Annotated in this window: 102 protein-coding genes and 1 pseudogene; 51 read left to right on the forward strand and 52 right to left on the reverse strand. The window is 74.8% G+C overall.

Annotation, left to right across the window (positions count from 1 at the left end; all coding sequences use genetic code 11):
* The first annotated feature begins 274 nt into the window (after positions 1-274).
* Together AB0D45_RS12315 and AB0D45_RS12320 are read left to right on the forward strand one after the other, a co-directional pair.
* Positions 275-991, forward strand: a complete 717-nt coding sequence (locus AB0D45_RS12315) for a DUF4232 domain-containing protein (protein ID WP_362457619.1) — start codon at positions 275-277, stop codon at positions 989-991.
* 98 nt (positions 992-1,089) lie between these two features.
* On the forward strand, positions 1,090-2,049 hold the full coding sequence (locus AB0D45_RS12320; protein WP_362457622.1) for an SMP-30/gluconolactonase/LRE family protein: 960 nt from the start codon (positions 1,090-1,092) through the stop codon (positions 2,047-2,049).
* A 63-nt stretch (positions 2,050-2,112) separates the two neighbouring features.
* On the opposite strand, the gene AB0D45_RS12325 is transcribed toward AB0D45_RS12320, so the two are convergent.
* Together AB0D45_RS12325 and AB0D45_RS12330 are read right to left on the reverse strand one after the other, a co-directional pair.
* On the reverse strand, positions 2,113-3,387 hold the full coding sequence (locus tag AB0D45_RS12325) for a DUF1266 domain-containing protein (RefSeq protein WP_361609947.1): 1,275 nt from the start codon (positions 3,385-3,387) through the stop codon (positions 2,113-2,115).
* Positions 3,388-3,441: 54 nt separating this feature from the next.
* Positions 3,442-4,863 (reverse strand): amidase, encoded by a 1,422-nt coding sequence (locus tag AB0D45_RS12330; RefSeq protein ID WP_362457625.1) that lies wholly within the window; start codon positions 4,861-4,863, stop codon positions 3,442-3,444.
* A 138-nt stretch (positions 4,864-5,001) separates the two neighbouring features.
* On the opposite strand from AB0D45_RS12330, the gene AB0D45_RS12335 reads away from it, so the two are divergent.
* The 3 genes from AB0D45_RS12335 (at position 5,002) to AB0D45_RS12345 (ending at position 7,132) form a co-directional block, all read left to right on the forward strand.
* Complete coding sequence (locus AB0D45_RS12335; RefSeq protein WP_362457628.1) at positions 5,002-5,616, forward strand: TetR/AcrR family transcriptional regulator; 615 nt, start codon at positions 5,002-5,004, stop codon at positions 5,614-5,616.
* Between the two features lie 115 nt (positions 5,617-5,731).
* Positions 5,732-6,499 (forward strand): maleylpyruvate isomerase family mycothiol-dependent enzyme, encoded by a 768-nt coding sequence (locus AB0D45_RS12340; RefSeq protein WP_362457630.1) that lies wholly within the window; start codon positions 5,732-5,734, stop codon positions 6,497-6,499.
* A gap of 108 nt (positions 6,500-6,607) precedes the next feature.
* Positions 6,608-7,132, forward strand: coding sequence for a DUF5133 domain-containing protein (locus AB0D45_RS12345; RefSeq protein ID WP_362457633.1), 525 nt, complete (start codon positions 6,608-6,610; stop codon positions 7,130-7,132).
* A 19-nt stretch (positions 7,133-7,151) separates the two neighbouring features.
* Here AB0D45_RS12345 and AB0D45_RS12350 read toward each other — a convergent pair whose 3' ends face one another.
* Positions 7,152-8,360 carry a cytochrome P450 gene (locus AB0D45_RS12350; RefSeq protein ID WP_361609942.1) on the reverse strand — a complete coding sequence of 403 codons (1,209 nt, stop codon included), beginning with the start codon at positions 8,358-8,360 and terminating at the stop codon, positions 7,152-7,154.
* A gap of 175 nt (positions 8,361-8,535) precedes the next feature.
* On the opposite strand from AB0D45_RS12350, the gene AB0D45_RS12355 reads away from it, so the two are divergent.
* Positions 8,536-8,691, forward strand: a complete 156-nt coding sequence (locus tag AB0D45_RS12355; protein WP_361609941.1) for a DUF6131 family protein — start codon at positions 8,536-8,538, stop codon at positions 8,689-8,691.
* 84 nt (positions 8,692-8,775) lie between these two features.
* On the opposite strand, the gene AB0D45_RS12360 is transcribed toward AB0D45_RS12355, so the two are convergent.
* Entirely contained in the window at positions 8,776-9,234 is a 459-nt protein-coding gene (locus tag AB0D45_RS12360) for a MarR family winged helix-turn-helix transcriptional regulator (protein WP_362457636.1), read from the reverse strand.
* A 126-nt stretch (positions 9,235-9,360) separates the two neighbouring features.
* On the opposite strand from AB0D45_RS12360, the gene AB0D45_RS12365 reads away from it, so the two are divergent.
* Both AB0D45_RS12365 and AB0D45_RS12370 read left to right on the forward strand, forming a co-directional pair.
* The gene (locus AB0D45_RS12365; protein WP_362457639.1) at positions 9,361-9,633 is read left to right on the forward strand and encodes a hypothetical protein; all 273 of its coding nucleotides are present in this window, start codon (positions 9,361-9,363) and stop codon (positions 9,631-9,633) included.
* A gap of 23 nt (positions 9,634-9,656) precedes the next feature.
* Positions 9,657-10,622: an aldo/keto reductase gene (locus tag AB0D45_RS12370; RefSeq protein WP_362457642.1), complete on the forward strand. Its 966-nt coding sequence runs from the start codon at positions 9,657-9,659 to the stop codon at positions 10,620-10,622.
* Here AB0D45_RS12370 and AB0D45_RS12375 read toward each other — a convergent pair whose 3' ends face one another.
* Together AB0D45_RS12375 and AB0D45_RS12380 are read right to left on the reverse strand one after the other, a co-directional pair.
* Positions 10,623-11,576, reverse strand: coding sequence for an MASE1 domain-containing protein (locus AB0D45_RS12375; RefSeq protein WP_361611147.1), 954 nt, complete (start codon positions 11,574-11,576; stop codon positions 10,623-10,625).
* Between the two features lie 56 nt (positions 11,577-11,632).
* Positions 11,633-12,406, reverse strand: coding sequence for a PP2C family protein-serine/threonine phosphatase (locus AB0D45_RS12380; protein WP_361611155.1), 774 nt, complete (start codon positions 12,404-12,406; stop codon positions 11,633-11,635).
* Positions 12,407-12,886: 480 nt separating this feature from the next.
* Here AB0D45_RS12380 and AB0D45_RS12385 point away from each other — a divergent pair, with 480 nt between their 5' ends.
* Complete coding sequence (locus AB0D45_RS12385; RefSeq protein WP_362457842.1) at positions 12,887-14,128, forward strand: serine hydrolase domain-containing protein; 1,242 nt, start codon at positions 12,887-12,889, stop codon at positions 14,126-14,128.
* A 110-nt stretch (positions 14,129-14,238) separates the two neighbouring features.
* A complete protein-coding gene (locus AB0D45_RS12390; RefSeq protein ID WP_362457645.1) occupies positions 14,239-14,925 on the forward strand; it encodes a hypothetical protein in 687 nt (228 codons plus the stop codon).
* On the opposite strand, the gene AB0D45_RS12395 is transcribed toward AB0D45_RS12390, so the two are convergent.
* Complete coding sequence (locus AB0D45_RS12395; protein ID WP_361610891.1) at positions 14,915-15,439, reverse strand: GNAT family N-acetyltransferase; 525 nt, start codon at positions 15,437-15,439, stop codon at positions 14,915-14,917. The genes AB0D45_RS12390 and AB0D45_RS12395 overlap by 11 nt on opposite strands.
* A gap of 105 nt (positions 15,440-15,544) precedes the next feature.
* Positions 15,545-16,495 carry an MBL fold metallo-hydrolase gene (locus tag AB0D45_RS12400; protein WP_362457648.1) on the reverse strand — a complete coding sequence of 317 codons (951 nt, stop codon included), beginning with the start codon at positions 16,493-16,495 and terminating at the stop codon, positions 15,545-15,547.
* A 100-nt stretch (positions 16,496-16,595) separates the two neighbouring features.
* Between AB0D45_RS12400 and AB0D45_RS12405 the strand changes: the two genes are divergently transcribed.
* The 5 genes from AB0D45_RS12405 to AB0D45_RS12425 all read left to right on the forward strand — a co-directional run bounded on the left by AB0D45_RS12405 (position 16,596) and on the right by AB0D45_RS12425 (position 22,018).
* Positions 16,596-17,534: an AraC family transcriptional regulator gene (locus AB0D45_RS12405; RefSeq protein ID WP_362457650.1), complete on the forward strand. Its 939-nt coding sequence runs from the start codon at positions 16,596-16,598 to the stop codon at positions 17,532-17,534.
* 91 nt (positions 17,535-17,625) lie between these two features.
* Positions 17,626-19,194, forward strand: a complete 1,569-nt coding sequence (locus AB0D45_RS12410; RefSeq protein ID WP_362457653.1) for an alpha/beta hydrolase — start codon at positions 17,626-17,628, stop codon at positions 19,192-19,194.
* Positions 19,195-19,300: 106 nt separating this feature from the next.
* Positions 19,301-19,468 carry a hypothetical protein gene (locus tag AB0D45_RS12415; protein WP_361611516.1) on the forward strand — a complete coding sequence of 56 codons (168 nt, stop codon included), beginning with the start codon at positions 19,301-19,303 and terminating at the stop codon, positions 19,466-19,468.
* 153 nt (positions 19,469-19,621) lie between these two features.
* Positions 19,622-20,404 carry a 3-hydroxybutyrate dehydrogenase gene (locus tag AB0D45_RS12420; protein WP_362457655.1) on the forward strand — a complete coding sequence of 261 codons (783 nt, stop codon included), beginning with the start codon at positions 19,622-19,624 and terminating at the stop codon, positions 20,402-20,404.
* 141 nt (positions 20,405-20,545) lie between these two features.
* Positions 20,546-22,018 (forward strand): cellulose binding domain-containing protein, encoded by a 1,473-nt coding sequence (locus AB0D45_RS12425; protein WP_362457658.1) that lies wholly within the window; start codon positions 20,546-20,548, stop codon positions 22,016-22,018.
* Between the two features lie 9 nt (positions 22,019-22,027).
* Here the strand turns inward: AB0D45_RS12425 and AB0D45_RS12430 are convergent, their stop codons facing one another.
* Positions 22,028-22,441 (reverse strand): Fur family transcriptional regulator, encoded by a 414-nt coding sequence (locus AB0D45_RS12430; RefSeq protein ID WP_362457661.1) that lies wholly within the window; start codon positions 22,439-22,441, stop codon positions 22,028-22,030.
* 298 nt (positions 22,442-22,739) lie between these two features.
* Here AB0D45_RS12430 and katG (AB0D45_RS12435) point away from each other — a divergent pair, with 298 nt between their 5' ends.
* The gene (gene katG, locus AB0D45_RS12435; RefSeq protein ID WP_362457664.1) at positions 22,740-24,971 is read left to right on the forward strand and encodes a catalase/peroxidase HPI; all 2,232 of its coding nucleotides are present in this window, start codon (positions 22,740-22,742) and stop codon (positions 24,969-24,971) included.
* Between the two features lie 90 nt (positions 24,972-25,061).
* Here katG (AB0D45_RS12435) and AB0D45_RS12440 read toward each other — a convergent pair whose 3' ends face one another.
* Positions 25,062-25,553 (reverse strand): DUF6193 family natural product biosynthesis protein, encoded by a 492-nt coding sequence (locus tag AB0D45_RS12440; protein ID WP_362457667.1) that lies wholly within the window; start codon positions 25,551-25,553, stop codon positions 25,062-25,064.
* A gap of 65 nt (positions 25,554-25,618) precedes the next feature.
* Here AB0D45_RS12440 and AB0D45_RS12445 point away from each other — a divergent pair, with 65 nt between their 5' ends.
* The 6 genes and pseudogenes from AB0D45_RS12445 to AB0D45_RS12470 all read left to right on the forward strand — a co-directional run bounded on the left by AB0D45_RS12445 (position 25,619) and on the right by AB0D45_RS12470 (position 30,621).
* Complete coding sequence (locus tag AB0D45_RS12445; protein ID WP_362457670.1) at positions 25,619-27,427, forward strand: serine/threonine-protein kinase; 1,809 nt, start codon at positions 25,619-25,621, stop codon at positions 27,425-27,427.
* Between the two features lie 170 nt (positions 27,428-27,597).
* A pseudogene (locus AB0D45_RS12450) lies at positions 27,598-28,236 on the forward strand (cytochrome P450); the annotation flags it as partial.
* A 167-nt stretch (positions 28,237-28,403) separates the two neighbouring features.
* Positions 28,404-28,772, forward strand: a complete 369-nt coding sequence (locus AB0D45_RS12455) for a cytochrome P450 (protein WP_362457845.1) — start codon at positions 28,404-28,406, stop codon at positions 28,770-28,772.
* 87 nt (positions 28,773-28,859) lie between these two features.
* Positions 28,860-29,162: a DUF1876 domain-containing protein gene (locus AB0D45_RS12460; RefSeq protein ID WP_361609384.1), complete on the forward strand. Its 303-nt coding sequence runs from the start codon at positions 28,860-28,862 to the stop codon at positions 29,160-29,162.
* Positions 29,163-29,213: 51 nt separating this feature from the next.
* Complete coding sequence (locus tag AB0D45_RS12465) at positions 29,214-29,588, forward strand: hypothetical protein (RefSeq protein WP_362457673.1); 375 nt, start codon at positions 29,214-29,216, stop codon at positions 29,586-29,588.
* 193 nt (positions 29,589-29,781) lie between these two features.
* The gene (locus tag AB0D45_RS12470; protein WP_361609380.1) at positions 29,782-30,621 is read left to right on the forward strand and encodes a class II glutamine amidotransferase; all 840 of its coding nucleotides are present in this window, start codon (positions 29,782-29,784) and stop codon (positions 30,619-30,621) included.
* A 46-nt stretch (positions 30,622-30,667) separates the two neighbouring features.
* Here the strand turns inward: AB0D45_RS12470 and hypE are convergent, their stop codons facing one another.
* From hypE to AB0D45_RS12555, 17 genes are all read right to left on the reverse strand, one after another.
* Positions 30,668-31,729, reverse strand: coding sequence for a hydrogenase expression/formation protein HypE (hypE, locus tag AB0D45_RS12475; RefSeq protein ID WP_361609378.1), 1,062 nt, complete (start codon positions 31,727-31,729; stop codon positions 30,668-30,670).
* Positions 31,722-32,855: a hydrogenase formation protein HypD gene (hypD, locus tag AB0D45_RS12480; RefSeq protein ID WP_361609376.1), complete on the reverse strand. Its 1,134-nt coding sequence runs from the start codon at positions 32,853-32,855 to the stop codon at positions 31,722-31,724. Before hypD ends, hypE begins: the two co-directional genes overlap by 8 nt.
* Positions 32,852-33,184, reverse strand: a complete 333-nt coding sequence (locus AB0D45_RS12485) for a HypC/HybG/HupF family hydrogenase formation chaperone (RefSeq protein ID WP_361609374.1) — start codon at positions 33,182-33,184, stop codon at positions 32,852-32,854. Before AB0D45_RS12485 ends, hypD begins: the two co-directional genes overlap by 4 nt.
* On the reverse strand, positions 33,153-35,537 hold the full coding sequence (gene hypF / locus AB0D45_RS12490) for a carbamoyltransferase HypF (protein WP_362457678.1): 2,385 nt from the start codon (positions 35,535-35,537) through the stop codon (positions 33,153-33,155). The genes AB0D45_RS12485 and hypF overlap by 32 nt, the downstream gene beginning before the upstream one ends.
* A complete protein-coding gene (hypB, locus tag AB0D45_RS12495; protein ID WP_362457680.1) occupies positions 35,537-36,469 on the reverse strand; it encodes a hydrogenase nickel incorporation protein HypB in 933 nt (310 codons plus the stop codon). Before hypB ends, hypF begins: the two co-directional genes overlap by 1 nt.
* A gap of 3 nt (positions 36,470-36,472) precedes the next feature.
* Complete coding sequence (locus AB0D45_RS12500; protein ID WP_362457682.1) at positions 36,473-36,868, reverse strand: hydrogenase maturation nickel metallochaperone HypA; 396 nt, start codon at positions 36,866-36,868, stop codon at positions 36,473-36,475.
* 228 nt (positions 36,869-37,096) lie between these two features.
* Positions 37,097-37,612, reverse strand: a complete 516-nt coding sequence (locus AB0D45_RS12505; RefSeq protein WP_362457685.1) for a hydrogenase maturation protease — start codon at positions 37,610-37,612, stop codon at positions 37,097-37,099.
* Positions 37,609-39,018 (reverse strand): hypothetical protein, encoded by a 1,410-nt coding sequence (locus AB0D45_RS12510; RefSeq protein WP_362457688.1) that lies wholly within the window; start codon positions 39,016-39,018, stop codon positions 37,609-37,611. The genes AB0D45_RS12505 and AB0D45_RS12510 overlap by 4 nt, the downstream gene beginning before the upstream one ends.
* Positions 39,015-39,707: a DUF6084 family protein gene (locus AB0D45_RS12515; RefSeq protein WP_362457691.1), complete on the reverse strand. Its 693-nt coding sequence runs from the start codon at positions 39,705-39,707 to the stop codon at positions 39,015-39,017. Before AB0D45_RS12515 ends, AB0D45_RS12510 begins: the two co-directional genes overlap by 4 nt.
* A complete protein-coding gene (locus AB0D45_RS12520; RefSeq protein WP_362457694.1) occupies positions 39,704-40,357 on the reverse strand; it encodes a DUF5947 family protein in 654 nt (217 codons plus the stop codon). The genes AB0D45_RS12515 and AB0D45_RS12520 overlap by 4 nt, the downstream gene beginning before the upstream one ends.
* 17 nt (positions 40,358-40,374) lie before the next feature.
* Positions 40,375-40,908, reverse strand: a complete 534-nt coding sequence (locus AB0D45_RS12525; protein ID WP_362457696.1) for a hypothetical protein — start codon at positions 40,906-40,908, stop codon at positions 40,375-40,377.
* Positions 40,905-42,689 (reverse strand): nickel-dependent hydrogenase large subunit, encoded by a 1,785-nt coding sequence (locus AB0D45_RS12530; RefSeq protein ID WP_361610664.1) that lies wholly within the window; start codon positions 42,687-42,689, stop codon positions 40,905-40,907. The genes AB0D45_RS12525 and AB0D45_RS12530 overlap by 4 nt, the downstream gene beginning before the upstream one ends.
* An 82-nt stretch (positions 42,690-42,771) precedes the next feature.
* Complete coding sequence (locus AB0D45_RS12535; RefSeq protein ID WP_361610662.1) at positions 42,772-43,827, reverse strand: hydrogenase expression protein HypE; 1,056 nt, start codon at positions 43,825-43,827, stop codon at positions 42,772-42,774.
* 78 nt (positions 43,828-43,905) lie between these two features.
* Entirely contained in the window at positions 43,906-45,690 is a 1,785-nt protein-coding gene (locus AB0D45_RS12540) for an enoyl-CoA hydratase-related protein (RefSeq protein ID WP_362457699.1), read from the reverse strand.
* A 153-nt stretch (positions 45,691-45,843) separates the two neighbouring features.
* A complete protein-coding gene (locus AB0D45_RS12545) occupies positions 45,844-46,095 on the reverse strand; it encodes a hypothetical protein (protein WP_362457702.1) in 252 nt (83 codons plus the stop codon).
* 92 nt (positions 46,096-46,187) lie between these two features.
* Entirely contained in the window at positions 46,188-46,658 is a 471-nt protein-coding gene (locus tag AB0D45_RS12550) for a hypothetical protein (protein ID WP_362457705.1), read from the reverse strand.
* Between the two features lie 5 nt (positions 46,659-46,663).
* Positions 46,664-47,149, reverse strand: coding sequence for a DUF6328 family protein (locus AB0D45_RS12555; RefSeq protein ID WP_362457708.1), 486 nt, complete (start codon positions 47,147-47,149; stop codon positions 46,664-46,666).
* 178 nt (positions 47,150-47,327) lie between these two features.
* Between AB0D45_RS12555 and AB0D45_RS12560 the strand changes: the two genes are divergently transcribed.
* The 7 genes from AB0D45_RS12560 to AB0D45_RS12590 all read left to right on the forward strand — a co-directional run bounded on the left by AB0D45_RS12560 (position 47,328) and on the right by AB0D45_RS12590 (position 57,583).
* On the forward strand, positions 47,328-48,278 hold the full coding sequence (locus tag AB0D45_RS12560) for an AEC family transporter (RefSeq protein WP_362457711.1): 951 nt from the start codon (positions 47,328-47,330) through the stop codon (positions 48,276-48,278).
* 115 nt (positions 48,279-48,393) lie between these two features.
* Positions 48,394-49,359 carry a cyclase family protein gene (locus tag AB0D45_RS12565; RefSeq protein ID WP_361611056.1) on the forward strand — a complete coding sequence of 322 codons (966 nt, stop codon included), beginning with the start codon at positions 48,394-48,396 and terminating at the stop codon, positions 49,357-49,359.
* Between the two features lie 102 nt (positions 49,360-49,461).
* Positions 49,462-52,245, forward strand: coding sequence for a SpoIIE family protein phosphatase (locus tag AB0D45_RS12570; RefSeq protein WP_362457714.1), 2,784 nt, complete (start codon positions 49,462-49,464; stop codon positions 52,243-52,245).
* 35 nt (positions 52,246-52,280) lie between these two features.
* Positions 52,281-53,804 carry a sugar ABC transporter ATP-binding protein gene (locus AB0D45_RS12575; protein WP_362457717.1) on the forward strand — a complete coding sequence of 508 codons (1,524 nt, stop codon included), beginning with the start codon at positions 52,281-52,283 and terminating at the stop codon, positions 53,802-53,804.
* Entirely contained in the window at positions 53,801-54,835 is a 1,035-nt protein-coding gene (locus tag AB0D45_RS12580) for an ABC transporter permease (protein ID WP_362457720.1), read from the forward strand. Before AB0D45_RS12575 ends, AB0D45_RS12580 begins: the two co-directional genes overlap by 4 nt.
* Positions 54,836-54,865: 30 nt before the next feature.
* Positions 54,866-56,002, forward strand: coding sequence for a substrate-binding domain-containing protein (locus AB0D45_RS12585; protein WP_362457723.1), 1,137 nt, complete (start codon positions 54,866-54,868; stop codon positions 56,000-56,002).
* Between the two features lie 156 nt (positions 56,003-56,158).
* Positions 56,159-57,583 carry a hypothetical protein gene (locus AB0D45_RS12590; protein ID WP_362457726.1) on the forward strand — a complete coding sequence of 475 codons (1,425 nt, stop codon included), beginning with the start codon at positions 56,159-56,161 and terminating at the stop codon, positions 57,581-57,583.
* Positions 57,584-57,596: 13 nt separating this feature from the next.
* Here AB0D45_RS12590 and AB0D45_RS12595 read toward each other — a convergent pair whose 3' ends face one another.
* The 5 genes from AB0D45_RS12595 to AB0D45_RS12615 form a co-directional block, all read right to left on the reverse strand.
* Positions 57,597-58,940: a M1 family metallopeptidase gene (locus AB0D45_RS12595; RefSeq protein WP_362457729.1), complete on the reverse strand. Its 1,344-nt coding sequence runs from the start codon at positions 58,938-58,940 to the stop codon at positions 57,597-57,599.
* Positions 58,941-58,976: 36 nt separating this feature from the next.
* Positions 58,977-63,065 (reverse strand): Pls/PosA family non-ribosomal peptide synthetase, encoded by a 4,089-nt coding sequence (locus AB0D45_RS12600; RefSeq protein WP_362457732.1) that lies wholly within the window; start codon positions 63,063-63,065, stop codon positions 58,977-58,979.
* A gap of 156 nt (positions 63,066-63,221) precedes the next feature.
* Positions 63,222-63,587: an NTP pyrophosphohydrolase gene (locus tag AB0D45_RS12605; RefSeq protein ID WP_362457735.1), complete on the reverse strand. Its 366-nt coding sequence runs from the start codon at positions 63,585-63,587 to the stop codon at positions 63,222-63,224.
* An 82-nt stretch (positions 63,588-63,669) separates the two neighbouring features.
* A complete protein-coding gene (locus AB0D45_RS12610; RefSeq protein WP_362457738.1) occupies positions 63,670-64,299 on the reverse strand; it encodes a hypothetical protein in 630 nt (209 codons plus the stop codon).
* 74 nt (positions 64,300-64,373) lie between these two features.
* Positions 64,374-66,803 (reverse strand): SpoIIE family protein phosphatase, encoded by a 2,430-nt coding sequence (locus tag AB0D45_RS12615; protein ID WP_362457741.1) that lies wholly within the window; start codon positions 66,801-66,803, stop codon positions 64,374-64,376.
* Positions 66,804-66,971: 168 nt separating this feature from the next.
* Here AB0D45_RS12615 and AB0D45_RS12620 point away from each other — a divergent pair, with 168 nt between their 5' ends.
* Both AB0D45_RS12620 and AB0D45_RS12625 read left to right on the forward strand, forming a co-directional pair.
* A complete protein-coding gene (locus AB0D45_RS12620) occupies positions 66,972-67,514 on the forward strand; it encodes a hypothetical protein (protein ID WP_361610641.1) in 543 nt (180 codons plus the stop codon).
* Position 67,515: 1 nt separating this feature from the next.
* The gene (locus AB0D45_RS12625) at positions 67,516-68,151 is read left to right on the forward strand and encodes a hypothetical protein (RefSeq protein ID WP_362457745.1); all 636 of its coding nucleotides are present in this window, start codon (positions 67,516-67,518) and stop codon (positions 68,149-68,151) included.
* A gap of 53 nt (positions 68,152-68,204) precedes the next feature.
* Here AB0D45_RS12625 and AB0D45_RS12630 read toward each other — a convergent pair whose 3' ends face one another.
* From AB0D45_RS12630 to AB0D45_RS12645, 4 genes are all read right to left on the reverse strand, one after another.
* Positions 68,205-68,447 (reverse strand): DUF6213 family protein, encoded by a 243-nt coding sequence (locus AB0D45_RS12630; RefSeq protein WP_362457748.1) that lies wholly within the window; start codon positions 68,445-68,447, stop codon positions 68,205-68,207.
* Positions 68,448-68,527: 80 nt separating this feature from the next.
* Positions 68,528-70,633 (reverse strand): xanthine dehydrogenase family protein molybdopterin-binding subunit, encoded by a 2,106-nt coding sequence (locus AB0D45_RS12635; protein ID WP_362457751.1) that lies wholly within the window; start codon positions 70,631-70,633, stop codon positions 68,528-68,530.
* A gap of 58 nt (positions 70,634-70,691) precedes the next feature.
* Positions 70,692-71,684 carry a xanthine dehydrogenase family protein subunit M gene (locus AB0D45_RS12640; RefSeq protein ID WP_362457754.1) on the reverse strand — a complete coding sequence of 331 codons (993 nt, stop codon included), beginning with the start codon at positions 71,682-71,684 and terminating at the stop codon, positions 70,692-70,694.
* Complete coding sequence (locus AB0D45_RS12645; protein ID WP_362457757.1) at positions 71,681-72,172, reverse strand: 2Fe-2S iron-sulfur cluster-binding protein; 492 nt, start codon at positions 72,170-72,172, stop codon at positions 71,681-71,683. The genes AB0D45_RS12640 and AB0D45_RS12645 overlap by 4 nt, the downstream gene beginning before the upstream one ends.
* Positions 72,173-72,330: 158 nt before the next feature.
* On the opposite strand from AB0D45_RS12645, the gene AB0D45_RS12650 reads away from it, so the two are divergent.
* A complete protein-coding gene (locus tag AB0D45_RS12650; protein WP_362457760.1) occupies positions 72,331-72,534 on the forward strand; it encodes a CsbD family protein in 204 nt (67 codons plus the stop codon).
* Positions 72,535-72,629: 95 nt separating this feature from the next.
* Here the strand turns inward: AB0D45_RS12650 and AB0D45_RS12655 are convergent, their stop codons facing one another.
* Genes AB0D45_RS12655 through AB0D45_RS12675 form a run of 5 tightly spaced genes read right to left on the reverse strand, consistent with a single transcriptional unit; the run spans position 72,630 to position 79,948 of the window.
* Positions 72,630-73,859: a type III PLP-dependent enzyme gene (locus tag AB0D45_RS12655; RefSeq protein ID WP_362457763.1), complete on the reverse strand. Its 1,230-nt coding sequence runs from the start codon at positions 73,857-73,859 to the stop codon at positions 72,630-72,632.
* On the reverse strand, positions 73,856-75,676 hold the full coding sequence (locus AB0D45_RS12660) for an IucA/IucC family protein (protein ID WP_362457766.1): 1,821 nt from the start codon (positions 75,674-75,676) through the stop codon (positions 73,856-73,858). Before AB0D45_RS12660 ends, AB0D45_RS12655 begins: the two co-directional genes overlap by 4 nt.
* Positions 75,676-76,968 carry an MFS transporter gene (locus AB0D45_RS12665; protein ID WP_362457769.1) on the reverse strand — a complete coding sequence of 431 codons (1,293 nt, stop codon included), beginning with the start codon at positions 76,966-76,968 and terminating at the stop codon, positions 75,676-75,678. Before AB0D45_RS12665 ends, AB0D45_RS12660 begins: the two co-directional genes overlap by 1 nt.
* Complete coding sequence (locus AB0D45_RS12670; protein WP_362457772.1) at positions 76,965-78,758, reverse strand: IucA/IucC family protein; 1,794 nt, start codon at positions 78,756-78,758, stop codon at positions 76,965-76,967. Before AB0D45_RS12670 ends, AB0D45_RS12665 begins: the two co-directional genes overlap by 4 nt.
* Positions 78,755-79,948: an ATP-grasp domain-containing protein gene (locus AB0D45_RS12675; protein ID WP_362457775.1), complete on the reverse strand. Its 1,194-nt coding sequence runs from the start codon at positions 79,946-79,948 to the stop codon at positions 78,755-78,757. The genes AB0D45_RS12670 and AB0D45_RS12675 overlap by 4 nt, the downstream gene beginning before the upstream one ends.
* Before the next feature lie 248 nt (positions 79,949-80,196).
* Between AB0D45_RS12675 and AB0D45_RS12680 the strand changes: the two genes are divergently transcribed.
* The gene (locus AB0D45_RS12680; protein ID WP_362457778.1) at positions 80,197-81,048 is read left to right on the forward strand and encodes a (2Fe-2S)-binding protein; all 852 of its coding nucleotides are present in this window, start codon (positions 80,197-80,199) and stop codon (positions 81,046-81,048) included.
* Positions 81,049-81,142: 94 nt separating this feature from the next.
* Here AB0D45_RS12680 and AB0D45_RS12685 read toward each other — a convergent pair whose 3' ends face one another.
* Positions 81,143-82,159 carry an iron-siderophore ABC transporter substrate-binding protein gene (locus AB0D45_RS12685; protein WP_361611328.1) on the reverse strand — a complete coding sequence of 339 codons (1,017 nt, stop codon included), beginning with the start codon at positions 82,157-82,159 and terminating at the stop codon, positions 81,143-81,145.
* Between the two features lie 145 nt (positions 82,160-82,304).
* Between AB0D45_RS12685 and AB0D45_RS12690 the strand changes: the two genes are divergently transcribed.
* Genes AB0D45_RS12690 through AB0D45_RS12700 form a run of 3 tightly spaced genes read left to right on the forward strand, consistent with a single transcriptional unit; the run spans position 82,305 to position 85,325 of the window.
* A complete protein-coding gene (locus AB0D45_RS12690; RefSeq protein WP_361611326.1) occupies positions 82,305-83,369 on the forward strand; it encodes an iron ABC transporter permease in 1,065 nt (354 codons plus the stop codon).
* Complete coding sequence (locus AB0D45_RS12695; protein WP_362457782.1) at positions 83,366-84,484, forward strand: iron chelate uptake ABC transporter family permease subunit; 1,119 nt, start codon at positions 83,366-83,368, stop codon at positions 84,482-84,484. The genes AB0D45_RS12690 and AB0D45_RS12695 overlap by 4 nt, the downstream gene beginning before the upstream one ends.
* Position 84,485: 1 nt before the next feature.
* The gene (locus AB0D45_RS12700) at positions 84,486-85,325 is read left to right on the forward strand and encodes an ABC transporter ATP-binding protein (RefSeq protein WP_362457785.1); all 840 of its coding nucleotides are present in this window, start codon (positions 84,486-84,488) and stop codon (positions 85,323-85,325) included.
* 49 nt (positions 85,326-85,374) lie between these two features.
* Here AB0D45_RS12700 and AB0D45_RS12705 read toward each other — a convergent pair whose 3' ends face one another.
* From AB0D45_RS12705 to AB0D45_RS12720, 4 genes are all read right to left on the reverse strand, one after another.
* On the reverse strand, positions 85,375-85,794 hold the full coding sequence (locus AB0D45_RS12705; RefSeq protein ID WP_362457788.1) for an ATP-binding protein: 420 nt from the start codon (positions 85,792-85,794) through the stop codon (positions 85,375-85,377).
* Between the two features lie 183 nt (positions 85,795-85,977).
* A complete protein-coding gene (locus AB0D45_RS12710; RefSeq protein ID WP_362457791.1) occupies positions 85,978-86,301 on the reverse strand; it encodes a plasmid stabilization protein in 324 nt (107 codons plus the stop codon).
* Between the two features lie 139 nt (positions 86,302-86,440).
* Positions 86,441-87,118, reverse strand: coding sequence for a UdgX family uracil-DNA binding protein (locus AB0D45_RS12715; protein WP_362457794.1), 678 nt, complete (start codon positions 87,116-87,118; stop codon positions 86,441-86,443).
* 142 nt (positions 87,119-87,260) lie between these two features.
* Positions 87,261-87,527: a DUF4235 domain-containing protein gene (locus tag AB0D45_RS12720; RefSeq protein WP_362457796.1), complete on the reverse strand. Its 267-nt coding sequence runs from the start codon at positions 87,525-87,527 to the stop codon at positions 87,261-87,263.
* Between the two features lie 177 nt (positions 87,528-87,704).
* Between AB0D45_RS12720 and AB0D45_RS12725 the strand changes: the two genes are divergently transcribed.
* Positions 87,705-87,923 (forward strand): hypothetical protein, encoded by a 219-nt coding sequence (locus AB0D45_RS12725; protein WP_362457799.1) that lies wholly within the window; start codon positions 87,705-87,707, stop codon positions 87,921-87,923.
* Between the two features lie 173 nt (positions 87,924-88,096).
* Here AB0D45_RS12725 and AB0D45_RS12730 read toward each other — a convergent pair whose 3' ends face one another.
* A complete protein-coding gene (locus AB0D45_RS12730) occupies positions 88,097-88,939 on the reverse strand; it encodes a VOC family protein (RefSeq protein WP_362457802.1) in 843 nt (280 codons plus the stop codon).
* Between the two features lie 330 nt (positions 88,940-89,269).
* Here AB0D45_RS12730 and katG (AB0D45_RS12735) point away from each other — a divergent pair, with 330 nt between their 5' ends.
* Both katG (AB0D45_RS12735) and AB0D45_RS12740 read left to right on the forward strand, forming a co-directional pair.
* Positions 89,270-91,459 (forward strand): catalase/peroxidase HPI, encoded by a 2,190-nt coding sequence (gene katG / locus AB0D45_RS12735; RefSeq protein ID WP_362457805.1) that lies wholly within the window; start codon positions 89,270-89,272, stop codon positions 91,457-91,459.
* A gap of 99 nt (positions 91,460-91,558) precedes the next feature.
* Positions 91,559-92,848 carry a hypothetical protein gene (locus tag AB0D45_RS12740; protein ID WP_362457808.1) on the forward strand — a complete coding sequence of 430 codons (1,290 nt, stop codon included), beginning with the start codon at positions 91,559-91,561 and terminating at the stop codon, positions 92,846-92,848.
* A gap of 57 nt (positions 92,849-92,905) precedes the next feature.
* On the opposite strand, the gene AB0D45_RS12745 is transcribed toward AB0D45_RS12740, so the two are convergent.
* Both AB0D45_RS12745 and AB0D45_RS12750 read right to left on the reverse strand, forming a co-directional pair.
* A complete protein-coding gene (locus AB0D45_RS12745; protein ID WP_362457811.1) occupies positions 92,906-94,624 on the reverse strand; it encodes an acyl-CoA dehydrogenase family protein in 1,719 nt (572 codons plus the stop codon).
* Between the two features lie 58 nt (positions 94,625-94,682).
* Positions 94,683-95,249 (reverse strand): PadR family transcriptional regulator, encoded by a 567-nt coding sequence (locus AB0D45_RS12750; RefSeq protein WP_362457814.1) that lies wholly within the window; start codon positions 95,247-95,249, stop codon positions 94,683-94,685.
* 142 nt (positions 95,250-95,391) lie between these two features.
* Here AB0D45_RS12750 and AB0D45_RS12755 point away from each other — a divergent pair, with 142 nt between their 5' ends.
* Entirely contained in the window at positions 95,392-95,955 is a 564-nt protein-coding gene (locus AB0D45_RS12755; protein WP_362457816.1) for a DUF664 domain-containing protein, read from the forward strand.
* A gap of 24 nt (positions 95,956-95,979) precedes the next feature.
* Here AB0D45_RS12755 and AB0D45_RS12760 read toward each other — a convergent pair whose 3' ends face one another.
* Entirely contained in the window at positions 95,980-96,921 is a 942-nt protein-coding gene (locus tag AB0D45_RS12760) for a DUF1648 domain-containing protein (RefSeq protein ID WP_362457848.1), read from the reverse strand.
* A 50-nt stretch (positions 96,922-96,971) separates the two neighbouring features.
* The gene (locus AB0D45_RS12765; RefSeq protein WP_362457819.1) at positions 96,972-97,319 is read right to left on the reverse strand and encodes a GntR family transcriptional regulator; all 348 of its coding nucleotides are present in this window, start codon (positions 97,317-97,319) and stop codon (positions 96,972-96,974) included.
* 205 nt (positions 97,320-97,524) lie between these two features.
* Between AB0D45_RS12765 and AB0D45_RS12770 the strand changes: the two genes are divergently transcribed.
* The 11 genes from AB0D45_RS12770 (at position 97,525) to AB0D45_RS12820 (ending at position 108,986) form a co-directional block, all read left to right on the forward strand.
* Positions 97,525-98,472 (forward strand): NmrA/HSCARG family protein, encoded by a 948-nt coding sequence (locus AB0D45_RS12770; RefSeq protein ID WP_362457822.1) that lies wholly within the window; start codon positions 97,525-97,527, stop codon positions 98,470-98,472.
* A 236-nt stretch (positions 98,473-98,708) separates the two neighbouring features.
* Positions 98,709-99,665, forward strand: coding sequence for a TIGR03557 family F420-dependent LLM class oxidoreductase (locus AB0D45_RS12775; RefSeq protein WP_361610291.1), 957 nt, complete (start codon positions 98,709-98,711; stop codon positions 99,663-99,665).
* Positions 99,666-99,906: 241 nt separating this feature from the next.
* Positions 99,907-100,674, forward strand: coding sequence for a GntR family transcriptional regulator (locus AB0D45_RS12780; RefSeq protein WP_362457825.1), 768 nt, complete (start codon positions 99,907-99,909; stop codon positions 100,672-100,674).
* A 61-nt stretch (positions 100,675-100,735) separates the two neighbouring features.
* Complete coding sequence (locus tag AB0D45_RS12785; protein ID WP_226733182.1) at positions 100,736-100,963, forward strand: ferredoxin family protein; 228 nt, start codon at positions 100,736-100,738, stop codon at positions 100,961-100,963.
* Positions 100,960-102,342, forward strand: a complete 1,383-nt coding sequence (locus AB0D45_RS12790; RefSeq protein ID WP_362457828.1) for an ABC transporter substrate-binding protein — start codon at positions 100,960-100,962, stop codon at positions 102,340-102,342. The genes AB0D45_RS12785 and AB0D45_RS12790 overlap by 4 nt, the downstream gene beginning before the upstream one ends.
* The gene (locus AB0D45_RS12795; RefSeq protein WP_362457831.1) at positions 102,339-103,214 is read left to right on the forward strand and encodes an ABC transporter permease; all 876 of its coding nucleotides are present in this window, start codon (positions 102,339-102,341) and stop codon (positions 103,212-103,214) included. The genes AB0D45_RS12790 and AB0D45_RS12795 overlap by 4 nt, the downstream gene beginning before the upstream one ends.
* A gap of 29 nt (positions 103,215-103,243) precedes the next feature.
* Positions 103,244-103,969: an ABC transporter ATP-binding protein gene (locus AB0D45_RS12800; RefSeq protein ID WP_362457851.1), complete on the forward strand. Its 726-nt coding sequence runs from the start codon at positions 103,244-103,246 to the stop codon at positions 103,967-103,969.
* A gap of 23 nt (positions 103,970-103,992) precedes the next feature.
* Positions 103,993-106,749, forward strand: coding sequence for a fumarate reductase/succinate dehydrogenase flavoprotein subunit (locus AB0D45_RS12805; protein WP_362457854.1), 2,757 nt, complete (start codon positions 103,993-103,995; stop codon positions 106,747-106,749).
* Between the two features lie 85 nt (positions 106,750-106,834).
* Positions 106,835-107,629 carry a VOC family protein gene (locus AB0D45_RS12810; protein ID WP_362457834.1) on the forward strand — a complete coding sequence of 265 codons (795 nt, stop codon included), beginning with the start codon at positions 106,835-106,837 and terminating at the stop codon, positions 107,627-107,629.
* 102 nt (positions 107,630-107,731) lie between these two features.
* A complete protein-coding gene (locus AB0D45_RS12815) occupies positions 107,732-108,565 on the forward strand; it encodes a methyltransferase domain-containing protein (RefSeq protein ID WP_362457836.1) in 834 nt (277 codons plus the stop codon).
* A gap of 118 nt (positions 108,566-108,683) precedes the next feature.
* Complete coding sequence (locus tag AB0D45_RS12820) at positions 108,684-108,986, forward strand: hypothetical protein (RefSeq protein WP_361610546.1); 303 nt, start codon at positions 108,684-108,686, stop codon at positions 108,984-108,986.
* Between the two features lie 25 nt (positions 108,987-109,011).
* Here the strand turns inward: AB0D45_RS12820 and AB0D45_RS12825 are convergent, their stop codons facing one another.
* Positions 109,012-109,740 (reverse strand): DUF72 domain-containing protein, encoded by a 729-nt coding sequence (locus AB0D45_RS12825; protein WP_362457839.1) that lies wholly within the window; start codon positions 109,738-109,740, stop codon positions 109,012-109,014.
* Positions 109,741-109,916 lie beyond the last annotated feature (176 nt).

The raw sequence follows: 109,916 nt of genomic DNA on the forward strand, positions 1-109,916 counted from the left end.
GTCTCGGTGTCGATGAAGATGATGCGGGCGTCCTGGTACTGCTTGTCGTTGTCGGCCGTCGTGCTGACCGTGCCGGGCGGCCGGGGCGCCGCGTACCGTACGAGGCGCCCCGGCCGCCCGCCGCTCTCCACCGGGCGGCCGGCGGGCGTACGTCATGGTTGCGTGACAGGACGGCCACAACCGCGCAGGCCGGGAACTGCGTCGGAGCGCGGCGGCGTGTCCCTCCACGCGCGTGCCGGTGCGGGGCCGGCCGGCAGACACCGAGGAGCTCCCCATGCAGTACACAGCAGGCGTCCGCCGCACGGCGGCGGCTCTGGTGGCGGCCGCGGCGGCCACCGCCCTGATGACCGGCTGCGGTCCGGCCGACGACGGTGCGACGGGGGCGCCCCCGGCGCCCGCGGCTTCGGTACCGGCCGCGCCGACGCCGACGGGCGGCTCCTCGACCGGGGGCTCTTCCGGCGGCGGGTCCTCCACAGGCGGGTCCTCCACAGGCGGGTCTTCCACCGGCGGGGGCGGGACGGCGCCCACCCCGGCCGGCGGCGCGGGGAAGCCCTGCACGATCAGCGAGGTCAAGGTCTCCGACGCCGAGCAGGCCGCCGTCCGCCCGCCGGGGACCGGAACCGGGGCCGCCGTCGTCGCGGTCACCAACACCTCGAAGCACGCCTGCACCCTGAACGGGTTCCCGACGGTCGCCGGCGCGGGCAACGGCGCGCCCGGCAAGAACCTCCCCCTCGCCACCACCCACAGCGGCACGGCGTCCACGGTCCCGCTGGCGCCCGGCGCCCGCGCCTGGACGAAGCTCACCTTCGTCAACGTCCAGGGCGAGGCGGACGGGTACTGCGTCTCGGGTGCCACTCCCGCCAGCTTCCCGACCCTCGTCGTCGGCGTCCCCGGCGCGGGCTCGCACCAGATCGCCATGACCGACGGCACCTTCGCCCTGTGCGACAACAAGGCGACCGTCACCGCCTTCTCGGCCGCCAAGCCCTCCTGAGCCCAGCCCCTTTCCCCGGGGGCAGAGGCGGGGTGGTGCGTCCGGGTGCGCACGCCGATACTTCACGGGCAGCCGGGTCCGACCGTGGAGGGGAAGCGATGAGGCTCACCAGGACGTTCCGCGCCGCCTTGCGCGGGCCGCGCGCCGGATGGGCGGCAGCGGTCCTGCTGGCCGCGGCCGCCGCCGTGCCGGCCGCGGGGCCCGCGCACGCGGCGGCCCGCTGCGAGGCCCCCGGGGCGGCCGCGCCGAGGCAGGTGGCACGGGTGCCGGACTGGGTCGAATCGATCGCCGTGGACGGGCGCGGCCGGATGTTCGCCACCGCCTACTTCAGCGGCCGGGTCTACCGCATCGACGCGCCGGGCAGCGCCCCGGTCGCGCTCACCGGGAACATCGGGGCCAACGGCGGGATCGTCGTCCGTCCCGACGGGCAGCTGCTCGTCGGCACGGGCAACGACCTCGCGCACTCGCTGACCGGTGACCTCTTCCCCACCTCGAAGCTGCTGCGCGTGGACCCGGATTCGGGCGCGGTCAGTACGTACGCCTCCGGCCTCGGCGGGATCGACGGCGTCGCCCTCGCGCCCGACGGCACCGTGTACACCACGACCCTGGGGGGCCGCGGCATCGGCCGGGTCACCCCGGACGGGCGGGTCGACCCGGCCTGGGCCCGGGTGCCGCAGCCCAACGGGATCGCCGTCTCCCCGGACGGGAGCGAGGTGTACGTGGTCCAGACGACCGTCGCCCCCGGGCTGTACCGGATCCCCGTCGGCGATCCGGCGCACCCCCGGCGTTGGCTCTCCGCCGACGCCGGAGACGCCCTGGCCCTGCCCGACGGGCTGACCCTCGACGGCCTGGGCCGCCCGCTGATCGCCACCCATGCGGCGGGAGAGATCTGGCGGGCCGGGGACGGCGGGCTGTGCGCCGTGGAGTCGGGCCTCCCCCTCTCCACGCAGCTCACCTACGGGCGGGGCGACCGGGGCTTCTCGGCGGGCAGGCTCTACCGGGCGGGTGTCGACGGGACGGTCCACGAGGTGCCCGCCGGCGCCCAACCCGGCCGCTGAGCCGTCACCCGGGCCGGGGCCGGTCGGATCGGGTCAGGTCAGGTCAGGTCGGATCGGGTCAGGTCAGGTCCAGGGGAGGGTGCGCCAGGGGCTGGCGGGGTCGGTGGTCAGGACGCGGTGGGTGGCCAGGACCGTCTCGTACCACTCCCCGAACTCCTCCTCGTCGAAGTGGAGGCAGCGGCCGAGGACGTAGGCGGCGGAGAAGTCCTCCCACGAGCGGTAGTTGAGCTGGACGAGACGGCCGGCCCGGACCACCGCCGCCTCCGCCTCCTGCAGGGAGCCCAGGCGGGCGGCGAGGCCCCACCGGGCCATGCCGGAGGCCCGGCCGTAGTCCCAGGCCTCGACGGAGCGTACGAAGCCGCCTTCGGGCAGCAGGCCGTCCGCGCGGAAGCGCGCCTCGTAGCGGGCGATGCGGCCGATCAGCCGCTGCACGCCCGTCACCTGGCCCTCGGTCTCCGCCGGGGTGACGGGGCGGCCCTGGGTGACGCCGTCCGCCGTCAGCCGGGGCTCGGCGGCCGCCTCCGCGCGCCGGCGCACCACGTGGGCGGCGGCCTGGCGCCAGTGGTCGACCTCGACGGGGCCCGCGAAGTCCAGCGCCATGGAGCGGCGCAGTTGCAGGACGAACTCCCAGACACCGCTGACCATGCCCGCGCGCAGCAGCCGCTCCACCGTCTCCAGCCAGTCCTCCCGGGTGGTGACGCCCCACCAGCGCTCCAGGCTGCGCTTCTCGTCGAGGTAGCCGCAGCCGTGGTAGGCCATCGCGTTCCAGTAGCGGCCGTTGCGCACGGCGATGTGCGCGCCGACGGCGAGGCCGAAGGCGACCGGGCCGCCGCGGGGGCCGCCCAGCTCCAGGGTGTGGATGACGTCCCCGGCGAGCCCGGGGCGCTCCACCTGCGCCGCGTGGCGCTGCCACAGGGCCCGGCCCTCCGGCCCGGCCGGGAGCACCCCCTCGCAGGGGCTGCCGGGGTTGACGACGAGGTACGGCGGGTCGTCCGCGTTCCAGACCTCCGCGAACCAGCCGAGGTCGTAGCAGTTGTAGACCGGGTCGGCTGCGGGCGGCGGCAGCATGCCGCCGGTGTAGACGGCCAGGCACATGCTCTGGGTCAGGGGGTTCCAGTACGGGTGGAAGCGGGTGTTGCCCGGGTTCGCGTCGATCTGGGCCCGCGACTGCATCATGAACAGGTCCGCGCGGGCGACGAGGTCGTAGTACGCGGGCCAGTCGCCGCGGGTCCTCGCCTCGTAGAGCCCCCGCTCGACCGCGCTCGGCGCCTGCCAGCCCTGCACCGGCGCCATCGGACCGGGCAGGGCTCCTCCTTCGTGACCCGCTGTCAAACCCATGGGCAAACCCTAAGGGGTGTCCCGCGGGGGGCCGCGTCCCGGTCCGGCGGGCGCTCAGACCGCCGGGCGGGGGTCGACCGGGGCGAGGACGCCGAGCCGGTCCTCGACGGCCTGGGCGGCGTCCAGGCACAGGTCCTCCCGGAAGGCGCGCCCGACGATCTGGACCCCGCCGGGCAGACCGGCGTAGAGGCCGGTCGGCACGGCCACCGAGGGCACGCCCACGAAGCTGGTGGCCGTGCACAGCCGCATGGCCGTCGCGACGCGGTCCCGGCCCGCCCTGTCGCGGGACTCCAGCCCCGGTTCGACCGGGGGTTCGGTGAAGGAGGGGCCGAGCAACAGCGGGTACTCCTCGAGGAAACCGGCCCAGGAGCGGCGGATGTTCAGCCAGGTGCCCATGAGGGCGACGAGCTCGGCGGCGGTGGCGGGCGGGGTGCGTTCCATCGCCATCGCGATGTAGCGGTCCCCTCCCTCGCCGAGGAGGCCGCGCACCACCGGCCAGCTCGGGGCGAACTCGGTGACGGTGAGCAGTCCGTACGCCTCCAGGGCCTCGTCCAGCCGGGGCACGTCCGCCACTTCGCGCACGTCGTAGCCGGCCTCGCGCAGGGCGTCGGCCGCGTCGGCGACGGCCGCGCGGACGTCCGGGTGGACGCCGTGGCCGCCGGGGTCCGCCACCACGGCGACCTTCACGGGCCCGGGCAGCGGGGGCCCGTAGACGGGGACCGGGACGGCCCGGGGGTCGCGCGGGTCGGTGCCGGCCAGCGCCTCGTACGCCAGCCGCAGGTCGCCCACGGTGCGGGCCAGGGGGCCGTCGGTGACCAGGGTCTGGGAGGCCGGACCGGGGTCGTCGGGGCCGAGGACGCGGTGGTCGGCGGGGAAGCGCCCGGTGGTGGGCTTGAGCGCCGCCACACCGCAGAACTGGGCGGGGATCCGGACGGAACCGCCGGAGTCGTTGCCGAGGCCGAGGGCCGCCATGCCGGTGGCGACGGCGACGGCGTCGCCACCGCTGGTGCCGCCCGGGGTGCGGGCCGGGTCCCAGGGGTTCACGGTGTCGCCGAACAGTTCGCTGCGCGTGTGCATCCCGGCCAGGACCAGGGTGGGCATGTTGGCGTGCCCGATCGGGATGGCGCCGGCGGCGCGCAGCCGGGCCACCGGGGGTGCGTCGGCGGGCGCCACCAGGTCGCGGAAGCGCTCCACGCCGAAGGTGGTCGGGACGCCTTCGACGGGGGTGGTCTCCTTCACCGTGAACGGCACGCCGGCGAGCGGCCCGAGCGGCTCGCCGGCGGCGCGCCTGCGGTCCGTGGCGGCAGCGGCTTCGAGCGCCCGGTCCGCCATGAGCTGGGTCACCGCGTTGACGTGCGGGTTGACCCGGGCGATCCGCTCCAGGTGGCTCTCGACCAGTTCCACGGCCGACACCTCCGCACTGCGTACCGCTTCCGCCTGCGCGGCGGCCGGCCGCCGCCAGATGGCTTCCTGCATGATCCCGGGTCCTCCCCCTGCTGTTGTGATGCGCTTGCATCGGAACCATAGCCGAGGAAGTGATGCACCCGCATCGAATAAGCTGGGGCCGCGTGCGGGGACCCGTACGGCCCGGCGGAACCAGGGGAGGCGACGGGGATGCCCCGGCAGGTGGACCACGAGGAGCGGCGCCGTCTCATCGCCGCAGCCGTCTGCCACCTCGCGGACGAACGCGGGCTGGAAGGCGTCACCCTGCGCGACGTCGCCGCCCGCGCGCAGGTCTCGATGGGCGCGGTGCAGCGCTGCTTCGCCACCAAGGAGGAGATGCTGGTCTTCGCCCTCGGGTACGTCGGCGAGCGGATCGGCGAGCGCGTGCGCGCCCGGCTCGTCAGGAGCCCCGCCCAGTCGGCGGCTTCCGCGCTGGGCCACGCGGCCACCGAGGTCGCGCTGCTGCGGGCGGAGCACCGGGCCGAGGCGCGGGTCTGGCTCGCCTTCGTCGCGCAGGCCGCGGTCAGCCCGCCGCTCGCCGCGACGCTGAGGGCGAACTACGCGGCCCTCCAGGAGGCGTTCGCGCACCTCATCGCGGAGGCCGGCGGGGGCGCCGGCCTTGCGGCTCCCCAGGATCCCGGGCGTGAGGCCCGCGCCGTGCTGGCCCTGGCGGACGGCCTCACCACCCACGTCCTGATCGGGCACCTCGCCCCGGAGGAGGCCGAGGAGGTGCTCCACGCCCACCTGCGCCGCCTGTGGGAGGGGCCGGCCGGCGGCGCCGGGTGAGGGGGCGCTCCGGGGACGGCCGGGGGCCCTGCTCCGGGGGCCCCGCTCCGGGCCCGCTCCGGGGCTGTGAAAGAGTGCCGACGGCGCGCGTACGACAGGACGGAAGGGCCCCACCATGCACACTGGCGACCGGATCGACCACGGGGCCGCGGTCGCGGCGGAGACGGCCCGGTTCGCGGCCCTGCTCGCGGACGCCGATCCGACGGCCCCCGTGCCCACCTGTCCCGGCTGGACGCTGGGCGACCTGGTCCGGCACACGGGCGGTGTGCAGCGCTGGTTCTCGGTGCTGCTGCGACAGCGGATCCAGCAGCCGCCGACGAGCCGCGACGTGGACCTGGGCCTGCCCGCACGCGAGGACGGTTACGCCGCATGGCTGAGCGCCGGCGCCGCCGCGGCGGCGCAGGTCTTCGCGGACACCGACCTGGACGCGCCCATGTGGGTGTGGGGAGCGGACGGACACGCCCGGTTCTGGGTCCGCCGGATGCTGTTCGAGACGCTCGTGCACCGCGTCGACGCCGAACGGACCCTGGGGCTCGGTTCGGCGATCGACCCCGAGCTCGCCCGGGACGGCGTGGACGAGTTCCTGGCCAACCTGCCCTTCGCCGCCCTGTTCGCCCCCAAGGTCGCCCACCTGCGCGGATCCGGCGAGGCCATCCGGTTCCGGTGCACCGACACGGACGGCACCTGGCTGGTCCGGCTGCGGCCCGACGGCTTCGGCCTCGTCGCGGACGGACCCGGGGCCCCCGCCGCGGCGGAGGTCCGGGCCGCGGCGGCGGACCTGCTGCTCGTGCTCTACGGGCGCCTGGACCGCACCGCGCCGGCGGTCGCGGCCACGGGGGACGGGGAGCTGCTCGACCGCTGGTTCGCCAACTCGGCGTTCTGAGAGGTCACAGCCCCGGGAACCGGCCCGCGGGGGCGGCCCCGGGCGGAATGCGGAACGTCACCGCCTGTGTCAGCGTGGGAGGGCACACCCCGCTGAAGGGATCCTTTCGTGGCGTCTCCTGGTGATCCGCCGTCCGCCGCCGCCCTGGCGGCCGGGGCCGCTCCCCTTCCGGGACGGCCCCACGGTGAAGCGCCGACCGAACTGCGCGCGGTGGGCCTGCTGATGGCCACGACGCCCTGTTCGGCACGCGAGGCGAAGCAGATCCTGCTCGCGGCGGCCGACCGGGCCCGGATCACGGCGGCCGAGGCGGCGGAGGCGATGGTCGCCGGCTCGCTCGGCCTGCCGGTGCCGGTACGCGTGGAACGTGCCCTGCGGCGCGCGGTGCAGGCGGCCCGCACCCCCATGCCGCCGGGCGCCTTCCGGAACGTCGGGATCCTGCCGAGCCGGCCCCGGACCGAGGAGGTCCTCTCCCGCCTGCGCGGCTGCCAGGCCCGCCTCGCCGCCGACCCCACCAACCCCGGCACCCTGCGGGCCATGGACGACGTGGCCTACACCCTGTGCGTGCTGATGGGCAGGCCCACCACCCACGAAGCGGTACGGGCGGCGGAGGGGCACCTCGCCGCCCCGGAGTAGCGCCGGCCGGGGGCCGTGGTCACCAGCGCACGGGCAGTTCCCGTACGCCCCGGATCAGCATGCCGGGCACCCAGGAGAGCTCGGCCTCGTCGGCATCGCTGCGCAGGTCCGGGAACCGCTCCAGCAGCGAGCGGAGCGCGATGCGGCCCTCCGTCCGGGCCAGCGGCGCGCCGAGGCAGTAGTGGAGCCCGTGGCCGAAGGCGATGTGGCCACGCGCGTCGCGGCGGATGTCGAAGCGGTCCGGCTCCGCGAAGCGGGCGGGGTCGCGGTCCGCGTCGGCCATGGCGATCAGCACGGCGGAGCCCTTGGGGATCACCACCCCGCCCATCTTCACGTCCTCCAGGGCGAGCCGCTCCGTGCAGGTCTCGACCGGGCCGTCGTAGCGGAGCATCTCCTCGATCGCGCCGTCCAGCAGGCCGAGGTCCGCGCGCAGGTCGGCGAGCTGGTCGGGGTGGGCGAACAGCGCGCGCATCCCGTTGCCGATCATGTTGACGGTGGTCTCGTGTCCGGCGATGAGGAGCAGGACGCACATGCCGATCAGCTCGGCCGGGGAGAGCCGGTCGCCGCCCTCGTCGACGGCGTGGATCATCGCGCTGAGCAGGTCGTCGCCCGGTTCGGCGCGCTTGGCGTCGATGAGCCCGCTCAGGTACCGCGGCATCTCGGCGTACGCCTCGGCCTCCGCCTCCGGGCTGGTGCGGGCGACCATCTCGTTGGACCAGCCGCGGAACGCGTCGCGGTCCAGGGCCGGGACGCCGAGCAGTTCGCAGATGACGGTCATCGGCAGGGGGAACGCGAAGGCCTCCACGAGGTCGCCGCGGCGGTCCCCGTCGGCCTCCATGGCGTCGAGCAGTCCGTCCGTGATCTGCTGGATGCGCGGCGCCAGCGCCTCGATGCGGCGCGGGGTGAACTCCCGGGCCACCAGGCGGCGCAGCCGGGTGTGGTCCGGCGGGTCGGCCATCAGCATGTGCGCCAGCGCCGGGTGGTCCTGTTCGGCGTTGATGATCTGGCCGACGTCCCCGGAGCGGCGCCAGTCGCGGCTCAGCCGCGGGTCGGTGAAGGCCGTTCGGCAGGCCTCGTGGCCGACGACCAGCCACATGTCCTCGCCGTCGGGCGTGCGCACGCGGTGGACGGGCCCCCGCGCCCGCAGCGCCGCGTAGACCGGGTACGGGTTCCGGACGAAGTCCGGGCTGAGCTCCAGCAGATCGACGGCGGCAGGCTGAAGTGCCATTCCATTCCCCCCAGATCGCACGGGTGGCGGCGCCCGTGCGGCGCCGCGTGTTCACCCCACAGTAGTCGCGGCGTCACTGCCGGAGGTCATCGGCCGCCCGGCGCCGCTTCGTGCCCTCAGCGATGCATTGAGGGGCCGGAAGTGGGCAGACGACCACCGGAGATCGGAGAACACCATGATCATTCTGGGTATCATTCTGCTGATCGTCGGCTATGTGGTCGGCATTTCCATCCTGTGGACCATCGGCATCATCCTGGTCGTGATCGGCCTCATCCTCTGGATCCTCGGAGCCCTCGGCCACGCGGTCGGAGGACGGCGGCACTACTGGTAGCCGGCCCGCCGCGAGGACCGCGCCGGCCGGCGCCCGACCCGCCGCGCGGGCCGGAGGGGTTCACCACCTCCGGCCCGCGCACGGTCAGCCCTCCGAGCCCCGGTCCTCGGGCAGTCCGGTGCCGCCCAGGCGGGCGAGCAGCGCGCTGAGGGAGTCGATGTCGGCCGCAGCCCACTGCGGCGCGGCGAAGACCTCGGCGGCGACCTGCTCGGCGGCCTTGAGGCAGTCGCGCAGGCGTTCGCGTCCCGCGTCCGTCAACGCGGCGTAGGCCACCCGCGCGTCGCGGGCGTCCGCCTCGCGCACCACCAGGCCGATCCGCTCCAGCGGCCCCAGCCCCCGGGTCACCCCGGACGCCGTCAGGCCCAGCGCCCCGGCGAGGTCGACCCGCCGCATCCGGCCGCCTTCCGCCCGCCCGAGGTGGAGCAGGACCAGGAAGTCGGCCAGGCTGACTCCGTACAGCGACCCCAGACGGGAGTCGAAACGTCGCACCAGCGCCGTCTGGGCCTTCACCAGGCGCAGGGACACATCCAGCACATCACTCATTGCTACCTCCTTGACTCCTCAAGCATCACGGAAGAAGCTTGAGGAGTCAAGGAGATGTTCAGGATCTGCGCTGCGGGTCGGTCGCGTATCGTCCTTGCGTTCCCGAACCTGGAGGCTCCGACCGCCGTGGGTCTCGTCTCGCTGCTCCTGCTCGCCCTCTTCGCCCTGGCCGCGTTCGCATGCGGCCGCCTGGCCGTCCGGCTGGTGCGCCGCGCCCCCCTATGGGCCTGCGCGACCGCTCCGCCGCTGCTGGTGGCCGCCACCGGCTGGGCGCTCGGCCGGCTGATGTGGCCCTCGTACGCGGCGGCTACGGCCGTCCTGGTGTGGTGGCTGTGCGGGCTGGGCGGCGCCGTCACCCGGTGGTCCGGCCAGGCCCGCACCCACCGCCGCCGCCACTAGGGGCTCTCCTTAGGGTGGGGCCCGTGACGACGAACACCGAGACGGGTACGCACGGCGGCCGGGTGCTGTACGGGTGCATGGGACTGGGCGGCAGCTGGGAGCCCGGTCCGTACGGGCCGCAGGACATCGACGCCGCCGAGGAGGCCGTACGCGCGGCCCTCGAAAGCGGCATCACCGTCTTCGACCACGCCGACATCTACCGGCACGGCAAGGCGGAGGCCGTCTTCGGCGAGGTCCTCGCCCGAACGCCGGGCCTGCGCGAGCGCATCACCCTCCAGACCAAGTGCGGCATCCGCCTGCCCGGCGCCGACGGCGGCCCCGCCCTGTACGACCTGCGCGGCGCCGGCATCGTCCGGCGGGTGGAGGAGAGCCTCGAACGCCTGCGCACCGACGTCATCGACGTGCTCCTGCTGCACCGCCCCGACCCCCTGGCCGACCCGGACGCGATCGCGGCGGCCCTGATGTCCCTGCACGGCCAGGGACTGGTGCGCGCCTTCGGGGTCTCGAACATGGGCGCCGCGCAGATCGGCCGCCTCCAGGCGCGGCTGGACGTGCCGCTGGTGGCCAACCAGCTGGAGATGAGCCTGCACAGCCGCGCCTGGGTGGAGGCCGGGGTACTGCTCAACACCCCCGAGGGCGCCGGCCACGGCTTCCCCTTCGGGACGCTGGAGCACTGCCTCGACCACGGCATCCGCCTCCAGGCGTGGGGCGCGCTCGCACAGGGCCGGTTCACCGGCGGGCAGCGGACGCCCGCCGAGCACGCCACCGCCGCGCTGCTGGAGGACCTGGCCCGCGCGAAGGGCACCACCCCGGAGTCGGTGCTGCTGTGGTGGCTGACCCGGCACCCGGCGGGGATCGCACCCGTCGTCGGCACCGCGCGCCCGGAGCGGATCCGCGCCTGCCGCGACGCGGCCCTCCGCGCGCCCGACCTCACGCACGAGGAGTGGTACGAGCTCTGGACCACGGCCCGGGGCGTGCCGCTGCCCTGATCACTCGTCCCGCCGGCCGGGGGCGAGGTGGGCCACCACCTCGGCGAGGTCCTCGCACACCTCCTCGATCTTCAGCCGGATGTTGATCTGCTCGGTGACCATGGCCGACAGCAGCAGGCCGGTCAGGGCCGCCGCCCCGTTGAGGGCCTGGAGGTTGACCATGACCTCCAGGAGGCTGTGGCGGGCGAAGGGGCCGGTCTGCTCGGTGGCCGCGCCGACGGCCACGACGGACACCAGCAGGGCACAGGGGGCGGCGCCCGCGAGCTGGAAGCGCACCGCGGCCCAGATGAGCAGGGGGAAGACCAGGAAGAGCAGCGAGAGGCCGCTGTGCGTGGCCACCGCGGTCACCACCACCGCCGCGGCGGTCAGCGCGAGCGCCTCGGCCACCCGGTACGGGTCCCGGGGGAGCCGGGCCCGGCGCAGGGCCAGCAGCAGGGGGGTCACCAGCAGCACCCCCATGGTGTCGCCCGCCCACCAGGCCGACCACACCCCCCAGAACTTCTCCGGCGGCAGGTCGCCCGTGGCCATCAGCGTGCCCGCACCCCCGGTGGCGCTGATCAGCATCGGCGCCAGACCGCCCAGGAAGACCAGCGCCAGCCCGTCCCGCAGCCGGTCCAGCTCCGGCCTGAACCCGGCGCGGCGGAGCAGGCCGTACGCGCACAGCGGGGCCAGCGTGTTGCAGGCGACGATGACGAGGTCGACGGGGCGGAAGGCGGTGATCCCCTCGATGGCGAGGTACGTGCCGAGGCCGATCCCCGGCCAGATCCGCGGGCCGAACCAGAGCAGGGCCGCGAGCGCGATGCCGGTGGGCGGCCACAGGGGCGTGACGACCGAGCCCTCGACGACCACCTGCCGCAGCAGGCCGAGCCTGCCGCTCAGGTAGTAGGCGGCGGCGACGCCGAGGATCCGGAGCAGTGCTTCGGACGGACCTCGCCATTCCACGGTGCGCACCACAGCATCAGACAACAGCCCGCCGCCGGGGTGGCGCGTGACACGCCTGGCGTCCGGGATCAGGGGCCTGCCGCGTCGTGGCTGAGGACGAGGACCGCGGCGTCGTCGGCGTGGCCGGTGGAGTCGGCCACCTTCATCACCTCGGCCGCCAGTTCGCCGGGGTCTCCTCCGGCCCCGTCCCGGACGATCCGCAGCACCCGTTCCAGCCCCGCCTCGATCGGGAACGACGGCCCTTCGACCACGCCGTCGGTCAGCAGGACGATGGAGCCGGGCTCGGTCAGCCTGCGCCGGGTCACCGAGTACCGCGCGCCGGGGACCGTGCCCAGGGGCGGGCCGCCCGCGTCCTCGGCGATGCCGTAGCGGCCGGAGGCGGTGGCCCAGACGGTGGGGACGTGCCCGGCCCGGGCGCTGGCGAGGTCGCCGGTGCGCGGGTCGTAGCGGAGCAGGCTGCACGTGGCGAACAGCTCGCTGTCGAGCGAGAGCAGCACCTCGTTGGCCCTGCGGAGCACCTCGCCCGGGTCGGCGACGACCGCCGCCACGGCGCGCAGGCAGACCCGGACCTGCCCCATGAACGCGGCGGCCGCCACGTCGTGCCCCTGTACGTCGCCGACGGAGAAGGCGAGCGCGTCGTCGGGCACCGGGAACCCGTCGTACCAGTCGCCGCCGATCTCCAGGCCGTGCTGGGCGGGCGCGTAGCGGGCGGCGGTGCGCAGGCCCGGCAGTACGGGCAGGGCGGAGGGCAGCATCTCGCGCTGGAGGGCCTCGGCCAGCTCGACCCTGGCGTGCTGGAACCGGGCCCCTTCCCGGGCCTGGGCGCTGAGCCGGCCCAGCATGCTGAGCAGGTCGGCGCTGTCGGGCCGGTGGGGTTGGCGCCGAGGGGTCACGGACCCCTCCGGGGTATGTCCATGGGCTCCCAGCTCCCGCCGCGCGAAGATCCGGGCCCCATCATATTTCGGCCCCCGGGATTCCGCCGGACGCCGGGCGGGCGGGCCCCGTCCCGGCCGGCCGTCCGGTTGCGCGCCGGTGAACGGCGCGGTAGGGGCTCCCCCGGCCGGCAGCCGTACGGGGCCCGGGGATCCGGGTCCGCCGTCCGGTACGGGTGCCCGCCGGGGCGGCGGTGTTCGGACGGGGCGTCAACAGGGCGCGTGCGCACGGCCGGTGACGGGGCTTCGGGCAGCCCGCCCTGACCGGCTTTGCCTGATCTTGCGTAAGCTCTTGATCGACTCGGCCGCCGACTGCTCCCTCGGCACCGTTCCGGCAGGCGGCCTCCGGGTCCCGCAACCGCACCGACCGTACAGAGGACCAACGTGCTCCTGCCCCTGAACCGCCGTCTGGCCGTCAGCGCCGCCCTGCTGGCCACGGTGGCCGCCGTCGCGCCCGCGACCGCCGCCCAGGCCGCGCCCGCCTTCCCCGGGACGGCCGGGACGGCCGCCCCCGCCCTGCCCGATCCCGATCTGGAGGCCGTGGCCCAGGCGCTGCGGAACACGACCGCGGCCGGAGCCCCCGGCGCCCTGGCCCGGATCGCGGACGGCAGGCAGACCCGGGTCGAGAAGACCGGCGTGCGCGACACCGGTACGGGCCAGGCCATGGATCCCCAGGCCCGCTTCCGGATCGGCAGCGTCACCAAGACGTTCTCGACGGTGGTGCTGCTCCAGCTCGTGGACGAGAAGAAGATCGAGCTCGACCGGCCGGTCAACCACTACCTGCCGGGGCTGCTGCCCGACGACCGGATCACCGTGCGGCACCTGCTGAACCACCGCAGCGGGCTGGCGGACTACACCAACGCGATGTTCGACAAGACGGTCCCCGGTTTCGAGGCCGTACGGAACAGGGTGTTCGGCTACGAGGAGCTGGTCAAGCTCTCCCTGGCCGAGCCCCGCACGACCGAGCCGGGTCTCGCGTACAAGTACTCGAACACCAACTTCGTGGTCGTCGGCATGCTCATCGAGAAGGCCACCGGCCGGCCGGTGGCCAAGGAGTACGAACGCCGCATCATCAAGCCGCTGAAGCTGCGCAACACCTCGTACGTGCACCCCGACACGAAGATCAAGGGGCTGCACGCGCACGGCTACCTGACCCCGGACGAGGCCGGCGCCCCGCTGGTCGACTCGACCGAGCAGACGGTGTCGTGGGCGCAGTCGGCCGGCGCGATGATCTCGAACCCGGCCGACCTCGCCACCTTCATGTCCGCCCTGGTGAGCGGGAAGCTCGTGGCGCCCGCGCTGCTGGACCAGATGCTCACCATGACCCCCACCGACGCCACCAACACCCGTTTCTACGGGCTGGGTCTGCGCCGCTACGACCTGTCGTGCGGTACGTCGGTGTACGGGCACACGGGCACCGTCCAGGGCTTCTACACCTACGCCTTCACCACCCGCGACGGGGCGCGCACCCTCACCGCCATGGCGAACACCTCGAACCGGGGTGAGGCGAACACCGCCCTGGGCGGCACCCTCGAAGGGGCCTTCTGCGGCAAGAAGCCGGTGAAGGCGTCCGCCCGCGGCTTCGCGGCCGCCCCGGCCGACGTGGACCTGCCGGAGCGCAACGCCCGATGACCCGACCGGCCGCCGCGGACCCGCCGAGGGGCCCCGCGGCGGCCGTGTCCGTACGGGAACGCTACGCTCGGGCGGCAAGCGGCCGTCACGTCCGGGGGGATCCCGCCACCATGACCATCCACCGTCCCGGCCTGCCCGGGGACCTGCCGCCCGCCGAACTGCTGTGGGCGCACTGGGCCCTGGTCGCCGTCCTGGAAGCCGGCACCGAGGCGGAGGGCCGGGGCGTCCACCGCACCGGCCACTGGATCGACGGGGAGGGGCTCCACCTCGACGACTGCGGCTGCACCTGGTGGACCTTCGCCCGGGCGGGCGAGGGGCGGTACGTGCTCTACGGCGAGGACGAGTCGAGCGGCGTCAAGTGGCACGAGCCGGCTGTCGACATGCTGGCGCAGGGCCCGGACTGGCTGCCCTACGAGACCCTGCGCGACCTGCTCGCCGGCATGCAACTCGGCTGCGTCTACTGGTCGGAGAACGGCTCCTGGGCCCGGGCGCCCTATCCGGACGACCTGGACGACGACGGCCTGGACTGCGGGATCAGCCGTTTCACGGAGCGCCGCGAGCTGCTGGCCCTGCTCGACGGCGCCGGGGACGACTGCGGCTGCGGGCGCGACGACGCTCCGGGGCGGACCGCGGTGCGGCTGCTGGACGCCGCGGTGCGCGGGGAGCTCCGGCCCGCGGATCTCGAGGCGCTGGCCGCCGGCTGCTCCTGCGGCCACTGGGACCTGCCGGCCATGCTGCGCGCGCTGGAGCTGTCCGGGCTCGCGGACCGCTCGCGGAGCGCCGGCGTCAGAGGGTGATCCAGTAGCGGCGCTTGGGGCCGATCAGGGTCTCGCGCACGTCCTCCAGGACGCCGCCGTTGCGTTCGATGGTGCGGGCCGAGGCCTCGTTGCCGGGGTCGCAGGTCAGCAGGACCCGGTCCATGCCCAGCAGCCGCGCCTCGTAGAGGACCGCGCCCAGCGCCCAGGTGGCCACGCCGCGCCCGCGGGCCGACGGGCGGACGCAGTAGCCGATGTGGCCGCCCGCGTCGAGGAGGAACGCGTTCAGGTAGTGCCGCAGGTCGATGGCGCCCAGGTAGGTGTCGCCCTCGGTGATCCACCAGTAGGTGGTGGGGACCCGGCCCTGCTCCACGGGGGCCGTGCGGTCGGCGTGGCGGCGCAGCCGGGCGGTCCAGTCGGCGAAGCCCTGCGGGGTGGCCACGTCGTCGTCCGAGCCGAGCCCGGCGCCGTCCAGGTGGGCGTCGGGTCCCCACTCGTCCTGGGCGGCGAGCCAGGAGGAATGCAGACGGGGGGTGGGGGCGACGAGTTCCGGCATGCTGCGGACGGTAACAGTCGTTTGATCCGACTCCGCAATCCGCGGCGCGCTGGGGGTCGACGCGCATCGCACGGCGTCATCACCCCTGACGGGCCGGACGGCGGCCTACGCCGACGCCTCCTCGTCCGTCACCGGTCCGGGGCCGTAGGCGGCCCACGCGCCGAGGCCGAATCCCGTCCCCTCCCGGCGGACCTCCACGGCTCCCGCGCCCCCGAAGTGGGCGGGCACCACCAGTTCCCGCAGGTCCGCGGCCCGGGCGAGGACCCGTCGGCGGGTCGCCGCCGCCTGCTGCGGATCCATGCAGAAGCAGCTGTTGCAGCCCGGGGCGACGATCTGGACCGGGCTGTGCAGGAGATCACCGACGAAGACGGCCCGGTCGCCGCCGGACGCCAGGCGCAGCACCGAGGAGCCGGGGGTGTGGCCGGGGGCGGCCTCCAGGCTCAGGTGGGCGTCGATGCGGTGGGCACCTTCCCAGAGCACGGCTTGGCCGGAGCGGTGGACGGGCGCGACGCTGTCCTCGTAGACCAGCCGGTCGTCCACCCGCTCACCGCCCGCGTACCCGCCGAGCGGGCCGAAGTGGTGGTCGTCGGCCGCCGGGATGAGGTAGCGGGCGTTGGGGAAGGCGGGGACCCACTCCCCCGTGACGTCATGGGTGTTCCAGCCGACGTGGTCGGCGTGCAGGTGCGTGTTGACGACGTAGTCGACGTCCTCGGGGCGTACTCCCGCCCGGGCCAGGGCACCGAGGAAGTCCCCGTCCCTGTGGTGGAACAGCGGAGAGCCGGGGCGCTCGCGCCCGTTGCCCACTCCGGTGTCGACAAGGACGGTGGCCCCCGCGCTGCGCAGGACCCAGGTCTGCAGGGCCATCACGGCGCTGTCGTCCTGCGGCTGCCAGTGGTCCGGTGCCAGCCAGTCCTCGTTCTCCTTCCACACCCGCTCCCCCGCCGCGGGAACGAGGCCGCCCGCGGGTCCGAAGGGCCCCTGCCACTCGACGACGCGGATGACCTCGACGTCGCCGAGCACCATGCTGTTTCCGTTCGTGTTCTCCGTGTTCTCCATGACCCGGAATCTACGGACGCCCGGTGAGCGCCTCAATGCTCCGGATGATCACAGGGATACGCGAACGGCTCACCGCCGAAGCCCTGGGTAGGGTGGCCCGGTGGATGTGGTGAGCGACGCGATCTCCGCCGTACGGGTCGGCCGGCCCTCCTCCGACCGGGTACGCGTGGACGGCAGCTGGTGCGTCCGATTGGCCCCGTACGACGGCGCCGGCTTCCACGTCGTCCTGGAGGGCGGCTGCTGGCTGCTGCCGGACGGCGGACCGCCCGTGGCACTCGGCGCGGGCGACGCGGTGCTGCTGCCGCACGGCACGGGCCACGTGCTCGCCGACGGGCCCGCGGACGAGGAGGCCGTGGCGCGGGCGGTGCCGTTCGAGACGGTCAGCGCCGCGGAGCGGGGGCCCGGGCCGGCGGGGGGCCGCGCGGGCGCGGTGGAGATGCTGTGCGGCAAGTACCGGCTCGACCGCAGCCGGGCGCATCCGTTGATGGCGGAGCTGCCGCCCGTGGTCCATCTGCCGAACCGGGTGGGCAGCCACCCCGAACTCCGTTCCGCCATCGACCTGCTGGGCCGTGAGCTGGGCGGGCAGCGGCCGGGGGCCGGCGTCGCGGTCCCCAGTCTGCTCGACCTGCTCCTCGTCTACATGATCCGCTCCTGGCTGACGGCGGAGGGCACGGCGGGCACCTGGCCCGCCGTGCTGGGGGATCCGGTGGCGGCCGCCGCGCTGCGGGCCCTGCACGCCGATCCGGCCGCCCCCTGGACCACCGACCGGCTGGCCGCGGAGGCGGGGGTGTCCCGCCCCACCCTGGCGCGGCGCTTCACGGCCCTGGTCGGTCGTCCGCCGATGGCGTACCTCACCTGGTGGCGGCTGAACCTCGCCGCGGGCCTGCTGCGCAGCACCGAGGTTCCGCTGGCCGCCGTCGCGCGCCGGGTGGGCTACGGCACGCCGTACGCCCTCTCGCACGCGTTCAGCCGCCAGTTCGGCACGACCCCGGGCCGGTACCGGGCGGGTCCGGCGACGGGCGGGGCGCCGGCGGGGTGAGGGGGGAGGCCCCGGGGAAATCTGACCGGAATACGCCCCTACACTTTGTCACTCGTTTACCCGTGCCTCCGAACCGCGCAGGAGCTCCCGCATGCCCCACCGAATACGCCGCCCCGTCCGGGCGGCGGTCCTGACCGCTGCCGCCCTGCTGGCGGTCCCCGCCCTGGCGGCCTGCGGCGGCGACGCGAAGGCTCCGGCGCAGGCGAAGCCCTCCGGGTCGGCCGCCGCCTCGCCCGCCCCGCTGCCGGCGCTGCCCGCCGCGCTGACCGGCCAGAAGCCCGAGTGGCGGACCTGCCCGGCGCCCTCGGCCGCCCAGGGCGGCGGCAAGGCCCCCGGGGCGGGCTGGGAGTGCGCCACGATGAAGGCGCCGCTCGACTACGCGAAGCCGGGCGGCGAGACCATCGACGTGGCCCTGATCCGCAAGAAGGCCGGCGACGCGGGCAAGCGCATCGGCTCCCTCGTCTACAACTTCGGCGGCCCCGGCGGCTCCGGCGTCCGGACGCTGCCTCAGGCGGCGGACGAGTACAAGAAGCTGGGCGCGGTCTACGACCTGGTCAGCTTCGACCCGCGCGGCGTGGGCAACAGCGCCCCGGTCCTCTGCCTGGACGACAAGACGCTCGACGAGGACCCGGGCACCGGCGACACCCTCGCCGAGATCAAGAAGTTCACCGACGCCTGCAAGCAGAAGTCCGCCAGGCTGCTCCCCCACGTGGGCACGGCCGACACCGCCCGTGACATGGACCTGATGCGCCAGGTCCTCGGCGAGCAGAAGCTGAACTACTTCGGCATCTCCTACGGCACCCGGCTGGGCGGGGTCTACGCCCACCTCTTCCCGAAGAACGTCGGCCGCACCGTGTTCGACGCCGTCGTCGACCCCACGGCGGACGAGGCCCAGGCCGGGCTCGGCCAGGCGAAGGGCTTCCAGCTGGCGCTGGAGCACGCCATGAAGTACTGCCGCGACACGTACACCGCCAACTGCCCGACCGGCCCGAGCGACGCCGAGGGCAACAAGCGGATCAACGAGCTGCTGGAGAAGCTGAAGGCGAAGCCCGCCTCCACCGACAGCGGCCGCAAGCTCACCTCCGACCTCGCGCTCACCGGCATCGCCGCCAGCCTCTACGACAAGGAGACCTGGGAGTACCTCGTCCAGGGGCTCGGCGAGCTGCGGCAGCTCGGCACCGGCAACATCCTGCTGGCGCTGGCGGACGGCTACAGCGGGCGCGGCGAGGACGGGCACTACGACAACTCCAACGCCGCGCAGGCGGCGATCAACTGCGTCGACACCAGCCGCCGGTACACCGTCGAGGAGAAGACGGCGCAGGAGCCCGCCTTCCGCGCGGCCTCCCCGGTCTTCGGCCCGGAGATGGTGGAGGGCCTGCTCGGCTGCTCGCAGTGGCCGGTCCGCGGGACGGGCGACAAGCCCGAGGTGGGCGCCGCGGGCGCGGCCCCGATCGTCGTGATCGGCAACACCGGCGACCCGGCCACCCCCGTCGAGGGCGCGAAGCGGATGGCCGACGCGCTCGGCCGCGGCGTCGGCGTCAACCTGACGGTGCGGGGCGAGGGGCACGGCTCCTACGGGCACAACGCCTGCGCCACCAAGGCCGTCGACGCGTTCCTCGTCGACGGCACCGCCCCGGCCGACGGGACGGTCTGCTCGTGAGCGCCCATCTCCGCCCGTACCGACCTCTGTTCGGCTGCCACGAGGCCGCCGCCTACACTTGTGCCGCCCGGCCCGCGGTGCCGGCTTCAGGGGAGTGAAGTCCTAAGTGAGCAGCACCAGCAGTGATGCGCCGATCTACGCCCAGCTCGTACGCGAGCGCGGTGATGTCCCCGGTCAGGTCCGACGGGAGGCGGAGGAGATCCTGCGCCACCTGGCCCAGGTGATGGCCTGGCGCCCTTCATCGGCCGGCCTGCCGAACTGGCGTCCCCAGTAGGAGGGCCCGCCCGGGACGCGTGAACGGCGCCCCGGGCCGCCCGCCCACGCCCCGCGATACGGCGGCGGTGGTGGCGGACGCCACCGCCGGGCCGCCGAGTGTGGCGGCGGCGCACATCGGCAGGCGGCGGCGTACGTCCCTAACGTTCGGGCCATGACGAGCGGATTCACCACCGCATCCGGTGGAACAGCGTCCGGCCTGGCGGGCCGGGTGGCCCTGGTGACCGGCGGCGGCAGCGGCATCGGGCGCGCCTGCGCCGTGGCGCTCGCCGGCGCCGGGGCCCTCGTACACGTCGTGGACGTGGACGCGCGGGCCGCCGCGGAAGTGGCCGAAAGCGTGGGCGGGCGGGCCCATCCGGCCGACCTCGCCGACCCGGCCGCCGTCGGCCGCCTGCCCGCCGAGGTCGACGTCCTGGTCAACAACGCGGGGCTGCAACACGTCGCCGCCATCGAGGACTTCCCGCCCGAGCGGTTCGAGCTGCTCCAGAAGGTGATGGTCACCGCCCCCTTCCTGCTGCTGCGCCGGACCCTGCCCCACATGTACCGGCGCGGCTGGGGACGGGTGGTCAACATCTCCAGCGTCCACGGGCTGCGGGCCAGCCCCTTCAAGTCCGGGTACGTCACCGCCAAGCACGCCCTGGAAGGGCTGAGCAAGGTCACCGCCCTGGAGGGCGCCCCGCACGGGGTGACGAGCAACTGCGTGAATCCCGGCTACGTGCGCACCCCGCTGGTGGAGCGGCAGATCGCCGCCCAGGCCGAGGCGCACGGCATCCCCGCCCCGCGGGTGGTCGAGGAGGTGCTGCTGCGCGGCTCCGCGATCAAGCGGCTGATCGAGCCGGAGGAGGTGGCCGCGGTCGCCCTGTGGCTCTGCGGCCCCCACACCGGCCACGTCACCGGCGCCTCGCTCCCGATGGACGGCGGCTGGACCGCCGCCTGATTCCTGAGGCGGACCTTTCCGCCGGCTTAAGCGGAACCTAAGGCTCGGCGATGACACCCCGAAGCGAACGAATGTCCGTTTCGGGGTGGCTAGCGTGCTGCCCCGTACCCCGTCCCCGGTCACACGAAGGCAGGCATTTCCATGGGCAGCAGCACGCACGGGCACCGGCGCAGGGCGAGCGGCGGGGCCAAGGCCGCCGGAGCGGTCGTGGTGGCGGCCGTGCTGGGGGGCGCGGCGTTCGCGTTCTCCGGCACGGCCCAGGCCACGTCCGTCGGGGCCGCCTACACCAAGTCCAGCTCCTGGAGCGGCGGTTACACCGGGCAGTACGCGATCACCAACGGGACGGGGCGGGAACTGAGCGGCTGGACGCTCCAGTTCGACCTCCCTGCGGGCGTCCGGATCGACTCGCTGTGGAACGGAACCCACACGGTCGAAGGGCAGCGCGTCACCGTGAGGCCCGCCGGCTGGAACGGGACACTGGCGCCGGGCGCCTCCGTGACCGTCGGGTTCGTGGCGAGCGGCGCCGGGACGCCGGGCGACCCCACCCGCTGCCTGATCAACGCGGTGAAGTGCTCGGTGGAGCAGGGCGCGACGCCCCTGCCGAGCGGCCGCCCGACAACCGGGCCCACGGCCACCGCCACGGCCACCGCCACCGCCACCGCCACCGCGACTCCGGTGCCGCCGCCCTCCCCCACCCCGACGGCCACCGGCGCGCCCGGCGCCGGCGCGCGGTTCGCCCCGTACGTGGACACCTCCCTGTACCCCGCCTACGACCTCCTCGACACCGCGGCCCGGACCGGCGTCAAGGAGTTCCACCTCGCCTTCGTCACCGCCGGCGGGGGCTGTTCGCCGCTGTGGGGCGGGGTCACCGGCCTCGCGGACGACAAGGTCGCGGCCCAGATCGGCGCGCTGCGCACGGCGGGCGGCGACGTGCGGGTGTCGTTCGGCGGCGCCGCCGGGCGCGAGCTGGCGCTGAACTGCGCCACCGCCGACGAACTGGCCGCCGCGTACGGGAAGGTGGTCGACGCCTACCGGCTGACCAAGGTCGACTTCGACATCGAGGGCGCCGCCCTGCCGGACACCGCCGCCAACACCCGTCGCGCCCAGGCGATAGCCCGGCTGCAGAAGGCGCACCCGGGCCTCGACGTGGCGTTCACCCTGCCCGTGATGCCGGAGGGGCTGACCCAGCCCGGCGTGGCCCTGCTGGCCGACGCCGCGAGGAACGGCGTACGGATCGGCGCCGTCAACATCATGGCGATGGACTACGGCCCCGCGTACGGCGGGAACATGGGGCAGTACGCGGTCCAGGCGGCGACCGCGACCCAGGCCCAGCTCAAGGGCGTGCTCGGGCTCTCCGACGCCCAGGCCTGGAAGACGGTGGCCGTCACCCCGATGATCGGCGTCAACGACGTGGCGAGCGAGGTCTTCACGGTGGCGGACGCGACGGAACTCGTCCGGTTCGCCCGCGCCAAGGGCGTCGGCCGGCTCGCGATGTGGTCCTCGGCCCGCGACCGGCAGTGCGCGGCGGGTGCCCTCGGCCACGCCGACGCCACCTGCAGTTCCGTCCTCCAGGAGCCGCTGGCCTTCACGAAGGCGTTCGCCGCGTACCGGTAGGACGGGACCTCAGGCGGCGCAGGCCGGGCACAGGCCGCGGTAGGTGACCTCCGCCCCGGACAGCGTGAAGCCGAAGCGCTCCCCCGCCGGGAGGTCGCCCAGCGGGTTCCCGGCCGGGCGCACGTCCCGGATGAGGCCGCAGCCGGAGCAGACGAGGTGGTGGTGGGGGTGGTGGGCGTTGGGGTCGTAGCGCTTCGCCCGGCCGTCGGTGGACACCTCCGCCACCTCCCCGAGGGCGACCAGTTCGCCCAGGGCGTTGTAGACGGTGGCCCGGGAGATCTCGGGCAGCAGCCCCACCGCGCGGGCGTGCACCTCGTCGGCGGTCAGGTGCACGTGGTCGCCGTCCAGGACCTCCGCGACGACACGTCTTTGGGACGTCAACCGCCAGCCGCGCCTGCGCAGGCGTTCCAGCAGGTCACTCATGTCGGCCCCCCTCTTTTTCAGGTTCGAGCGGCCCCCGGGCCCTTGAGAGGGGCTCGAGAACCGATGGGATCCGGGCTTGGTGTGCTTCTTGACTTGGACTGCGTCCATCGTAGGATCTGATGCGTTGATAGCCAAGGGATAGGAATACCCCGCAGCGGCAGGAGACGGCGAGGTGACGGGCGGGGCCGCCGTCCGAGGACGGACGGCAGGGCGAGGGCCGGTCACCGCACCCCGGCCGTCCCACCGCACCGCACCCGTTCCTGAACAGCGTGATCCGCCTGGTCCGGAAGGATTTTGCATGTCTGAGAACCACGACGCAGTCGTCGTCGACGCCAAAACAGAGGGCGCAGGCGGCTGCCCGGTCGCGCACGAGCGCGCCCCGCACCCCACCCAGGGCGGCGGGAACCGCCAGTGGTGGCCCGAGCGCCTCAATCTGAAGATCCTCGCCAAGAACCCCGCCGTGGCCAACCCGCTCGGCGAGGGGTTCGACTACGCCGCGGCGTTCACGTCCCTCGACCTCCCGGCCGTGAAGCGGGACATCGAAGAGGTGCTGACCACCTCCCAGGACTGGTGGCCGGCCGACTTCGGGCACTACGGGCCGTTCATCATCCGCATGGCCTGGCACAGCGCCGGCACGTACCGGATCAGCGACGGCCGCGGCGGTGCCGGGGCCGGCCAGCAGCGGTTCGCCCCGCTCAACAGCTGGCCGGACAACGCGAACCTCGACAAGGCCCGCCGGCTGCTGTGGCCGGTGAAGAAGAAGTACGGGCAGAGCCTGTCCTGGGCCGACCTGCTGATCCTCGCGGGCAACGTCGCGCTCGAGTCCATGGGCTTCGAGACCTTCGGCTTCGCCGGCGGACGCGCCGACGTGTGGGAGCCCGACGAGGACGTCTACTGGGGTCCCGAGACCACCTGGCTCGACGACCAGCGCTACTCGGGCGACCGGGAGCTGGAGAGCCCCCTCGGCGCCGTCCAGATGGGCCTGATCTACGTCAACCCGGAGGGCCCGAACGGCAACCCGGACCCGCTCTCCGCCGCCCGCGACATCCGTGAGACGTTCCGCCGGATGGCGATGAACGACGAGGAGACCGTCGCGCTGATAGCCGGCGGCCACACCTTCGGCAAGGCCCACGGCGCCGGCCCGGCCGACCACGTCGGCGTCGACCCGGAGGCCGCGCCCCTGGAGGCGCAGGGCTTCGGCTGGCAGAACACGTACGGCTCCGGCAAGGGCGCCGACACCATCACCAGCGGCCTCGAGGTCACCTGGACCACGACCCCGACCCGGTGGAGCAACGACTTCTTCGAGAACCTCTTCCGCTACGAGTGGGAGCTGACCACCAGCCCCGCCGGCGCGCACCAGTGGGTCGCGAAGGACGGCGCGGGCGCCGGCACCATCCCGGACGCGCACGACCCGTCCAAGAGCCACGCGCCGATGATGCTGACCACGGACCTCTCGCTGCGCTTCGACCCGGCCTACGAGCAGATCTCGCGCCGCTTCCTGGAGCACCCCGACCAGTTCGCGGACGCCTTCGCCCGCGCCTGGTACAAGCTGACCCACCGCGACATGGGCCCGGTCGTGCGCTACCTCGGCCCCGAGGTCCCGAGCGAGACGCTGCTGTGGCAGGACCCGCTGCCGGCCCGCACCCACGAGGTGATCGACGACGCCGACGTCGCGTCCCTCAAGGAGCGGATCCTCGGCTCCGACCTCACGGTGTCCCAGCTCGTCTCCGTGGCCTGGGCGGCGGCCTCGTCCTTCCGCGGCAGCGACAAGCGCGGCGGTGCCAACGGCGGCCGCATCCGCCTCCAGCCGCAGGCCGGTTGGGAGGTCAACGAACCGGACCAGCTCGCCGCGGTGCTGCGCGTCCTGGAGGGCATCCAGGAGTCCTTCAACGCCGCCCAGGCCGGCGGCAAGCGGGTCTCCCTCGCCGACCTGGTCGTCCTCGCCGGCTCCGCCGCCGTCGAGCAGGCCGCCAAGGACGCCGGGCACGACGTCCGGGTGCCCTTCACCCCGGGCCGCGTGGACGCCTCGCAGGACCAGACCGACGTCGAGTCCTTCGCGGCGCTGGAGCCCGTCGCCGACGGCTTCCGCAACTACGTCGGCAAGGGCAGCCGCCTGCCCGCCGAGTTCCTGCTGGTCGACAAGGCGAACCTGCTGACGCTCTCGGCGCCCGAGCTGACCGTCCTCGTCGGCGGCCTGCGCGTCCTGGGCGCGACCTACCAGCAGTCCAAGCTGGGCGTGTTCACCGACACCCCGGGCACCCTGACGAACGACTTCTTCGTCAACCTGCTCGACCTGGGTACGACGTGGAAGGCCGCCTCGGCGGACGAGAACACCTTCGAGGGCCGCGACGCCGCCACCGGCGCGCTCAAGTGGACCGGCACCCGCGCCGACCTCGTCTTCGGCTCGAACTCCGAGCTGCGGGCGCTGGCGGAGGTGTACGCGAGCGACGACGCGCAGCGCAAGTTCGTCGAGGACTTCGTCGCCGCGTGGAGCAAGGTGATGGACCTCGACCGGTTCGACCTGGTCTGACCGGCGCCGTCAGTCCGACCACGACGCCCGGGCCGGCCGGCCCGGGCGTCGTGTTGCCCGGGCGTCGTGGTGCCCACCGGCCGTACGGGCTCAGCGGCCGCGCGTCCGGCTGCCCGGCCGGGCGGCGGCGGGCCCGAGGCCGGCCGGCCGGTGGGCCAGGACGAGGGCGAGGGCCTCGCCGGGGGTGGCGGGCTCCCCGATGACCGGGGCGCCCCGCAGGTGGCGGCGGACCCGGAACCGCCCGCCGGCCAGGGGCTCGACGGAGGGCAGCCGCACGTCGTACGGAAACGTGGTGGTGCTGCTGAACTTCAGGATCAGGTGGCTGGTGAAGGGGTACAGCCGCCGCAGCTCGGGAACCGCGCGGGCCGCCTCGACGAGCGCGCAGGCGCCCGGGTACGCACCGCCCGGCCGCAGGGCCCGCCTCCTGTGTTCGGCCATCCACCGCCAGTACCGGGCGAGGGCCTCCCACTTCGCCTCGACCGCCGCGGCCGGCCCGCGCCGGTGGGCGGCGGCCAGGTCGGGGAGCTCGGGGCGCGGGGGCGGAGGCGGGTGGCCGCCCGGCCCGGAATCGTTCGGGATCACTGCTGAAGTATGACGCCGCGTCGGGTAGGTTTCTGGAAATCCATCACGATCCTGACGGGGCTGACGTGTTAGAGCTGAGGGGAAGCGGGGCCCAGCCGCTGGAGGCGGAGGATCCGCAGCGGATCGGGCCCGTCGCGCTGGCGGGCCGGCTGGGCGCCGGCGGCATGGGGCGGGTGTACCTCGGGGTCCTGGACGGGCGGTACGTCGCCGTCAAGCAGCTGCTGGCGTCGGTCGTCGGCGAGGACGAGGACTTCCGGCGGCGCTTCGGGCACGAACTCGACAACCTGGCCCGGCTTCCCGCGAAGGCCACCGCCCCGCTGCTGGACAGCGACCGCACCGCGAAGCCCCCGTGGTTCGCCACCGCCTACATACCGGGGCTCACCCTGCGCGAGGCGGTCGAGCTGCACGGCGGGCCGCTGCCCGCGCGGGCGCTGTGGCTGCTGCTGCGGGAGGCCGCCGAGGGCCTCGCGGCGGTGCACGCCCTGGACATGGTGCACCGGGACCTCAAGCCGTCCAACGTCATGCTGACCCTCGACGGGCTCACCCTCATCGACTTCGGGGTCGCCCGGGCCGCCGAGCAGAGCCAGCTCACCAGGACCGGCATGGTCGTGGGCACGCCCGCGTACATGGCGCCCGAACAGGCCTCGGGGGCCAAGGCCCTGAGCGGCGCCACCGATGTCTTCGCCCTCGGCTCGGTGCTCGCGTACGCGGCCTGCGGCCGGCCGCCCTTCGGCGAGGAGTCGGGCCACGGGGTGCTCTACCGCATCGTCCACGAGGAACCCGACCTGGAGCCGCTGCGGGCCCTGGACCCCGCCCTCGGGGAGGTCGTGGCCGCCTGCCTCGACAAGGACCCCGAGGGGCGGCCGACGGCGGCCGAACTCCTCGAACAGGCCCGCGCGCACGGCCCGTTCGAGGCGCCGCTGTGGCCCGAGGCGATCACCGCGCGGCTCACCGAGCGGGCCGCGTTCGCCGCAGACGTGCAGAAGGTCGACCTCCCGACGCTCCCGCTGGGCGGCGGGAAGCCCGTGCCCGCGGCCGCCGGGCCCGCCGACGCCCGGCCCGAGCGTCGGCGCCGCACCCGGGTGCTGCTCGCGGTGCTCCCGGTCGTCGTGGTCGCGGGCGGCACGACCCTCGCCCTGCAGTACCTCCCGCACGTGACCCCGCTGCAGGCCGGAGCCCGGCCCGGCGCCTCCTCCCCGGGCCCGGCCGGCTCCGGGGCGCCGTCCCCCGCGCCGTCCTCCGCCCCCTCGGGCCCGTCGCCTTCGGCGGGGGCGAGCGGCGGCCCGTCCGCCCCGCCCTCGGGCTCGCCGGGCCAGCCGCCGGGCCAGCCGCCGGCCCAGGGCCAGGTGCCGGCCGGCCCGGTCACGCCCCCGGTCCCGGCCGCCGGGAACGCGGGCACGGGCGCCGGCCCGGGCACCGGCTCCAACCCGGGCCCCGGCCCCGGCACCCCGAACGGGCAGGGCGGATCCGGCACCCCCGGCGGCGGCCCGGCGACGACCAACCCCCCTCCCGCCTCCGGCACCCACCGCTACCGCAACGCCGGCAACGGCAAGTGCATCACCCAGGTCTACGGCTCCTCGGACCACGGGGACTGCGCGGACCCGACGGCCCGCTGGACGGTGCAGAGCCGCGGCGACGGCAGCTTCAAGCTGGTCAACCAGCAGACGGGCGGCTGCCTCTACGCCAACATGCTCGGCCAGGCCGTCTTCGTCGGCGACTGCGGCCAGGACCTCGCCCGCACCTGGCGCACGGGCTCGGGCGGCACCCTGCGCAACGACTACAGCGGCGGCTGCCTCGACCTCGGGATGAGCGCCGGCCTGGTCACCAACTCCTGCACCGGAAGCGCCTCACAGCGCTGGTCGTCCCCGTCCTAGACCACCCCGCGAAGGCCGCCCCACCGCTGCCGGACAGGAGAAGTCCCTTGGCCACAGACGCCGCAACCGGGCCGGTGCCCGAGCTCGACCCCGCCGCCGTGGAGCGGTGGCGCCGCGGAGGGGGTGAGTTGGTCGAGCTGCTCACCCTGGCGCGGGAGCGGCTCGGCGGGGTGGCCGCCGTGCGGATCGGTCCGCGGCCCACCGTGCTGGTCACCGCGCCGGAGGCCGTCCAGCACGTGCTCGCCCGGCATCCGGACCGGTACGTCAAGCGCTCCCACCGGGCGCGCCTGCTGATCGGCGACGGGGTGCTGGCCGCGACCGGGGACGCGTGGAAGCGGCAGCGGCGGCTGTTGCAGTCGCAGTTCACCGGTACGGGCATGCGCCGGTACGAGCAGCGCATCGCCGGGGCGGCCCGCGCCGCCGCCGAGCGCTGGGCCGGGTACGCGCGCACCGGGGAGGGCTTCGACGTCGGCGAGGAGATGCGCCGCTTCGCCCTGGACACCATCTGGCGTGCGCTCACCGGCCATCCGCTGGACGCCGGCACGGCGCGGGAACTCACCGCCGTGGCGGCCGTGGTGGCGGCGCTGCCGAGCCTGCCCGCCGACGAGGTCGAGGCCCGGGACTCGGTGGCCGCCGACCTCGCCAGGATCGACGCCGTCGCCCGGCACGCCGTCGCCGCGGCCCGTGACGGGGCGGCGGGCCCGGACGGGCCCGGGCTGCTCCAGGTACTGGTCGACGCCTCGGTCACCCACCCCGAGTACACGGACCGGCTGCTGCGTGACGAGCTGGTCACACTGCTGGTGGCCGGCCACGAGACCACCGCCACCACCCTGACCTGGCTGTACCTGCTGCTCGACCGGCACCCGCGGCCCGCGAGGAGGCGCTCGCCGCCGGCGGTGAGGGCTCACCCGAGCGCCGGGAGGCCTTCCAGGCGCTGGTCAGCGAGACGCTGCGGCTCTACCCGTCGGCCTGGATCCTGCCCCGCCACGCCACCGAGGCCGACACCCTGGGCGGCCACGCCGTCGCGGCGGGGACGGACGTACTGGTGTGCCCGTACCTCACCCACCGCGACCCGGAGCTCTGGCCGGACCCCGAGCGCTTCGACCCGCGGCGCTTCACCGCCGCGGGCGGCCGGCCCGCCCGGCAGGGCGCCTACCTGCCCTTCGGCATCGGTCCCCGCGCCTGCCTCGGCACGCAGTTCGCCCTGCGCGAGTCGACCGCGCTGCTGGAGCAGCTGCTGCCCCGCCACGTCCCGGTCTTCACCTCGGTCCCGGCCGGAGCGGTGTACGGCCTCACGGTCCGCCCCGACGGCCCGGCGCAGGCGGCCCTCGCCCCCGCCGGGTGACCGGGGCGGTGCGCCCTGCCGTGGCCGGACCGGCCCGGGCGGAGGGATCCTGGTAGCACGAGGCCCCGGGAGGTCAGGAGGCACGCCATGTCACACGCCGAGGAGTGGAAGGTCGGCGTCTACCTCATCGAGGAGGACGGCACGACCAAGGCCAGGGCGGTGCTCGAGACGGGGAAGGCCACGATGGTCGGCCGGGGCCGGGCGCGGTGCAATCCGCAGGACGTGGACGTTCCCGCGATCGGCGACGAGCTGGCGGCGAGCCGCGCCATGCGGGACCTCGCGGGACAGCTGAGCCGGGCCGCGGACCGGGACCTGGCCGCGCTGGGCGCCGTCCCCGAACCGCCGCGCACCGGCTACGGCTGGCCGGACGACGCCGGCGCGGAACGCTAGGGGTGGGCTGACGCCACGTGTGCGGCGGGCCGTCGGGGGCAGGTGCCCGGCATGGTCTTCCGTCATCCCGCCAAGAAGGGCGAGGGGAACGGGCGGGCCGGCCGCTTCGAGCGGCTGGCCGAGCTCGCCTCCAACTTCACGAGCTCCCCCGTCTTCTCCGCCCTCTGCGTGGCCCTGGTGGCCTGTTTCGTCGTGGTGCACGTGCTGGGTCTGCCGACGGAGTGGCAGCACCTCGCGGGCGACTCGATCGGTGCGGTGTCGCTGTTGCTGCTGGCGCTGCTCAAGAACTCCGAACGGCGCGCCGAGCACGCCGTCCAGCGCAAGCTCGACGCGATCGCCGCGGCCCTCCTGGAAGGGCAGGAGGGCCGGAGGGGCCGGGCCCACGAGGACCTGGAATCGGCGATACGCATGGAGGAGCGCCTCTGAGGCGGCAGCCCGGGCTCGACGGAGGAGATCAGCGGCCCGGCCGTTCCTCCACGGCCCCGCGATCCGATCCGACAGATCCGAACATTCGTACGAAATTTTGGCGCACGTGGCGCCACCCGCCCGGCCGGCCGAGGAGCCGCACGATCGTGTGGCGCGTTAGGCTCGGACGGGACTCAGGAGAGGGATGGTGCACATGTGTCGATGGCTCGCCTACTCCGGGTCGCCGATGTTGCTCGACGCCGTGCTGTACCAGCCGGAGCACTCGCTGATCGACCAGAGCCTGCACGCACGGATGGGCGTCGAGTCGACCAACGGCGACGGCTTCGGCATCGGCTGGTACAGCACGGACGGTGACGGCACCCCGGCGGTGTTCCGGGACATCGGTCCGGCCTGGAACAACCGGAACCTGCGGGAGCTGGCCTCGCACGTCCGCTCGCCGCTGTTCTTCGCACACGTCCGCGCCTCCACGGGCTCGGCGATCCAGCAGACCAACTGCCACCCGTTCCGGCACGGCCGCTGGCTGTGGATGCACAACGGTGCGATCAGCGACTTCCACCGGCTGCAGCGCGACCTGTGCATGGCCGTCGACCCGGCGCTGTTCCCCTGCATCGAGGGGTCGACCGACTCCGAGGTGATGTTCTACCTGGCCGTGACCTTCGGCCTCGACCAGGACGTCCCCGGCGCCGTCGCCCGGATGGCGGGGCTCGTGGAACGGCTCGGCAAGGAGCACGGCGTGGCGGACCCGCTCCAGATGACCGTCGCCGTCAGCGACGGCGAACGCGTATGGGCGTTCCGCTACTCCAGCCAGGGCAAGTCCCGCTCCCTGTACTACAGCAGCCGGGCCGATACGGTCCGCCAGCTGTACCCCGAGCTGCCGTACCTGCGCGAGGTGTCCGACGCGACCCGGCTGGTGGTCTCCGAACCGCTCGGAAGCCTCGCCGGCGTGTGGAACGAGCTGCCCGAGGCGAGCTACGCGGTGGTGCCGTCGGAGGGCACGGAGGACTACCTGCCCTTCATCCCCGAGCTCCCCTGACCCCGCGGGCCCGCCCCGGCGCCCCGGCGCGCCCCGGAGCGCGCCGTCAGCAGATCCGCGGCAGCTGCTCCCCGATCGGCAGGTCGACCACGCGGGTGCCTCCGAGGCCGGTGCGGGCCACGACGAGGCCGGGGTGGGCCTCGACCGCCTCGCCGATCACCGCGGCGTGCCGGCCCAGGGGGTGGGCCCGCATGGCGTCGAGGACGGCCTCGGCGTGCTCGCGGGGCACGAACGCGACGAGCTTGCCCTCGTTGGCCACGTAGAAGGGGTCGAGGCCGAGGATGGCGCAGGCGTTGGACACGGCCTCGGGGACCGGCACCCGGCCCTCCTGGACGACCACCCCGGCGCCGGAGGCGGCCGCGATCTCGTTGAGTGCGGCGGCCAGGCCGCCGCGGGTGGGGTCGCGCAGGACGTGCAGGTCGGGGGTGACCGCGAGCATGGACTGGACGAGGCCGCCCAGGGGCGCGCAGTCGCTCGCGATGTCCGCCTCGAAGCCGAGGCCCTCGCGGACGCTCATGATGGCCACCCCGTGCAGCCCGATCTCGCCGCTGACGATGACGACGTCGCCCGGTACGACCCGCTGCGGGCGCAGGTCCACGCCCTCCGGGACGAGCCCGATGCCGGCGGTGTTGATGTACACCCCGTCGCCGTGGCCGGCTTCGACCACCTTGGTGTCGCCGGTGGCCACCTCCACGCCCGCCGTGCGCGCGGCCGCGCCGAGGGCCTCGGCCACCCGGGCCACCGTGGCCACCTCGACGCCCTCCTCCAGGATGAACCCGCAGGACAGATAGGCGGCCCGGGCCCCGCTCATGGCCAGGTCGTTGACGGTGCCGTTGACCGCGAGGTCGCCGATCGAGCCGCCGGGAAAGAACAGCGGCCGCACCACGTAGGAATCGGTGGAGAAGGCCAGCCGGGCCCCGCCCAGGGTCACGGTCGCGCTGTCCCCGAGCTGCGCGAGCACCTCGCCGCCGAAAGCGGGGGCGAAGACGTGCCGCACGAGCTCCGCGGAGAGCGCGCCGCCGCCGCCGTGGCCCATCACCACGCGGGGGTGGTCGCGCAGGGGGGCCGGACAGGTCCAGCCGGTGACGTCCAGTGCGGTGTCAGACAACGGGGGTCGCCTCCAGCGGTGCCGTCTTGGCGGTCGGGATGTCGAGGCGCCGGTAGAGGTAGTACGCGGCGCAGGCGCCCTCGCTGGAGACCATGGTGGCGCCGAGCGGGGTGCGCGGGGTGCAGGTGGTGCCGAAGGCCTCGCACTCGTGCGGTTTGATCAGGCCCTGGAGGACCTCGCCGCTGCGGCACTCGGCCGGCTCGCGGGTGTCGATGCCGCTCACGGAGAAGCGGTGCTCGGCGTCGAACTCCCGGTAGCGGGCGGACAGCCGCCAGCCGCTGCGCGGGATGACGCCGATGCCGCGCCAGGCCCGGTCGGTGACCTCGAAGACGTCCTCCAGCATGGCGAGGGCCGCCGGGTTGCCCTCCGGGCGGACGGCGCGCGCGTAGGCGTTCTCGACGGTGTGCTCACCGCGCTCCAGCTGGCGCACGGCCCGCCGTACGCCCTCCAGGATGTCGAGCGGCTCGAAGCCGGTGACCACGATGGGGACGCGGTGGCGCGCGGCCAGCTCGGGGTACTCGGCGGTGCCCATCACGCTGCACACGTGCCCGGCGGCGAGGAAGGCCTGGACCCGGCAGCTCGGCGAGTCCATGATCGCCTCGATGGCCGGGGGGACCCGGACGTGGGAGACCAGCAGGCTGAAGTTGGTGATGCCCTGCTTCTTCGCCTGGTACACCGTCATGGCGTTGGGCGGTGCGGTGGTCTCGAAGCCGATCCCGAAGAACACCACCTCGCGGTCCGGGTTCTGGCGCGCGATCCGCAGGGCGTCCAGCGGGGAGTAGACGACCCGTACGTCGCCGCCCTCGCCGCGCACCTGGAAGAGGTCGCGGCCGGTGCCGGGGACGCGGAGCATGTCGCCGAAGGAGCAGAAGACGACGCCCGGGCGGGAGGCGATCTCCAGGGCCTTGTCGATGACCTCCAGCGGGGTCACGCACACGGGGCAGCCGGGCCCGTGGATCAGCTCGACCTGCTCGGGCAGGAGCTGGTCCAGGCCGTGCCGGATGATGCTGTGGGTCTGGCCGCCGCAGACCTCCATCAGCGCCCAGGGGCGGGTGACGGTGGCGTGGATGTCGTCGAGCAGCCGGCGGGCGAGGCCGGGGTCCTGGAACTCCTCGATGTACTTCACTGCTGCGCCGCCTCCTGCGGGACGTCTGCGGGGTCGTCGTCGGTGAAGGCCGGCACGCCGCCGGCTTCGGCGGCCTGCTCCCAGGGGTCCCCGAACTCCTCCTGGAGCATGCCGAGTTCGGCGAAGAGGCCGAGGGTCTTCAGGGCGGACTCCTCGTCCAGGCGCTGGAGGGCGAAGCCGACGTGGACGATGGCGTACTCGCCCACCTCCAGGTCCGGCAGGTACTCCAGGCACACCTCCTTGACCACTCCGCCGAAGTCGACGGTGGCCATACGGGTGCCGTCCCGCTCCCCGATGTCAATCACTTTGCCGGGTACCGCCAGGCACATGTGCCCCTCCTTGCTGTGGTGGTTCGGTGGCGTGGACCGCGGCCGCCACCATGAGCTGGCCGAGGGCCAGTCCCCCGTCGTTCGGGGGGACCCGCTGCTGGCGCAGCACGGTGAAGCCGTGTGCGCGCAGCAGCCGGGAACAGGTGCCGGAGAGCAGGGTGTTCGCCATGACCCCGCCGGTGAGGGCGACGGTGTCGAGGCCGTGCCGCTCGCGGGCCGCGAGACAGGCGTCCGCGACGAGGGCGGCGACCGCGGTGTGGAAGCGGGCCGCGACCGGCTGCGGCGCGGTGCCCGCCCGCACGTCGGCCGCGACGGCCGCCAGGACGGGGGCCGGGTCGGCGGTGAGCGGTGCCCCCGTACCGGGCGGCGCGGGCCGCAGCGTGAACCGGTATCCGGGGTGCGGGTCGCCGGCGGGGGCGGCGAGCGCGGCCGCCTCCAGCTCCACGGCGGCCTGGGCCTCGTACCCGGCGCGGTGGCAGACGCCGGCCAGGGAGGAGACGGCGTCGAAGAGGCGTCCCATGCTGGAGGTGGGCACGCAGTTCAGGCCGCGCTCCAGCTGGCGCTCCAGGACCCGCAGTTCACCGGGCGGGCAGGCCGCGACGGCGGGCAGGTCCGGGCCGGGGTCGAGGCCGGCGGCCCACAGGTGGGCCAGGGCCATGCGGTAGGGGCGCCGTACGGCGGCGTCGCCGCCCGGGAGCGGGACGTACGCGAGGTGCGCGAAGCGGGTGTAGCCGGTGTAGTCGGCGAGCAGCACCTCGCCTCCCCACACGGCGCCGTCGTCTCCGTAGCCGGTGCCGTCGAAGGCGATCCCGATCACGCGCCGGCCGCCGTCGAGGCCGTGTTCGGCCATGGCCGAGGCGATGTGCGCGTGGTGGTGCTGGACGCGCACCAGGGGGCGGGGGCCGGCGTGCCGGGCGGCCCAGCGGGTGGAGCGGTAGCCGGGGTGGCGGTCGGCGGCGAACAGGGCGGGGGTGACTCCGGTGATGGACTCCAGCTGCCGCTCGGCGCGTTCGAAGGCGTACTGGGTGGCGAGGTCGTCCATGTCGCCGATGTGCGCGGACAGCCAGGCCCTGCGGCCCTCGGCGAGGCAGAAGGCGTTCTTGAGGTCTCCCCCGGCGGCGAGCACCGGGGGCACGGCCAGCGGGAGCGCGAGGGGCAGCGGGGCGTGGCCGCGGGAGCGGCGTACGAACAGCGGCTCGCCGTCGCACAGGCGCACCACGGAGTCGTCGCACGGCACGTGGATGGGGCGGTCGTGGGTGAGCCAGGCGTCGGCGAGGGGGCCGAGGCGGTCCAGGGCCTCGGCGTCGTCGGTGACGATGGGCTCGCCCGACAGGTTGCCGCTCGTCATCACGAGCAGCCGGGGGCCGGGAGGGTCGCCGGGCAGGCCGAGCAGCAGGTGGTGCACGGGTGTGTACGGGAGCATCACGCCGAGGTCGGGGCTGCGCGGGGCGACGTCCGGGGCGAGCACCGCGTCGGACTCGGGGCGGCGGCGCAGCAGCACGATGGGCCGGTCGGGTCCGGTGAGCAGCGCCCGTTCGGCGGGTCCCGCGCACGCCAGGGCTTCGATGTCGGCGAGGGAGCGGGCCATGAGGGCGAAGGGCTTGTCCCCCCGGGCCTTGCGGCGGCGCAGCTCGGCGACGGCCCGGGGCCGGGTGGCGTCGCAGGCGAGGTGGTAGCCGCCGAGGCCCTTGACGGCGAGGACCGCGCCGTCGGCCAGGAGCCGGCGGGCCGCGGCGACGGGGTCGGCGGCCGCGTCCTCGCGCGGCGGCGTGCCGGTGAGCAGGCGCAGCCGGGGCCCGCAGGCGGGGCAGGCCACGGGCTGGGCGTGGAAGCGCCGGTCGGCGGGGTCGGCGTACTCGCGGGCGCAGTCCGGGCACATCGGGAAGCGGGCCATGGTGGTGTGGGCCCGGTCGTACGGCAGTCCGGTGACGATGGTGAAGCGGGGTCCGCAGTGCGTGCAGGTGATGAAGGGGTGCCGGTGGCGCCGGTCGGCCGGGTCGGCCAGTTCGGCGAGGCAGTCGGCGCAGGTGGCCACGTCCGGGGAGACGAGGGTGCGGGCGGGTCCGCCGGAGCGGGAGGCGATGATCGTGAAGCCGGTGCCGCCCGCGACGGGGACCTCGCAGTGGTCGACGGCGTCGACGACGGCCAGCGGCGGGGCGTCCGCGGCGAGGCGCTCGCAGAAGGCGGTGACGGCAGCCGGTGCGCCCTCGACCTCGGCGAGGACGCCCTCGGGGGTGTTGGTGACGTGGCCGGCGAGGCCGAGGCCGGTCGCGCGGGTGTACACGTACGGCCGGAAGCCGACGCCCTGGACGACGCCGCGGACGAGGACCCGGCGGCGCTGTACGGCCTCCATCAGCGGGTCTGCGTCGCCGGTCCGGCGGGGGCCGGTCCGGGGCCGTCCCCGGCGCGCCCTCCGCCCGTTCCCCGGGGCTCCGCCCCGGACCGCCGCCCGGCACGGACGGCGGCACTGCCGGGAGCGCGCTCCGGGCCCGGGCCGTGACCGTGGGCGTGATCGTGGGCGTGATCGGGGCCGTGGGTGTGGTCGTGGGCGTGGTCGGGCCCGTGACCGTGGGTGTGGGTGTGGTCCGCGGACGGGCGCAGGCGGGACATCACCGGTACGTGCGGGAGGGCGCCTTCGGCGATGCTCCGGGCGCGGTCGAGGAGGACCCCCGCACCCTCGCCCGAGCGGGACGAGGTGCGGACCAGCTCCACCCCCGGGTTGACCTGCTGGACGTTCGCCCGGAAGGCCTCCTCGTCGAACCCGACGGCCTCCGCGATGTCGGTCTTGGTGATGACCACCAGCTGGGCCAGCCCGAAGGCGGTCGGGTACTTCAGCGGCTTGTCCTCGCCCTCCGTCACCGAGGCGAGCACCACCCGGAGGGACTCCCCCAGGTCGTACGACGCCGGGCAGACCAGGTTGCCGACGTTCTCCACGAACAGCAGCCGGGTGTGCTCGGGGAGCCAGCCGTCGAGGTGGCGGCCCAGCATGTGGGCCTCCAGGTGGCAGAGCCCGTCGGTGAGCACCTGCTTGACCGGGGCGCCCGAACGGGCCAGCCGGGTCGCGTCGTTCTCCGTCGCGAGGTCGGCCGTCAGCGCGGCCACGGTCACACCGCGCTCCGGGGCGAGCAGCAGTTCCCGTTCCAGCAGGGCCGTCTTGCCGCTGCCCGGGCTGGACAGCAGGTTGACGACCGTCGTTCCGCGGGCGGTGAGTTCGGCGCGCAGGGCCTGCGCGGCCCCGTCGTTCTTGGCGAGCACCGCCTGGCGCAGGTCGACCACTCGGCACATGGTTCAGGCCCCCTCGGGGATCGGTTCGCGCAGCTGGGGGCCGGCGGGGCCGTCCTCCCAGCGGACGCTGAGGACGCGCAGCTCCCGGCCCGAGAGCAGTTCGACGGCGCCGGCCGCACCGCAGCCGGGGCAGCACAGGGCGGGGGGCATGCCGACCGCCCATCCGGTGTCGCAGGCCGCGCAGTGCGCGCGGGCCGCCACGGCTTCGGTGGTGAGTTCGGCACCCTCCAGGAGGGTGTCGGCGCAGGCCAGTTCGAAGCAGAAGGCGAGGGACTGCGGTACCACGCCGGCCAGTTCTCCGACCTGGAGCCGTACGGAGGTGACGGCGCGGGCGCCGCCGGCCCGGGCCGCTTCTTCCACCTGGCCCACGACGGCCATGGCGATCGACATCTCGTGCATCGGACTCCGTCCTGCCGGGCCTCATTGAACCGGCGGGGCGGGCGCGCGGCGGACGGCCACGCCGACGCACCGGAGAGCCCGTACGCCATTCGGGGGCGGCCCGTACGGGCCGCGGGTCACATGCGGCTCATGCGCAGGTACCGCCTGATGTCGGGGAGGTTCATCACCAGGGCGGCGCCGAGGACGGCGGCCGTGCAGAACGCGATGGTCTTCTTCACGGGGTTCTCCTCAGTTCGCGGGGGTGTCGGCGGCCACGGGCCCGGGCCGGGCGGGCAGCAGGTCGAGGACCATGCGGACGGCGCGGGGTACCGCGGCGGCCACCGGCGGGCTCAGGCCGATGCCCTCCTCGACGGTGGCGGGCTCGCAGCCGACGACCAGGGTGCGCCGGGGCGGGGTGGCGCCGGTGCCCGCGCACAGGGTGTCCAGCAGGGCCAGGACCGTGTCGGGGGACATGTCGTGGCCGTCGAGCACGGCGCTGCCCGGGGCGATGGGGCCGCTGCCGTCGGCCTCGATGAGGTGGAGCGTGCCCGGGGCGGCGCCCCGGGCGGTGGCGTCCACCAGGACGAGCGTGTCGTAGCCGTCGAGGAGCTGGTAGGCGAGGTGGACGCCGCGCACGCCGAAGTCGACCGCCTCCACTCCGTCCGGCAGCGGGTGCGCGGCCAGCGCCCGCAGCGTCTCGACGCCGAACCCGTCGTCGCCGAGGAAGACGTTGCCGATGCCGGCGACCAGGGTCCGGCCGCTCACGCGTCCTCCAGCGGGGTGACCTCGTCGGGCTGGAAGTACAGGAACCGGCCCTGTTCCCGGCGGATGTCGGCGCCCGGATCGCCGTCGAGGGTGACGGCGAGGTGCACTCCCCCGTCGACGTCGTGGAGGACCGCTTCGACCTGCGCGGCGCTGTCCTTCAGGAACAGGTCCTGGGCGTCGGTGCGGCGCAGGCCCGGCCGCAGCAGGACGCGGCTGCCGGGCCCGACGGACCGTCCGGCGATCATGATCCGCTCGGGGGCCGGCTCGGCGGCGGCCCCGTGCGCCGGGTCCCACCAGGGGGTGTCGGGGGTGAACACGTCCCCGTCGTGCGGGGGTCCGGCCGGTTCCGGCCGGCCCGGCCGGGTGATCTCCCGCAGTGCGCGGACCGCGCCGTGCAGGCGCTCCAGGACCTCGGCGGGCATGGATTCGGCCAGGTCGACCACGGCGGCGGCGCGGGGGTCGGTGCCGCGCGCCTCACGTTTCTCCTGGTCGGTGAGGGCGGCGGTGCGCAGGGCGAGGATCTCGTCGATCTCGGTGGAGTCGTACATCGCGCCGGCGCTCTCGGGGGCGATCTCGGCGTGGTCCTCGAGGATGATCGGGGAGGACAGGACCACGTCGGCGCGGCCACCCTCCCCGGCAAGCACGGGCCAGGTGTGCCGGTTCTCGCAGCCGCGGACCGCGGAGCGGGCCCATTCGGGCGGGTCGGTCATGGACAGGAAGGAGCCGGCGCTCAGGCCCAGCAGGAGGTGGGCCGCGACCAGGGACCTGGACAGGGCGCTGTCCCGGCCGGCGCCGGGCTCCGGTGTCCACTCGCCGGTGTTCTCGACCACGGCGGTGAGCTTCAGGGCCCGGTAGGGCACGTCGAGTTCGGTGGCGCGGAGCCTGATCTCGGCGTCGATCCGCTCGGCGCGCCGCACGAGCCGGCCCCGCTCCCGGCCGTCGGGGCCGGGGACGGGCTCGCTCTCCTCGCGGGCGGGGCGGGCGAAGGGCAGGGTCACCTCGCCGGCGGCCAGTTCGGCCACGGGCACGGTCATCACGACCCGTTCCTCGGTGCCCTCGTCCCAGGGGACCAGGACCCGGTCGGGCAGGTGCAGTTCGGGCACGGCCGTGAACGAGCCGTCACCCGTGGCCTCTTCGACGGTACGCCGCCACGCCTGGAGGAAGCGCAGTTCGAGGTGGAGGACGGCCTCGCCGCGGGGCTCCATGACCAGCTCGGTGCGCTGGAAGGAGTGCTCGCCGTGTGCGGGGCCCCAGGCGGGCGGCACCAGGACGCCGAACTGCCAGCGCATCCGGTTCTTCGCCGCGGAGGCCCGGTACGGATAGAGCACGTACCCCTCGAAGAGGACGGCGTCGGCCAGCTGCCGGGCGCCGGCGAAGCGGGCGTCGGGCGGGGAGGTCGTGGTCACGGTGCCGTCCTCCCCACCAGCCGGTCCAGGGGGGCCGCGGCCCCGACGGGCTCCGGGTCGCCGGTGGCGGCGGCGTCCAGGAGCATGCGTACGGTCGCCTCCCAGGAGGCGAGCGCGTGGCGCGAGCGGAAGGCGAGCAGCTCCGCCATCGTCTCGCGGGGCAGCCGCAGCCAGCCGCAGCCGGGGAAGTGCTGCTCGATCATCTCCCGCCACACGGCGACGGGCATCCGGTAGGTGGCCTCGCGGTCCCAGGGCACGGGCTCCACGCGGAAGCCGCCCGCTCCGGTGAAGGCCGTCCCGGAGAACAGCATGAGCAGCGGTACGTCGCCGTCCTCGAGGGCGTCGAAGTAGCGGGTGGCCGCGATGTCCATGTCGTAGGTGCACGGGACCGCCACCTCGGTCTCGGTCTCCCCGGTGAAGCTGGGGACCATGACCGCGACCTGGGCGAACTGGACGGGCTGGAGGGTGGTGCCCCAGCGGGAGCGCTCCCCGAAGAGGTCCTGGAGGGCGGCGGCCTCACCGGGGCCGTAGCCGCGCCGGGCCGGTTCGATGCGCAGTTGGCAGCGCAGGGCGAGGGCGTGGACGCGGGTGGTGGAGGGGGCGCTGACGCGCAGCCGCAGCAGGAGGGTGGGTCCGGCGGCGTACGGGTCGGCGCGTACGCCGGTGCAGGTGAAGGTGAGGTCGCTCACGGGCGCCGCTCCCCCGTGGGTGCCGTCGCGGGCTCCCGGCCGGCGGGTACGGCGCGCCGTTCGACCTCGGCGAAGAAGGCGTCGAGCGCGGAGCGGGCTTCGGCGCCCCCGTCGAAGCCCTGCCACAGCATTCTCATGCGGCCCACCAGTTCGTAGCAGATGTCGATGGGGACGAGGTAGCAGACGGTGCGGCCCTGCGAGCGGCGCAGCAGCAGGGCCTCCACGTCGGGTTCGAGGAGGGAGGCCAGCGGGCCGGCGCCCAGGACGCGCTGCCAGGTCTCGGGGTCGAGTTCGCTCTCGGTGGCTCCGGCCGGACTGGGGTACAGCGCGACGAGCCGGTCGAGGGCGGCGTTGCGGAAGAAGAACGCGACGCCGACCGGGATCTGGAGGAGTTCCCACGCCTCGTCGTCCCACCGGTGGCCGGGGTCGCTCAGGTACCGGTCGGGGACGGTGCGGAAGCGTCCCGCGCCGGCGCCGGGCCGGTCGAACAGCAGGGCACAGGGGGCGCAGGCGCAGACCAGGGTGCGCTTCTCGGTCTCCACCAGGTGGCGGTGGCCTTCCCCGGCCACCGCCACCCCGCACAGTTCGCAGGTCTCCGGCTTCGGGGCGCGCGGCCCGGTGAAGCGCCGCAGCCCGCGTGCGGGGGCCACCCGCTGCCCGTCCCCGCTCACGGGGTCCGCGCCGGGGCGGGGGGCCTGGCGGCGATCTGGAGCAGCGGCGGCTGGGGGGCGGCGGGCGCCAGCTCCACCGAGACGACCTCGGGGGCGTAGGCGGCCACGACGTCCTCGATCCGCCGCAGGGTGTCCTCGGCTCCGCCGCCGCAGCCGCAGCCGCCGGCCGGGACGGAGCGCAGCCGCAGGGTGCCGTCGCTCTCGTCGAAGGCGTCCAGTTCGGCCTCGGGCAGGGCGTCCAGGGCGCGGGCGATGCGGGTGTGGACGTCCTCGGGGTGGAGGTCGTGCAGGGTGAGCAGGCTCGTCGTCAGCTCGTCCTCCAGGAGCGCGCCCAGGGGGTCCGCGCCGGGCGGGAGGGCGCCGAGCCGCTCCACGATCCGGGCGAGCCCGGCTCCGTAGAAGTCCATGAGGACGCTGACCAGTTCCTCGGCGGCCGCGCGGGCGCGCGGGTCGCCGGAGGCGGCGAGCCGGTCGAGGACCTCCTCGACCCGTCGGCCCGTCTGCGGGCCGTCCGCCGTCGCCGCGCTCATCCGCCCAGTCCGCTCAGGCCGGTGGGCACGTGCAGGGACTTCACCGTCTTGCCGCCGCCGACGTACATGTGGACGCCGCAGGGCAGGCAGGGGTCGAAGCTGCGGACGGCGCGCATGATGTCGATGCCCTTGAAGTTCTCCGGGGGGTTCTCCTCGAAGATGGGGGTGTTCTGGACGGCGTCCTCGTACGGGCCGGGCGTGCCGTAGCTGTCGCGGACGCTGGCGTTCCAGGGGGTGGGCGGGTACGGGTGGTAGTTGGCGATCTTCCCGTCCCGGATGACCATGTGGTGCGAGAGGACCCCGCGTACGGCCTCGGTGAAGCCGACGCCGACGGCCTGGTCCGGCACCTCGAACTTCTCCCAGGTCTGGGTGCGTCCGGCGCGGACCTCCGCCAGGCCCTTCTCGGCGCAGTGCAGGGCGATGGCGGCCGCGTACGCCTGGAAGTACGTGCGGGCGCGGTTGCGCTCCAGCGCGTTGCTCCACTGCGGGATCTTCCACTCGAAGGTGGTCTCCGGCTTGGTCATGGTGCGCGGCAGGTTGATGACCACGCTGTGGCCGGTGGCCTTGACGTAGCCGACGTCGACCAGCCCGGACAGGGCGGTGGACCAGAGCCGGGCGATGGGGCCGCCGCCGGTGTCGAGGGCGAGGTGGTCCTTGCCGTCGAACCAGCGGGGGGACATCACCCAGCTGTACTTGTCGTCGAAGGCCCGCTTCTGCGGGGCGGGGATGGTGTGCTGGTTCCAGGGGTGGCGGGGGTCGACGGGGTTGCCGAGCGGGTCGTGGGTGACGAACTGCTCCTGGCCCTCCCAGTCGTCGTAGTAGGAGCTGCCGAGCAGGATCCGGATGCCGAGGTTGATCTGCGTGAGGTCGTTGGTGACCAGCTTGCCGTCGACGATGACGCCGGGGGTGACGAACATCTTCCGTCCCCAGTCGGTCATGTTGGCGTACGTGAAGTCGCAGTACTCGGGGTCGTTGAGGGCTCCCCAGCAGCCGAGGAGGACCCTGCGGCGGCCGACCTCCTCGTAGCCGGGCAGGGCCTCGTAGAAGAAGTCGAAGAGGTCGTCGTGGAGGGGGACGACCCGCTTCATGAACTCGACGTACCGCATGAGGCGGCTCATGTAGTCCGTGAAGAGCTGGACGGAGGCGATGGTGCCGACGCCGCCCGGGTAGAGGGTGGAGGGGTGCACGTGGCGCCCCTCCATCAGGCAGAACATCTCCCGGGTGTAGCGGCTGACCTGGAGGGCCTCGCGGTAGAACTCGCCCTCGATGGGGTTGAGGGAGCGCATGATGTCGGCGATGGTGCGGTAGCCGTGCTCGCCGGCGTGCGGGGCCTCGGTGCGCTCGGCGAGTTCGAGGACGCCCGGGTTGGTCTCGCGGACCATCTTCTCGCAGTAGTCGACCCCGACCAGGTTCTCCTGGAAGATGTTGTGGTCGAACATGTACTCGGCGGACTCGCCGAGGTTGATGATCCACTCGCCGAGGTGCGGCGGCTTCACGCCGTAGGCCATGTTCTGCGCGTACACGGAGCAGGTGGCGTGGTTGTCGCCGCAGATCCCGCAGATGCGGCTGGTGATGAAGTGCGCGTCGCGGGGGTCCTTGCCGCGCATGAAGACGCTGTAGCCGCGGAAGACCGACGAGGTGCTGTAGCACTCCGCGACCCGCTTCTGCTTGAAGTCGATCTTCGTGTGGATGCCGAGGCTGCCGACGATCCGGGTGATCGGATCCCAGGCCATCTCGACCAGCCCGCTGCCGTCGCCGGCCGCCTTCGTCTTCGGTGTCATCGTCTGTGCCGTGGCCCTTCGTGTGAGCGGGTGCGGGGTGTTCGTCGCGGCGGAGCGCAGGGGAGCGGGCGCGGGGGTGCGCTCACCAGGGCGGGCGGTAGCCGGTGCTCAGCTCCCTGCCCTTGTGGCGCCACTTGGGTTCCTTGTCCACGGTGTGGGTGGTGACCGCCCTGAGCTTGCGGATCACCACGCCGTAGGCGCCGCTGGCCTTGGTGGACAGGGTCGCGCCGGGCGGCTTGTCCATGAACGGCATGAACTTGTCGGGGAAGCCCGGCATGGTGCAGGCGATGCAGATGCCGCCGACGTTCGGGCAGCCGCCGATGCCGCTCATCCAGCCGCGCTTGGGGACGTTGCACTTGACGACCGGTCCCCAGCAGCCGAGCTTCACCAGGCACTTGGGCGAGTCGTAGGTGTGGGCGAAGTCGCCCTGCTCGTAGTAGCCGGCCCGGTCGCAGCCCTCGTGGACGGTGGCGCCGAACAACCACGTCGGGCGGAGCTTGTCGTCGAGCGGGATCATCGGCGCGGACCCGGCTGCCTGGTAGAGCAGGTAGGTGAGGGTCTCGGAGAAGTTGTCCGGCTGGATCGGGCAGCCCGGTACGCACACGATCGGGATGCCGGCCTTGGACTTCCAGTCCCAGCCCAGGTAGTCGGGGACGCCCATGGCGCCCGTCGGGTTGCCCTCCATGGCGTGGATGCCGCCGTACGTGGCACAGGTGCCGATGGCCACCACCGCGAGTGCCTTGGGCGCGAGCCGGTCGATCCACTCGCTGGTGGTGATCGGCTGGCCGGTCTCCGGGTCGTCGCCGAATCCGCACCAGTAGCCCTCGGGCTTGATGCTCTCGTTGGGGATCGAGCCCTCGACGACCAGGACGAAGGGGTCGATCTCCCCGCGCTCGCCCTTGAAGAACCATTCGATGAAGGTGTCGGCGCCTCCGACGGGGCCGCACTCGAAGTCGATCAGCGGCCAGTGCACGGCGATCTTCGGCAGACCGGGGAGCACTCCGGTGACGATCTCCTCGATGCTGGGCTGCATCGCCGCGGTCAGGGACACCGAGTCGCCGTCGCAGCTGAGGCCGGCGTTGATCCAGAGGATGTGGATCGGGGGGTCCTCTACCGCGCTGGGCGTTGCTGCATCCATGGGGGTGCTCCTTGGGGACGGAGGGATGCGGGAGGGGTGGCGGGGGCCTGCGGGTCGGTTTCGGCCCCACCCTTCTTGCTAGCAGGGCCGCGGCCCCTCCGCCCTGTCATAGGGGGCCGGTCCGGTGACGGGGGGCCGCCGCGAGGGCAGGGGGGCGGTGTGCCGGCCGGGTACGGGGCGCGCCAGGTGCGGCGGGGTCCGGTCGGCGGGCTCCTTGCGCACGAAGGCGCGGCGCAGCGCGTGGTAGGGCGCCTCCGGGTCGAAGAAGGTCTCCCGCATCCGGGCCAGCTCGGCCTCGCGGTGGGCGGCGAGCGGCCTGGCGGCCTCGTCCCGGTCGCGGCGGGCCTTCTTGGCGGCGATGGCGGCCTGGGTGGCCGGGGAGGCGGCCAGCCGGACCGCCAGGCGTGCGGTCACCTCCGCGAAGTCCTGCGGGCCGCAGTCGAGGGTCCGGTCGGTCAGGCCGAGCCGGCGGGCGGCCGCGGCGCTGACCGGCAGGGCGTCGGCCATGAGCCGTTCGGCCACGCCGGTGCCGGTGCGGCGGGGCAGGGTGTACGTCCAGTACTCGGACCCGTACAGCCCCATGAGCCGGTAGTGCGGGTTCAGTACGGCGCCCGCCCTGCACCAGACCTCGTCGGCGGCGAGGGCGAGCATGGCCCCGCCGGCGGCCGCGTTGCCGCCGACCGCGGCGACGACGAGGCGGTCGGTGGTGGTCAGGACGGCCTCCACCAGGTCGTCCATGGCGGTGATGTTGGCCCAGGACTCGGCGGCCGGGTCGGCGGCCGCCTCGATGACGCCGAGGTGGATGCCGTTGGAGAAGAAGTCGCGGCCGCCGCCGAGGACGAGCACCGACGTGGGGCGGGAGCAGGCCGTCCGGTAGGCCGCCAGCAGGCGCCGGCAGTGGTCGGTGCTCATCGCGCCGCCGGGGAACGAGAAGGTGAGGAAGCCGGCCCCGCCCTGTTCCCGGTAGCCGATGTCGGCCCAGGTCCGGGGCGGATCGGCGGCCTCCGGGCCGGCGTCCTGCGGCGGGGCGGGGATCTCGGGCAGGGGCGGCAGCCGGTCTCCGAGGGCGAGCACGGCGGGGAGCTTGACGGGCGCGGGCTCCCCCGGGGCGCGCCGCGCGCGCAGTTCGGGGATCCACACGGCGCCGTCGGCGGTCGCCCGGCAGACGGCGCCGGCCCGGGTGGCGAGCAGCTGCCCGGGGCGGCCGCGGAGCGTGTCCTCGGGGTGGCCGCCGTGCAGGAACCACTGGCCGCCGAGGAGGTCGTCGAGGACGCCCGGGCGGGAGTCGGCGGCGCGCAGGGCGCGTACGACGCTCTCCGTGGTGTCGTGGTCCCAGTCGATGCGGCGGCGCTCCTGGCGCAGGTAGGGGCGGGCGGTGGCCCTGGTCTGCGGCAGTGGGACGTGCGTGCCGGCGGCGAACCGCTCGACGGCCAGCAGGACGGCGGCCAGTGCCGCGTCGGCGACCTCGCCCCGGTAGGCGTCGCTCTTGCCGACCGGGGGGAGGGTGCAGTCGGCACTGGCCCAGACGTCCCCGGCGTCCATCTCCTCGTCAGCCTGCAGGACGGTGACGCCCCACCGGTCCGCGCCCTCGGTGAGGGCCCAGTCCAGCGAGGAGGGTCCGCGGTCGCCGACGGGGCCGGGGTGCACGATCAGGCAGGTGTACGCGGACCAGACCTCGCGGGGGACGGCCGTCTTGAGCATCGGCGCGACGAGGAGGTCCGGCGCGTGGCGGCGGACGGCCTCGGCGAGGTCGGTGCCGGGCAGGGCCAGCTCGAACGCCACGCTGTGACCGTGGTCGCGCAGTTCGGCGTGGACCCGTTGGGTGAGGCTGTTGAAGGCGCTCGCGACGAGCAGGACGTGCACGTGATCTCCCAAGCGTCCGGGACCCCGCGATCGGCGGCGGTGCGGGTACGGCCGCTGGCGATCGTGGGCCCGCGCCCCCGGCCGAGCGCCGAAGCCCGGCAGGGGTGTCACCCGGAAGGGGGGCGCGGGGCCCGCCACCTGGTGGATCGCCGGTCAGCGGTCGTCACTCTCCTGCTCGGGCCGGGTGCCGGACGGCTCGGGGTACGGGCTCACCTGTTCCTCGCGCCCGAGGCCGGGCCGCTGCCGCTTCGCGTCGTGGCCGCCGTCCTGGTCCCGTCCGGTGTCGCCGGCCTCGCCGGCGACGGCTTCGTCCGCGGCGCGGCGCGCTGCGCGGTCGCCGCTCTCGCCGGGCGCCTGGGAGGGGGTGGTCCGCGCGGACCGGTGGTGCCGCTCCTGCTCGCTCATGTCGCACTCCTCGGGTCGTCTTCCCGGTCGGCCGGGCCCTTACGGCCCCTGCCCCGCCCGGCTCCGGACACTCCGGTACGGGTCGCCGGGCTTCAGCGGCACCGGCCGCACCAGCGCCGGACCAGCACCGCGAGACCGGCCAGCGTGACCGCGTACGAGATCGCGAAGGCGCAGATCAGGGCGGGCGAGGAGGTGGCGGCGGCCAGGGGCAGCAGCACGAGGGAGAGGACGACCGAGGCGCAGACGGCGCGGGTGAGCCTGCTGTGCGGTTCTGCTGCGCGCGGCTGTGCGGCGTGCGGTACCGCGGGGCGGGACTCCGCGGGGTACGGGTCCGCGGTGCGCGGCTCCGCGGTGTGCGGTGCCCTGCCCCAGGGGTGCCCGCCGGGCCGTCGGGCGACGTCAGGTCGGCCCTGGTGCGGTGCGCGCTCCGGCGACGGGCGGTCCTCGCAGAAGAGGTCCGCGCCGACCGCCATCAGGCGCTGGAAACGCTCGTCGGTCCGCAGCGTCCGTTCGATGGCGGTCAGTGCCCGCCGTTCGCTGCGGGAGAGCCCGTGACCGGTCATGGCCCCTACCTCTTGGAGGTGTGCCGGATCCGCGCCCACAGCGGGAGCGCGAACCAGCACAGCAGGTACCAGGCGACGACGGCGCACACCAGCCAGGGCACCAGGCTGTGCGGGGCCGCCACCCGCAGGACGAGGAGCAGGGCCGAGGTGCAGGTGGCCAGCAGCAGGACGAGCCCGACGAAGGTGAGCCGCGAGGCCCACGTCACCGCCTCCGGCTTGATCCGGCGCCCCGAGACGATGCGGTGGAAGGAGACGGGGCCGATGAGCGCGCCGGTGGCCAGCGCGCCGAGCACGACGGTGGCGATGTAGATGGCCTTGTCGGTGTGCGACAGCCCCTGGAAGTGCGGGGTGAACACCACGGTCAGCAGGAAGCCGAAGAGGATCTGCACCCCCGTCTGCGCGACCCGTATCTCCTGGATCAACTCCTGCCACTGCCGGTCCGCGCGCTCCTCGGGGCTCTCGTCGCGTCCCTGCGGGGTTTCCCGTGCCATCCGGCCTCCCTGATCCACGCCCTGCGACTGCCCGGCGAACCGCCGGTGAATCCTCCGGACGGCAAGAAACAGCCCGCCGTTCGCGTGCTCGACCGCGTGTGCGATTCTGCCCTTCGGCCGCCTCGATGATCATCACCCGGTCCCCCCGGGGGGGCCGCAAGAGCAAGGGCACGCGCGCATGGGAGCGACAGGGGCTCTGGAAAGACTCGCACCGGTGGTGCTGGCCTTCGGGTGCGGCGTCGTCCTCGCGCGGCGGAAGGTCGTGCCGGCGGAGAGTTCCAAGGCCTTCGCGGACTACGCGTTCCTCTTCGCCGTGCCCTGCTTCCTCTTCGGGAACATCTACCGCAGCGATCTGGGGGCCCTGTTCGCGTGGCGGGCCCTGTCCGGTTACGCCGCCGCGGCGTGCGCCGCGGCCGCGCTGGTCGGGACGGCGGCGTGGGTGCTGGGCGTACGGGAGCCGCGCGCCGTGGCGCTGCGCATCATGGCCGCCGTCCAGGTCAACACCGCCTACTTCGCCGTGCCGGTGTTCATCATGCTGTTCGGTGACGCGGCGCCGGTCTTCCCGGTGCTGCTCTTCCAGGTCTGCGTGCTGTCCCTGGTCGTCATCTCGGTCATGGAGCTGGGGCGGCCGGACCGGACGGGCGGTCCGGCGCGGCGGCTGGGATCGGCGGTCGGCGCCTCGCTGATGACGCCCGTCGTGATCGCCTGCAACGCGGGCATCGTGCTCAACCTGCTGCCGGTCACGGTGCCGCGGGTCGTGCTCGACAGCTTCGCCTTCGTCGGCGACAGCGCCTCCCCCGTGGCGCTGTTCGCCCTCGGACTGCACCTGGGCGGGAGCGGCCTGGACGTCCGGGGCACGACCCGGGAGGAGGTCTGCCTGATCGGCTTCAAGTGCCTGGCGCTGCCGCTGATCGCCTACGCGGTGTGCCGCTACGCCTTCGGGGTGGAGGGCGACTGGCTGCGCTACCTCGTCCTGATCGCGGCCATGCCCGCGCCGCAGAACCTGTTCGTCTTCGCCCAGCGCTACGACGTCGGAGTCGGACTGTCGGCCTCCCTCGTCATCAAGAGTTCGGTCGTCGCGCTGGCGCTCCTGCCGCTGTGGACGCAGCTGGTGGCCCGGCCCGCCTGAGGCCGCGGCCCGTTTTTTCTGCGCCGTCGGGGTGGAAAGCCGCGGAAAGACGGAACCGCGCGCGCCGGCGGGCATGAGGACGGCGACGACGGACGTACGAACCCCGGAGTGCCCCATGAGCCGCAGTGCCGACGACGCCCCCGCCCCGCCGGAAGGTTCCGGGGAGGGGCACGCCGTCTCCCGCCGGGAGTTCGACGCCCTGTTCGAGGCGGTCCGCTCCTGGGGCCGGTGGGAGGCGGCCGACCGCGGCGCCTGGAACCGGGTGACGGCGGAGCACGTGCGCCGGGCCGCCGGGCTGGTCCGGACGGGCACGGTGGTGCCGATGGGGCGGCCCTGGGACACCGCCCCCGGGCCGGACAACCCGCGGCCGGCGCTGCACCACATGACCGATCTCGGCGACGTGGAGAGCCCGGAGCCGTCCGCGTACAAGGACTTCCTGGGTGCGGACTACCACGGCAAGGCGGTCACCCACCTCGACGCGCTGGCGCACATCGGCTACCGGGGGCAGCTCTACGACGGCCGCACGGCGCGCGCGGCGGTCGGCGCGGGCGGCGCCCGGTTCGGGTCGGTCGCGGCGCTCGGCCCGCTGGTCACCCGGGGGGTGCTGCTGGACCTGCCCGCCGTCCTGGGGGTGGCGTGGCTGGAGCCGGGGCACGCGGTGCGCGCGCGGGACGTCATCGCCGCGGAGCGGGCGCTCGGCGTGACGATCGGGGAAGGGGACGCGGTCCTGCTGCGCTCGGGACGCTTCCGGCGCCGCGCGGAGAGGGGGCCCTGGGATCCGGGCACGGGCAGCGCCGGCTGGCACGTGGACGCCCTGCCGCTGCTGGCCGGACGGGCCGTCGCCCTGCTCGGAGCGGACGGGGACAGCGACGTACGTCCCTCGCCGGTGGAGGGCCTGCACTCCCCCGTCCACACCCTGGCCATCGCCGCGATGGGGGTGCCGCTGCTGGACAACCTCGACCTGGAGGCGCTCTCGGCCGCCTGCGCCGAGGCGGGCCGCTACGCGTTCATGCTCGCGGTGACGCCGCTGAACGTGCCGGGCGGGACGGGCTCGCCCGTCAATCCGGTGGCGGTCCTGTGACGGCCCGTCGCCGCCGGTCCCCGGCCCCCACGACCCGGAAAAAGCGGAGGAATATACTCATACCGGACCATCGAGACTCCTGCGGCGAGGGAAGTGGTGCTCATGGGTCTCGTGGACGACCGCATCGGCCCCGTGCAGTCCCGCGACCGGTTCCTGCACGGCGGCTCCGCCGAGTCGGTCGTGCGCAGCGTGCGCAGTCCGATCCTGAGCTCGTGGCAGCGCAGCATGCTGCTCGGACTGTCACCGGACCAGACCGAGCTCCCCTTCACGCACGACTTCGACGCGGACGGCCCCCTCGTGCGCGCCGCCGCGCCCGTGCTCGACCGGCTGGCGTCCATCTTCGCGGGCAGCCGGATGAACATCTGCCTCGCCGACGGCCACGGCACCGTCCTCGAACGGCGGTTCGGCGACAAGTCGCTGCCCGGCCGGCTGCCCGCCATCCAGACGCAGCCCGGCTTCGTCTTCGCCGAGCGGGTGGCGGGGACGAACGGGATCGGCCTCACCCTCGCGGAGCGGCAGCTCGTGCAGGTCAACGGCGCCGAGCACTTCGCCGAGCGGTCCCAGTCGAGCGCGTGTACCGCGGTGCCCGTTCGGGACCGGCTCAGCGGGCACATCGAGGGCGTCCTGTGCCTCGGCTACCCCTATACGGACGCGGACCCAGCGCTGGCCCCGGTGGTGCGCAAGGCCGCCGAAGCGATCGAGCGGCGGCTGATGGAGCAGAGTTCGGCCCGCGAGCGCGACCTGCTTCAGGCCTACCTGGAGGCCGGGAGCCGGCTGCGCGCCCGGACCGTCGGGGCGGCCGCCCTCGACGGGCATCCGCTGACCCTGGCGGAGCTGCTGCTGAGCGAGCTGGAGCAGAGCGACCGGACGACCCTCAAGGAGAAGGCCACCGAACTGCTGTCCGGCGCGCGCCGGGCCGCCGCGGAGGTGTCTCTGTCCCGCGGACGGCGGGTCACCCTGGTCAGCCGCCCGGTGACGAGCCCCTCCGGGGTGGAGGGGGTCGTCGTCGAGGCACTGCTCCCCGACGAGGAGGAGCGGCACGCCCCCGCTCCCACCCACGCCCCCGCTCCCACCCAAGCCCCGGCCCTTGCGCACGCCGCCCCGCCGCCGCCCGGGCGCCTTCCGCCCGGTTCGGCCCCCGCCGGCTCCGGGCGCGGCGCGGTGCGGGGCCTGGTGCTGGTGGGCGAGCCGGAGGTGGGGAAGTACGCCGTCGCGGCCCGGCGCCGCCTGGAGCTGCTGGCCGAGGCCAGCACCCGGATCGGCACGACGCTGGACGTGGGCCGCACCGCCTGGGAACTGGCCGACACGGCGGTCCCGAGACTGGCCGACTTCGTCACCGTCGACGTGCCCGAATCCGTCCTGCGCGGGGAGGAGTCGGCGGACCCCACCGGCGAACTGCACCGCACGGTGGTCCACGGCATCCGCGACGACTGCCCCTTCTACCCGGTCGGCGAGCGGGTGGAGCTGCGACCGACCACGCCCCACATGCGCTGTCTGGCCACCGGGCAGCCGGTGCTGGAGCCCGACCTGAAGGCGGCCTTCGGCTGGATCGCCCAGGACCCGGACCACGCCGAGCTGCTCCTCGCCCACAACATCCACTCCCTCGTCACCGTCCCGCTGCTCGCGCGCGGCGTCGTCCTGGGGGTCGCCGGCTTCTACCGTTCCCGCAACCCCGCCCCGTACAGTGACGACGACCGCGCCCTGGCCAAGGAACTCGCCGCCCGCGCCGCCCTGTGCATCGACAACGCCCGCCGCTACACCCGCGAGCACACGCTGGCCCTGACCCTCCAGCGGAGCCTGCTCCCCCGCGGCCTGCCCGAACAGAGCGCCGTCGAGGTCGCCCACCGCTACCTGCCCGCCGAAACCGGCGTGGGCGGCGACTGGTTCGACGTCATCCCTCTGTCCGGGACCCGCGTCGCCCTCCTCGTCGGCGACGTCGTCGGCCACGGGCTGCACGCGGCGGCGACCATGGGCCGGCTGCGCACCGCCGCCCGCAACTTCGCCGAGCTGGAACTGGCCCCCGACGAGCTCCTCACCCACCTGGACAACCTCATGGTGCGGCTGGACCGGGAGGAGGGCGGGGACGACCCGGCCTTCGGCGGGACCGCCATCGTCGGCGCCTCCTGCCTGTACGCGGTCTACGACCCGACGACGCAGCGGTGCGTGATGGCCCGCGCCGGCCACCCGCCGCCCGCGCTGGTCCTGCCCGACGGCACCGTCTCCTTCCCCGACCTGCCCGCCGGCCCCCCTCTGGGCCTGGGCGGTCTGCCCTTCGAATCGGCCGAACTGCACCTTCCGGAAGGCAGCCGGCTGGTCCTGTACACCGACGGGCTCGTCGAGGACCGCCACCGCGACATCGACGTGGCCCTGGACGAGCTCCGGCGCACCCTGGCCGCCGACCCCGGCCGCTCCCCCGAGGACACCTGCCGGGCGCTCCTCGACGCCCTGGCCCCCGAGCACCCGGCCGACGACATCGCGCTCCTCGTCGCCCGTACCCGTGCCACGCCCGCCGACCGGATCGCCACCTGGGAGCTGCCGGCCGACCCGGCCCGCGTCTGCGACGTGCGCGCAGCCGCCCTGGGGCAGCTCAGCAGCTGGGGCCTGGAGGAATCCGCCTTCGCGACCGAACTGCTGCTCAGCGAGCTGGTCACGAACGGCATCCGCTACGGCGCCGAGCCCATCCGGGTACGCCTCATCCACGACCGCACCCTGATCTGCGAGGTGTACGACGCCAGCAGCACCGCCCCGCGCATGCGTCAGGCGGCCAACACCGACGAGGGCGGGCGGGGCCTGTTCCTGGTGGCGCAGCTCGCCCAGGCCTGGGGCACCCGCTACACGCCCGAGGGGAAGGTCATCTGGGCCGAGTGCGCCCTGGACGCGGCGTGACCTGATCGCGCCCGATGATCCTCTAGAGTCGGGGAATGAGCCCACCTCCGCGCTTCGGTGGAGAACCTCTGGTGCGCGTGCGCGGTCTGTGCAAGCGCTTCGGCGGCACCCTCGCGCTGGACTCGGTCGACCTCGACCTCCACCGGGGCAGCGTCCTCGCCCTGCTCGGCCCCAACGGCGCCGGGAAGTCCACCCTCATCAAGGTGCTCGCCGGGGTCCACCGCGCCGACGCGGGCCGGGTGACGGTGGCCGGGCAGCCCCTCGGCTCCCACGGCGCAGCCCGGCACCTGTCGTTCATCCACCAGGACCTCGGTCTGGTCGAGTGGATGACGGTCGCCGAGAACATCGCCCTGGGCACCGGCTACCCGCGCCGCGCGGGCCTGATCTCCTGGCGCCGCACCCGGGAGCAGTGCGGGGAAGCCCTCGCGGTGGTCGCCGGGCACCTCGACGCCGACGCCCGGATCGCCGATCTGGCCCCCGCCGAGCGCTCGCTGGTCGCCATCGCCCGGGCGCTGGCCGCGCGGGCCGAGGTCATCGTGCTCGACGAGCCGACCGCCACGCTGCCGGCCGCCGACTGCGCCCGGCTGTTCGGAGTGCTGCACACCCTGCGCGACCGGGGGCACGGCATCCTCTACGTCACCCACCGGCTCGACGAGGTGTACCGGGTCGCGGACGGTTTCGCCGTCCTGCGCGACGGCCGGCTGGTCGAGCGGGGCGCGGTGGCGGACTACGGCCCGGCCCGGCTGGTGCAGGCCGTCGTGGGCCACGAGCCGGCCCGGCGGCGGCCCGCCGCCGGGCCCGCGGGAGCGCCCCTGCTGCGTCTCGACGGCGTACGGACCGCGCACGCTGGACCGGTCGGCCTGGAGCTGCGCGCCGGCGAGGTCCTCGGCATGGTCGGCCTGACCGGCGCCGGGCACCGGGAGGTGGGCCGCGCCCTGGCCGGAGTACGGCCGGTGCGCGGCGGCCGGGTGCTGCTCGGGGGCCGCCCGTACCACCCGCGCACCGTCGCGGGCGCCCTCCGCGCCGGTGTCGGCTTCGTGGCCGGGAACCGCCAGGAGGAGGGCCTGGCCCCGGACCTGACGGTGCGGGAGAACTTCCTGGCGAACCCCCGCGCCGCCGGTGTTCCCTGGTGGCGCTGGACCGCGCCGCGGCGCGAGCGCGCCGGGGCGGCCGCCCTGATCGACCGGTTCTCCGTACACCCGCGCGACAGCGAGGTGCCGATCGCCACCCTCTCGGGCGGCAACCAGCAGAAGGTGGTGGTGGGCCGGTGGCTGCGGGGAGGCCTGCGGCTGCTCGTCCTGGAGGAGCCGACGGCCGGTGTGGACGTGGGTGCCAAGGCCGTGATCCACCGGCTGCTCGACGAGGCGGCGGCGTCGGGGCTGGGGGTGCTGCTCGTCTCCGGCGACTTCGAGGAGGTCGCGGACGTGTGCCACCGCGCCCTGGTCTTCGTCCGCGGAACCGTCCACGCCGAACTGGCCGGCCCGGACCTGACCGTGGCCGCGCTCACCCGGACCGCCTCGGCCGTACCGGCCGTCACCAAAGCCGTGCCCGGCCCATGACCCGTTCCCTCTCGTCCCGTTCCCCGCTGGACCGCCTGCACGGCCGCCACGTCGGCAGCTACGGCCTGCCGGTCCTCGCCGCCCTGCTGTTCCTGGTCTTCTCCCTCGTCCTGCCGGACACCTTCCCCACCCGGGACAACGTCGCGGCGATCCTGTCCAGCCAGGCCATCCCCGCCGTCCTGGCGCTCGGCGCGACGATCCCGATCGCCACCGGCAGGTTCGACCTGTCGATCGGCTACGGCCTCGGGCTGGCGCACGTCATGGTGATGCGGCTCGTGGTCACCGAGGGCTGGCCCTGGCCCCTGGCCTGCCTGGTGGTGGTGTGCGCGGGCGCGGCGGCCGGCGCGCTGGCCGGCGTCATCGTGGAGTTCGGGCAGATCGACTCCTTCATCGCCACGCTCGGCACCGGCAGCATGATGTACGCCGTCACCGGTTGGATCACCGACGGCGCCCGGATCGTCCCCGGTCCGCAGGGTCTGCCCGCCTCCTTCACCGCGCTCTACGGCTCCCGGTTCCTCGGGCTGCCGCTGCCCGCCTTCTACGTCCTGGCCGTCGCGGCCGTGCTGTGGGTGGTGCTGGAGCGGCTGCCGGCCGGCCGCTGCCTGTACGTCATCGGCTCCAGCCCGCGGGCCGCCGCCGTCCTCGGCATCCCCACGCGTGCCTACTGCGTGGCGGCCTTCGCCGGCTCGGGCCTGGTCACGGGCTTCGCCGGGGTGCTCCTCGCCGCCCAGCAGCAGACCGGCAACCCGAGCGTCGGGCTGGACTACCTGCTGCCGGCCTTCGTGGGCGCCCTGCTCGGGTCCACCACGATCCGGCCCGGCCGCGCCAACGCCCTCGGCACGGTCGTGGCCGTCGCCGTGCTCGCCGTCGGGCTCGCCGGGATCGGCCAGCTCGGCGCCCAGTTCTGGGCCACCCCGCTGTTCAACGGCGCGACCCTGCTCATCGCCGTCGGCCTGGCCGGTTACGCGGCCCGCCGCCGGCTGCGCGCCGGGGCCGCCGCGTCCCGCCGGCCGCCCGGGCCCACCCCGTAGTCCCCGTACGCGCACCACGCCAGGAGCACCGTGTACCCGAACCGCAGCACCCCCCTCACCACCGCGGCCCTGCTCGCAGCGGCCGCCGTCCTCCTGGCCGGCTGCGGGCGGGGCCCGTCGGCCGGGAGCGGGCCGTCGGAGGGCGGCTGCCCGGCCGCCCTCGCCCGGGCCGAGGCGGCCGTGCGGCGGGCCGAGGGCACCGGAGCGTCCTGGAACGGCCCCGCCACCGGCCCCGCCGCGGTCCCCGGGCGCAGCCTCGTCTACGTCGCCCAGACCATGACCAACCCCGGCGTCGCGGGCGTCGCGAAGGGGGTCGAGGAGGCGGGGCGGGCCATCGGCTGGCCGGTCCGGGTGATCGACGGGGAGGGCACGCCGGCCGGCATCCAGGCGGCGCTCGGCCAGGCCGTCACCCTCAAGCCGTCGGGCATCGTGATCGGCGGCTTCGACCCCCGCCTGACGGCGCAGCAGATGGCGCGGGCGGGGGCGGTGCACATCCCGGTGATCGGCTGGCACGCCGTGGACGCCCCCGGGCCGAGCAGGGACCCGGCGCTCTTCACCAACGTGACCACCGAGGTGGAGGACGTGGCGCGGATCAGCGCCGACTGGGTCATCGCCGGGTCGCGCGGCGCGGCCGGGGTGGTCCTGTTCACCGACGACTCGATCCCCTTCGCCCGCAACAAGGCCGAGCTGATCAAGCGGGAGCTGGCCACCTGCCCCGGGGTGCGGATCCTGGCGTACGAGAACATCCCGATCCCGGACGCGAGCAGCCGCACCCCGCAGGCGGTCTCCTCGCTCCTGTCCCGGTTCCGGAAGGAGTGGAGCCGTTCGGTCGCCATCAACGACCTGTACTTCGCGGACGCGGCGGCGGCCCTGCGCGCGGCCGGGCGGCCCGGCGGGGGTCCGCCGCTGAACATCGGCGCGGGCGACGGCGACCCCTCCGCCTTCCAGCGCATCAACTCGGGCCAGTACCAGGCCGCCACGGTGCCCGAGCCGCTGTCCCAGCAGGGCTGGCAGATCGTCGACGAGTTCAACCGGGCCTTCGCCGGCCGGCCGGCGAGCGGCTACGTCGCCCCCGTCCACATCGCCACGGCGGCCAACAGCCGGGGGGCCGTCTCCTGGGACCCGCCCGGTTACCGCGAGGCGTACCGCAGGATCTGGCAGCGCTGACCCGCTCGCTCCGTGCATGAAACTTCAACAACCCTGTCAGGCAGGCGAGTTGGGCCCGACCCGATATGACCGGCACCCTGCGCGCATGGCATGATCGGCCTTCACGTTACCCATCGGTAACGGCCTTTCACCCCCCAATGCGAAGGTCACACCCACGTGCGTACGCTCGCCAGGCGCCTCCTGGTGCCCGGACTGACCACACTGGCGCTCGCCGCCGCCGGCTGCTCGTCTCCGGCTCCCACGACCGCGGCCGGGCCCGGCAGCCCCGCCGCCCTCGCTCCCGCCGCCGACGGGACGCGCCAACTGGACGTGGACGCCGCCCCCCAGGGGTCGTCCGCCCCCATACCCATCGCCCGCACCCGCGGCGATCAGGGCCCGGAGAAGGCCGCTCTGAAGGTCGCCTCCTACGACAAGACGAGCGGACGGGCCGTCATAGCCGCCGCCCAGCAGGGCGGTGGTCCCCCGCCGAGCCGCTCCGCCGGCCCCTCCGCCGGTCCCTCCGCCGCTCCTACCTCCCCCGCCAAGCCCGTCGCGGTGGGCGACGTGATCGCCAGTGCGCCGGCGCCCGGCGCCCCCGACGGCCTGCTCGCCAAGGTCACCGAGGTCGTCGGGAAGACCGACCGCGGCACCGAGGTGAAGACCGCTCCGGCGACGCTGGCCGCCGCCCTCGGCGACGACAAGGCCGACGGCAAGGTCCCGGTCGACCCGTCCTCGGTCGTCGTCGAGCCCCTCATGAAGGGCGTCACCTTCTCGTGGGCGAAGGGCCAGGGGGCCCGGTTCGGGCCCGAGGGCGCCAAGCTGCCCCTGGGCACCCTGCGGCTCGACGTGGACGCCGCCGTCGACACCGCCCCGGACGCCCCCGCCTCCGCGGGCGCCTCGGTGTCCGGCTTCGTACAGCTCGCGCCCCGCGTGGAGTTCTCGTACGACGGCGGCAAGGGCGCGGGCCACGGTCCGGACGCCGCCTTCCTCGGCATGAGCGGCGACTGGTCCTCGCAGTGGGCGCTCAAGGGCCGCGCCGCGGCGAGCACGGGCGCGCCCAAGCGCATCCCGTTCGCCAAGCTCCGCAGCAACCCCGTGATCCAGGTGGGCCCGGTCCCCGTCGTCGTCAACCTCGAACTGACCTGCTACGTCCAGGTGGAGGCCGACGGCCGGGTCACCCTCGACGTCCGGCAGGACGTCCAGGGCGACTTCCGCGTCGGCGGCAGCTACGCGGCGGGCACGGGCTGGAACCCGGTCAGCACCTCGGCCGTGCGCAGCACCCCCGTGAAGGCGTCGGTCACCGCCGCCGGGCGCGTCAAGGGCGCCCTCGGCGCCGAGGCCTCCGTCGGCCTGTACGGGGCCGTCGGTGTCACCGCGGACTTCGCCCCCTACCTGCGCGGCGAGGCGGACGCCGCGGCGAGCGCGTCCTCCGACGGGAAGACCTCGGCGAACGGCTCCTGGGCGCTGTACGGCGGCTTCGACCTGAACGGACAGCTCCAGCTCCAGCTCTCGGTCTTCGGCACGCCGCTCGTCGAGCGCCGCATCCCGCTGGGCGCCCTGCACCGCGAGCGGCCCCTCGTGAGCGGCCGCGCCGGGCGGTGACGCCCCCGCCCGCTCAGCCGCCCCCGCCGCCGGACGGCGGGGGCGGCAGCGGCGGCAGGGCCGGCTCGTACAGCCAGGCCGAGAACAGGCCGTCCAGCGGTCCGGGGGCGTAGCCGCCCGCATGGGCGGTGAAGGCGCCGGTGGTCACCACCCCGTGGCGGTGCCGGGTGGTCCAGTCGCGGAGCATGCGGAAGAACCGCCCGTCCCCCAGGGCGCAGCGGACCGCGTGCACCGCGAGGCCGCCCCGCTGGTAGAGGCGGTCGTCGAACATCAGCTTGCGGCCCGGGTCGGCCGGCCTGAGGTCCTGGGGCCGCGAGGCCAGCAGGCGGTGCGCGGCGGCCGCGTGCTCGTGCGCGGGGCGGCCGCCGGAGCGCTCCGACCAGAGCCATTCGGCGTACTTGGCGAAGCCCTCGTTGAGCCAGATGTGGCGCCAGTCCGCGATGCCCACGCTGTTGCCGAACCACTGGTGCGCCAGCTCGTGGGCGACGAGCCGCTCCGCACCGCGTACGCCGTCCACGTGGTTGGCGCCGAACAGCGACAGCCCCTGCGCCTCCACGGGGACGTCCAGCTCCTCGTCGGCGACCACCACCGCGTACTCGCCGAAGGGGTAGGGGCCGAACAGCTCCTCGAAGAGCCGCATCATGGCGGGCTGGCGGGCGAAGTCGTGGGAGAACCGGGGCAGCAGGCGGGCCGGCACGTGGGCGCTCTGCGGGACGCCGCCGGAGTCGGGGTCGCCGAGCAGCACCGTCCGGTACGGGCCGATGGAGAGGCCCACCAGGTAGCTGGGGGTGGGCGCGGGCTGCTCGTACACCCAGGTGGTGGTGCTGGACCGGGTGGTGCGGGTGAGCAGGCGGCCCACGGCGGCCACCGTGTAGGCGGAAGGGACGTTGAGCGAGATGTGGTAGCTCGCCTTGTCGGCCGGGCGGTCGTTGCACGGGTACCAGGAGGGCGCTCCCACGGGCTGGCTGGCGACCAGCGCCCCGTCGGTCAGCTCCTCCCAGCCGATGCCGCCCCAGGGGCTGCGCACCGGCCTGGGGTTGCCCGCCCACTGCACCTCGACGGTGAACGCGGACGTGGCGGGCAGGGGTTTGGCCGGCCGGACGCGCAGCCGGCCGGCCCGGTGGGCGTACTGGGGGGCCCGGCCGTCCACCAGGACCCGGCCGACGCGGAACGCGGCCAGGTTCAGCTGGAACTCGGCCAGCGCGGCCGGGCCGGCGATGGCGCTGAGCCGCGCGGTCCCGGAGAGGCGGTTGGGCCCGGGCCGGTACTCCAGGGCGAGTTCGTACCGGTGCACGCGGTACCGGTGGTCGCCGTTGTCCGGGAAGTAGGGGTCCGCCGCCCCCGTCTGGCCGCTCATCGCCGGTTCCGCTCCCTGCGCTGTGCCCGGGTCCGCTCAGGACCGCCACGCCTCGATCGGATTGCCCAGCCACCGGGTGCCGGCGGGGACGGACTCCCCGGCCATCACGAGGGAGGCGGGACCCAGGGTGCTGCGTTCCCCGACCGTGCTCCCGGGCAGGACGATTCCGCCCGGGCCCAGGGTGGCGCCCTCGCGGAGGACCACAGTATCCGTCCGCATGATCCGGTCGTGGAAGAGGTGCGTCTGCAGGACGCAGCCGCGGTTCACGGTGACGGCGTCGCCGAGGGTCACGAGGTCCGCTTCGGGCAGCCAGTGGCTCTCGCACCACACGCCGCGGCCGATGCGCGCCCCGAGCCCGCGCAGCAGCAGGACCAGCAGCGGTGTGCCGGGTACCGATCCGGCGAGCCAGGGCACGGCCAGGACCTCCACGAAGGTGTCGGCCAGTTCGCCCCGCCACACGGAGCCGCTCCACAGCGGGTGCTCCCCCCGGCGGTGGCGGCCCGCCAGCAGCCACTTCGCGGCGACGGTGACCGCGGCGGCGGCCGCACCGGCGGTGAGCAGCACCGCCCCCGAGGCCAGGGCGGCTCCCGCCACGCCCAGCGCGCTCCCCGAGCCGAGGGCGCACAGCGCCGCCAGGGTGAGGACGGCCAGCGCGGCCGAGCAGAACACGGGGAGCAGCCGGCCCAGCTCGACGAGCCCGCGCGCCCACAGGAGCCGCGCGGGCGGGTCGTACGTACGGCTGCGGTCGGCGGCCGCGGCGGACCGCGGCAGCCTGACCGGGGGCAGACCCAGGTAGGAGCTGCCCTTCTTGGCCTTCTTCGGAGTGGCGGAGAGGACGCCGACCAGCCCTCCGTCGGGCACGGTGCGGCCGGGCGCGGTCATCCCGGAGTTGCCGAGGAACGCCCGGCGGCCGATCTCGGAGCGTCCGATCCGCACCCAGCCGCCGCCCCGTTCGCAGGGGGCGGTCAGGGTGTCGTCGGCCAGGAACGCGCCGTCGCCGACGGTGGTGAGGCTCGGCAGGGCGAGCACGGTGGACACCTCCGCGCCCCGCCCGACGCGCATGCCGAGCAACCGCAGCCACACCGGTGTGACCAGGCCGGCGTACAGCGGGAAGAGCGTCGCACGGGCCAGGTCCATCAGCTGGACCACCGCCCAGGCCTGCCAGCCGACGCGGCTGTGGGTGGGATGGGTGCCGGTGCGCAGTCCGAGGCTGAGCAGCCGTACGGCGGCCAGCAGGAGCAGCGCGTACGCCAGGGCGTAGGCGAGTGCCCCGGGCACCACGGCGAGGAGGGCGCCGCGCAGGGCCTCGGCGGGGCCGGCGTCGGCGGGCACGAACCGGGCGGCGACGAGCAGGGCGGGCAGGGCGGCGAGCAGGGGCAGGGCGGTGAGGCAGGAGCCGGTGGCGCCGTAGACGGCCCGCCAGTGGGCGCCGCGCGGCGGGCGCTCCTGCGGCCAGTCGTGCTTGGCCCGGCCGAGCTTGACGGCCGGGGCTCCGGCCCAGCGCTGGCCGGTCGGGACCTGTCCGGTCACGGCGGAGCCCGGTGCCACCTCGGCGCGCTTGCCGACCCGTGCGCCGGGGAACAGCGTGCTGCGGGTGCCGACCACCGCGCCCGCGCCGATCCTGACCGGGCCGATCTCGAGCCGGTCACCGTCGAGCCAGTGGCCGCAGAGGTCCACCTCCGACTCCACGGCGCAGCCGCGGCCGAGCCTGAGCATGCCGGTGACGGGGGGCAGGGAGTGCAGGTCCACCTCGGGGCCGACGCGGGCGCCGAGGGCCCGGGCGTAGCGCTGGAGCCAGGGGCCGGTGAGGGAGGTGGCGCCGGAGTACTCGGCTAGCCGTTCGGCCGTCCACAGCCGCAGGTGCACGCTCCCGCCGCGCGGGTGGCGTCCCGGCCTGACCCCGCGCAGCAGCAGGCGCGCGCCGCCGGCGGCGACCGCGAGGCGGCCGGGCGGGCTGAAGAGCAGGGCCGCGCCGGCGGCGACGTACCACCAGGAGGCGGTCGGCGCCCACGGGTACGGCCCGAGCCGGTGCAGCAGGTTGCCCAGGGCCAGCGCGACCACCGTCCAGCGCAGGCCGACGAGGGTGAACAGCGGGAGCAGCAGCAGGCACTGGGCGGCCCTGGAGCGCAGCGGCACCGGTGCGACGGTCCGGGCGGCGCCGTCCTCGCGCACGGACCTCTCCAGCCGCCGGGCCAGTCTGCGCAGCGTCGGGTTCTGGTAGACGTCGAGGACGGCCACCCGGGGGTAGCGGGTGCGCAGCCGGGTGGTGAGCTGCGCGGCGGCGAGGCTGTTGCCGCCGGCCGCGAAGAAGTCGTCGGCGGGGCCGGTCACGGGGACGCCGAGGGTCTCGCTCCACTGTTCGGCGAGCCAAGCCTCCGTGCCGTACAGCTGCTCGGCGGGGCCCGCCGTCTCCGGTCCCGGCAGTGGCCAGGGCAGCGCGTCGCGGTCGACCTTGCCGGAGGTGCGGGTCGGCAGGGCGTCGACCGGCGCGAGCAGCGGTACGAGCGCGGCGGGCAGTTCGGCGCGCAGCCGTTCGAGCGCGGCGGTGCGGTCCCAGCCGTCCTGGGTGACGAGGTAGCCGACGAGGAGCTGGTTGCCGCCGCGGGCGGTGCGGACGGCGGCGGCCGCGCCGGCGACCCCGGGCAGGGCCTGGAGCGCGGCGTCGACCTCGCCGAGTTCGATCCGGCGGCCGCCGAGCTTGACCTGCTCGTCGCTCCTGCCGAGGAAGACCAGGCCCTCCGGTTCGGCGCGCACGAGGTCGCCGCTGCGGTAGGCGCGCGGCCAGCCGAGGGATTCCAGCGGGGCGTACTTCTCGGCGTCCTTGGCGGGGTCGAGGTAGCGGGCGAGGCCGGCGCCGCCGATCACGAGCAGGCCGCTGCCGCCCATGGGGACGGGCTCGCCCGTGGCGTCGACGACGGCCAGCTCCCACCCGCCGAGCGGGAGTCCGATCCTGACGGGTTCCTCGCCGGTCAGGAGGGCGGCGCAGGCGACGACGGTGGTCTCGGTGGGGCCGTAGGTGTTCCAGACCTCGCGGCCCTCGGTGACCAGGCGGGCGGCCAGTTCGGGCGGGCAGGCCTCCCCGCCGAAGATCAGCAGCCGGACCTCGTCGAGGGCCGCGGGCTCCCAGAGCGCGGCCAGTGTCGGCACGGTGGAGACGACGGTGATCTCCTGCTCCACCAGCCACGGACCGAGGTCGGCGCCACTGCGGACGCGGTGGCGGGGGACGGGCACGAGGCAGGCGCCGTGGCGCCAGGCCAGCCACATCTCCTCGCAGGAGGCGTCGAAGGCGACGGAGAGCCCGGCCATGACCCGGTCGCCGGGCCCGATCGGCTCGTCGGCGAGGAACAGGGCGGCCTCGGCGTCCACGAAGGCGGCGGCGCTGCGGTGGCTGACGGCGACGCCCTTGGGCCTGCCGGTGGAGCCGGAGGTGAAGATGATCCACGCGTCGTGTCCGGGGCCGGGCCGGGCGGCGGGGGCGGGAGCGCGGGGGCCGGCGGGGCGCGCGCCGTCAACGGGGTCGATGCGCCGTCCGGCGCCCATCACCGCGCGTACGCCGGCTTCGCCGAAGACCAGCCGGGCCCGCTCGTCCGGGTCCTCGGCGTCGACCGGCACGTAGGCGGCGCCCGCGGCGAGGACGGCGAGGACGGCCACGTACAGCTCGTTGGTACCGGAGGGGATGCGGACGCCGACCCGGTCGCCGAGCCCCACCCCGGCGGCCGCGAGCGCCCGCCGCCGGCGCTCGACCTGCGCGGCCAGGGCCCGGTAGGTCAGCCGGGAGGTGCCGTCGTCCAGGGCGGGTTCGTCGGGGTGGGCCCGTACGGAGGCGTCGAAGACGTCGAGGAGGGTGCGGGGCGGGGCGGCGGGCCCGGCGGAGAACAGGGCGTACGCGCCGGGGCCCCCCGGCGGCTCTCCGCCACCGGCCACAGCCCGGTCGGCCTCGCCGGGCGGGACCCCGCCGGGCGGGACCCCGCCGGACACCGCCCGCCCGGACACGACCCGGTCGGGCACAGCGCCTTCGGGCAGGATCCCGTGCGACACCACGCGGCCGGGGGCGGGGGCGGCCTCGGCCGGCCTGGCCCCGTCGGCCGTCAGAGTGAGGTCAGCACGCTCAGGTGTGGCTGCCATGGGCCCTCACGTCTCGCTCCCGGAGGCGTCCGGGGCGCCGGTGGAGCCCGGGTCTGCCCGGGTTGTTCCGGTCCGGCGGCGAACAGCCCACCAGCCTAGGGTCGCCGTGGGGGATTTTCCCGTTGGAGCCCGGGCGTGGCCGGATGCGGTGTCCCTCTAGGACGGTCGCACGCTGCGGGGGCCGGCGCACTGCGCGCCGTAGGCCTTCACCCGTTCGCGCAACGCCCGGTCTGCGGTGACCACCACGCAGGGGCGGTCCGCATGGGCGGCGGCCAGCTCCACGATGCGGTCGTCGCCGCTGCCGGGGGCGGCGTCGACGCGGACGCCGGGCACGGACTCGACGCCCCGGGCCGCGCCCTCGACGACGAGGATGACCTCCTCGCCCGCGTCCCGTCCGGCGAGGAGGTCGCGCAGCCGCTCCGCGGCACCCTTGCGGTCGCGCCACCATCCGTCGGGCACGGAGCCCACGACGTTCGCCGCGTCGACGATCAGGACGGGCCGGCGGCACAGGGGTTCGCTCACGTTCCGTCATTCTGCCACCGCCGTCTCGGGGGCGGCGACGACGAAGACGTCGGACGGGTCGACCGCCGGCTGGGCGGACGGGTCAGCGGTAGCGGGCGGAGGCTGCGGCGAAGGGCCTCGCGTGCGCGGGCGCCGTGGCGAGGAGGGCGACCCAGGAGCCGTCGGTGAACTCGATGTCCATACGGCCCATCTGGAGGGCGCCCGTCGGGTTGGCGCGCACGGCGGCCACGGCCGAACGGGGCACTTCCCAGAACTGCTTCATCACGGGGGTCGTCTGCCACAGCGGCGAGACGTCGCTGAGGCCGAACCAGCGCCGGTCCGTGAGGGCCAGCACGCAGGTGAGCGAACCGCGCACGTTGGCTCGGCCGATGACGAAGTGTCCGGCCGCGCTCTCCCAGCCGCCCTCCATGCTCGTGCCGTGCGTCGCGCGCGAGCCGAGGCCGTCCAGGGCGTCCGGCATCCGGTCGGCCGCGTCCGCCGCGGCGGCCGGCCTCGACCGACGGGGGTCGAGGCCCCGGGACTTGGCCAGCTGCCGCAGCGGGCGGGGCAGGCGCGCCTCGATCCGCCGCTGGAGGTCGGGGGGTTCCGGCGGCGCGAGCATCGACTCGGGAGGGGTGGGCACGCCCGGGCCGAGTTCGTGGGAGCAGGCGGCTATGAGGTGCTCCCCCGGCTGGAGGAACTGCCGGGCCTGTTGGCGACTTTCCTCGTTCAACGGGCGTGCTCCTGTCCTTCTTCGGTGGTCATGTCCGGTGCAGGCGATTCTCCCCCATCGCCCACCGTTCATGATCACCGGGGGCGGGTGCCGGGCACGTTGATGTCGAGGACGCAGATGTCGTCCCGGTTCAGTTGCCGCAGCGCCGCCAGGGAGCGGGCGAGGGTGTCGCCCCGGCCCTCCCGCAGCAGCCGCAGGGCGGTGTCCGCGAGCCGGTCGAGGCCCGCTCCGATGTCCTCGCCGGGGTCCTCCACCAGGCCGTCCGTGTAGAGCAGCAGGTGGTCGCCCGGCAGCAGGTCGATCGTCTCCTGGCCGTACGAGGAGTCGTACGCGGCCCCCAGCAGGCAGCCTTCCGGCTGCGGCAGGAAGCGCGCCTCGCCGTCCCGGATCAGCAGGGGCGGCAGGTGTCCGGCCCGTACCCAGGTCAGGCGGTGGTCCCAGGGCTGGTAGCGGCCCATCACCATGGTGGCCGTCGCCCCGTGCGGATCGACCGCCGTGTGCAGCAGGAGGGTGTTCAGCAGGCGCAGCACCTCCGGGAGGGGGGAGCCGGTGATGGTCATGCCCTTGGTGGTGAACCGCAGCTGGGCCATGGTGCCGACGGCGCCCAGGCCGTGTCCGGCGACGTCTCCGACCACGAACAGGGCGCTCCTGTCCGGGAGTTCGATGGCCGAGTACCAGTCGCCGCCGACGTTGATCCCGCTGTCGGCGGGTACGTACGCGACGTCGACGCGCAGGCCGGCCAGCTCCAGCGACTGTTCGGGGATGGGCAGGAGGGTGTCCTGGAGGCGGGCGGCGAGGGCGCGTTCGGCCTTCAGCATGCCGCGCTGGACGAGGTTGGCGCGTTCGCTCTCCAGCAGGGCCTGTTCGACGTCCCGCTGCGCGGTCAGGTCCTGGAAGAAGCCGTGCACCTCCACCGGGCTGCCGTCCGCGTCCGTCTGGGCCTCCGCGACGATCCGCAGGTGCCGTACCCCCTGACGGGTGCTGATGCGGAACTGCTGGTCGACCGCCCTGCCGTCGGCCAGCAGCCGCTGCACCGCCGAGGCCAGCCTGGGGAGGTCCTCCGCCAGCAGGTGGCGGGGCAGTTCCTCCAGCCGCATCGGGCCCAGCGCCGGCTCCCGGTCGAAGATCGCGTAGACCTGGTCGGACCAGGTGATGGTGTCCGTGACCAGGTTCCAGCCCGCCCAGCCGAGGTTCCCCAGCCGCTGCATGTCGGCCAGCCGGCGGGTCTCCCGCTCGCTCGTGTCGTGGCGGATCCACGACACCACCAGCCGCTCCCCCAGCCGGGCCGCGCGCACGGAGTACACGGACTGCTGCGGCACCCCGGCGCTGACCTCCTCGTAGACGAACGGCTCGCCCTCGTACACCGCCCCGGTGGTCAGGGCGTCGAGGTAGCCCTCCCACAGCGCGGTGCCGGCCACCGTCGGATAGGTCTCCAGGATCCGCCGGCCGACCAGTTCCTTCCCCCGCCGCCCCGCCACGTCCACCGACTCGGGTGCGGCCGCCTCGATCCGGTAGTCCTCGACCTCCCCCGCGCGCGAGCGCAGCGGTGACAGCAGGACCGCGGGTCCGGCGACGGCGTCGAAGACGGTCTGGACGGCGGTCACGTCGTCGCGCAGCGGGTCGGCTCCGTGCGGACCCGGGTCCTCGCGCAGCAGGCCGCCGCAGAGCCGCACGGCCCGCCGCAGCAGGGTCCGGGTGCGGGCGTCGAAGGGGCCCTGGCGGCTGCGGAAGAACCCGACCACCGCCGTCACCGGCGCGCTGCCGGGCACCGGGAGCCAGGCGCGCGAGGGCCACCGGGCGGGGGGATCGCCGATCAGCAGGTACCGGGCGGCGTCCCGGTCCGGGTCCTCCAGCCACACCGCCTCGCCGGTGCTGAGCGCCTCCAGGGCGGCCACCCCGCTGAGCGGGGGGATGTGGCGCCACTGTTCGGCCGTCGCGTCGCCCGCGCCGGCCTGTCCGGCGAGCGCCAGGCTGCCGGCGGCCGCCACGGTGTAGATCATCACCGCGTCCACGTCCTCCGGCTCGGCGAACACCGACCGCAGCAGCTCCGCGACCTCGTCGGGGGTACGGACGCCTGCCAGCCCCTGGGCCAGCCGGGCGAGCAGCGACCGGCTCCCGGCCCGGGGCGTTCCGGAGACGAGGTAGCGGCTCGTACGGAAGGGCGAGGCGTCCGGCTGGGCGAGTACGGGGGCCGGGTCCTGTGGGCCGGCCGGCGGCGGCTCGGGAGGGGCGCTGCCCGCCCGCCCCAGCGTGATCCAGCACTCTTCCAGGACGGTGCGACGGCGTTGCGCGGCGCGGTCGGCCAGCAGCTGGTACGCGGCGTCGGCCGAGACGCCGGCCTGGGCCATCACCACGCCCTTGGCACGTTCAAGGACGGCCGTCATCGAGGCGACGTTCTCCAGGTCGACGACCTCGGCACGCAGCCTGGCCACGACCCTGGCCAGCGCCAGCAGCTCAGGGGCCGCGGCGTCGCCCGCGGCGGGTAGCACGGACTCGCCCTCCATAGGTCGAGGATGCCATGCCGGAGGTGGGGCGGATGTACTGTACGGCCCTCCGCCACCCTGCGCGCGCAGCTGTCCGGGACCGTGTGGCGCCGGGCCGCCGGGTTTGTCGGGCAGCAGGGTGGGCAGCCGCGCCGTAAAGGCGCAAGGCCGCCAGGACGGAGGCCCAAGATGTCCACAAGCACGCTCATAGCGGTGATCGTCGCCGGGGTGGTCGTGGTGATCGCCCTCGCCACGATTCTGTGGCTGCTGGCGCGGCGGCGCCATCTGCGCGACCGCTTCGGGCCGGAGTACGCGCGCACGGTCGAGGAGAAGGGCGGCGCGCTGGCCGCCGAGCGCGAGCTGCGCGCCCGTGAGGCCCGGCACGACCGGCTCGACATCAAGGAACTCCCCGCCGACCGGCGGCGCCGGTACGCCGAGGAGTGGACGGGCGTCCAGGAGCACTTCGTCGACCGCCCGGCGGGCGCCGTCGACGAGGCCGACGACCTGGTGTCCAGGCTGATGCGGGAACGCGGCTACCCCACCGAGGGCTTCGAGGGGGCGGTGCGCGACCTGTCGGTCGAGCACGGCAGCACGCTGGAGCACTACCGCGCGGCGCACGACGTCCGGACGCGGAGCTCCGCGGGCCGGGCGACGACGGAGGAGCTGCGCGGGGCGATGGTGCACTACCGCGCCCTGTTCGAAGAACTGCTCACGGACCAGAGGAGCCGGTGAGATGCGCAACCACGACGAGAACGAGACGACCGAGCGCACCCCGCTGAGCACGGAGGACCTGGCGGGCCCGGACGAGTCCGGCGGGGGCGCGGTGCCCGTCTACCCGGGCGAGGCGTCCGGGGACACCCTGTCCGAGGCGCGGAGGGGTGGCCAGGACGAGGGGGACGCGCCGCTGACCGGCCGCGACGACCAGGTCGCGGACACCGGCGGCCGGGGCGACGGCCTCGGACGCGGCCGGGACGAGGAGCTCGGGCGCTCCCAGGACGACGACCTCGGACCGGCGGGGCTCGGCGACCGGAGCACCACGGCCGGCGCGGACGACGACGCCGTGCGGGGCGGGCCCGCGGAGCCGGGCGGCGCCGGGGACGACCAGCCGCTGGTCTCCGCCGCGGACGCCGAGCGGTACCGCACCGCCTGGGGCGAGATCCAGGGCCGTTTCGTCGACGACCCGCAGGAGGCGGTCACCTCCGCGGACAGCCTGGTGGCCGAGCTCATGCAGGACCTCGCCGGGACGTTCAACACGCACAAGCAGGACCTGCAGGGCCAGTGGCAGCGCGGGGACCAGGTGGCCACCGAGGACCTGCGCATGGCGCTGCAGCACTACCGGTCGTTCTTCAACCGCCTGCTGAAGACCTGAGATGAAGACCTGAGACCGGACCGGCCGGCCACCACAGGAGGAGCGGAAGGGCGTCAGCCCTTCCGCTCCTCCTGCGCGGAGGCGCAGCCGATGCACTCGACGTCGATCTGGTCGGCGAGCTCGGTCAGTACGTCGGCCAGGTCGGACACCGTCCGCTCGTCGGCGGGCATCTCGCCCGTCTCGGTGGCGTCCACCCAGTCCTCGGCCAGGCGGCGCAGCAGCGCGGTGACGTGGTCGGCGGGGATCAGCAGACCCCCGTCTTCTGCGGGGAACAGCGGTATCGACACCTGGATCATGGGACTTCCTCCCGGACGGCTCCTCATCGTCGGCTACCCGCACTCCGGCGGGGCAACCGTGCGCGCCGACCCCGCGCCGCTCAGGCCTCTTCCCCGGCCAGGGCGGCGAGGACCCGGTCGGGGGTGAGGGGCAGCTCGCGGATCCGGCGGCCGGTCGCGCGGGCGAAGGCGTTGCCGATGGCGGCGGCCGCGCCCACCGTGCCGATCTCGCCGATCCCCTTGCTGCCCATGGGGTTCAGGTGCTTGTCGTGCTCGTCCACCCAGTACGCCTCGATGTCGGGTACGTCGGCGTGCACCGGCACGTGGTACGAGGCCAGGTCGCGCGCGGTGAAGTCGCCGTACACCGGATCCAGCGGGGAGTGCTCGGTGAGGGCCATGCCCAGGCCCATCGTCATGCCGCCCACGAACTGGGAGCGGGCCGTGAGCGGGTTGAGGATGCGGCCGGCCGCGAAGACGCCCAGCATGCGCAGCACCCGCACCTCCCCGGTCACCGTGTCGACCCGCACCTCGGCGAACTGGGCGCCGAAGGCGTGGCGCGCGTACGGCGAGCGCTGTTTGGCGGCGGCGGTGGTGTCGGCGGAGGCGCAGATCCCGCCCTCGGGGACGTTGCCGTCCCGCCGCTCCAGCTTCAGTGCGAGCGCACGGCAGGCCTCGTGCACCGCCCATCCCCAGGACGCGGTACCGGACGAGCCGCCCGCGAGCGGTGCCTGGGGCAGGCCGGTGTGCCCGACCACGCTCGTCACCCGGTCCGCGGGCACGCCCAGCGCGTCGGCGGCGACCAGGGCCAGGACGGTGCGGGCCCCGGTCCCGATGTCGGTGGCGGCCACCTCCACCCGGTAGGTGCCGTCCGGCAGGGCGTGCGCGAGCGCCTGGGAGGGGGCCACCAGCACCGGGTACGTGGACGCGGCCACGCCGGCGCCGGTCAGCAGGGCGCCGGATGCCCGGGGTGTGCGGGCGTCCGCCCAGCCGAAGCGCCGTGCGCCCTCGCGCAGACAGGCCGCCAGGTTGCGGCTGCTGTACGGGCGTCCGCTGTCCGGCTCCGCGGCCGGCTCGTTGCGCAGCCGCAGCTCGACGGGGTCGATGCCCAGGGCGTCGGCGAGTTCGTCCATCGCCGACTCCAGCGCGTACATGCCGGGCGTCTCGCCGGGCGCCCGCATCCAGGACGGGGTGGGGACGTCGAGCGGTACGACCCGGTGCGCGGTGAGGAGGTCGGGCGCCTCGTACATCACCCGGGCGGGGACGGCCGCCTGCTCGACGAACTCGCGGATCCGCGAGGTGTGGGTGGTGACCTCGTGCGCCAGGGCCGTGAGGGTGCCGTCGGGGCGGGCGCCGATGCGGAGCCGGTGCAGGGTGGGGGCGCGGTGGCCCACCACGGCGGGCAGGTGGCCGCGGGGCAGGGCGAGCTTCACGGGCCGGCCGGTGTGCCGGGCCGCCATGACGGCGAGCACGACGTGCGGGCGGGGCGTGCCCTTGCAGCCGAATCCGCCGCCCACGTGTTCGGAGTTCACGGTGATCCGCTCCTCCGGCAGGCCGAACAGGGAGGCCAGCTCGGTGCGGACGGTGTTGGCGCCCTGGCTGGAGTCGTACACCGTCAGCCGGCCCTCGTCCGCGTCCCAGACGGCGGTGGCCGCGTGCGGCTCCATCGGGTGGTTGTGCAGCGGGGGCACCGTGTACCGGCAGTCGACGCGCACCGGCGCGGAGGCGTACGCGGCGAGCGCGTCGCCCCGCTCGCTGCGCCCGGGGTAGCCGCCGTTGGCCTTCTCGGGGGCGTAGGCGCCGGGGTGCTCCTCGTACAGCCGGACGTCGGGGGCGCCCTCGGCCTCGTACGTCACGGTCACGGCCTCGGCGGCGGCCCGGGCCCGCTCCAGGGTGTCGGCCACCGCCAGGGCGACGTACCAGCCGCGGTGGGGCACCCGCGCGTCCTGGAGCAGCCGCAGCGCCGCGTCCTCGGTCGGCCCCAGCCGGGGGGCGTCGGAGGCGGTGAGCACGGCCACCACGCCGGGCAGCGCCCCGGCCGCGGCCGTGTCCACGCGGACCGTCCGGCCGGACGCCACGGTGGCGGGTACCGGCCAGGCGTACAGGCAGCCGGGCGGGGTGTGGTCGGCGGCGTAGCGGGCGGTGCCGGTGACCTTCGGCACGGCCTCCCGCCGGGTCGCGGGCGAGCCGAGCGCGGTGAAGCCTTCCATGTCTCTCCTTCTGTCGCGCCGCGCGCACCCCGCCGGGCGGGCGGGGCGGCCGCCGGGGTCAGTCCGGCAGGGACCCGGCGAGCCGGCCCAGTACGTCGACGGCGAGGTTGCGGGCGAGGCGCACCTTGAAGGCGTTGTCGCGCAGCGGGCGGGCCGCCTGGAGTTCCGCGTCCACGGCCGTGCGCAGGACGTCTTCCGCCGGCCGCTCCCCCAGCAGGCGCTCCTCGGCGACCCGGGCCCGCCAGGGCCGGTGCGCCAGCCCGCCGAAGGCGAGCGCCACCCGGGAGATCCGGCCGTCCCGGGTCTCCAGGACCGCTGCGGCCGACGCGAGCGCGAAGGCGTACGAGGCGCGGTCCCTGGCCTTGCGGTAGGCGGAGGGGACGCCGAACACGCCGGGCGGCAGGACGACCGCCGTGACGAGCTCCCCGTGCCCCAGCGTCGTGTCCCGCTCGGGGTGCTCCCCGGGCAGCCGCAGGAAGCCGTCGAGCGGCACCCTGCGGACGCCGTCGGCGCCGGTGACCTCCACCTCGGCGTCGAGCGCGCTCAGCGCCACGGCGAGGTCGGAGGGGTGGGTGGCGACGCACAGCGGGGAGTGCCCGAGTACGGCGTGCTCGCGGTTGACGCCGTCCAGGGCGGCGCAGCCGCTGCCCGGCTCCCGCTTGTTGCAGGCCTTGGACACGTCCTGGAAGTAGCCGCAGCGGGTGCGCTGGAGCAGGTTGCCGCCGGTCGTCGCGGCATTGCGCAGCTGCGCCGACGCCCCGGCGAGGAGGGCCTGGGCGAGGGCCGGACAGCGGGCCCCGGCGACCGGGTGCGTGGCGAGGTCGGCGTTGCGGACGCCGGCGCCGACGCGGACCCCGCCGTCCGCGGTGGCCTCGACGTCGGCGGGCAGCAGGCGGGCGATGTCCACGACGGTGTCGGGCCGCTCGACGCCGAGCTTCATCAGGTCCACGAGGTTGGTGCCGCCGGCGAGGTAGGCGGAGCCGGGCCGGCCGCCGTGGGCCCCGGCCGCTTCGGCGAGGCCGGCGGGGCGGACGTAGTGGAAGGGCTTCACGCGACCACGTCCCGTACGGCGTCGACGATGCGCGGGTAGGCGCCGCAGCGGCACAGGTTGCCGCTCAGCCGTTCGGCGATCGCCTCACGGGTGAGGTCCGCGCCCTCCGCCTTCGCCTCGGCGAGCAGGCCGACGGCCGAGCAGAGCTGGCCGGGCGTGCAGTAGCCGCACTGGAAGGCGTCCCGGGCCGCGAAGGCCTCCTGGAGCGGGTGGGGCCGCCCGTCGGGCCCGGCGAGGCCCTCGACGGTGGTGACCCGCGCGCCGTCCTGGGCGACGGCGAGCAGCAGGCAGCTGTTGAGCCGCCGGCCGTCGACGAGGACGGTGCAGGCCCCGCACTGGCCGTGGTCGCAGCCCTTCTTCGAGCCGGTGAGGTCGAGCCGCTCGCGCAGCGCGTCGAGCAGGGTCGTGCGGTGGTCCAGGTCGAGGGTGTGCCGTTCGCCGTTGACGTACAGCGTGACCTGCGCGTGCGTGGCTTCGTGGCCGTCCATGCCGAAACGCCTGCCTCTCCTGACGGTCCTCACCGCCCCTTGGCGTGTAACCGGTCGGCGGCGTCCCGCACCGCATCGCGGCCCGGTTCCACCCGATCGGGTTTGGACGGCGGAAGCTGGGCAGGCGGTCCCGTGAGGCTCTCGGAAAGGAGATCACCATGGCGGAGAAGGCCAAGGGCAAGATGGACCAGGCCAAGGGCAAGGCGAAGGAGGCCGTCGGCAAGGTCACCGGCAACGACCGGATGAAGGCCGAAGGCAAGATGGACCAGGTCAAGGGCAAGACGAAGGAAACCATGGGCAAGGCCGACGAGAGCGCGCGCGGAGTGGGCGACTCCCTGCGCGACCGTCGCCGCGAGACCTGATCTCCCGCGGCCCCGTACGGCGTGGCCCCCGGCCGGTTCCGGTCGGGGGCCGCGCCGTGCCGCGTCGCGGGCCCGCTTTCTCGGGACGGGGCGCCTCAGGCGCCGGTTCGGGCCCGGTCGGCCTCCAGGAAGTGGAAGCCGGGGCGCGGGTGCATCAGGAAGTCGTGGTGCGAGATGTTCCAGGCGTAGGCTCCCGCGACCCCGAACGCCACCCGGTCCCCCGCCCGCAGGCCGGCGGCCGGCACGCCGCGCGCCAGCAGGTCCTTGGGCGTGCACAGCTGGCCGGTGAGCGTGATCCGCTCCCCCTCGGCACCCGGCCGGGGCCAGGGGTGGGGCCATGCGGCGACGGGCAGCACGGTGCAGGGCTGGTCGTGGCCCTTGGTCGCCGGGGTGCGCAGGTGGTGGGTGCCGCCGCGGACCACGGCGAACTCCTCGCCGCGGCTGCGCTTGACGTCCAGTACCTCGGTGGCGTACCAGCCGCAGTACGCGGTCAGGGCGCGGCCGGGCTCGATGCGCAGGGTCAGGCCGGGGTGCGCGTCCGCGAGCCGGGCGAGGCCCGCGCCGTAGGCCGTCCAGTCGAAACGGGCGTCCGGGTCCGCGTAGTCGACGCTCATGCCGCCGCCCACGTTGACCTCCGAGAACGTGACGCGGTGGCGGGCGGCGAGGCCGGCGGCCCAGGTCACGACGGACTCGGCGACGGCGAGCTGCTCGGGGGCGTCGAGCCCGCTGGCCAGGTGGGCGTGGACGCCCAGCAGGCGCAGCCGCGGGTAGGTGCCGTCGGTGAGCAGGCGCACCGCCGTGTCGGCGTCGTCGGGGTCCAGGCCGAAGGGGGTGGGGCGGCCGCCCATGGCCAGGGAGCTGCCTTCGAGGGAGGCGGCGTCCAGGGGCAGGTTGCAGCGGAGCAGCACCCCGGGAACCGCGGAGCCGGGGGCGGTGCGCGTGACGAGGTCGGCCAGCATCCGCAGCTCGTGCAGGCTCTCCACGTGGAAGCGCTGCACGCCCAGTTCGAGGGCGCTCACGATCTCCGCCGGGGTCTTCCCGGGCCCGCCGAAGGCGAGGGGGCTGCCCGGCACCGCCTTGGAGACGTGGGCGAGTTCGCCGCCGGAGGAGACCTCGTAGCCGTCGACGTACGGTGCGAGGGCGGCGAGGATCTCCGCCTCCGGGTTGGCCTTGGCCGCGTAGTAGAGCTCGACGCGCTCCGGCAGGGCGGCCCGTACGGCGGCGGCGTGCTCGCGCAGGGCCGTCAGGTCGTACAGGTAGGCGGGCAGTTCCGTCGCCGCGAGGTCGAGGACGCGGTCGCGTACGGCTGCGGTGGGGGCGGTCAACGGGGGCTCCGGGTGGTTTCGGCGTGGGCGTCTTCGGTGCGGTCGTCGTCGGTGTGGTCGCGCAGCACCTGGGACAGCACGTCCTCGGTGAGCGGGGAGGCCAGCCGGACGTATCCGGCTTCGCGGTCGGCCTTGCGCTCCCAGCGGGTGAGCAGGTTCGCCTTGGCGGGCAGCGGCACGCCGGCGAGCAGGGCGGCCAGGCGCGGCGGGCAGCCGTGCCGGTCGGCGTGCTCCTGGACGGTGGCGCGGACCTGGGACCACAGGGCGGCCTCGGTCTGCGGGTGGAGGTCGGCGAGGGCGGCGAGCATCTCGGCGATGTGGTTGACCAGCAGGCAGTAGACGACCCGGTCCCAGCCGCGCTGGGCGTCGTACGTCATGGGGCCGGCGACGTCGGCCGGCAGTGCGGCGAGGAGGTCCGCGTGGTGCTCGGGGACGAGCTTGGTGCCCTCGAGGTCGCGGAAGAGCACCTGGGCCGGCATGCCCTCGTCGTCGACGCAGACGACGACGTTCTGCAGGTGCGGCTCCAGGACCAGGCCGTGGTCGAAGTACGCGGACAGGACGGGCGGTACGAGCAGCTTCACGTACGCGGCCCACCAGGCGAGGGCGGCCTGCGGGTCCCCGGTGTCGATGAGGCGGGAGATGTGCCCGGGGCCCGTGGGGTACTCGTCGGCGACGGCGGCGGCCAGGAGGGGGGTGGTGCCGGGCATGAGCCGGGTGAGCAGGCCCTCCCGGACGATCACGCCGAAGCCCTCCAGGAGGGACCGGTCCGGGGTGCCGTCGGGGCCGGGCAGGGCGATGCTGCGGTAGGCGGGCTCGCGGAGCATGGCGGTGCCGGGGAAGCGGGCCTCCAGGTCCCCCAGGACCGGGGCCAGCAGGCGGGTCAGGGCGACCGCGCCGGAGAGTTCGTAACTGGCGTTCTTGCGCAGGCAGTTGGTGATGCGGACGTTGAGGCTGAACTTCAGGAAGGTGTCCCCGTCGTACAGGGTGCGGACCGAGGCGGTGGCGGCGAAGGGCTCGCCGCCCTCGCCGAGGTCCAGCACGTCGCCGCGGTCGAGGGCCGCGCGCAGCTGCGGGGACCCGCTGAGCATCTCGTACTGCCAGGGGTGCGCCGGCAGCAGCCGGTAGCCGTCGGGGACGTCGGCGCGCAGGGCGTCGAGGGGCCGTGTCGCACCGTCCTCGGCGCTCTCCTCGATGACGAGGTGCTCGCGCACGGCGAGGTGGCGCAGCCGGAAGGTGGCGCCGGTCTCGGGCGCGTAGGCGAGCCAGGAGGCGATGTCGCCGCTGCGGGCCTTGGGGGTGGGGTGGAAGCGGTGGCCGAGGACGAGGGACTGCTCGGACTCCAGGTAGGCGGCGAGCCCGTCGCCGTCCCCGACGGCGGTGCCCGTGGCCGGCCGGGCGGCGCGTACGGCGAGGGCGGCCGAGACGGCCTCGTGGCTGGAGGCGACCTGCTCCAGGAACTCCTCGTTGCGCACGTCGGTCCGCAGCGCCAGTTCGTCCTGGACGTACTCGGCGAGCCGGCGCCAGCCGACCGCGGCCCACCCGCCGTCCCGGCGCTCGCGCACCGGACCGGTGAAGCGGTGGGCGCCGAGCAGCGAGGTGCGGCGCAGGGCGGCGCGCAGCAGCACTCCGCGGCGGGGCAGCCACAGCAGCAGGTGGCCGTCGGCCACGGCGGTCTGGTGTTCCGGCCCGGACAGCTCGCGCAGCAGGCAGTTCAGGAGGGTGTGGGCGACCGCTTCGTCGGCCGTGGGCAGCCCGGCCGGGGATACGGCGGCACGGGTGGCGACGGGGGCGGCACCGCTTGCATCGGTCAGGGACATCAACGGCTCCAGCGGGTGCGGAGAGAGCGGGGGGAACGGAGGTTCAGGGCCGGGAGCGCGGTCGCGCAGACGGTGGCCAGGGCCACGGCGGTACCGGTTAGCACGGGGGCGGTCGGCCCGTACAGGCTGTTGCCGACGGCGGCGGCGAGGCCCGCGGCGACGGCTCCGGCCTTGGAGAAGAACTCGATCGAGCCGAACAGCCCGCCCGGCGCGCGCCCCTTGGCGCATTCGGAGGCCATCACGGAGAGGCAGACGAGACCGAGGGTCAGGCCCGCGCCCAGCAGCAGGCGGACGGCGGCCAGGGTGGCGAGCGAGTGGGCCGGCCAGTGTCCGGCCAGCCCGAGGGCTATGCAGGCGAAGCCGATCGCCACGCCGAGGCGCGGGCGCGCGTGGAACGTGGAGTGCACCCACATCGCGGCGGCGAGGTAGCACAGGTGGGGCAGGGCGAAGAGGACGCCGGAGACCGCCGGCGAGGTGCCGGGGATCCGCTCGTCGACGAGGGAGATCAGGTACGGGAAGGAGATGACCGTGGAGAAGACGAAGGCGAACTCCAGGGCGTACAGCCGGTACAGGGTGGCCCGCCCGCGGCCCGGCTCCCCGCCCCCGCCCGGCTCCGCGACCGGGGCGTCGGAAGGCGCCGGCGCGGGCGTACGGGGCCGTGCCCGCCCGCCGCGGGATTCCGGCAGCGCGGCGATCAGCGCCGCGGCCGTCAGCGGCAGGACGGCGAGCAGGGCGTACTGGCGGTGCGGGGACAGCCAGGGGGAGAGGCTGCCGACCACGATCGGGGCGAAGACGAGCGCGGCGCGCGCTGCGCCCTGCATCAGCGTCAGCGCCTTGGACAGCTGTGGTCCTTCCAGCGCGGCGCCCAGGTAGCCGTTGGACGCGGCGAAGGTGCCGCCGAGCACGCCCTGGAGGACCAGGGCGACGGTGAAGGCGGCGATCGAGTCGGCCCAGCCGGCCAGCAGGAAGGACACCGCGAGGCCCAGCTGGGCGCGCAGCAGGAGCCGCTTGCGGCCGAACCGGTCGGCGAGCCGCCCCCACAGGGGGGCGCCGACGGCGGCGAAGATGGTGGGGACGATGTAGAGCACCCCGGCCCAGCTGGCGTCGCGGTCGCCGAGCTCCGGGAGGATCTCGGTGAGGAAGGGCGGCAGGCCGAGCGCCGCGAAGGAGGCCACGAAGTAGCAGCCGGCCACCGCGTGCACCTGTCTGCGGCCGAGCGCCGGGCGGAGTTCGGGCTCGGGGCGGGCGGCGGGGACCGCCGTGCGCTGGTCCGCGGGGGCTTCGGTGCTCATGGTGAACCCTCCTGCCGGAGGAGGTAGTTGGGTCCGGTGGTGTAGTGCTTGTTGATGTCGGCGGCGCCCGAGCGCTCCTTGCTGAGCAGGGTTCCGGCGGTGACCATCGCCTTGACGGGCAGCTGCGGCGCGTCCAGGACGTGGGCGCGCAGCACGGCGCCGGGCTCCCCCGGTGCGGTGCCGAGCCGTTCGGCGGCCTCGGCGAGCCGTTCGCGTACGAGGTCCAGCAGGACCCGGGCGTCGGCGCGGCCGTGCCGGGCCAGCCCGAAGGCGTAGGAACCGGCGCACAGGTGCAGGGTGATGGTGGTGAACAGGTCGGTGAGCGGGCGGTCGTCCTCGCTGAAGGCGCGGGGGTCGTCGAAGCCGAGGGGGGCGTCGGCGCCGAGCGTGGCGCGTACGCGGGCGGCGTGGACGCGCGGGCCGTCGTCGTCCTTGAACAGCAGCCGCAGGCGGGTGTCGCCGGCCGGGCCGCGGTCGAGGACGAGGGAGATGTTCTGCTGGTGCGACTCCAGGGCGATGCCGTAGCCGAACAGGGTGGTCTGCCAGTCGAGGAGCAGCCGCAGGTAGGCGCCGAGGAGGGCGAGCGGGTCCCCGCCGTAGAACCGGTCGGCGAGGTGGTCGATCAGCAGCCGGCCGCCGGGGGCCTCGGCGAGGAGCGCGGCGAGCGGGGTGACGACGGCGTCCTCCAGTCCGGCCGGGTGGCGGCGGCAGAGGGCGGCGAGGAGCTCGTGGCCGGCGTGGGCGTAGACCGTCTCGTCGGCGTGCAGGACGACGCCCTGGAAGCGCGGTTCGCGGGCGACGACGGCTTCCACGAGGCGCTGGCCGGCGACCCCGTCGGCGAGGAAGCCGGGCCGGATGACGCGGCGGTTGCGCAGGCCCAGGGTGGCGGTGGCCATCGGGACCTTGATGTGCAGGGTGGGGTCGTCGGTGACGGAGACCGTGCGCATGGACAGGGTGGGGACGACGTCGAGGTACGGGCGCTCGGCCAGGACCGCCCGGCCGGTCAGGCCCGCGGCGTGCAGGGCCTCGTCCAGCGGTGCGCCGACGGTGAGCGGGTGGACGGGCAGGGCGAGGTGGCTGTGGTCGAGCGCGGGCAGGCCGAGCGCGGCCGGCGTGGGCCAGAGGGCGGGCAGCGCGTCCGGGCCGCCGGCCACGGTGAGGTCCTGCCGGGGGACGGCGATCCAGCGCAGGCCGAAGTGCGGGTGGAACTCGGGGGCGTAGGCGTGCAGCTGGTCCTCGTCGAGGCCGGAGCGGCCGCGCGCGGTGGGGTACACCGGGTGGTCGAGGCGTGCCGCGAGGGTGTCGTACGCGAGCCCGCCCGCGAGGCCGGTCCAGTCGGCGGGTTGCGCTCCGTGGGCGGCGGTCAGGGTGGCTGCGGCCTCGTCGCGGGTGCGGGAGTGCAGGCGCATGGTGGCGAGGGTCTGGCGGCACTCCTCGGCGAAGGCGTCGAAGCCGCCCCGGTCGACGGGGTCGGCGAGCGCGCCGAGGGCGTCGAGCACCTCGTCGTGGGTGGTGAGTTCGCGGCCGTCGGACTCGCGCACGAGCAGCGGCAGCCGGGCGGCGTGGACGCTCTGGTAGCCGTCCTCGGCGACCGGGAGGAGCAGCGCGTCACCGTCCTCGGCGGGCAGCCGCAGCCACCGCCCGTCGGCGCGGTCGACGGGGGTGGTGCGGGTGCGCAGGCCGACGACGTCCTCCCGCAGGAGGGCGCCGAGGACGCGCAGCAGCAGCTCCGCTTCGGTGGTGTCGGCGAGGGCCGGGGCGGCGGGGGCCGCCTGGGCGGTCGTCGTCACGGGGTGATCTCCCACCGCTGGGCCGCGAGGTAGTCGGCGGCGACCCGGTCGACGGTCGCCTGGTCCTCGCCGACCGCGCGCAGCACTCCGATGTAGTCGCGGTTGGTGTGGTACAGCCCGTGCCGCTCCCCCACCGCGCGCAGCGGCCGGTACGTCAGTTCGACGCCGTCCACGACGAGGTCGGCCGCCGCGGGCGCGGCCGTGAGCGTGCCGGCGCCGTGGGCGCAGGGGTAGTCGACGACGGCGGCGCCTTCCGTGCGCGCGCCCAGGTCGGCGGGCAGCGGCTGCCCCAGGTGCGTGCGCAGGACGTGCTCGAAGAGCGGGATGTCCAGCAGCCGCCTCAGGAGCAGGTCCATCTGGTCGCCGATGGCCCGGTAGTTGACCTCGATGATGCGGGCGCGGCCGTCGTGCACGACGAACTCGGTGTGGCAGACGCCGAATCCGACGCCGAGGGCGTCGAGCTGGGCGAGGACCTGCTCCAGCACCGGTTCGGGGTGGTGGGGGACGTAGACCAGCCGCTCCTCGATGAAGTACGGGGGTGCGGACAGCCGGGTGTGGAAGCCGCTCAGTACGTGACGGACGTTTCCGTCGCCGAGCGTCTCCAGGGTGTACAGCTCGCCGGCCAGGTACTCCTCGACCACCAGGGGCGCCTGCGGCCGGCGGACCTGGATCTCCTTGCAGCGCAGGACGAGCTCCTCCGGCCCCTCGACCAGCACCACGTCCTCACTGGCGACCCCCTCGCGCGGCTTGACCACGCACGGGTAGGGCACGTCCAGGGCGAGGAGGGAGACCGGGTCCTGACCGGGGGACAGCTCCGTCGACCACACCGCGTCCAGCCCGCTCGCGGCCAGGTGGCGGCGCATCTGGGCCTTGTCCTTGACCCTCAGGGTCGCGCGCCAGTCCTTGGCGGGCAGGCCGAAGTAGTCGGCCGCCAGCGCCGCCTGGGTCTGGAGGTGGTCGCTGTTGGTGAACACGGCGTCGGGTGCGTGGTGGGTCGATATGCGGGTGATGACCGCGCGGAAGTCGCGTACGTCGCACTCCAGGACCTCGACGTCCGCGGCGACCGACCGGCGGTGGGCCTCGGGCTGGTCGGTCAGGACGGTGACGTCGAGACCGAGCCGGGCGGCGGCGGGGAGGAACCCTTCGGTGACCGAATCGGTCGGGTTGAGTGCGAGCAGGTACAACCGCATGGGCTGGAGCCCCTTCCGAGAACTGAACAGTGGGGGTGAGCGTGGTGGCTGTTTTCCGGCACGCCGTGGCGCCGGCGGATTCCGCGTTCCACCGGTGACGTCAGCTTAGGTTAGCCAACCCTTAGCTTCAACCAGGCTGGGCGGCACGCGGCCTGACGGAGCAGCCATGATCGTAAACCATTGGGTTAAGGTAAGCCTTACCTACCGCCTCGTACCGGAGTACCCGTGCCGCACATGAGCGACAACCGATGACCGCGGTCCCACGCACCGCAGCCGCCGCCCCGGGCGCCTCCGACACGCTCGCGCGGACCTACGGGCGCCTCGCGGCGCACTGCCCCGCGCTCGACGTCCGGGTGGCCACCGCGGCCGCGCGGCCCGGACGGTGCGTCAGCGGGGCGGAACTGGCGGAGGACGAGGGGGCCCTGGAGGCCTTCGTCGCCGCCGAGGCCGCCCGCATCCGGACCGGCCACGGGCACGAGCCGCGACCCGACGTGGCCGCGTCGCGCGCCCTGCACGACTACCTCTGGTCCGTCAGCCTGCTGATGAGCGGCGCCTGGTACCTGGAGCGGCGCGTGCCGCGCATCCGCCCGCGCGAGGTCCGCGTGGACCTCGCGACGGGCACCTTCGAGGTCGTACCGGGGGCGGGGTTCGCCTGCCTGCCCGGCGATCCGGCGGCGCGCCTCGCGGGCGCGCGGGCCGTGGCCGGCGAGGAGGCGCTGCGCGCCGAGCTGCGCGCGGCCGTCGCCGATCACGTACGGCCGCTGCTGGCGGCCGCGGGACCGCGGCTGCGGCGCCGGGACCGGGCCCTGTGGGGCATGGCCGCCGACGACCTCGTCTCCGGGATCTGGTACCTGGGCCGCGTCCTCGACCAGGAGGAGCGGGCCGTTCGGGAGGCGACCGAGCTGCTCCCCACCGCCATCGCCCCCTTCCCGGGCGGCGCGGACTTCAGGCGGCTCGCGACTCGCGACGGACGGCTGCACCCGACGCGCACCCGGCTCGGCTGCTGCATGTACTACACGCTGGACGCGGCCCGGGCGTGCGCGACCTGCCCCCGGACCTGTGACGCGGAACGGATCCGCCGGATCGAGGACGCGGGCTGAACGGGCCCGCGCGCCGCTGACGGCAAGGGCCGGCCCCCGGCCGCGTACCGGAGTACGCGGCCGGGGGCCGGCCCGTTGGCGGGGGTGGAGACGCCTACTTGGCAGGGTCCACCTGGAAGGCCTTCGCCAGGTCGTCGAGGACCATGTCCGCACCCTGGAGCGAGACCGAGGTCATCCAGGTCGCGTCGTCGACCTCGTGCACCTGGTTCTTCTGGACCGCGTTCAGGCGCTGCCACAGCGGGTTGGCGACGAACTTCTTCTTGCGCTCCTCACCGCCGGAGAAGCTGGTCATGAAGATGTGGTCGGCGTCCGCCTGCTGGATCTGCTCTTCGCTGATCTCGATGTTGAACTTGGCCTCGTCGCGCTGGTTCTCCGGCCGCGTCAGGCCCATGTCGTTCAGGATGATGCCGCTGAAGGTCTTGGGGAGGTAGATGCGCGTCGGACCGTCGACGAAGCGCAGGACCGAGAAGGTGGGCTTGCCGCCCGCGCCGCCGCCCTTGGCGTTGATGGCGTCACCGATCTTCTTGGCGCGCGTCTGGTACGCCGTCAGCTTGGCCTGGGCCTTCTCCTCCTGACCCAGCGCCTGGCCGAGGAAGGTGACGTTCTCCTTCCAGATCGGGCCGGTGGTCTTGACGAACACGGTCGGGGCGATCTGGCTCAGCCGGTCGTAGAAGTCGGCGTGACGGACCGTCGCCGAGACGATGAGGTCCGGCTTGAGCGCCGCGATGGCCTCGAGGTTGGGGCTGTCGAGCGGGCCGACGTCCTTGGTGTCCTTCACCGCGTCACCGAGGTAGGCCGGGAAGCCCTTCTGGTCACGGTACGATCCGATACCGCCCACCAGCGGCGCGTCGAGCGCGACGACGGCCTCCACGAGGCTGTTGTCCAGCGCCACCACGCGCTTGGGCTTGGCCTTGATCTCGGTCTTGCCCTTGTCGTGGGTGATGGTCCGCGGGAAGCCGGCGGACTCCGCGGCGGCCGGCTTGGAGGAGTCGGCGGCCGGCTTGTCGTCACCGCCGGCGCCACCGCAGGCAGCCAGGGAGAGGGCCATGGCCGCCGTCAGGACGGCAGCGGCGATCCGGCCCGGCCGGCGACGCTGGGTGAAGGTGTTCATCGGTTCTCAGTTCTCCAGAGGGAACGCATGTTCTTAGGTAAGCCTTGCCTGAGTAAGCGCGTGGTGAACAGTAGCGGCTCTCCGTGGCCAAATCCAGACGGGGGGTGCGGAGTAAATTCGGTTAGGCATCCCTTACCTTGTGTGAGTGTCTCTGAAGCCCGTCACCGCCGCTGCCGCCGCGGTCCCCGCCCCAGCCGTTCCGCCACCCCGACGACTCCTTTCCCGGACCCTCGTGTTCACCGCGCTGCTCGCCACCGTGGCCGCCATGGTCTGCGCCTCCCTGGCGATCGGCACGAAGGCCGTCGCGCTCTCCGACGTGCTGTCCGCGATCGGCGGCAGCGAGGCGGGGGACGCGGTCGTCATCCGCGAACTGCGCATGCCCAGAACGTTCCTGGGGCTGTTGGTCGGCCTCTCCCTGGGCGCCGCGGGCGCGGTGGCCCAGGACATCACCCGCAACCCGCTGGGCGACCCCGGCCTGATCGGCATAAGCGCGGGCGGCTCGTTCGCGGTCGCCGCGAGCATCGGCGTGCTGGGGCTGACGAGTTCGTACCAGTACATCTGGTTCGCCTTCCTCGGCGGGGCGCTGGCCGGGCTCATCGCCTACGCCGTCGGCGGCACCGGGTACGGGGGCGCGACCCCCGCCAAACTGGCGCTGGCCGGCGCGGCCGTGACCGTCCTGCTCGACGCCGGCACCAACACCCTCGTGCTGCTGGACGTCCGCACCCTGGACCAGTACCGGTTCTGGGCGGTGGGCTCCCTGGCCGGCCGCGACGCGCACCTGGGCGTGGAACTGCTCCCGTTCGTCATCGTCGGGCTCGCCCTCGCCCTCGGACTGAGCGGGCGGCTCAACGCCCTCGCCCTCGGCGACGACGTGGCCAGCTCGCTCGGGACCCCGGTCCGGTCCACCCGCGCGCTCGGCGCGGTGGCGGTGGTCCTGCTGACCGGCGCGGCCGTGGCCGCGGCCGGTCCCGTGACGTTCGTCGGCCTGGTCGTCCCGCACGTCGTACGGGCCTTCACCGGGCCCGACGCCCGCTGGCTCGTGCCGTGTTCCGCCCTGGGCGGGGCCTCGCTGATGCTCGGCGCCGACGTGGTGGGCCGCATGGTGGCCCGGCCCGGCGAACTGGAGGCGGGCGTGGTGACCGCCCTGCTCGGGGCGCCGTTCCTCGCGCTGCTGGTCAAGCGCGGCAAGCTCAAGGAGCACACCCGATGAGCACGACGAGCACGACGACCCCGGCCGGCGCGGCGCGCACAACGGACCGTCAGAAGACCGTACGGCTGCTGCGGATCGAGGCCGGACCCGTCGGCGTGGCCGTACGCCCCCGGGTGGCCCTCGTGGTGGCCGCACTCGTGGCGACCGGCTTCGCCGGCCTGATCGCCTCCGTCTCGCTGGGCACGTTCGCCATCCCGGTGGGCGACGTCCTGGCCGCGGTGCTGGGCAGCGGCTCCGGCTCGGCCGACCTGATCGTCCACCAGCTCCGGCTGCCGCGCGCCCTGACGGCCCTGCTGGTCGGGGCGGCCTTCGGGCTGGCCGGCGCCGTGTTCCAGGCCGTCACCCGCAACCCGCTGGCCAGCCCCGACCTGATCGGCATCGCGGCCGGCTCCGGGGCCGGCGCGGTGAGCGCCATCCTCATCGGCGGGGTCACCGCGGCCGGCGCCGGCACCTTCGCGGCGGTCCCCTTCGGGGCGCTCGCCGGCGCACTGCTGACCTCGGCCGGCATCTACCTGCTGGCGTACCGGGACGGCACCATCACCGGCTACCGCTTCGTCCTCGTCGGCCTCGCCGCGAACGGCGCCCTGGCGGCGCTGACCCGCTGGATGCTGGCCCGCGCCGACATCGACCAGGCCTCCCGCGCCATGGTGTGGCTGACCGGCAGCCTCAACGGGCGCGGCTACGAGCACGTCCAGTGGGCCGGCCTCGCCCTGGCCGTGCTGCTGCCGCTGACCCTGGCGCTGGCCCGCCCGTACCAGCTGCTCCAGTACGACGACGACACCGCGCGCAGCCTCGGCATCCCGCTGCGGCACGCGCGGATCGCGCTGCTGCTGCTCGCCACCTGCCTCACCGCGCTCGCCACGTCGGCGGCCGGACCGATCGCCTTCATCGCGCTGGGCGCCCCGCAGATCGCCCGGCGGCTCGCCGGCACCGCCGGCATCCCGCTGGTCACCAGCGCGCTGACCGGCGCGGTCCTGCTCATCCTCGCCGACCTCGGCGCGCGCACCGCCCTCGCCCCGGCCGAGCTGCCCGTCGGCGTGCTCACCGGCGCCGTGGGCGCCCCGTACCTGCTGCTACTCCTCGCCCGTACCAACCGGGCCGGAAAGGGAGGCTGACATGACCGCCCCGCTGACCGAGACCCAGCCGACCGGCACCGCGCCCGCCGCGCTCAGCGCGGCCGGCCTGCGCCTGGGGTACGGCGACCGGATCGTCTCCGAGGACCTCGACCTGGACATCCCGGCCGGGGAGGTGACCGCGCTGGTCGGCCCGAACGCGTGCGGGAAGTCCACCGCCCTGCGGGCCCTGGCCCGGCTGCTCAAGCCGGCCGGCGGCGCCGTCCACCTGGACGGCGAGGACATCGCGGGCCTGTCGGCGCGGGAGTTCGCGCTGCGGCTGGCCCTGCTGCCCCAGTCCCCCAGTGCCCCGGACGGCATCTCCGTGCGCGACCTGGTGGCCCGGGGCCGTACGCCGCACCAGCGGTGGTGGCGCCAGTGGTCGTCCTCCGACGAGGCGGCGGTGGACGCGGCCCTGGCGGCGACGGGCTCCGCGGAACTGGCGACGCGCTCCATCGACGAGCTGTCGGGCGGCCAGCGCCAGCGGGTGTGGATCGCGATGGCACTGGCCCAGCAGACGCCCGTACTGCTGCTGGACGAGCCGACGACCTACCTCGACCTCGCCCACCAGGTGGACGTCCTGGAACTCGTGGCCGACCTCAACCGCGCCGAGGGGCGCACCGTGGTCATGGTGCTGCACGAGCTCAATCTGGCCTGCCGCTACGCCGGGCACCTCGTGGCCATGCGCGACGGCCGTGTGATCGCCGCCGGGCCGCCCTCGGAGATCGTCACCCCGGACCTGGTCCACGAGGTGTTCGGCCTGCGCGCGGCCGTCATCCGGTGCCCGGTCGCCGGTACCCCGCTCGTCATCCCGCAGGGCGGGCGGCGCGTGGAGATCGTCTGAGCCGCCGCCGGGGCGGTCGCCGGACCTGCAGCGGCGGGCGGTTCACGGCTCAGCCGGGGACGTGGGCGTGGATGGTCTTGCCCGCCGGCTCGCCGTCGTGGTGGCGGATCTGCACCTCGGTCGCGAGCCGGTTGACCAGGTGCCATCCCCAGCCGCCTTCGCCCCGGTGGCCGGGCGGCCGGGGCCGCGGCTCCGCGCTGCTGCAGTCGCTGACGTCCACGTCGACGCCGTCGGCTCGGAGGTGGAGGTCGAGGGCGCAGTCGCCCCCGGTGTGCCGGACGGCGTTGGTGACGAGTTCGCTGATCACCAGCAGGGCGGTGTCCAGCGCGACGGGCCTGAGCGGCGGGTCCCGGTCGACCGGCCGCTCCAGGAACGCGCGGGCCGCCTGGCGGGCGTCGGCCGCCGCGCCCTGGCCGTGCAGGGCCATGTGCAGGGTCGTGGGTGTGGAACGGACTGAGTGGAGAGGCATGTCGGCTCCCCCCGGGAGCCTCGTGTCGCAGACCGTGCGGACCGGACCGGGCCGGGCGGAACGCGGCGGGCCGGCCGGGCCGCAGCGCTGCTCTTGCCGGGTACGGCCCGGGCGGGGCCGGTACGCACGGTGCGGCCGCGTGCGGTCGCGGCCGGCGGGGCCGCGGGCTGCGACGCGAGGGAGTCAGTGGCCGAGGGCCCGCATCAGCTCGGACTTGTCCATCTTCGACCGGCCCTCGATGTTGCGCTCCTTCGCCTCGTTGTAGAGCTGCTCCTTCGTGGGGCCCTGAGCGCCGCTGTGGGAGCGCTCTCCGCCGCGCTCCGAGGACGACTTGCCCTGCGTCGAGGAGCGGCTCGCGGTCTTCGACTCGCCGGAGCGCGCGCGTTCCTTGTTGACGGTGCGCGCGGCCATCTCCTTGGCCCGGCCAGTGCTCTCGCCGCGGTTCTCGGCGCTCTCCTTGATGTGCTCGTACTGGCGTTCACGCTTGGGACTGGAACCACGAGGCATGGTGACTCCTCGGATCGTGTGCGGTCTCGGTGTGCGGTCTCGGTTGACGGATCCACCGGATCCCCAAGGGCGCCTGCCCGGCTCGGGGAGGGTCATGCGGGCGGGTTCGGCCCGGTGCCGGGCCGCCGGCGGACGGCCCCTAATCCAGCGCGGTGGCGGCCACGGACAGGTCCGCGACCAGGCCGGCGAAGGCGGCGTCCCGGTCCTCGGACCGCAGGACGGCCGACGGATGGACCGTCGCCAGCAGCTGCCCGGGCGCCGAGCCGTCCCGGCCGCCGTCCAGCGCGGGCATCGGCAGCAGCACCCCGCGCTGCTCGCCCACCCGGAAGGACGAGCCCAGCAGCGCCTTGCCGGCCGTGCCTCCCAGCACCACCAGCACGTCGGGCGCGACCAGCCGCAGCTCCTCCACCAGCCAGGGCCGGCAGGCGGTCGTCTCGCGCAGGCTCGGGGCCTTGTGGATGCGGCGCTTTCCGCGCGGGGCCACCGTGAACTTGAAGTGCTTCACCACGTTGGTCAGGTACGCGCCCTCGTCGGCGAGCCCGGCCTCGTCGAGCGCCTTGCGCAGCAGCCGGCCCGCCGGGCCCACGAACGGTTCGCCGCGCAGGTCCTCCTGGTCGCCGGGCTGCTCTCCGACCAGCATCAGCCGGGCGTGGGCCGGGCCGCTGCCGAAGACGGTCTGGGTGGCGTCCCGGAAGAGCGGGCAGCCCCTGCAGCCGGCCGCCGCCTGCCGCAGGCCGCGCATCCCGCCGCCGGAGGGCAGGTAGGGACGTGCGTCGTACTCCCGGCCGGCTTCCGCCGCGCCCGGGTCCGCGTCCATCGCCACCACCTCCGCGCCGTGGCTGCGGCTCCCGCGCTCTGGTCCGCCCCGGCGGTCCGGGACCGCGGGGCGGCAGGCGGCGTCTGCCCTGCGGTCCCCGCCTCCAAACGGGCGGCCGGCCCGCCATCGCCGGGGCGTCCGGTCAGGCGGGCCAGGTACCGGTCAGGCGCCTGGCGGCCACCGCCCCGCTGCGGTCGATGACCGCCTTGACGGCGGCGAACAGGGCTCCCTGCAGGGCCGCGGCCATGAGGATCTCCCGCCACGACCGCTCCTCGTCGGTGGCGTTCGGTGCGTCGCCCTCGTGCCCGAGCCGCTTCCAGATCTGCTTGAACACGGCCCCCGCCAGAGCGCCTCCGGTGGCGCCGAGGGCCAGGCCGACGGGCTTGTAAACGATCTTCGATGCCTTCACCGGAACCTCCTCGTGCGACGGCTCGGTGCCCGGCGCCTGCCCATGGGCGCCCGCGGCTAACGCACGGGCCGCCGCCGGCGCCGTTTGGCGGGGCGGGCCGGGGGCAGGCGCGCAGACCGAGTGGGCGCTCCCTCCCGGCGACGGAGCCCCAGCCCCGCGCCCGGAAGGGATGACGCCATGGATCCGGCACCAGCTCCAGGCCCCGCCTCCGCACAGCTCGCCGAAGAGGCCCGGTCAGCACTGACGGAAGTCACCGATCCCGCCGCGCGGGCGACCCTGCTGGTCGCTCTGGCTGCGGTCCAGGAACTCCAGGCCCTGACCCGCTCCGCGCAGGGCGTCGACGCCCGGCTCAAGAAGATCAACCAGTACCTCGGAGCCCTGGCGAACAAACCCTAGGGGGTGTCCGCGAAGTAGCGCCGGCCGCCCGAAGGGCGGGCCCTGCGGCGTCTGGTGCCGTGCATCGCAAGGCGGAGGGCCGCCCGCGTACTGGACGTACCCGGGCCGGCCCGACAACGCAGCGAGGCGCGGTGCCAGGCGTCGCAGGGCAGGCGGGACTTCGCGGACACCCCCTAGGCCGTCTCGTCCGCGGGCCGGTCGAGGGTGAAGAGGGCTCCCTGGGGATCACGGAGCGTCACCTGCGCCCGGCCCGGCCCGGCAGGCCCCGGTACCTCGGTCGCCCCGCGGGCCAGGGCCCGCGCCTGGGCCTCCTGCACGTCGGGGACCCGGAAGTGGACGAGCCAGCGGGGCCGCTCGTGCGACTTCTCGGCGGCGGCCTCCACCGGCCCGCTGTTCAGCCGGGCGACCGCTTCGCCGCCGCTGCGCAGCACCACCTGGTCGTCCTCGTACGACGCCACGCAGGAGCCCGGATCGTCCTCGGCCCACTGCAGCACCGGCCCGTAGAACAGGGCCGCCTCGAAGGCGTCGCGGGTCAGCAGCTCCAGCCAGGCGGGGGCCCCTCCGCCACCGACCCTCCAGCCGGCCAGTACCGGCCCCTCCCAGATGCCGAAGCCGGCTCCGTCGCGGTCGGCCACCAGGGCCGCCCTGCCCCGGGGCGGGTAGGAGACGGGCCCGACGCCGACGGTGCCGCCGCGTTCGCGTACCCGGGCCGCGGCCTCGTCCGCGCTGTCCACGCGGAAGTACGCCGTCCAGGCCACGGGAGCGGCCAGCTCGGCGGCCATCGCGCCGAGGCCCGCGACCGGCACTCCGTCCAGCTCGGCCACCGAGAACGTGCTGCCCAGTCCTCCCGGCCTGAACGTCCAGCCCAGGACGTCGCCGTAGAAGCCCTCCGCGGCTTCCAGGTCCCGTGCCGTCAGGCTCAGCCAGCACGGTGCGCCGCGCGGCCCGGCCGCCACCAGGGTCTCGGCGCGCGCCTCCCGCTCGCGGCGGCCGGGCCCGGGAAGGTCTGCGGACATGGCGTGCCCTCCTCGTCTGGAGCCCTCGGGGAGCCCTCGTGCCGTCCGGAACCGATCACGCCCCGCACCGCGCGGGACGCGCGCCCTGCCTGCCGGGGCTGCCGGGCGCCTACCCTCCCCCGGCACCCCCACACCCCACCCGCTCCCCCGGCCGCCGGCTCGCCCGGACGGTCTCGTGCGGGCACGCCCTGCGTGTTACTCACAGCCGTGCGGTCCGCCGTGCGCGACCATACGGACGCAGACACACGCCCGGTCATCGGCGTCATGCCTGAGGGCGCGGGTCGCAAGCAGCCAGCAGGTGGAAACACCGAGACAGGAAGAAGGACGGACGTGTCCGGCAGCGAAAGCGAGAACCCCGCAATCCCCTCCCCGGCCGCCACGCCGACCCGCCCCAGGACGAACCGGGACTGGTGGCCGAACCAGCTGGACCTCCAGGTGCTCCACCAGCATTCGCCCCGCGCCAACCCGATGGGCGAGGACTTCGACTACGCGAAGGAGTTCGCGGCCCTGGACGTCGAGGCCCTGAAGCGGGACGTCTTCGAGGTGATGACGGCGTCGCAGGACTGGTGGCCCGCCGACTACGGCCACTACGGGCCGCTCTTCATCAGGATGAGCTGGCACGCCGCGGGTACGTACCGGATCGCCGACGGCCGGGGCGGCGGCGGCTCCGGCGCCCAGCGCTTCGCCCCCCTCAACAGCTGGCCGGACAACGCGAGCCTCGACAAGGCGCGCCGGCTGCTCTGGCCGGTCAAGCAGAAGTACGGGCGCGCGATCTCCTGGGCCGACCTGCTGGTCTTCGCCGGCAACTGCGCGATGGAGTCGATGGGGTTCAAGACGTTCGGGTTCGGTTTCGGGCGGGAGGACATCTGGGAGCCGGAGGAGATCTTCTGGGGGCCCGAGGACACCTGGCTCGGAGACGAGCGCTACAGCGGCGACAGGGAACTGACGGGGCCGTTCGGCGCCGTGCAGATGGGCCTCATCTACGTCAATCCGGAAGGGCCCGGCGGCAACCCGGACCCCCTCGCCGCGGCCCGGGACATCCGCGAGACGTTCGGGCGCATGGCGATGAACGACGAGGAGACGGTCGCGCTGATCGTGGGCGGCCACACCTTCGGCAAGTGCCACGGGGCGGTCGACCCGGAGTACATCGGTCCGGAGCCGGAGGCCGCGCCGCTCGAACAGCAGGGCCTCGGGTGGTCGAACGCGTACGGCACCGGCAAGGGGGGCGACACGCTCACCAGCGGGCTGGAGGGCGCGTGGACGACCGAGCCGACGAAGTGGGACAACGGATACCTGGACAACCTGTTCCGGTACGAGTGGGAGCTGACGACGAGCCCGGCCGGCGCGAAGCAGTGGACGCCGACGGACGCCTCGGCCCAGGGGACGGTGCCCGACGCCCACGATCCGTCGAAGCGGCACGCCCCCATGATGCTGACGACGGACCTCGCGCTGAAGCTGGATCCGGTCTACGGGCCGATCTCGAAGGGCTTCCACGAGGACCCGGACCGGCTCGCGGACGCCTTCGCCCGGGCCTGGTACAAGCTGCTGCACCGCGACATGGGGCCCGTCTCGCGCTACCTCGGCCCCTGGATCCCCGAGCCGCAGCTGTGGCAGGACCCCGTCCCGGAGGCCGGTCACGAGCTGATCGGGGACGCGGAGACCGCCGACCTCAAGGCCCGGATCCTCGGCTCGGGGCTGTCCGTCTCCCAGCTGGCCGGCACCGCCTGGGCCGCGGCGGCGAGCTTCCGGGGCACCGACAAGCGGGGCGGCGCCAACGGGGCGCGGATCCGGCTCGCGCCGCAGAAGGACTGGGAGGTCAACGCGGTACCCGAGGTGGCGCAGACGGTCGAGGCCCTCGACCGGATCCGGCAGGACTTCAACGCCTCGCAGACCGGCGGGAAGAAGGTCTCCCTCGCCGATCTGATCGTCCTGGGCGGGTGCGCGGCCGTGGAGAAGGCGGCGAAGGACGCGGGGCACTCCGTCACCGTGCCGTTCGCGCCGGGGCGTACGGACGCCTCGCAGGAGCAGACCGACGTGGAGTCCTTCGCCGTACTGGAACCCAGGGCGGACGGCTTCCGCAACTACCTGAAGGCGGGCGAGAAGCTGTCGCCGGAGACCCTGCTGCTGGACCGCGCGAACATGCTGACGCTGACCGCCCCCGAGATGACGGTGCTGGCGGGCGGCATGCGGGCCCTGGGCACCGGCTTCAACGGGTCCCGGCACGGTGTCTTCACCAGCCGGCCGCAGACGCTGACCAACGACTTCTTCGTCAACCTGCTGGACATGGGGACGGAGTGGAAGGCCTCGACCTCGGACGAGAACGTGTTCGAAGGCCGGGTCCGCGGCACGGGCGAGGTCAAGTGGACCGCCACGGCCGTCGACCTCGTCTTCGGCGCGCATTCGCAGCTCCGCGCCCTGTGCGAGGTCTACGCCTGCCAGGACGCGGGCGAGAAGTTCGTCCGTGACTTCGTGGCGGCGTGGGACAAGGTGATGACCCTGGACCGGTTCGACCTCGCCTGAGCCGGTGTCCGCCGTCCGCCGTCCCGGCCGGTCCCCACCGGCCGGGACGGACCTGCCGGAGGGCTCTGGTGGCGCCGGCAGGTGCCGACGGGGGTGCCGGTGGCGCGTTCCCTGCCCCGCACGCGGCTGTCCGCGTACCACCGCGGGTCCGGGGACCACCCGGTCGGCGGGCACGCGCAGGGCGCGCGGGGCATCCTGGAGGAGGCCCGTCAGGCCTTCCGGAACCCCCTGGGGGACGTCATGGAACTCGGTTTTCTGAAACCCCTCTTCGCCCGTACCGGCCCCTGGGCCTCGGTGTACGTCGAGACCACGCGCGCGACCGAGGACGCGCAGCGGATCCAGGCACTGCGCGAGCGGGCGGTCGCCTCCCAGCTGATCGACGCGGACGCCGACGCCTACACCGTCCGCGCCGTGGTGGACCGGCTCGCCGGGGAGCCCCCCGCCGGTGCCCCGCCTGGGCGGGCGCTGTTCGCCTCGGGCGCCGAGGTCGTCCTCGACGTCCCGCTCGCCAGGGCCCCCGCCACCACCGAGGCGACCTGGTCGGTGCTGCCGCACATCGCGCCGCTGGCCGCGCTGCGTGGCGAGGAGCCGGGCTGCCTGGTGGCCCACATCGACCGTACGGGTGCCGATCTGGAGCTGCGCGACTCCCTGCGCCGGGAGGCGGTGGGCGAGGCGCAGGGCAGGGAGCGGGAGGGCCGCGGGCACCGCAGCGTGCCGGGAGACCGGTACGAGTGGCACTACCGCAACAAGGTCGAGAACACCTGGAACGAGACGGCCGGCGTCATCGCGGCGGAGCTGGCCCGGCAGTGGCCGGGGAGCGGCGCGGACCTGGTGGTGCTGAGCGGCGATCCCCGTGAGCGCCGGGCCGTCCTCAGCCGCCTGCCCGAGCAGATGCGGGCGGTGACGGTCGAGATCGACAGCGGCGGCCGGTCGCCCGGAGCCTCGCACGACGCCCTCGACCGCGAGATCGCGCGGGTGCGCGAGGACTTCGCCCGCGGGCGGCTGGAGAGCGCCCTGGAACGCTTCCGCAGGGGCCGGGGCCGGCCCGGCGAGCACCGGGAGTCGACCGTGGACACCGGGCCGGGCCAGGCCGCCGAGGGCATGCCCGCCGTGGTGGACGCCGTGCGGAGCCACCAGGTGGCGACGCTGCTCCTCGGTCCGGAGGGCTCGGACGCGGCGCGTGAGGTGTGGATCGGGCCCGGCGTGGACGAGGTCGCCGTGCAGCGGGGCCAGGCGCAGGCGATGGGCGTCGACCGGCCCGTACTCGCCCGCGCGGACGACGCGCTGCTGCGTTCGGCGGCCGCGGCCGGCTGCGAGGTCCTCGTGGTCCCGGCGGGCATGCCGGGCCCGGCGGGCGGCCTGGGGGCGGTGCTGCGCTGGACCGTGTGAGCCGCGGCGTCGCCGGGCCGGCCGGGGCGGTGTACCGCCCCGGCCGGCCCGCGTTCGCTACGGCGCCATCTCGTACGTACCCGACAGGGCCTCGACGCGCTGCCAGATCCGGGCGGCACGGGCCTCGTCGACGACCGGGCGGCGGACGGCGGCCAGGGCCCACGCCTGCTGCGCCGCGGTGGCGGAGTCCTTGCCGTGGAGTTCGACGGCGTGGCCGGAGAAGTCGCGCACCAGGACGGAGAACAGCTCGTCCAGCACGTCGCGGTCCAGGTCCGTCAGGCGGGCCTGCTCCAGGATCAGCTGGGCGTGCACCACCAGGGCGAACAGCTGGCCGACGGAGAGCAGGAAGTCGAGGTCGCGGCCCTGCTCCTCGTCGGGGGCGAGGTGGGTGACGAACTCGCAGAGGGCGTCGGCCTGTTCGCGGAAGCGGGCCACGTTCGGCACGTCGGCGTACGCGTCGAAGGCGGGGCGCCAGTCGTGGAAGCGTACGGAGCCCAGGCCGCGGGCCGGGCCCTGCCGGAAGAGGAAGTCGTCGTCGGCCGCGTCGAGGCGGGTGGGCACGGCGGGGTAGTCGGCCGGCTCCAGCAGGTGGTTGCGCATGAACTTGAGGATCAGCGCCAGGTTGACGTGGACGGTGCCTTCGAGCTTGGGCAGGCTGCGGATCTCGACGGCCGCCTCCGCGAAGTAGGTGTCCTTCTCGAAGCCCTTGGCGGCGATGACGTCCCACATCAGGTCGATGACCTTCTCGCCCTCCGTGGTCACCTTCATCTTCGTCATCGGGTTGAAGAGCAGGTAGCGGCGGTCCTCGGGGCCGGCGGAGCGGAAGTAGTCGACGGCGCGGTCGCTGAAGAGCTTCATGCCGACGAGGCGGACGTAGGCGTCGGCCAGCTCGCGGCGCACGTGCGGGAAGGCGGTGACGGGGCGGCCGTAGAGGATGCGGTTCTGCGCGTGGGTGACGGCCTCGTACATCGCGTGCTCGCAGATGCCGATGGAGGCGGTGCAGAGGTTGAACTTGCCGACGTTGACGGTGTTGAGGGCGGCGTCGAAGGCGGCGCGGCCGGTGTGCAGGACGTCGTCCTGGGACACCGGGTAGGCGTCCAGGCGGAACTCGCTGACGTACTTGGAGGAGTCGACGACGTTCTGCACGAGGTGGTAGGCCGGGTGGCGGCTGTCGGCGGCGAAGAAGACGTACCCGTCGGGGCCCTCGACGTCGGTGCGGCGGCCGAAGACGGAGACGAGACCGGCGGCGTTTCCGTTGCCGATGTAGTACTTGGAGCCGGTGGCCAGGAAGCCGCCGTCGCCGTCGGGCTCCAGCAGCATGTCGGTGGAGTAGATGTCGGCGCCGTGGGTGCGCTCGGACAGGCCGAAGGCGAAGACCTCGCCCTGGGTGAGCAGTTCGGCGGCGCGGGCGCGGGCGGCGGCGTTGCCGCTCTGCCAGACCGGGCCGAGGCCGAGGATGGTGACCTGCCAGGCGTACCAGTAGTCGAGGCCGTAGAAGCCGAGGATCTCGTTGAGGGCGGCGATCCGGGCGGTGTCCCAGCGCTGGTCCGGCCGGCCGGCGTCGGAGGCCGGGGTGAGGAAGGTGGAGAAGAGCCCCTCCTTGGCGGCGAACGCGAGGAAGTCCCCCAGCCAGGCGCGGGTGCGGTAGTCCTCGATCAGCTTGCGCTTGCCGCGCTCCTCGAACCAGTCGACCGTGGCGCGCAGCAGCCTGCGGGTCTCGGGGTCGAAGTGCGCCGGGTCGTAGGTGCGCGGGTTGAACAGCAGGGAGTCGGCCATGGAGGTTCACCTTCGGAAGGAGGGAGGGGAAAGGAGGAGGACGGAAGGACGGTGCGGTTCAGGCGGAGGGCGGTGTCGCGCCGAGGCGGCGGAGGGTGGCGAGTACGTCGTCCAGCCAGGCGATCGTCATGCGCTCGTACGCGATGCCGCCGCGCAGCACCACGTGCTGGAGCTCCTGTCCGGCGTCGAGCGGGGCGGGGGCCAGGGGGCCGGTGAAGTCGCGCAGCTCCCCGGCGAGGTAGCGGGCGAGCCGTTCGCCGTGCACCCGGTGGTGCCGTTCGACCTCGCGGATCAGCGCGGCCGGGTCGTCGAAGGCGGCGCCCCGGATCTTCACGGCGAGGTCGTGGCGCATGCTCTCGGGTTCGATGGGCTCGTGCAGCCACTGCGAGAGGGCCGCGCGGCCGGGGGCGGCGACGGAGTACTCCTTCTTGTCCGGCCGGGCCTGCTGCGGCACCTCGCGGACGGTGAGCAGGCCGTCGCGTTCCATGCGGCCCAGCACCCGGTAGATCTGCTGGTGCGTGGCGGTCCAGAAGTAGCCGATGGACCGGTCGAACCTGCGGGCCAGTTCGTAGCCGGAGCCGGGCATCTCCAGCAGGGAGACGAGGATCGCGTGGTCGAGCGCCATGCCCCGATCTTTCTATGCAACGAGTTGCATAGACAAGTGCCGGAGCCCCGGTGAGACGCGGCTCACCCGGGTCCGGGAGCTGCACCGCTCCCGGGGCGGTAAGTCGGTGGCGGGCCGCTTCGGCAGCCGTGATCATGGCCGGATGAGTGAGCGAACCGAGCGCTGGAGCCGGGCGACCGTCTACCCCGACATGTGGGCGGATCCCGGCGACGACCCCCGCCACCGCGACGAGAGCAGTCCGGACGGCGAGCTCGCGACGCTGCTGGACTTCCTGACGGGCTACCGCCTGACGCTGCGGATGAAGTGCGAGGGCCTGGACCCGGAGCAGCTGGCCCGCCGGTCGGTGCCGCCGTCGACGATGTCGCTGCTCGGCCTGCTCCGCCACCTCGCCGAGGTGGAACGGGACTGGCGCAACTGGATCACCACCGACGGCGACCCGCTGCCGAGGCTGTACGGGGCGCGGGACTCCGACTTCCTGGGGGCGGTCCCCGAACAGGCCGTCGTCGACGCCGCGTACGCCGATCTGGAGCGCGAGCAGGCCGCCGCCGACGCCGCGCTGGCCGCGTACGCGGACCTCGGCGAGCGGGTCGGGAAGGACGCCATCGCGGTCCGGGAGCTGATGGTGCACAGGATCGAGGAGTACGCCCGCCACTGCGGGCACGCCGACCTGTTGCGGGAGTGCGTCGACGGAAGGGTGGGCCAGTGACGGCGTCCCCCGGGCGGCCCGCCCTCAGGCGGTCCGGCGCGCGGCCAGCGCGTTCAGCAGCGCGGCCCCGCGCTCGGCGTCCCCGACGCTGACGGCGAACTCGCCGCCCCGCCGGGGGCGGATGACCAGGCACTCGCCGGCCCGGAGCATCACCGTCGTCCCCGCGCCGCCGAGCCGGTACCCCCAGCCGCCCGCCTGGGCCGGCGTCCGGTCCTCGGCGCGCGCCGACTCGATGTCCCGGACGTCCCACCGGCGCACCGGCCAGCCGAGCGGACCGAAGGCCACGTCGAGGCCCCGCTCGGTGACGCGCGCCCGTACGGAGGAGCACGCGAGGACCACCACGGACGTGACGGCCAGCGGTGCGACGGCCGCCCACGGCAGCGGGACCAGGCCCGCAGCCCCGGCGAGCACGGCGGCGAGCGCGCCGGCTCCGGTGACCCCGGCCAGCGCCCGCAGCCAGGGGTTCGCCGTCCGGGAGAGCCATACGCACCTCTCCCCGGCCGGTATCTCCATGCTCGGACCGCTCACCGTCGCGCGCGGTTGCGCGGCGGGGCGGCGGCGGGCCGCCAGCCGGCCGGCCAGCCCCGCGGCGGCCGCCACCGCGAGCGTCACGGCGAGCCCGGGGCCCACCGAGCGGGCCTCCTGCCAGTCCGCACGGTCCAGGTTCGCCCGGACGACACAGGCCTGAGCGCCGACGAGGAACACCGCGCCGGCCGGCAGGGCGGCGCGGGCCGCCGTCCCGCCGTCCCACCGCGCGATACCGGCGGTCAGCAGGACCAGGGCCGTCCAGACCAGGGCGGGCACGAGCGCGGCGGCCCACATCGGCATCGAGCCGTCGGGTGCGCCCGAGACCCCGCTCCAGTGGGTCGCCAGACGCTCCGGCAGCCGCCCCCGCGCGGCCCAGGGCAGGGCGACGAGCACGGCGGAGATCCCGGCGGCCCAGAGGGCGGCCCCCCGCCATCCCACGGCCGGGCGCCCCGTCGGGTCGTTCAGGTCGTTCGGCTCGTTCAGGTCGTTCACGGCAACCCCCTGATCATCTCGATGAGTTCGGCCCTGCCGTAGCCCAGGTGCGCCGCGTCGGCGACGAGTTCGCGCACCCGGCCGAGCAGCTCCGACCGGCGGTCCGCCCCGGCGGCCACGGTCACGCCCCGCCCCCGCCGGAACTCCAGCAGCCCCTCGTCACGCAGGCCGCGCAGGGCGCGCAGGACCGTGTTGACGTTGACGTCCAACGCCAACGCGAGGTCCCGCGCGGACGGCAGCCGGTCACCCGGCGCGCACTCCCCCTCGGCCACGGCCCGCCGGATCGCGCCCGCCACCTGCTCGTGCAGGGGGAGGCGTTCCGCGGTGTTCAGTCTCAGCAGCATGGTGCCAATGAAGATAGCACCATTGGCTTGGGCTGGGCGGCACCGCCCGGCCGCCGCGCGGGGTGCGGGTGCGGGACGTCACCAGGGCCATATGGGCGCGGCCCGCGTGTGGCGCCGGTCGCGGCCGGGCCGCCGCCCGTAGGTTTCGCAGCGGAAGCGTCCTCGGAGGGGCGCGGAAAGTGCGTGCGGGAGTGGGTGGCTGGCGATGACCGGGAAGCGGACGATCACCGTGTTCGGCGCGACCGGGCAGCAGGGCGGCGCCCTCGCCCGGTCCCTGCTCGAGGAGCGGGACGGGGACTTCGCCGTGCGCGCCGTGACGCGCCACCCCGACTCGGAACGGGCGCGGGAGCTGGTGCGGCTCGGGGCGGAGGTGGTCCGCGGCGACCTGGACGACGAGGCGAGCCTGGCCGCCGCCTTCGAGGGGGCGTACGGGGCGTTCCTGGTGACGAACTTCTGGGAGGACATGGACGCCGCGCACGAGAAGCGGCAGGCGGCGGCGCTCGCCCGGGCCGCCGGGCACGCCGGCGTGCAGCACGCGATCTGGTCGACCCTGGAGGACACGCGCCACTGCATCCCGGTCGACGACCCCCGGATGCCGACGCTCCAGGGGCAGTACAAGGTCCCGCACTTCGACGGCAAGGCGGAGGCGGACCAGTACTTCCTCGACGCGGGCGTGCCCGTGACGTTCCTGCGGGCCACGTTCTACTGGGAGAACCTGCTGGGCTCCTTCGCGCCGCAGGAGGCGGAGGACGGCGGCCTGGACCTGGTCTTCCCGATGGGTGACAAACGGCTCTCCGGGATCGCCGTCGACGACATCGGGAAGACCGCGCACGCCGTCTTCAAGGGGGGCGCCGACTACGTCGCCGCCACCATCAGCATCGCCGGCGAGCACCTGCGGGTCGCCGACATGGCCTCGGCCCTCACCGAGTCGCTGGGCCGGCCGGTCCGGTACCGGCCGCTGACGCCGGACGCGTTCCGCGCCCTCGGCTTCCCCGGCGCCGAGGAGGCCGGGAACATGTTCCAGTTCTACGCCGACTGCGAGGCCTCCTTCACCGGCGCCCGGGACCTGGAGGCCGTCCGCCGCATCAACCCGGCGCTCCAGGACTTCGCCACCTGGCTGGCGGCCCACCGCGACCGGTTCCGGCAGGCCTGACGGGGGGCCGCGGCCCGCCCCGGACGCGCGGGAGGATCCGCCCGGCGCACGGGCGGACCGCACGCGACCGTCGCGCGCCACTCCCCCGCACACCGCCGAGGCCACCGGTGCGAGCGCCCGCGCCCGGCACCCCGGGTGGGGGGCGTGGTGGCGTACCGATGTTTGTCCACCGGTGCCGGGGGCACGCGCCGACCGCGGGGCCCACGTCACTTCCCCTCCCTGGAGGCACGAGACCGATGACCGCGTTCGGCTACTTCCTGGCCTGTGAGGAGTTCACCCCGGGCCAGCTCCTGGAGCAGGCCCGCCGGGCCGCCGACGCCGGGTTCACCCGGCTGGCGATCTCCGACCACTTCCACCCGTGGAACGACGCGCAGGGCAACAGCCCGCTCGTCTGGTCGATGATCGGAGCCATCTCCCAGACCGTGGAGCTGCCGGTGACCACCCTGGTCACCTGCCCCACCATGCGCCTGCACCCGGCGGTGACGGCCCAGGCCGCGGCGACGTCGAGCCGACTGCTCGAAGGCCGGTTCGCGCTGGGCGTGGGTACCGGCGAGGCCCTCAACGAGCACATCCTCGGCGACCGGTGGCCGGCGTTCGACGAGCGCGCCGAGATGCTGGAGGAAGCCGTGGAGGTGATGCGCAGGCTCTTCACGGGCCGTCAGGTCACCCACCGGGGGCGCCACTACACGGTGGAGAACGCCCGCCTGTACACCGCGCCGCACGGCCGGCTGCCCATCCACGTCTCCGGCTTCGGCCCGAAGGCGGCGGAGCTCGCCGGACGCATCGGCGACGGGTTCGTCACCATGGGCCCGGACGAGGAGGCCATCGGCCGCTTCCGGGACGCGGGGGGCGGCGGTAAGCCGGTGATCGGCGGCCTCAAGGTGTGCTGGGGCGAGGACCGGGAGAAGGCCGTCGAGACCGTGCACCGCCTGTGGCCCACCGAGCAGCTGCCGGGCGAGCTGAACCAGATCCTGCCGACCCCGGCCCACTTCGAGCAGGCGAGCGAGCTCGTGACCCGCGACCAGGTCTCCGACAGCGTCCCCTGCGGCCCCGACGTGGAGGAGCACGTGGAGGCCGTCCGCGCCTACGTGGAGGCGGGCTTCGCGGAGGTGTACGTCGGCCAGATCGGCCCCGACCAGCAGGCCTTCTTCGAGGCCTACCGCGACAAGGTCCTGCCCGCCCTCGGCGGATAGGCGAGCCCGGCGAACCGGGCCACCCGGTCCCCGCACGAGGCCGCCGGACGGGCCCGGCGCGGGGGCGTCGGGCCCGACGTTCGCATCGTGGGCGCGCGCCGGTCCACATGATGGGCACCGTAGTGGCGGATCTTGTCGTTCCTCCAGGAAAACCGCAGGTCAGCGCGGTACCAGCGGGGCGTCAGGTGGCGCAATACTGCGGCAACACCACCGGGGCGGCTCTCCCGGTACGTTCCGTCGCATGCCAGCCGAACCCGCCCCCGCCACCCGCCCGGTCGCCGCAGCGCTCCGCCGGCGGCTGCGTGCGGACCAGGCCCGGCAGCTCGCCGACCTGCTGCGCCACCAGATCCTGGCGGGCGGCTTCCCCGGCGGGGTCCTGCCCCTGGAGGACGCCCTCGCCGCCGACTACCGGGCCAGCCGCAACACCGTCCGGCAGGCCCTCGGCCTGCTCCGCGCCGAGCAGCTGATCGACCGTCAGCCGGGTGTCGGCACGGTGGTGGTGTGCGAGAAGTACCCGCACGGTCTGGAGCGCCTCCAGGGCCTGGCCGAGACCCTGCACGAACACGGCCGGGTCACCAACGAGGTCCGTACCGTCGGGCCCGTGACCGCTCCCGGGCCGGTGGCCCACCGGCTGGGCCTGCCGGAGCACACCGACGTGCTCTGTATCGAGCGGCTGCGCCGCCTGAACGGCCTGCCGCTGTCCCTGGACCTGTCCTACCTCCCCATGGACATCGGCGGTGAACTGCTCGGCTGCGACCTGGAGAACACGGACGTGTTCCGGCTCCTGGAGTCGCTGACCGGCGGCCCGCTGGGCCATGCGGAGATCACCCTGGAGGCCGTCAACGCCGATGCGCACTCCGCCGCGGTGCTCCAGGCCCCGCGCGGTGCCGCCGTCCTCATGCTGGAACGACTGACCCGGCTGCCCGACGGCCGGCCGGTGGACCTCGAGTTCATCCGGTTCCGCGGCGACCGCATCACCATGAGCGGCGTGCTGCGCCGCTCCCCGTGAACGGCGCCGCGCCCCCGATCCCCCGCCCCTCTTCCCGCTCCCGCGGGTCCTTGGAGAAGCCATGCCCCTGGTACCCCAGCGCGCCGACGTGCCCGTGACCATCGACGAGTCGCGGTGCATCGACGGCTGCACGCTCTGCGTCGACATGTGCCCGCTCGACTCGCTCGCGATCCGCGAGGACAACGGCAAGGCCTACATGCACGTGGACGAGTGCTGGTACTGCGGCCCGTGCGCCGCGCGCTGCCCCACCGGCGCGGTGACCGTCAACATGCCCTACCTGCTCCGATGAGAGGCCCCCTCGCGATGCGCCGCAGACTCGCCACCCCCGCCCTGTCGGCCGCCCTGCTGCTCCCGCTGGCCACCGCCTGCGGCGGCGCCGGCGGCGGGGCGGGCGGCGGCCCGACGAAGACGGTCACGGTGACCGTCGGCTACCAGTCCAAGACCATCAACACGGTCACCGCGGGCACCCTGCTGCGCTCCCTCGGCTACTTCGAGGAGGAGCTGGCGGCGCGCGGCAGGACGGAGGGGGTGACGTACCGGGTCGACTGGCAGGACTACGCGACCGGTGCCCCCATCACCGCGCAGATGACCGCGGGGAAGATCGACATCGGCTCGATGGGCGACTTCCCGCTGCTGCTCAACGCCGCCCGGGGCAAGGAGCTGAAGCAGCCGACCGCGCTGGTGTCCGTCACCGGCTACAACCTGCGCGGGGGCCTCAACACGGTGGTCGTCGCGCCGGATTCGAAGCTGGAGTCGCTGGCCGACCTGCGCGGCAGGAAGGTGTCCACCAGCGTCGGCTCGGCCGCCGACGGGACCCTCACCCGGGCCCTGCAGCGCGCCGGCATCGACCCCGAGAAGGGCATCCACAAGCTCAACCAGCAGCCCAGCGTGGGCGCTTCGGCCCTGCAGGCGGGCAGTGCCGACGCGCTGTCGCAGTTCGTGGCCTGGCCCGGACAGCTGGCCTTCGAGGGCCGGGCGAAAGCCGTGTACGACGGGGCCGAGCTGAACCTGCCGACCTTCCACGGGGTCACCGTCCGGCGGAAGTTCGCCGGTGAGCGGCCCGGGGTGCTCGACGACTTCCTGAAGGCGCAGCGCCGGGCGACCGACTACCTGCGCACGCGGCCGGTAGCCGCCGCGGAGTCGGTGGCCAAGGAGACCGGGCTGCCGGCCGAGGTGGTGTACCTCTACAACGGCGCGAACGGCATCGCCGCCTTCGACCCGGCGCTGCGGCCGGAGCTGATCGCCGCGCTGAAGGAGGACGTGCCGGTGCTGAAGGCGGCCGGGCTGGTGGGCGACGTCGACGTCGACGCCTTCGTCGACCCGGCTCCGCTGGAGCGGGCCGTGCGGGACGCGGCCTATCCGAAGGCGGCCGCGGCCAGGCCCGAGCTGTGGCTGAAGGGCCAGGACACCACGGCCTCCTTCGACAGCCCGAGGGAGCTGCTGAAGGCCGCCAAGGGCGCCGACGTGCGGGCGGCCTACGTGCCGGACGCGCTGACCGGCACGCTGTGGTTCGCCGACAAGGCGGTGTGGGTGGCGGACGGCTCCGAGCTGCGCGCCTTCCTCACCCCGGCCGGCGCGAAGGGCTACGTGGCACAGCACGCCGGAGCACGGGCCGTCGGCTACGAGGAGGCGGTGGGCCTGGCCTCCGCCGCGGGCCCGGCCTCATGAGCGCGGGCCGCCGGCTGCTGCGCGCCGCCTCCCTGGCCGCGGCCCTCGGGCTGTGGCAGCTGCTGACCTCCCTGGACGTGAACCTGTGGCTCCGCTTCGAGCAGTTCCCGACGGTCGGCGAGGTGGCCTCCGCCTTCGCCGACCGGCTCGGCACCGGCGCGTACTGGCAGGACCTGGGCCACAGCCTGCGCCGGATCGGGGCGGGCTTCGTCCTGGCCGCCGTGCTGGGGGTGGCGGCCGGCACGGCCGTCGCCCGCTCCCGGTGGGCTGCCGACCTGCTGGGCCCGCTGGTGGAGGTGGTGCGCCCGGTGCCGGCCATCGCCCTGGTACCGGTCGCCATCCTGCTGCTTCCCACCAACGAGCAGGGCATCGTGTTCATCACCTTCGCCGCGGCCTTCTTCCCGGTGGTGGTCTCGACCCGGCACGCGGTCCGGGCGCTCAGCCCCGTCTGGGAGGAGGCCGTGCTGACGATGGGCGGCGGACGGTCGCGGGTGCTGTTCTCGGTGGTGCTGCCCGGCGCCCTGCCGGGCGTCTTCGGCGGCCTGTCGGTGGGCATCGGCGTCGCGTGGATCTGCGTGATCTCCGCGGAGATGATCTCCGGCGAGTACGGGGTCGGCTACCGCACCTGGCAGGACTACACGGTGGTCGACTACCCGGGCGTGTTCGTCGGCATGGCCACCATCGGCGCCCTCGGCTGGCTCACCTCCACCGCCGTGGAGCTGCTCGGCCGCCGCGCCACCGCCTGGCTGCCCCGCCCGGCCGTACGGGCGTCCGCCGGGACACGCCGTCCGGCGGACCGCGGGGCCGGCCGTTCCGCCGCCGGGGCGCCGGCGCCCCGTACCGCCGTCCCCCGTAAGGAGCCCGTCCCGTGAGCACCACCACCGCCCCGCCCGCCCCTCCCCTGCCGGCCGGCGCCGAATTCGCCCTGCTCGGCGTACGGCTCGGCCACCCCGGCGGCGCCGTCCTGCCGGACCCCGTCACCCTGCGCATCCCCCCGGGCGAACTGCTGACCGTGGTCGGGCCCTCCGGCTGCGGGAAGTCGACCCTGCTGCGCACCCTCGCCGGACTGCTCCCCCCGCTGGACGGGCGGGTCACGCAGGACGGTGAGCCGGTCACCCGGCCCGGCCGCGACCGGGCACTGGTCTTCCAGCACGACGCGCTGCTGCCCTGGCGCACGGTCCGCGCCAACGTGGAACTGCCGCTGGCGATCCGGCGGGTCCCCCGGGCCGAGCGGCGCCGGTCCGCGGCCGCCTGGCTGGACCGGGTCGGGCTGGCCGGGCACGCGCAGAAGCTGCCGCACCAGCTTTCCGGCGGCCAGCGGCAGCGCGTGCAGCTGGCCCGCGCGCTGGCCGGCGGGCCCCGGGCGGTCCTGATGGACGAGCCCTTCGGCGCGCTCGACGCGCGCACCCGCGCCGGCATGCAGGACCTGCTGGTGGACATCCTGCGGGGCACCGGCGCGACCGTCGTCTTCGTCACCCACGACGTGGACGAGGCCCTCCACCTCGGCGACCGGGTCGCCCTGCTGGACTCCGGACGGGTGCTGGACGTACCGCATCCGCGCCGGCGCGACGCGCAGCACGCCCCGGCCACGGCCGCACTGCGCCGCCGCATTCTCGAATCCCTCTGAAAGGCACCCCCGTGGACACCAAGGTGGACGCTCCCCCGGCCCTCCCCGACCTCGCCGTCCCCGACCTCGCCGACGCGACCGAGCTGTCCTGCGACGTCCTCGTCATCGGCGGCGGCACCGCCGGCACGATGGCCGCGCTGACCGCCGCCGAGCGCGGCGCGGACGTACTGCTGCTGGAGAAGGCGCACGTGCGGCACTCCGGGGCCCTCGCCATGGGCATGGACGGGGTCAACAACGCGGTCGTCCCGGGCCGCGCCGAACCGGACGACTACGTCGCGGAGATCACCCGCGCCAACGACGGCATCGTCGACCAGTCCACCGTCCGGCAGACCGCGACCCGCGGCTTCGCGATGGTCCAGCGCCTGGAGTCGTACGGCGTGAAGTTCGAGAAGGACGAGCACGGCGAGTACGCGGTCCGCCAGGTGCACCGCTCCGGCTCCTACGTCCTGCCGATGCCGGAGGGCAAGGACGTCAAGAAGGTGCTGTACCGGCAGCTGCGGCGCCGTGAGATGCGCGAGCGGATCCGGATCGAGAACCGGGTGATGCCGGTCCGGGTGCTCACCCACCCCGACGACGGGCGGGCCATCGGCGCGGCGGGGTTCGACACCCGCACCGGGGCGTTCGTCACCGTACGGGCCGGCGCGGTGATCCTGGCCACCGGGGCCTGCGGCCGGCTCGGGCTGCCCGCCTCCGGCTACCTGTACGGGACGTACGAGAACCCCACGAACGCCGGTGACGGCTACGCCATGGCCTACCACGCGGGGGCCGCGCTCACCGGGATCGAGTGCTTCCAGATCAACCCGCTGATCAAGGACTACAACGGGCCGGCCTGCGCGTACGTCGCGAACCCCTTCGGCGGCTACCAGGTGAACCGGCACGGCGAGCGGTTCGTCGAGTCGGACTACTGGTCGGGGCAGATGATGGCCGAGTTCGCGGCCGAACTCGCCTCCGACCGGGGCCCGGTGTACCTCAAGCTCAGCCATCTGCCCGAGGAGACCGTCGCCGCGGTCGAATCGATCCTGCACACGACGGAGCGGCCCACCCGCGGCACGTTCCACGAGGGCCGCGGCCACGACTACCGCACCCACGACATCGAGATGCACATCTCGGAGATCGGGCTGTGCGGCGGTCACTCCGCCTCCGGGGTCCGGGTGGACGCCCACGCCCGCACCACCGTGCCCCGGCTGTACGCGGCCGGCGACCTGGCCTGCGTACCGCACAACTACATGATCGGCGCGTTCGTCTTCGGGGACCTGGCCGGCGAGGACGCCGCGCAGTACCGGGCGTACGGGGGGGAGCTGCCCCGGGACCAGCTCGCCGCGGCCCACGAGCTCGTCTACCGGCCGCTGCGCAACCCGGACGGCCCCCCGCAGCCGCAGGTGGAGTACAAGCTGCGGCGGTTCGTCAACGACTACGTGGCGCCGCCGAAGTCCGGGGCGCGGCTGTCCCTGGCCGTGGAGGCGTTCACCAGGATGTCGGGGGAGATCGCCGGGATGGGGGCGCGCACCGCGCACGAGCTGATGCGGTGCGCGGAGGTCACCTTCATCCGGGACTGCGCGGAGATGGCCGCCCGGGCCTCGCTGGCGCGCACGGAGTCCCGCTGGGGCCTGTACCACGAGCGGACGGACCACCCGGAGCAGGACGACGCGGGCTGGCTGCACCACCTCGACCTGCGCAAGTCGCCGTCGGGCGCGATGGAGTTCACCGCGCGGCCGGTCGAGCCGTACACGGTCCCGGTGGACGGGTTCGCCCCGGAGGCGGGACCGGAACGGTGGCTGGGCGAGGTCGCGCTGGTGCCGGTGGCCACGGCCGGTCCCCGGGACGCCGCTCCGGCGGCCCGCCCGGCGGCTGCGGCTCCGACGGCTGCGGCTGCGGCTCCGACGGGGTCCGGTGGGGTCGCCGCGCCCGGTCCGGCCCTGCTGCGCCTGCTCTCCCTCGCCGAGGAGGCCCCCGGCCTGGAGGCGCTGCGGCCCTACGTGGCCCACGCCGATCCCGGGGTGCGGGCGGCCGCGGTGGCCGTCCTCGGCGAGACCGTGCCGGACGGCGCCGGGCCCGCGCTCGCCGCGTGCCTGCGCGACCCGGCGCCCGAGGTCCGGGCCGCCGCCGCGGCCGCGCTGCGCGAGCTGGTCGAGGTGCTGCCCGCCGAGCCGGAGCTGGCGGCCGGGCTGCGCGCGGCGCTGGGCGTCGGCGACCCGGCCGTGCGGGCGGCCGCGCTGGAGGTGCTGCGGACGCTGCGGCTGGGCGACGGCGGGGTGTACGGGGCCGCTCTCGCCGACACCGACGTCGAGGTCCGCATCACCGCCGTCCGGGCCCTGGTCTCGGTGGACGCGGTGGCGGAACTGGCGCGGGCGGCCGCCGACCCCGCCCGCGAGGTCCGCGTCGCGGTGGCCCGCGCCCTCGCGGCCGTCCGCGAACCGGCCCCCTCGCCCCTCGACCCCCTGCTGGACGACCCCGACCCGCTGGTCCGCGGCGCTGCCCTCGGCGCACTGGCCGCCACGGGGTGCCCGCCCGGGTACGCCGCGCGGGCCGAGGCCGCGCTCGGGGACCCGGCGTGGCAGGTGCGGGCCGGCGCCGCGGCCGCCCTGCGCGCCGCCGCGCCGGCGCAGGCCGTCCCCGCCCTGGCCAGGACCCTGGCCGACCCGAACGCGGACGTCCGCAAGGCCGCCGTGCTGTCCCTCCTCCCGCACCGCGAGGTGCCGCAGGCCCGCACCGCGCTGGCCGCGGCCGCGGCCGACCCCGACGCGGACGTCCGCGCGTACGCGTCCCGCGGGGCGTCCTGACCAGGCCGGGAGGGGAGGCCGACGGGCGGGGGGCGGTCGTCGGTGCCAGGCTGGGACCGTTCAGGACCCGCGAAAGGCCACTTTCATGATCACCACCGATTTCGTCCCCGGCTCCCCCTGCTGGCTCGACCTCGGCGCCCCGGACGTCCGGTCCGCCGCGGCCTTCTACGGCGCCGTCCTCGGATGGGAGTACGAGCCCATGGGCGCCATGGACGGCGGGATGTTCCGCAAGGACGGGAAGGTCGTCGCCGGGCTCGGCAAGCTCACCGAGGAGGGCGCCCGGCCGGCCTGGATGATCTACTACCACGTCACCGACGCGGACGCCGCCACCCGGGCGGTGGAGCGGGCGGGCGGCACGGTCCGGGTGGCTCCCCTGGACCTGGACGAGTGGGGCCGGATGGCGCAGTACAGCGACCCCCTCGGGGGACAGTTCGCCGTCTGGCAGCCGGGCACGGACACGGGCGTCGAGCTGGTGGACGAGCCGGGTTCGCTGTGCTGGACCGAGCTGTACACGAGTGACGCCGCGGCGGCGAAGGAGTTCTACGGGGGCGTCCTCGGCTGGCGGTTCAGCGACATGGAGCTGCCCGGGGGCGGGGGCGCCTACGCGCTCATCACCCCGGCGGACCTTCCCGAGGAGCGCATGCACGGCGGTCTCATGGAGATGCCCGCGGACCACCTCTCCCTCGCGAACGGCCGCCCGTACTGGCACCCCGTCTTCGCCGTGGCCGACTGCGACGCCGCCGTGGCGGCGGTCACCGGGAACGGCGGCACCGTCCAGATGGGCCCGCAGGACGTGGAGGGCGTCGGCCGTCTCGCCGTCTGCCTCGACCCGTCGAACGCCGACTTCGTGCTCCTCGCCCCGTCCCGCACCGGCGGCTGACCCCCCGCCCCGGGCGGGGCGGTCTGTCGCGACGCGGCCGCCGGGGCCACACTGGGGGCGGCCGGGGGCGGGCGTCCTCCGCGTCAGGGAGGTGGAGGGGCAGTGGCAGCTGAGCACCGGCGGCAGCCCGCTCCGGTCGTGCGGCCCGCGGTGTGGGAGACGTACGGACCGGCCGATCTGAGTTCCGTTCCCGTGTTCTGCGGAGGGTTCATCAACTTCGGCTACTGGAAGGCCGTCGACCTCGAAGGCCCGCTGTCGGAGGGCGACCGGCTCCGCAGCGAGCGCGACCTCTACCGGCACGTCCTGGACGCCGCCGCTCCCCGGGGCGGGCGGGCCGTGGAAGTGGGCTGCGGCCTCGGCCTGGGCTGCGCGCTCGCCCTGGAGGAGTACGGACCCGCCGGGATCACCGGTGTCGACGTCCACCCCCAGCAGCTCCAGCGGGCCCGCGACGTCAACGCCGCCCTGCTGGAGGCCGAGCCGCACCGGCTGCGCTTCGTCCTGGGCGCCGCCGAGAGCCTGCCGCTCGACAGCGGGCGGTTCGACTGCCTCTACAGCGTCGAGGCGGCCCAGCACTTCCCCGACCTCGCGGCGTTCGCCCGGGAGACGGCGCGGGTGCTGCGGCCGGGCGGACGGGTCGCGGTCGCCAGCTTCTTCACCGTGGACGGCGCTCCCGCGCCCGCCGACCGGCTTGCCGGGCTGCTCCAGACGTTCGCCAGCGGCCTGGACATCGCCCGGCCCGTGGGGCAGCTGGCCGACGCGTTCACCGACGCCGGTCTCGTCGGCGTGCGGACGGTCTCCATCGGCGCGGAGGTCTGGCCCGGCTGGGACGGCTGGCTCGCCAGGCACTGGGAGCCGGGGACCTGGCCGCGCAACTTCCGGGCCGCCTGGGAGCAGCGCCTGCTGGACTACTACCTGGTCACCGCCACGCGGCCGTAAAGGGTACGCCGGATAAAATTCGGTGGATAGCCGGGTATAACGGTCCTCAACGGTGGGTATCACCCCAGACCCACCGATGTCCCGTGCGTTTACGGGACCGACCGATCCTGGAGGCCGGATGAGCTGGGCATCATGGACCACCTGTGGCATCTACGCCGGACGGGGCGGCGCCAGAACCGCCGACGCGGGCGTCCTGACCGGTGAGCTCGACGTCCACACGACCTGGACCGAGGCCGACGGCCTGGCCCACGTCGCCGTGCAGCACAGCGGCGGTACGGAGTGGTTCACGCTGTCGGGCAGCCCCGTCCCCTGTCCGAGCGAGGAGGCCAGCCGCACCCTGCACGACGCGGTCCTGCTGGCCGTGCGCGCCGGGGGCGGGGCGACGCTCCCGCACCCGGACACGGCCGTTCCGGCCGGCTGAGGGACACGAGCCGCCACACGCCGGTCTACGGCTTGGCCACCAGCCGTACGAAGACCCGCGCGTCGGTCACCGCCGCCGCGCCGGGGTCGTTGTTGAAGTAGGCGAAGACGTCCGCCTCCCGGGGCCAGGTGTCGGCGATCCGTTCCGCCCAGGTGCGCAGGGCGGTGCGGCCGTACCGCGGCCAGGGGCGGGCGCGGCCCGCGTGGAAGCGCACGTAGCCCCAGTCGGCGGTGCGCCACAGCGGGGTCACCGGCCGCGACCCGCGGTCCGCCCAGCAGAGGGCGGCGCCGCGCTCGGTGAGCACCGACCGCACGGCCGGGGTCCACCACGAGTCGTGCCGGGGCTCGACGGCGACGCGCGTACCGGCGGGGAAGCAGGCCAGGCAGGCGTCGAGCGCCTCCGGGTCGCCCTTCAGCGTCGGCGGGAGCTGGAGCAGGACGGGGCCGAGCCGGTCCCCGAGGGAGGCGGCGTGCGCCATGAGCCGGTGGACCGGCTCGGCCGGGTCGCGCAGGCGCTTGATGTGGGTGAGGAAGCGGCTGGCCTTCACGGCCATCACGAAGCCGGGCGGAGTGCGGTCGCGCCACTGGGCGAACGTCTCGGGCGACGGCAGCCGGTAGAAGGCGTTGTTGCTCTCCACGGTGGGGAAGTGGCGCGTGTACTCCTCCAGCCACAGCCGCTGGGGCCGGTCCGGCGGGTAGAGCACGCCCGACCAGTCGCGGTACTGCCACCCGGAGGTGCCGACGATCACGGCCATGCCCTGCGCATGCCCCCGGGCGGCTCGGCCACACCACCGCCGCGGCGGAAGCCGCCGCCCCGGCCGGGGGGGGGGGGGGGGGCCGGGGGGGCCCCGCCGGCGCCCGCGCCGCCCCCCGGCGGGGGCGGCGCCCGGGGCGGGGGGGCGGGGGGCGCGGCGGCGACCCCCGCGGCGGG

The sequence above is a fragment of the Streptomyces sp. NPDC048352 genome (genome assembly GCF_040651895.1).
Taxonomy (GTDB): domain Bacteria; phylum Actinomycetota; class Actinomycetes; order Streptomycetales; family Streptomycetaceae; genus Streptomyces.

Coding starts and splice junctions, on each gene's coding strand:
- hypF (WP_362457678.1), bottom strand. CDS start 35,537: ATGGAGGCCGTACAGCGCCGCCGGGTCCTCGTCCGCGGCGTCGTCCAG.
- AB0D45_RS12765 (WP_362457819.1), bottom strand. CDS start 97,319: ATGCTGCTGAGACTGAACACCGCGGAACGCCTCCCCCTGCACGAGCAG.
- AB0D45_RS12575 (WP_362457717.1), top strand. CDS start 52,281: ATGAGCCCACCTCCGCGCTTCGGTGGAGAACCTCTGGTGCGCGTGCGC.
- AB0D45_RS12595 (WP_362457729.1), bottom strand. CDS start 58,940: ATGAGCGGCCAGACGGGGGCGGCGGACCCCTACTTCCCGGACAACGGC.
- AB0D45_RS12600 (WP_362457732.1), bottom strand. CDS start 63,065: ATGGCAGCCACACCTGAGCGTGCTGACCTCACTCTGACGGCCGACGGG.
- AB0D45_RS12620 (WP_361610641.1), top strand. CDS start 66,972: ATGTCCACAAGCACGCTCATAGCGGTGATCGTCGCCGGGGTGGTCGTG.
- AB0D45_RS12785 (WP_226733182.1), top strand. CDS start 100,736: ATGCCCCTGGTACCCCAGCGCGCCGACGTGCCCGTGACCATCGACGAG.
- AB0D45_RS12550 (WP_362457705.1), bottom strand. CDS start 46,658: ATGACCGGTCACGGGCTCTCCCGCAGCGAACGGCGGGCACTGACCGCC.
- AB0D45_RS12710 (WP_362457791.1), bottom strand. CDS start 86,301: ATGCCTCGTGGTTCCAGTCCCAAGCGTGAACGCCAGTACGAGCACATC.
- AB0D45_RS12545 (WP_362457702.1), bottom strand. CDS start 46,095: ATGAGCGAGCAGGAGCGGCACCACCGGTCCGCGCGGACCACCCCCTCC.
- AB0D45_RS12625 (WP_362457745.1), top strand. CDS start 67,516: ATGCGCAACCACGACGAGAACGAGACGACCGAGCGCACCCCGCTGAGC.
- AB0D45_RS12780 (WP_362457825.1), top strand. CDS start 99,907: ATGCCAGCCGAACCCGCCCCCGCCACCCGCCCGGTCGCCGCAGCGCTC.
- AB0D45_RS12315 (WP_362457619.1), top strand. CDS start 275: ATGCAGTACACAGCAGGCGTCCGCCGCACGGCGGCGGCTCTGGTGGCG.
- AB0D45_RS12460 (WP_361609384.1), top strand. CDS start 28,860: ATGTCACACGCCGAGGAGTGGAAGGTCGGCGTCTACCTCATCGAGGAG.
- AB0D45_RS12500 (WP_362457682.1), bottom strand. CDS start 36,868: ATGCACGAGATGTCGATCGCCATGGCCGTCGTGGGCCAGGTGGAAGAA.
- AB0D45_RS12325 (WP_361609947.1), bottom strand. CDS start 3,387: ATGGGTTTGACAGCGGGTCACGAAGGAGGAGCCCTGCCCGGTCCGATG.
- AB0D45_RS12630 (WP_362457748.1), bottom strand. CDS start 68,447: ATGATCCAGGTGTCGATACCGCTGTTCCCCGCAGAAGACGGGGGTCTG.
- AB0D45_RS12635 (WP_362457751.1), bottom strand. CDS start 70,633: ATGGAAGGCTTCACCGCGCTCGGCTCGCCCGCGACCCGGCGGGAGGCC.
- AB0D45_RS12705 (WP_362457788.1), bottom strand. CDS start 85,794: ATGCCTCTCCACTCAGTCCGTTCCACACCCACGACCCTGCACATGGCC.
- AB0D45_RS12525 (WP_362457696.1), bottom strand. CDS start 40,908: ATGAGCGCGGCGACGGCGGACGGCCCGCAGACGGGCCGACGGGTCGAG.
- AB0D45_RS12355 (WP_361609941.1), top strand. CDS start 8,536: ATGATCATTCTGGGTATCATTCTGCTGATCGTCGGCTATGTGGTCGGC.
- AB0D45_RS12795 (WP_362457831.1), top strand. CDS start 102,339: ATGAGCGCGGGCCGCCGGCTGCTGCGCGCCGCCTCCCTGGCCGCGGCC.
- AB0D45_RS12680 (WP_362457778.1), top strand. CDS start 80,197: ATGACCGCGGTCCCACGCACCGCAGCCGCCGCCCCGGGCGCCTCCGAC.
- AB0D45_RS12825 (WP_362457839.1), bottom strand. CDS start 109,740: ATGGCCGTGATCGTCGGCACCTCCGGGTGGCAGTACCGCGACTGGTCG.
- AB0D45_RS12725 (WP_362457799.1), top strand. CDS start 87,705: ATGGATCCGGCACCAGCTCCAGGCCCCGCCTCCGCACAGCTCGCCGAA.
- AB0D45_RS12675 (WP_362457775.1), bottom strand. CDS start 79,948: ATGCGGTTGTACCTGCTCGCACTCAACCCGACCGATTCGGTCACCGAA.
- AB0D45_RS12350 (WP_361609942.1), bottom strand. CDS start 8,360: ATGGCACTTCAGCCTGCCGCCGTCGATCTGCTGGAGCTCAGCCCGGAC.
- AB0D45_RS12665 (WP_362457769.1), bottom strand. CDS start 76,968: ATGAGCACCGAAGCCCCCGCGGACCAGCGCACGGCGGTCCCCGCCGCC.
- AB0D45_RS12750 (WP_362457814.1), bottom strand. CDS start 95,249: ATGGCGCTCGACCACGCGATCCTCGTCTCCCTGCTGGAGATGCCCGGC.
- hypB (WP_362457680.1), bottom strand. CDS start 36,469: ATGTGCCGAGTGGTCGACCTGCGCCAGGCGGTGCTCGCCAAGAACGAC.
- AB0D45_RS12485 (WP_361609374.1), bottom strand. CDS start 33,184: ATGTGCCTGGCGGTACCCGGCAAAGTGATTGACATCGGGGAGCGGGAC.
- AB0D45_RS12360 (WP_362457636.1), bottom strand. CDS start 9,234: ATGAGTGATGTGCTGGATGTGTCCCTGCGCCTGGTGAAGGCCCAGACG.
- AB0D45_RS12645 (WP_362457757.1), bottom strand. CDS start 72,172: ATGGACGGCCACGAAGCCACGCACGCGCAGGTCACGCTGTACGTCAAC.
- AB0D45_RS12565 (WP_361611056.1), top strand. CDS start 48,394: ATGAGCCGCAGTGCCGACGACGCCCCCGCCCCGCCGGAAGGTTCCGGG.
- AB0D45_RS12755 (WP_362457816.1), top strand. CDS start 95,392: ATGAGTGAGCGAACCGAGCGCTGGAGCCGGGCGACCGTCTACCCCGAC.
- AB0D45_RS12380 (WP_361611155.1), bottom strand. CDS start 12,406: ATGCTGGGCCGGCTCAGCGCCCAGGCCCGGGAAGGGGCCCGGTTCCAG.
- AB0D45_RS12745 (WP_362457811.1), bottom strand. CDS start 94,624: ATGGCCGACTCCCTGCTGTTCAACCCGCGCACCTACGACCCGGCGCAC.
- AB0D45_RS12685 (WP_361611328.1), bottom strand. CDS start 82,159: ATGAACACCTTCACCCAGCGTCGCCGGCCGGGCCGGATCGCCGCTGCC.
- AB0D45_RS12470 (WP_361609380.1), top strand. CDS start 29,782: ATGTGTCGATGGCTCGCCTACTCCGGGTCGCCGATGTTGCTCGACGCC.
- AB0D45_RS12530 (WP_361610664.1), bottom strand. CDS start 42,689: ATGACACCGAAGACGAAGGCGGCCGGCGACGGCAGCGGGCTGGTCGAG.
- AB0D45_RS12560 (WP_362457711.1), top strand. CDS start 47,328: ATGGGAGCGACAGGGGCTCTGGAAAGACTCGCACCGGTGGTGCTGGCC.
- AB0D45_RS12400 (WP_362457648.1), bottom strand. CDS start 16,495: ATGGAGAACACGGAGAACACGAACGGAAACAGCATGGTGCTCGGCGAC.
- AB0D45_RS12465 (WP_362457673.1), top strand. CDS start 29,214: ATGGTCTTCCGTCATCCCGCCAAGAAGGGCGAGGGGAACGGGCGGGCC.
- AB0D45_RS12555 (WP_362457708.1), bottom strand. CDS start 47,149: ATGGCACGGGAAACCCCGCAGGGACGCGACGAGAGCCCCGAGGAGCGC.
- AB0D45_RS12730 (WP_362457802.1), bottom strand. CDS start 88,939: ATGTCCGCAGACCTTCCCGGGCCCGGCCGCCGCGAGCGGGAGGCGCGC.
- AB0D45_RS12660 (WP_362457766.1), bottom strand. CDS start 75,676: ATGTCCCTGACCGATGCAAGCGGTGCCGCCCCCGTCGCCACCCGTGCC.
- AB0D45_RS12320 (WP_362457622.1), top strand. CDS start 1,090: ATGAGGCTCACCAGGACGTTCCGCGCCGCCTTGCGCGGGCCGCGCGCC.
- AB0D45_RS12810 (WP_362457834.1), top strand. CDS start 106,835: ATGATCACCACCGATTTCGTCCCCGGCTCCCCCTGCTGGCTCGACCTC.
- AB0D45_RS12340 (WP_362457630.1), top strand. CDS start 5,732: ATGCACACTGGCGACCGGATCGACCACGGGGCCGCGGTCGCGGCGGAG.
- AB0D45_RS12570 (WP_362457714.1), top strand. CDS start 49,462: ATGGGTCTCGTGGACGACCGCATCGGCCCCGTGCAGTCCCGCGACCGG.
- AB0D45_RS12820 (WP_361610546.1), top strand. CDS start 108,684: ATGAGCTGGGCATCATGGACCACCTGTGGCATCTACGCCGGACGGGGC.
- AB0D45_RS12770 (WP_362457822.1), top strand. CDS start 97,525: ATGACCGGGAAGCGGACGATCACCGTGTTCGGCGCGACCGGGCAGCAG.
- AB0D45_RS12695 (WP_362457782.1), top strand. CDS start 83,366: ATGAGCACGACGAGCACGACGACCCCGGCCGGCGCGGCGCGCACAACG.
- AB0D45_RS12775 (WP_361610291.1), top strand. CDS start 98,709: ATGACCGCGTTCGGCTACTTCCTGGCCTGTGAGGAGTTCACCCCGGGC.
- AB0D45_RS12430 (WP_362457661.1), bottom strand. CDS start 22,441: ATGAGTGACCTGCTGGAACGCCTGCGCAGGCGCGGCTGGCGGTTGACG.
- AB0D45_RS12580 (WP_362457720.1), top strand. CDS start 53,801: ATGACCCGTTCCCTCTCGTCCCGTTCCCCGCTGGACCGCCTGCACGGC.
- AB0D45_RS12410 (WP_362457653.1), top strand. CDS start 17,626: ATGCCCCACCGAATACGCCGCCCCGTCCGGGCGGCGGTCCTGACCGCT.
- AB0D45_RS12395 (WP_361610891.1), bottom strand. CDS start 15,439: ATGCCGGAACTCGTCGCCCCCACCCCCCGTCTGCATTCCTCCTGGCTC.
- AB0D45_RS12650 (WP_362457760.1), top strand. CDS start 72,331: ATGGCGGAGAAGGCCAAGGGCAAGATGGACCAGGCCAAGGGCAAGGCG.
- AB0D45_RS12420 (WP_362457655.1), top strand. CDS start 19,622: ATGACGAGCGGATTCACCACCGCATCCGGTGGAACAGCGTCCGGCCTG.
- AB0D45_RS12390 (WP_362457645.1), top strand. CDS start 14,239: ATGACCATCCACCGTCCCGGCCTGCCCGGGGACCTGCCGCCCGCCGAA.
- AB0D45_RS12700 (WP_362457785.1), top strand. CDS start 84,486: ATGACCGCCCCGCTGACCGAGACCCAGCCGACCGGCACCGCGCCCGCC.
- AB0D45_RS12715 (WP_362457794.1), bottom strand. CDS start 87,118: ATGGACGCGGACCCGGGCGCGGCGGAAGCCGGCCGGGAGTACGACGCA.
- AB0D45_RS12615 (WP_362457741.1), bottom strand. CDS start 66,803: ATGGAGGGCGAGTCCGTGCTACCCGCCGCGGGCGACGCCGCGGCCCCT.
- AB0D45_RS12330 (WP_362457625.1), bottom strand. CDS start 4,863: ATGCAGGAAGCCATCTGGCGGCGGCCGGCCGCCGCGCAGGCGGAAGCG.
- AB0D45_RS12425 (WP_362457658.1), top strand. CDS start 20,546: ATGGGCAGCAGCACGCACGGGCACCGGCGCAGGGCGAGCGGCGGGGCC.
- AB0D45_RS12790 (WP_362457828.1), top strand. CDS start 100,960: ATGAGAGGCCCCCTCGCGATGCGCCGCAGACTCGCCACCCCCGCCCTG.
- AB0D45_RS12335 (WP_362457628.1), top strand. CDS start 5,002: ATGCCCCGGCAGGTGGACCACGAGGAGCGGCGCCGTCTCATCGCCGCA.
- katG (WP_362457664.1), top strand. CDS start 22,740: ATGTCTGAGAACCACGACGCAGTCGTCGTCGACGCCAAAACAGAGGGC.
- AB0D45_RS12535 (WP_361610662.1), bottom strand. CDS start 43,827: ATGGATGCAGCAACGCCCAGCGCGGTAGAGGACCCCCCGATCCACATC.